This is a genomic window from Microbacterium sp. NPDC089186, assembly GCF_040685115.1.
Classification (GTDB): Bacteria; Actinomycetota; Actinomycetes; order Actinomycetales; family Microbacteriaceae; genus Microbacterium; species Microbacterium galbum.
On record NZ_JBFBHJ010000001.1, the window covers coordinates 1 to 88,564 of the forward strand.

At 71.1% G+C, this 88,564-nt stretch carries 82 protein-coding genes and 1 tRNA gene; 49 read left to right on the plus strand and 34 right to left on the minus strand.

Annotated elements, in window-relative coordinates:
• Positions 1–334: 334 nt before the first annotated feature.
• Both sucD and sucC read right to left on the minus strand, forming a co-directional pair.
• Positions 335–1,237: a succinate--CoA ligase subunit alpha gene (gene sucD, locus AB0N82_RS00005; RefSeq protein ID WP_315993434.1), complete on the minus strand. Its 903-nt coding sequence runs from the start codon at positions 1,235–1,237 to the stop codon at positions 335–337.
• Between the two features lie 17 nt (positions 1,238–1,254).
• Complete coding sequence (gene sucC, locus AB0N82_RS00010) at positions 1,255–2,418, minus strand: ADP-forming succinate--CoA ligase subunit beta (RefSeq protein ID WP_363386639.1); 1,164 nt, start codon at positions 2,416–2,418, stop codon at positions 1,255–1,257.
• 264 nt (positions 2,419–2,682) lie between these two features.
• On the opposite strand from sucC, the gene AB0N82_RS00015 reads away from it, so the two are divergent.
• Positions 2,683–3,378, plus strand: coding sequence for a WYL domain-containing protein (locus AB0N82_RS00015; RefSeq protein ID WP_363386642.1), 696 nt, complete (start codon positions 2,683–2,685; stop codon positions 3,376–3,378).
• 93 nt (positions 3,379–3,471) lie between these two features.
• Entirely contained in the window at positions 3,472–3,852 is a 381-nt protein-coding gene (locus AB0N82_RS00020) for a VOC family protein (RefSeq protein ID WP_363386645.1), read from the plus strand.
• A gap of 106 nt (positions 3,853–3,958) precedes the next feature.
• Here the strand turns inward: AB0N82_RS00020 and AB0N82_RS00025 are convergent, their stop codons facing one another.
• Positions 3,959–4,174, minus strand: coding sequence for a hypothetical protein (locus tag AB0N82_RS00025; RefSeq protein ID WP_315993438.1), 216 nt, complete (start codon positions 4,172–4,174; stop codon positions 3,959–3,961).
• A 135-nt stretch (positions 4,175–4,309) separates the two neighbouring features.
• On the opposite strand from AB0N82_RS00025, the gene AB0N82_RS00030 reads away from it, so the two are divergent.
• Genes AB0N82_RS00030 through AB0N82_RS00050 form a run of 5 tightly spaced genes read left to right on the plus strand, consistent with a single transcriptional unit; the run spans position 4,310 to position 9,496 of the window.
• Positions 4,310–5,347: a phosphodiester glycosidase family protein gene (locus tag AB0N82_RS00030; RefSeq protein ID WP_315993439.1), complete on the plus strand. Its 1,038-nt coding sequence runs from the start codon at positions 4,310–4,312 to the stop codon at positions 5,345–5,347.
• A gap of 9 nt (positions 5,348–5,356) precedes the next feature.
• On the plus strand, positions 5,357–6,490 hold the full coding sequence (locus AB0N82_RS00035; RefSeq protein WP_363386649.1) for a bifunctional glycosyltransferase family 2/GtrA family protein: 1,134 nt from the start codon (positions 5,357–5,359) through the stop codon (positions 6,488–6,490).
• Positions 6,487–7,134: a DUF4956 domain-containing protein gene (locus tag AB0N82_RS00040; RefSeq protein ID WP_363386652.1), complete on the plus strand. Its 648-nt coding sequence runs from the start codon at positions 6,487–6,489 to the stop codon at positions 7,132–7,134. The genes AB0N82_RS00035 and AB0N82_RS00040 overlap by 4 nt, the downstream gene beginning before the upstream one ends.
• The gene (locus AB0N82_RS00045; RefSeq protein ID WP_363386655.1) at positions 7,131–7,955 is read left to right on the plus strand and encodes a polyphosphate polymerase domain-containing protein; all 825 of its coding nucleotides are present in this window, start codon (positions 7,131–7,133) and stop codon (positions 7,953–7,955) included. The genes AB0N82_RS00040 and AB0N82_RS00045 overlap by 4 nt, the downstream gene beginning before the upstream one ends.
• The gene (locus AB0N82_RS00050) at positions 7,940–9,496 is read left to right on the plus strand and encodes a carbohydrate-binding domain-containing protein (protein ID WP_363386658.1); all 1,557 of its coding nucleotides are present in this window, start codon (positions 7,940–7,942) and stop codon (positions 9,494–9,496) included. Before AB0N82_RS00045 ends, AB0N82_RS00050 begins: the two co-directional genes overlap by 16 nt.
• Before the next feature lie 183 nt (positions 9,497–9,679).
• Here AB0N82_RS00050 and AB0N82_RS00055 read toward each other — a convergent pair whose 3' ends face one another.
• Positions 9,680–9,955 (minus strand): hypothetical protein, encoded by a 276-nt coding sequence (locus AB0N82_RS00055; RefSeq protein WP_363386661.1) that lies wholly within the window; start codon positions 9,953–9,955, stop codon positions 9,680–9,682.
• Between the two features lie 306 nt (positions 9,956–10,261).
• On the opposite strand from AB0N82_RS00055, the gene AB0N82_RS00060 reads away from it, so the two are divergent.
• A complete protein-coding gene (locus AB0N82_RS00060; RefSeq protein ID WP_363386664.1) occupies positions 10,262–13,345 on the plus strand; it encodes a chitobiase/beta-hexosaminidase C-terminal domain-containing protein in 3,084 nt (1,027 codons plus the stop codon).
• A gap of 148 nt (positions 13,346–13,493) precedes the next feature.
• Here the strand turns inward: AB0N82_RS00060 and AB0N82_RS00065 are convergent, their stop codons facing one another.
• The 7 genes from AB0N82_RS00065 to AB0N82_RS00095 all read right to left on the minus strand — a co-directional run bounded on the left by AB0N82_RS00065 (position 13,494) and on the right by AB0N82_RS00095 (position 23,691).
• Entirely contained in the window at positions 13,494–14,195 is a 702-nt protein-coding gene (locus AB0N82_RS00065; RefSeq protein WP_315993446.1) for a peptidase E, read from the minus strand.
• Positions 14,192–16,915, minus strand: a complete 2,724-nt coding sequence (locus tag AB0N82_RS00070; protein WP_363386667.1) for a sugar-binding domain-containing protein — start codon at positions 16,913–16,915, stop codon at positions 14,192–14,194. The genes AB0N82_RS00065 and AB0N82_RS00070 overlap by 4 nt, the downstream gene beginning before the upstream one ends.
• 4 nt (positions 16,916–16,919) lie before the next feature.
• Positions 16,920–17,780, minus strand: a complete 861-nt coding sequence (locus AB0N82_RS00075; RefSeq protein ID WP_315993448.1) for a carbohydrate ABC transporter permease — start codon at positions 17,778–17,780, stop codon at positions 16,920–16,922.
• Entirely contained in the window at positions 17,777–18,766 is a 990-nt protein-coding gene (locus AB0N82_RS00080; protein WP_315993449.1) for a sugar ABC transporter permease, read from the minus strand. The genes AB0N82_RS00075 and AB0N82_RS00080 overlap by 4 nt, the downstream gene beginning before the upstream one ends.
• Positions 18,763–20,832 (minus strand): DUF6259 domain-containing protein, encoded by a 2,070-nt coding sequence (locus AB0N82_RS00085; RefSeq protein ID WP_363386671.1) that lies wholly within the window; start codon positions 20,830–20,832, stop codon positions 18,763–18,765. Before AB0N82_RS00085 ends, AB0N82_RS00080 begins: the two co-directional genes overlap by 4 nt.
• Positions 20,833–21,098: 266 nt before the next feature.
• Complete coding sequence (locus AB0N82_RS00090) at positions 21,099–22,364, minus strand: extracellular solute-binding protein (protein WP_363386674.1); 1,266 nt, start codon at positions 22,362–22,364, stop codon at positions 21,099–21,101.
• Positions 22,365–22,428: 64 nt separating this feature from the next.
• The gene (locus AB0N82_RS00095; protein ID WP_363386677.1) at positions 22,429–23,691 is read right to left on the minus strand and encodes an extracellular solute-binding protein; all 1,263 of its coding nucleotides are present in this window, start codon (positions 23,689–23,691) and stop codon (positions 22,429–22,431) included.
• Positions 23,692–23,870: 179 nt separating this feature from the next.
• On the opposite strand from AB0N82_RS00095, the gene AB0N82_RS00100 reads away from it, so the two are divergent.
• Positions 23,871–25,181: a DUF3863 domain-containing protein gene (locus AB0N82_RS00100; protein WP_363386680.1), complete on the plus strand. Its 1,311-nt coding sequence runs from the start codon at positions 23,871–23,873 to the stop codon at positions 25,179–25,181.
• On the plus strand, positions 25,178–27,685 hold the full coding sequence (locus AB0N82_RS00105; protein ID WP_363386683.1) for a family 78 glycoside hydrolase catalytic domain: 2,508 nt from the start codon (positions 25,178–25,180) through the stop codon (positions 27,683–27,685). The genes AB0N82_RS00100 and AB0N82_RS00105 overlap by 4 nt, the downstream gene beginning before the upstream one ends.
• Positions 27,686–27,973: 288 nt before the next feature.
• Here AB0N82_RS00105 and AB0N82_RS00110 read toward each other — a convergent pair whose 3' ends face one another.
• Positions 27,974–28,735, minus strand: a complete 762-nt coding sequence (locus tag AB0N82_RS00110; RefSeq protein WP_315993455.1) for an SDR family oxidoreductase — start codon at positions 28,733–28,735, stop codon at positions 27,974–27,976.
• Positions 28,736–28,809: 74 nt separating this feature from the next.
• On the opposite strand from AB0N82_RS00110, the gene AB0N82_RS00115 reads away from it, so the two are divergent.
• The 3 genes from AB0N82_RS00115 to AB0N82_RS00125 are packed head-to-tail and all read left to right on the plus strand — an operon-like array spanning position 28,810 to position 31,591.
• Positions 28,810–29,712: an SIS domain-containing protein gene (locus tag AB0N82_RS00115; RefSeq protein ID WP_315993456.1), complete on the plus strand. Its 903-nt coding sequence runs from the start codon at positions 28,810–28,812 to the stop codon at positions 29,710–29,712.
• Positions 29,709–30,665, plus strand: a complete 957-nt coding sequence (locus tag AB0N82_RS00120; protein WP_363386687.1) for an NAD(P)-dependent oxidoreductase — start codon at positions 29,709–29,711, stop codon at positions 30,663–30,665. Before AB0N82_RS00115 ends, AB0N82_RS00120 begins: the two co-directional genes overlap by 4 nt.
• Positions 30,662–31,591 (plus strand): aryldialkylphosphatase, encoded by a 930-nt coding sequence (locus tag AB0N82_RS00125; protein WP_363386690.1) that lies wholly within the window; start codon positions 30,662–30,664, stop codon positions 31,589–31,591. The genes AB0N82_RS00120 and AB0N82_RS00125 overlap by 4 nt, the downstream gene beginning before the upstream one ends.
• Before the next feature lie 54 nt (positions 31,592–31,645).
• Here the strand turns inward: AB0N82_RS00125 and AB0N82_RS00130 are convergent, their stop codons facing one another.
• A complete protein-coding gene (locus AB0N82_RS00130) occupies positions 31,646–34,099 on the minus strand; it encodes a glycoside hydrolase family 2 protein (RefSeq protein ID WP_363386693.1) in 2,454 nt (817 codons plus the stop codon).
• 134 nt (positions 34,100–34,233) lie between these two features.
• Here AB0N82_RS00130 and AB0N82_RS00135 point away from each other — a divergent pair, with 134 nt between their 5' ends.
• The 9 genes from AB0N82_RS00135 (at position 34,234) to AB0N82_RS00175 (ending at position 44,216) form a co-directional block, all read left to right on the plus strand.
• A complete protein-coding gene (locus AB0N82_RS00135) occupies positions 34,234–34,836 on the plus strand; it encodes a glucose-6-phosphate isomerase family protein (RefSeq protein WP_315993460.1) in 603 nt (200 codons plus the stop codon).
• The gene (deoC, locus tag AB0N82_RS00140; protein ID WP_363386698.1) at positions 34,829–35,518 is read left to right on the plus strand and encodes a deoxyribose-phosphate aldolase; all 690 of its coding nucleotides are present in this window, start codon (positions 34,829–34,831) and stop codon (positions 35,516–35,518) included. The genes AB0N82_RS00135 and deoC overlap by 8 nt, the downstream gene beginning before the upstream one ends.
• Complete coding sequence (locus AB0N82_RS00145; RefSeq protein ID WP_363386701.1) at positions 35,515–36,483, plus strand: shikimate dehydrogenase; 969 nt, start codon at positions 35,515–35,517, stop codon at positions 36,481–36,483. The genes deoC and AB0N82_RS00145 overlap by 4 nt, the downstream gene beginning before the upstream one ends.
• 3 nt (positions 36,484–36,486) lie before the next feature.
• On the plus strand, positions 36,487–37,998 hold the full coding sequence (locus AB0N82_RS00150; RefSeq protein ID WP_363386704.1) for an FGGY family carbohydrate kinase: 1,512 nt from the start codon (positions 36,487–36,489) through the stop codon (positions 37,996–37,998).
• Positions 37,995–38,720, plus strand: a complete 726-nt coding sequence (locus tag AB0N82_RS00155) for an SDR family oxidoreductase (protein WP_363386707.1) — start codon at positions 37,995–37,997, stop codon at positions 38,718–38,720. The genes AB0N82_RS00150 and AB0N82_RS00155 overlap by 4 nt, the downstream gene beginning before the upstream one ends.
• A gap of 10 nt (positions 38,721–38,730) precedes the next feature.
• Positions 38,731–39,348 carry a bifunctional 4-hydroxy-2-oxoglutarate aldolase/2-dehydro-3-deoxy-phosphogluconate aldolase gene (gene eda, locus AB0N82_RS00160; RefSeq protein ID WP_363386710.1) on the plus strand — a complete coding sequence of 206 codons (618 nt, stop codon included), beginning with the start codon at positions 38,731–38,733 and terminating at the stop codon, positions 39,346–39,348.
• 264 nt (positions 39,349–39,612) lie between these two features.
• A complete protein-coding gene (locus AB0N82_RS00165) occupies positions 39,613–42,507 on the plus strand; it encodes a chitobiase/beta-hexosaminidase C-terminal domain-containing protein (RefSeq protein ID WP_363386713.1) in 2,895 nt (964 codons plus the stop codon).
• A 151-nt stretch (positions 42,508–42,658) separates the two neighbouring features.
• Positions 42,659–43,369 (plus strand): histidine phosphatase family protein, encoded by a 711-nt coding sequence (locus tag AB0N82_RS00170; protein WP_363386716.1) that lies wholly within the window; start codon positions 42,659–42,661, stop codon positions 43,367–43,369.
• Complete coding sequence (locus AB0N82_RS00175; RefSeq protein WP_363386719.1) at positions 43,362–44,216, plus strand: ADP/ATP-dependent (S)-NAD(P)H-hydrate dehydratase; 855 nt, start codon at positions 43,362–43,364, stop codon at positions 44,214–44,216. The genes AB0N82_RS00170 and AB0N82_RS00175 overlap by 8 nt, the downstream gene beginning before the upstream one ends.
• A 31-nt stretch (positions 44,217–44,247) precedes the next feature.
• Here the strand turns inward: AB0N82_RS00175 and AB0N82_RS00180 are convergent, their stop codons facing one another.
• Positions 44,248–44,616, minus strand: a complete 369-nt coding sequence (locus tag AB0N82_RS00180) for a hypothetical protein (protein WP_315993469.1) — start codon at positions 44,614–44,616, stop codon at positions 44,248–44,250.
• 234 nt (positions 44,617–44,850) lie between these two features.
• Between AB0N82_RS00180 and AB0N82_RS00185 the strand changes: the two genes are divergently transcribed.
• Entirely contained in the window at positions 44,851–45,105 is a 255-nt protein-coding gene (locus tag AB0N82_RS00185; RefSeq protein WP_363386723.1) for a hypothetical protein, read from the plus strand.
• A gap of 39 nt (positions 45,106–45,144) precedes the next feature.
• Here the strand turns inward: AB0N82_RS00185 and AB0N82_RS00190 are convergent, their stop codons facing one another.
• On the minus strand, positions 45,145–45,909 hold the full coding sequence (locus AB0N82_RS00190) for an alpha/beta hydrolase (RefSeq protein ID WP_363386726.1): 765 nt from the start codon (positions 45,907–45,909) through the stop codon (positions 45,145–45,147).
• 88 nt (positions 45,910–45,997) lie between these two features.
• Positions 45,998–46,303, minus strand: a complete 306-nt coding sequence (locus tag AB0N82_RS00195; protein ID WP_363386729.1) for a hypothetical protein — start codon at positions 46,301–46,303, stop codon at positions 45,998–46,000.
• Positions 46,304–46,531: 228 nt separating this feature from the next.
• Between AB0N82_RS00195 and AB0N82_RS00200 the strand changes: the two genes are divergently transcribed.
• From AB0N82_RS00200 to AB0N82_RS00210, 3 genes are all read left to right on the plus strand, one after another.
• Positions 46,532–46,741: a DUF1653 domain-containing protein gene (locus tag AB0N82_RS00200; protein WP_363386732.1), complete on the plus strand. Its 210-nt coding sequence runs from the start codon at positions 46,532–46,534 to the stop codon at positions 46,739–46,741.
• A gap of 35 nt (positions 46,742–46,776) precedes the next feature.
• On the plus strand, positions 46,777–47,379 hold the full coding sequence (locus AB0N82_RS00205) for a hypothetical protein (RefSeq protein WP_363386735.1): 603 nt from the start codon (positions 46,777–46,779) through the stop codon (positions 47,377–47,379).
• Positions 47,380–47,559: 180 nt separating this feature from the next.
• Positions 47,560–47,961, plus strand: coding sequence for an aldehyde dehydrogenase (locus AB0N82_RS00210; RefSeq protein WP_363386738.1), 402 nt, complete (start codon positions 47,560–47,562; stop codon positions 47,959–47,961).
• Between the two features lie 47 nt (positions 47,962–48,008).
• Here AB0N82_RS00210 and AB0N82_RS00215 read toward each other — a convergent pair whose 3' ends face one another.
• Positions 48,009–48,266, minus strand: coding sequence for a nuclease (locus AB0N82_RS00215; RefSeq protein WP_363386741.1), 258 nt, complete (start codon positions 48,264–48,266; stop codon positions 48,009–48,011).
• Positions 48,267–48,828: 562 nt separating this feature from the next.
• Between AB0N82_RS00215 and AB0N82_RS00220 the strand changes: the two genes are divergently transcribed.
• The 5 genes from AB0N82_RS00220 (at position 48,829) to AB0N82_RS00240 (ending at position 56,296) form a co-directional block, all read left to right on the plus strand.
• On the plus strand, positions 48,829–49,917 hold the full coding sequence (locus AB0N82_RS00220) for a type I restriction enzyme HsdR N-terminal domain-containing protein (protein ID WP_363386744.1): 1,089 nt from the start codon (positions 48,829–48,831) through the stop codon (positions 49,915–49,917).
• Between the two features lie 592 nt (positions 49,918–50,509).
• Positions 50,510–51,856 carry an MFS transporter gene (locus AB0N82_RS00225; RefSeq protein ID WP_363389401.1) on the plus strand — a complete coding sequence of 449 codons (1,347 nt, stop codon included), beginning with the start codon at positions 50,510–50,512 and terminating at the stop codon, positions 51,854–51,856.
• A gap of 4 nt (positions 51,857–51,860) precedes the next feature.
• Complete coding sequence (locus tag AB0N82_RS00230; protein ID WP_363386747.1) at positions 51,861–53,999, plus strand: molybdopterin oxidoreductase family protein; 2,139 nt, start codon at positions 51,861–51,863, stop codon at positions 53,997–53,999.
• The gene (locus tag AB0N82_RS00235) at positions 53,992–55,515 is read left to right on the plus strand and encodes an FAD-dependent oxidoreductase (RefSeq protein WP_363386750.1); all 1,524 of its coding nucleotides are present in this window, start codon (positions 53,992–53,994) and stop codon (positions 55,513–55,515) included. Before AB0N82_RS00230 ends, AB0N82_RS00235 begins: the two co-directional genes overlap by 8 nt.
• A 148-nt stretch (positions 55,516–55,663) precedes the next feature.
• The gene (locus AB0N82_RS00240) at positions 55,664–56,296 is read left to right on the plus strand and encodes a LysE family translocator (protein ID WP_315993485.1); all 633 of its coding nucleotides are present in this window, start codon (positions 55,664–55,666) and stop codon (positions 56,294–56,296) included.
• A gap of 84 nt (positions 56,297–56,380) precedes the next feature.
• Here AB0N82_RS00240 and AB0N82_RS00245 read toward each other — a convergent pair whose 3' ends face one another.
• Positions 56,381–57,862 (minus strand): FAD-dependent oxidoreductase, encoded by a 1,482-nt coding sequence (locus tag AB0N82_RS00245; RefSeq protein ID WP_363386753.1) that lies wholly within the window; start codon positions 57,860–57,862, stop codon positions 56,381–56,383.
• 115 nt (positions 57,863–57,977) lie between these two features.
• On the opposite strand from AB0N82_RS00245, the gene AB0N82_RS00250 reads away from it, so the two are divergent.
• From AB0N82_RS00250 to AB0N82_RS00270, 5 genes are all read left to right on the plus strand, one after another.
• A complete protein-coding gene (locus AB0N82_RS00250; protein ID WP_363386756.1) occupies positions 57,978–58,124 on the plus strand; it encodes a hypothetical protein in 147 nt (48 codons plus the stop codon).
• A 9-nt stretch (positions 58,125–58,133) separates the two neighbouring features.
• Positions 58,134–58,802, plus strand: a complete 669-nt coding sequence (locus tag AB0N82_RS00255; protein ID WP_363386759.1) for a TetR/AcrR family transcriptional regulator — start codon at positions 58,134–58,136, stop codon at positions 58,800–58,802.
• Between the two features lie 307 nt (positions 58,803–59,109).
• Positions 59,110–60,351, plus strand: coding sequence for an acyl-CoA dehydrogenase family protein (locus tag AB0N82_RS00260; protein WP_363386762.1), 1,242 nt, complete (start codon positions 59,110–59,112; stop codon positions 60,349–60,351).
• Positions 60,352–60,489: 138 nt separating this feature from the next.
• Complete coding sequence (locus AB0N82_RS00265; protein ID WP_363386765.1) at positions 60,490–61,662, plus strand: AI-2E family transporter; 1,173 nt, start codon at positions 60,490–60,492, stop codon at positions 61,660–61,662.
• A 5-nt stretch (positions 61,663–61,667) separates the two neighbouring features.
• Complete coding sequence (locus AB0N82_RS00270) at positions 61,668–62,711, plus strand: ATP-dependent DNA ligase (protein WP_363386768.1); 1,044 nt, start codon at positions 61,668–61,670, stop codon at positions 62,709–62,711.
• Positions 62,712–62,906: 195 nt separating this feature from the next.
• Here the strand turns inward: AB0N82_RS00270 and AB0N82_RS00275 are convergent, their stop codons facing one another.
• The gene (locus AB0N82_RS00275) at positions 62,907–64,184 is read right to left on the minus strand and encodes an MFS transporter (RefSeq protein WP_363386771.1); all 1,278 of its coding nucleotides are present in this window, start codon (positions 64,182–64,184) and stop codon (positions 62,907–62,909) included.
• Between the two features lie 55 nt (positions 64,185–64,239).
• Between AB0N82_RS00275 and AB0N82_RS00280 the strand changes: the two genes are divergently transcribed.
• Positions 64,240–65,196 carry a DUF5937 family protein gene (locus tag AB0N82_RS00280; protein ID WP_363386774.1) on the plus strand — a complete coding sequence of 319 codons (957 nt, stop codon included), beginning with the start codon at positions 64,240–64,242 and terminating at the stop codon, positions 65,194–65,196.
• 301 nt (positions 65,197–65,497) lie between these two features.
• On the opposite strand, the gene ligD (AB0N82_RS00285) is transcribed toward AB0N82_RS00280, so the two are convergent.
• On the minus strand, positions 65,498–66,523 hold the full coding sequence (ligD, locus tag AB0N82_RS00285; protein WP_363386782.1) for a non-homologous end-joining DNA ligase: 1,026 nt from the start codon (positions 66,521–66,523) through the stop codon (positions 65,498–65,500).
• Between the two features lie 214 nt (positions 66,524–66,737).
• Here ligD (AB0N82_RS00285) and AB0N82_RS00290 point away from each other — a divergent pair, with 214 nt between their 5' ends.
• Positions 66,738–67,364 carry a DUF1684 domain-containing protein gene (locus AB0N82_RS00290; protein ID WP_315993495.1) on the plus strand — a complete coding sequence of 209 codons (627 nt, stop codon included), beginning with the start codon at positions 66,738–66,740 and terminating at the stop codon, positions 67,362–67,364.
• Positions 67,365–67,452: 88 nt separating this feature from the next.
• On the opposite strand, the gene AB0N82_RS00295 is transcribed toward AB0N82_RS00290, so the two are convergent.
• The 3 genes from AB0N82_RS00295 to AB0N82_RS00305 all read right to left on the minus strand — a co-directional run bounded on the left by AB0N82_RS00295 (position 67,453) and on the right by AB0N82_RS00305 (position 71,800).
• Entirely contained in the window at positions 67,453–68,562 is a 1,110-nt protein-coding gene (locus AB0N82_RS00295; protein WP_363386785.1) for an SseB family protein, read from the minus strand.
• Between the two features lie 169 nt (positions 68,563–68,731).
• Positions 68,732–71,164 (minus strand): UvrD-helicase domain-containing protein, encoded by a 2,433-nt coding sequence (locus AB0N82_RS00300; RefSeq protein ID WP_363386788.1) that lies wholly within the window; start codon positions 71,162–71,164, stop codon positions 68,732–68,734.
• Positions 71,165–71,323: 159 nt separating this feature from the next.
• Positions 71,324–71,800, minus strand: a complete 477-nt coding sequence (locus AB0N82_RS00305) for a general stress protein (RefSeq protein ID WP_315993498.1) — start codon at positions 71,798–71,800, stop codon at positions 71,324–71,326.
• 142 nt (positions 71,801–71,942) lie between these two features.
• On the opposite strand from AB0N82_RS00305, the gene AB0N82_RS00310 reads away from it, so the two are divergent.
• A complete protein-coding gene (locus AB0N82_RS00310) occupies positions 71,943–72,350 on the plus strand; it encodes a YccF domain-containing protein (RefSeq protein WP_315993499.1) in 408 nt (135 codons plus the stop codon).
• A 54-nt stretch (positions 72,351–72,404) separates the two neighbouring features.
• On the opposite strand, the gene AB0N82_RS00315 is transcribed toward AB0N82_RS00310, so the two are convergent.
• Together AB0N82_RS00315 and AB0N82_RS00320 are read right to left on the minus strand one after the other, a co-directional pair.
• Positions 72,405–73,343 (minus strand): hypothetical protein, encoded by a 939-nt coding sequence (locus tag AB0N82_RS00315; protein WP_363386793.1) that lies wholly within the window; start codon positions 73,341–73,343, stop codon positions 72,405–72,407.
• 72 nt (positions 73,344–73,415) lie between these two features.
• On the minus strand, positions 73,416–73,784 hold the full coding sequence (locus AB0N82_RS00320) for a VOC family protein (RefSeq protein WP_315993501.1): 369 nt from the start codon (positions 73,782–73,784) through the stop codon (positions 73,416–73,418).
• A gap of 54 nt (positions 73,785–73,838) precedes the next feature.
• Here AB0N82_RS00320 and AB0N82_RS00325 point away from each other — a divergent pair, with 54 nt between their 5' ends.
• The 5 genes from AB0N82_RS00325 to AB0N82_RS00345 all read left to right on the plus strand — a co-directional run bounded on the left by AB0N82_RS00325 (position 73,839) and on the right by AB0N82_RS00345 (position 76,285).
• Positions 73,839–74,276: a MarR family transcriptional regulator gene (locus AB0N82_RS00325; RefSeq protein WP_315993502.1), complete on the plus strand. Its 438-nt coding sequence runs from the start codon at positions 73,839–73,841 to the stop codon at positions 74,274–74,276.
• Between the two features lie 31 nt (positions 74,277–74,307).
• Positions 74,308–75,213 carry an EamA family transporter gene (locus tag AB0N82_RS00330; protein ID WP_363386798.1) on the plus strand — a complete coding sequence of 302 codons (906 nt, stop codon included), beginning with the start codon at positions 74,308–74,310 and terminating at the stop codon, positions 75,211–75,213.
• Entirely contained in the window at positions 75,194–75,844 is a 651-nt protein-coding gene (locus AB0N82_RS00335) for a GntR family transcriptional regulator (RefSeq protein WP_363386801.1), read from the plus strand. The genes AB0N82_RS00330 and AB0N82_RS00335 overlap by 20 nt, the downstream gene beginning before the upstream one ends.
• A gap of 82 nt (positions 75,845–75,926) precedes the next feature.
• Positions 75,927–76,002: transfer RNA gene (locus AB0N82_RS00340), tRNA-Met, on the plus strand.
• A gap of 58 nt (positions 76,003–76,060) precedes the next feature.
• A complete protein-coding gene (locus AB0N82_RS00345; protein ID WP_363386804.1) occupies positions 76,061–76,285 on the plus strand; it encodes an RNA-binding S4 domain-containing protein in 225 nt (74 codons plus the stop codon).
• Positions 76,286–76,417: 132 nt separating this feature from the next.
• Here AB0N82_RS00345 and AB0N82_RS00350 read toward each other — a convergent pair whose 3' ends face one another.
• From AB0N82_RS00350 to ykgO, 3 genes are all read right to left on the minus strand, one after another.
• Entirely contained in the window at positions 76,418–76,714 is a 297-nt protein-coding gene (locus AB0N82_RS00350; RefSeq protein WP_363386807.1) for a hypothetical protein, read from the minus strand.
• Positions 76,711–77,019 (minus strand): metalloregulator ArsR/SmtB family transcription factor, encoded by a 309-nt coding sequence (locus AB0N82_RS00355; RefSeq protein ID WP_363386810.1) that lies wholly within the window; start codon positions 77,017–77,019, stop codon positions 76,711–76,713. The genes AB0N82_RS00350 and AB0N82_RS00355 overlap by 4 nt, the downstream gene beginning before the upstream one ends.
• Positions 77,020–77,112: 93 nt before the next feature.
• Positions 77,113–77,235 (minus strand): type B 50S ribosomal protein L36, encoded by a 123-nt coding sequence (ykgO, locus tag AB0N82_RS00360; protein WP_056226526.1) that lies wholly within the window; start codon positions 77,233–77,235, stop codon positions 77,113–77,115.
• Between the two features lie 79 nt (positions 77,236–77,314).
• Between ykgO and AB0N82_RS00365 the strand changes: the two genes are divergently transcribed.
• Both AB0N82_RS00365 and AB0N82_RS00370 read left to right on the plus strand, forming a co-directional pair.
• Complete coding sequence (locus AB0N82_RS00365; protein ID WP_363386813.1) at positions 77,315–78,310, plus strand: GTP-binding protein; 996 nt, start codon at positions 77,315–77,317, stop codon at positions 78,308–78,310.
• Between the two features lie 58 nt (positions 78,311–78,368).
• On the plus strand, positions 78,369–78,560 hold the full coding sequence (locus AB0N82_RS00370; protein WP_315993509.1) for a hypothetical protein: 192 nt from the start codon (positions 78,369–78,371) through the stop codon (positions 78,558–78,560).
• Positions 78,561–78,594: 34 nt separating this feature from the next.
• Here AB0N82_RS00370 and AB0N82_RS00375 read toward each other — a convergent pair whose 3' ends face one another.
• From AB0N82_RS00375 to AB0N82_RS00390, 4 genes are all read right to left on the minus strand, one after another.
• Complete coding sequence (locus AB0N82_RS00375) at positions 78,595–79,689, minus strand: ABC transporter permease (protein WP_363386817.1); 1,095 nt, start codon at positions 79,687–79,689, stop codon at positions 78,595–78,597.
• Positions 79,686–80,765 (minus strand): ABC transporter ATP-binding protein, encoded by a 1,080-nt coding sequence (locus tag AB0N82_RS00380; RefSeq protein ID WP_363386820.1) that lies wholly within the window; start codon positions 80,763–80,765, stop codon positions 79,686–79,688. Before AB0N82_RS00380 ends, AB0N82_RS00375 begins: the two co-directional genes overlap by 4 nt.
• A gap of 177 nt (positions 80,766–80,942) precedes the next feature.
• On the minus strand, positions 80,943–81,872 hold the full coding sequence (locus tag AB0N82_RS00385; protein WP_363386823.1) for an FAD-dependent oxidoreductase: 930 nt from the start codon (positions 81,870–81,872) through the stop codon (positions 80,943–80,945).
• A 10-nt stretch (positions 81,873–81,882) separates the two neighbouring features.
• Positions 81,883–82,893 carry a glycerophosphodiester phosphodiesterase family protein gene (locus AB0N82_RS00390; protein ID WP_363386827.1) on the minus strand — a complete coding sequence of 337 codons (1,011 nt, stop codon included), beginning with the start codon at positions 82,891–82,893 and terminating at the stop codon, positions 81,883–81,885.
• Between the two features lie 143 nt (positions 82,894–83,036).
• Here AB0N82_RS00390 and AB0N82_RS00395 point away from each other — a divergent pair, with 143 nt between their 5' ends.
• Positions 83,037–83,909, plus strand: a complete 873-nt coding sequence (locus tag AB0N82_RS00395) for a Bax inhibitor-1/YccA family protein (protein ID WP_363386830.1) — start codon at positions 83,037–83,039, stop codon at positions 83,907–83,909.
• Positions 83,910–84,144: 235 nt separating this feature from the next.
• Positions 84,145–85,374: a non-homologous end-joining DNA ligase gene (ligD, locus tag AB0N82_RS00400; RefSeq protein ID WP_363386833.1), complete on the plus strand. Its 1,230-nt coding sequence runs from the start codon at positions 84,145–84,147 to the stop codon at positions 85,372–85,374.
• On the opposite strand, the gene AB0N82_RS00405 is transcribed toward ligD (AB0N82_RS00400), so the two are convergent.
• Complete coding sequence (locus tag AB0N82_RS00405) at positions 85,341–85,898, minus strand: TetR-like C-terminal domain-containing protein (RefSeq protein ID WP_363386836.1); 558 nt, start codon at positions 85,896–85,898, stop codon at positions 85,341–85,343. The genes ligD (AB0N82_RS00400) and AB0N82_RS00405 overlap by 34 nt on opposite strands.
• Before the next feature lie 72 nt (positions 85,899–85,970).
• On the opposite strand from AB0N82_RS00405, the gene AB0N82_RS00410 reads away from it, so the two are divergent.
• The gene (locus AB0N82_RS00410; RefSeq protein WP_363386839.1) at positions 85,971–86,684 is read left to right on the plus strand and encodes an MBL fold metallo-hydrolase; all 714 of its coding nucleotides are present in this window, start codon (positions 85,971–85,973) and stop codon (positions 86,682–86,684) included.
• A gap of 111 nt (positions 86,685–86,795) precedes the next feature.
• Here the strand turns inward: AB0N82_RS00410 and AB0N82_RS00415 are convergent, their stop codons facing one another.
• Complete coding sequence (locus tag AB0N82_RS00415) at positions 86,796–88,163, minus strand: glycosyltransferase (protein ID WP_363386842.1); 1,368 nt, start codon at positions 88,161–88,163, stop codon at positions 86,796–86,798.
• Positions 88,164–88,564: the final 401 nt, after the last annotated feature.

Consider the following 88,564-nt stretch of genomic DNA (forward strand, 5'->3'; position numbering starts at 1 on the left):
CCTGGCATCCGATCTCTTCGGTACGGATGCCGCGTTCTCGGCCGCCGCGAACACCCCCCCCCCCCCCCCGACCTGTGCTCTCGCGCCGATCGTGCGATCTCGCGCCGCGCTGAGCCGCAACCGCACCGGCGTGTGACCGGGACGCGCTCCGCAGAATCCGCCGAGATCACACGTCCGGCACGACATCGCACGATCGGACAGCCCCGCGACGTGTGCACTCGGCCCGATCGTGCGACCTCGCGCAGCTTCGGTGCGGATAGCCGCGCCGCCGCCAGCCCCCGGGAACGCGAAAGGGCCCGGATGCCGTGGCATCCGGGCCCCTTCGGGCGAAACGTCAGAGCGCTTCGATGATCTCGCGCATCAGCGACGCGGTCTCGGACGGCGTCTTGCCGACCTTCACGCCGGCGGCCTCGAGGGCCTCCTTCTTCGCCTGGGCGGTGCCGGCCGAGCCGGAGACGATGGCGCCGGCGTGGCCCATGGTCTTGCCCTCGGGAGCGGTGAAGCCGGCGACGTAGCCGACGACCGGCTTGGTGACGTTGGCCTTGATGAAGTCGGCGGCGCGCTCTTCGGCGTCTCCACCGATCTCACCGATCATGACGATGGCCTTGGTCTCGGGGTCGGCCTCGAACGCCGCGAGGGCGTCGATGTGCGTCGTGCCGATGACCGGGTCGCCACCGATGCCGATGGCGGTCGAGAAGCCGAGGTCGCGCAGCTCGAACATCATCTGGTAGGTCAGGGTGCCCGACTTCGACACGAGGCCGATGGGGCCCTTGCCGGTGATGTTCGCGGGCGTGATGCCCACGAGCGCCTCACCGGGCGTGATGATGCCGGGGCAGTTCGGGCCGATGATGCGGGTCTTCTCGCCCTTCGACTTCGCGTACGCCCACGCCTCGGCGGTGTCGCCGACGGGCACGCCCTCGGTGATCACGACGAGGAGGGGGATCTCGGCGTCGATGGCCTCGACCATCGCGTCCTTCGTGAAGGCCGGGGGCACGAACGCGATCGACACGTCGGCGCCGGTCTCGCGCATGGCCTCTTCGACCGAGGCGAAGACGGGGAGCTCGACGTCGTTGCCGGATGCGTCCTTGTGCGAGACCGTGGTGCCGGCCTTGCGGGCGTTCACGCCACCGACGACCTGGGTGCCGGCCTTGAGCATGAGGGCGGTGTGCTTGGTGCCCTCACCGCCGGTGATGCCCTGGACGATGACCTTGGAGTCCTTGTTGAGGTAGATCGACATGTTTCTGTCCCTATCCCTTACGCGTTGGCCAGTTCGGCGGCCTTGTCGGCGCCCTCGTCCATACCGGCGGCGAGGGTGACGAGCGGGTGGTTGGCGGCGGCGAGGATCTCGCGGCCCTCTTCGACCTGGTTGCCGTCGAGACGGACGACGAGCGGCTTGGTCGCGGTGTCACCGAGGATCTCGAGGGCCTTCACGATGCCCTCGGCCACGGCGACGCACGAGGTGATGCCACCGAAGACGTTGACGAACACGCTCTTGACCTGCTCGTCGCCGAGGATGACGTCGAGACCGGCGGCCATGACGGTCGCCGAGGCGCCGCCACCGATGTCGAGGAAGTTGGCGGGCTTGACGCCGCCGTGCTTCTCACCGGCGTACGCGACGACGTCGAGGGTCGACATGACCAGACCCGCGCCGTTGCCGATGATGCCGACCTGACCGTCGAGCTTGACGTAGTTGAGGTCGTGCTGCTTGGCCTTGGCCTCGAGCGGGTCAGCGGCGTCCTTGTCTTCGAGCTCTTCGTGCTCGGGGTGGCGGAAACCGGCGTTCTCGTCGAGCGAGACCTTGCCGTCGAGGGCGATGATGTCGCCGTCCTCGCTCTGGATGAGCGGGTTCACCTCGACGAGGGTGGCGTCCTCGCCCTTGTAGACGTTGAAGAGCTTGACGAAGACGTCGGCCACCTTGGGGGCCAGCTCGTCGTCGAACTTCGCGGCCTTCGCGATCTCGAGGGCCTTCTCGGGGGTGATGCCCTCGAGCGGGTCGACCTCGATGCGGGCGAGTGCCTCGGGACGCTCGACGGCGAGCTCCTCGATCTCCATGCCGCCCTCGACGCTGGACAGTGAGAGGTAGGAGCGGTTGGCGCGGTCGAGCAGCACCGAGAAGTAGAACTCCTTGGCGATGCGGGCGCCGGCGGCGACCATGACGCGCTTGACGACGTGACCCTTGATGTCGAGGCCGAGGATGGCCTGCGCCGCCTCGAACGCCTCATCGGGGTTCTTCGCGACCTTCACGCCGCCGGCCTTGCCGCGGCCTCCGGTCTTGACCTGAGCCTTGACGACGACGACACCGCCGAGCTTCTCCGCGGCCGCCTTCGCCTCCTCAGGGGTGTCGGCGATGATGCCGGCGAGTACCGGCACCTCGTACTTTTCGAACAGATCACGTGCCTGGTACTCGTAGAGATCCACGGACAATCCTTCGCTGGGCGATCGGTGGTGGGAGGAGGCGAGATCTCTTGATATCAAGAGATCTTCACCAGGGGTCAACCCTACTAGACGGGGCTGAATCGCCTCGACGCTCACCCCTTCGATCGGAGGGATGCCCTCGTCCCGGGGTCTCCGCACGATCGTCGGACGTGCGAGGCGCGCGATCCGCCGTCGTTCGATCGCGGTCGCGATGAGTGATCATCGAGGCCGGCGCACAGTCGGGCGCGAACGGTCGATGATGGGTCGGTGAACCGAACCGATCGTCTCTACGGCCTGGTCGAAGAGCTCCGGGCCGTCTCCCCTCGACCGCTGAGTGCCCGCCGCCTCGCAGAACGATTCGAGGTGTCGGTGCGGACGATCGAGCGCGACCTCGCTGCCCTTCAGCAGTCGGGGCTGCCGATCTGGGCGGAGCCGGGCCGGACCGGGGGGTACGTCATCGATGCGTCCGCGACGCTGGGCCCGGCCGGCTTCACCCTCGACGAGGCCCTCGCGGTGCTCATCGGGCTCGGTGCACTCGGACGCAGTCCGTTCCGTCATTCCGCCCGCACCGCAGCCCGGAAGGTGCTCGCGGTCATGCCGGACGACGAAGCGGCACGAGCCCGTGTGCTCGCGTCGCGCGTGCATCTTCTCGAGGGCGAGGATGACGTCGATGCGCCCGCGGCATTCGCGGCCGCCCTTCGCGCGGATCGCGTCGTGCGCCTCCGCTACCGCGATGCCGGCGGTGCGGAGTCCACCCGCGACGTCGAACCGCTGGGATCGATCGGCAAGGACGGGCAGTGGTACCTCATCGCGTGGTGCCGGCAGCGCGACGGGGTCCGGGCGTTCCGAGGCGATCGGATGCTGTCGCTCGACGTGACGGACGAGCGGCCCCCACGCCGCGCTCTCCGCGCTGCCGACCTCACGATCCCGTACGGACGCCTGCTGTCCGTCATCGACGACTGATCCTCGACCGGGATTCCGTAAACGCCGACAGGACGGTGTCGCCACCGTCGGCGAGGGTGAAGCCGTCCGCCGTCTCGTCCCCGAAGGAATCCCATGTCATTCACCTCCATCCGAATCGTCACCGACGACGTCGACCGCCTCGTCGCGTTCTATGAGCGGGTCACCGGTCGGCGGGCCGAGCGTCCCTCCCCGGTTTTCGCGCAGTTCAGCGGCCCCGGCGCGAATCTCGCGATCGCGAGCGTCGAAACGGTCGCGATGCTCGACGGAGCCCTGACCGCCGCGGCGAATCGCTCCGTGATCGTCGAGTTCGACGTCGCCGACGTCGACGGTGCGTTCGCCGCGCTCGCACCCATCGGCGAGGATGTCGTCCTCGCACCGACCACCATGCCGTGGGGCAACCGGTCGGCGCTGGTGCGCGACCCCGACGGCAACGTCGTCAACCTGTTCAGCACGCCCACCGCCCATTCGGCATGACCGACGCGCACCCCCGGTGACGCGCACGTCGCCGACACGGACCGCGGCCGGGGTGATGACCCCGGCCGCTGCCCGGCTGCGACGTCGGAGGCGGGTGGGCCCCCGGTCAGCGCCGAGGCGCGGTGCGACCGCTCCGGCGGTTGATCGCGTAGATGATCGGGGTGAGCACGGCCAGGATGGCCAGGGCCCCGATCAGGATGAACGAGGTGTCGTGCTGCATGATCAGCTCGGCGATGATGTAGCCGATCGCGGCGGCCAGAGCGCTGTAGAACGCCTTCAGCCACTGACGAGCGGGGGACGGGGCGGCGAGGTTGTCGGTCATCACGAACTCCTTCGGTAGGTGCTGCGAACCCTATGGGGGATCGGATCGATCGCACATAGTGCTTGCATAACTGTTCTTGGCTGAGGATAGGGACCGCCCCAGGCGCGGTGAGGGCGCGGCGCCTTGTCTGGAGCCATGCACCCCGCGAACCGCTCCCCCGAGACCGACCCCGCCGGCGCATCGCCCCGCGACGACAACGCTTCCGGGTGCGGCACGGTCACCGCCCCCACTGCCCGCCGCGTCGCGCGTCGCACGTTCCTCACGGCCGGGCTCGTCGTCGTCCTCGGTGCGGGCGGCGCCGCGTGGTGGGCCGCCGATCGCTTCCTCATCCCCCATGTCGAGGTGACCGACGTCGCGGCCTACGAGGCCGAGCATTCGAGCGCCACCATCACCGACGCGGCCGCCGGAAGCGCGGCCTCCCCCACCGTGACCGACTCCACCTTCGACGACGGATCCACTTCCGTGACGCTCGCCACGATGACGACGGGAACGGGTGCGAGCACCGTGACGTACTACGTCGCCGACATCATCCTGAGAGATGCCACCGCCCTGCGCTCGGCGTTCGCGAACAACCAGTTCGGCGAGAACATCACGCAGACCACGAGCGAGATCGCCGCCGCCAATGGCGCGATCTTCGCGATCAACGGCGACTACTACGGTTTCCGGTCGACGGGCATCGAGATCCGCAATGGCGTCGCGTATCGCGACGAGGGCGCACGCGAGGGGCTCGCCTTCTACACCGACGGGCACGTCGAGGTGTACGACGAGACGCAGACCACGGCGGCCGAACTCGTGGCATCCGGGGTCTGGAACACCCTCAGCTTCGGCCCCGCCATCGTCGAGGACGGGGCGGCCGTCGACGGGATCGACGGCGTCGAGGTCGACACGAACGTCGGCAACCACTCCATCCAGGGTGACCAGCCCCGCACCGCCGTCGGCGTCATCGACGACAACCATCTCGTGTTCGTCGTCGTCGACGGCCGGCAGGAGGGGCACAGCGAGGGCGTGACGCTTCCCGAACTCGCCGACATCATGTTGTCGCTGGGAGCGACCACCGCCTACAACCTCGACGGCGGCGGCTCCTCGACCATGTACTTCAACGGCCAGGTCGTGAATTCGCCCTCGAACGGCGGCGAGCGCGGCACGAGCGACATCCTCTACGTGGCGGGCTGAAAGGTGTTCGTGCTCATCCCGGCGTTCGAACCCGGACCCCGCCTCCCCGATCTGGTGGCCGCGCTGCGACGTGCCGACCCCGACCTCGAGATCGTCGTGGTGGATGACGGCAGCGGCCCGGTCTTCGCCCCCGTCTTCGACGCGAGCGGCGACGCGGGCGCACGCGTGGTGACCCACTCCGCGAACCGCGGCAAGGGGGCGGCGCTGAAGACCGGCCTCGCGCACATCCTCACGCGGGATCCGGATGCCGACGTCGTCACCGCCGACGCCGACGGTCAGCACACGCCGAGCGACGTGGTCCGGATCGCCCACGCGCTCCGCACGGATGCCGCCGCCGCGCGCAGCGCGCTCGTCCTCGGGGTGCGCGCCTTCGACGGCACCGTCCCCCTGCGCAGTCGCCTGGGCAACACGGTCGCTCGCGGCCTGTTCCGCCTCGCCACCGGACGACGGCTCAGCGATACGCAGACGGGTCTGCGCGGCATCCCGTCCGACCGCATCCCGTGGGCGCTGCGCATCCCGGGCGAGGGCTTCGAGTACGAGCAGCGGATGCTGCTGCGCCTCGCTCCCGACCTCGTCGCGACGCACGAGGTGCCGATCGACACCGTCTACCTCGATCGCAACGCGTCGAGCCACTTCCGTCCCGTGCGCGACTCGCTGCGCGTGCTGCTGCCGGTGCTGCTGTTCGCGGCGTCGTCGCTCGCGGCGTTCGCGGTCGACACCGTGGCGCTGCTCGTGCTGCAGGCGCTCACCGGGTGGCTCGTGCCCTCGATCATCGCCGCGCGGGTGCTGTCGGCGACGGCGAACTTCGTCGTCAACCGCCGCGTCGTCTTCCGCGCGCGGGGCGGCCCGATGCGCGGGCAGGCGGTGCGATACGGCGTGCTGGCGCTGGCGCTGCTGGCCTCGAACATCGCGTGGATGTCGTTCCTCACCGACAACGGCCTGGCTCTGCTGCCGGCGAAGGTCGTCACCGAGGGGGTGCTGTTCGTCCTCAGCTACGGCGTGCAGCGCTCGCTCGTCTTCCCCCGGGCGGATGCCGGTTTCCCAGCCCCGCCGCCGAGGTCCGGAGGCGTCGACACGCTCAGCCTCCTCCGCCCCGGCTCCCCCGGCCCCTCCCCCGTCACCCCCACAAGGAGTTCCTCATGACCGTCACCGCCCTGATCCTCGCCGCAGTGGATCTGCTCGCCGCCGTGCTGCTGAGCGCCGTGTACTTCCGGCGGCACCGGCGCCGCGACCTCGTCGTCGCCTTCCTCGGTGTGAACGTCGGCGTCCTCGCCGTCGCCTCGGTGCTCGGCACCGCCGAGGTGGCACTGGGCCTCGGGCTCGGCCTGTTCGGCGTGTTGTCGATCATCCGCCTGCGCTCGAGCGAGATCACGCAGCGCGAGGTGGCGTACTACTTCGCCGCCCTTGCGATCGGCCTCATCTGCGGCCTCCCCCACACCGACATCGCGACGCCCCTGCTGCTGGTCGGGCTGATCGTGTCGGTGCTGGCCGTCGCCGACCACCCGCGGCTGCTGGCCCGGGCCCGTCATCAGACCGTGCACCTCGACCGGGCGATCGCCGATGAGGGCGAGTTGCGGGCGGAGCTCGAGCGGCTGCTCGGCGGCGAGGTCACCGCGCTGACCGTTCAGCAGCTGGATCTCGTCGACGACACCACCCTGGTGGACGTGCGCTACCGCGTCGGAGCGGTGCGCTCGAGCGTCGACTCCGGCCTCAGCTCGCGGCTCGAGGCGACGCCCGCCGCCGATCGTGAGGCGAGCTTCGCCGACCTCCTCGGGGGCACGCGGTGACCGCCCGCGACCGCGCCGGAGCGGCCATCTCCGCCCTCCCCGCGATCGGGCTCGACGCTCTCACGGCCGACGCGGCCCTGCTCACCCGCGTCGACCGCAAGTACGTCGTGCCGATCGAGGCCACGGCATCCCTTCTGCACGGTCTCCAGCGTTGCGCCGACGCCCCGGCCGCCCTTGAGATCGACGGCGAGCGCGAACTGGCGTACCGCTCGGTGTACTTCGACACCCCCGACTTGCTGAGCTTCCGCCTGGCCGCCCACGGGCGCCGTCGCCGGTTCAAACTCCGCACCCGCACCTACGTCGACACCGGGGTGGCGTTCCTCGAGATGAAGACGCGCGGGGCGCGGGGGCTCACCCGCAAGGAGCGCGATGCCTACGACCTCGACGCGGCCGACCGCCTCACGGTCCAGGCGCGCGGGGAGGTCGCCGAGGCCCTCGGAGCGATCGGTGTCGCACCGACCCGCGCCGACGATCTCGACGCGCGACTGCAGACGCTGTACCGCCGCACCACGCTGCTGCTCCCCGGCGCGACACCCTCCCGCGCCACGGTCGACCTCGACCTGCGCTGGGTCGACGCCGACGGCGCAGGCTTCACCCTCCCGCACTTCGCGATCGTCGAGACCAAGTCGCCGGGTCAGGCGGGCGCCCTCGACCGCGCGCTCTGGCGCGCCGGACACCGTCCGCAGCGCGTGAGCAAGTACGCCACGGGCCTCGCCGCCCTCCGCTCCGATCTCCCCCGCAACCGCTGGACCCGCGTGCTGTCGGGCCCCTTCTCCTCCGCCCATCCGTCTCGAAAGGACACCCCATGCGCCGCCGTCTGATCCCCCTCGCCCTCCCCCTGACCCTCGCCGGGCTCGTTCTCGCCGGCTGTGCCGTCACCGCGCAGCCCACCGGAACCGCGCAGAGCGCGGCCGCGTCGAGCGTCGAGACCATCGGCGACGTCGACTCGACGATCCCCGCGGCTGCCGCCGAGCTGCTCGCGGCGAATGCCGACGGGACCGTCGTGCGCGACGACGAGTGGAGCGTGGCGGATGCCGCGACGGTGACGCTCGAAGGATCCACCGCCAGCAGCGACTCGGCGGGGGTGAGCGTCGACGGGTCGACCGTGACGATCACCGCGGCCGGCGCGTACCGCCTCACCGGCACCCTCGAGGGGCAGGTGGTGGTCGAGGCCCCCGACGACGCGCAGGTCGTCCTCGTCCTCGACGGCGCGGAGATCGACACCGTCTCGGGCTCGGCGATCCAGGTGGTCACCGCCGACGACGTCGCGATCAACCTGGCAGCGGGTTCCACCAACAGCGTCACCGCGACCAGCTCGGCGGATGCCGACGCGAGCGCCGCGATCCACGCCGACAGCGACCTGACCGTGTCGGGCTCCGGATCGCTCACCGTGACGGACTCCGGCAACGACGGCATCTCCGCGACGGATGACCTCGCGATCATCGGCGGCACGATCACGGTGGATGCCGCCGACGACGCACTCCGCGGGAAGGACTCCCTCGTAGTGGAGCACGGAACGCTCACCCTCACCGCCGGGGGCGACGCGCTCAAGAGCGACCAGGAAGAGGATGCCGCGCAGGGCTACGTCTGGATCGCCGGCGGCACGATCGACGCCACTGCGGGCGACGACGGCATCGACGCGTGGACCGACGTCCTCATCACCGGGGGCACGGTGTCGCTCGCGACCGAAGACGACGGCATCCACTCCGAAACCTCCCTCGCGATCGCGGGAGGCGAGGTGACGATCGGCCGGTCGTACGAGGCGATCGAGTCGGCCGACATCCGCATCGCGGGCGGGGTGACCCGCCTGACCTCGTCCGACGATGGAGTGAACGCCTCCGGCACCACGACCTCCGACGGCGGCATGGGCGGGGGCGGCATGCAGGACTCCGGCGAGACGCTGACGATCTCCGGCGGCACCCTCGTCGTCGACGCCGGCGGCGACGGCCTCGACTCCAACGGCACGATCGAGATGACCGGCGGCGAGGTCACCGTCTACGGTCCCACCGCGCAGAACAACGGCGCGCTCGACTCCAACGGCGGCATCACGGTGACGGGCGGCACCCTCGTCGCGATCGGCAGCACCGGCATGGCCGAATCCCCCGAGGAGTCGTCGGCGCAGGGCTGGCTCGTCGCGACCGCGAGCGGTTCCGCCGGTTCGACGGTGCAGATCCAGGATGCCGACGGCACCGTCATCGCGCAGTACACCGCCACGAAGACCTTCGGATCGGTCGTGTTCTCGTCGTCGGCGATCACCGACGGCCAGTCGTACACGGTGACCGTCGACGGGACCTCGACCTCGGTGACCGCCGGTGTGGCGGCCGCGGGCGGGATGGGAGGTGGCATGGGCACACGACGCTGAGACATCACGGCCGTCGGCCGCGTCCCGGGGTGTCCTCCCCCGAGGCGCGGCCGACGCGCGTGCGACGAGCGTCCGCTCACGAGCCGTACCCTCTGCCGATGCCCTCGAGAAGGGACGACGGGGTCATGCCGCCGAGCGTGGAGTGCGCACCCTCACGCATCCCTGCCCGGTGCTGTCCGTTCGCTATGCCCGCGGGTCGGGCACGTCGCGGGGGCGATCGGGATCGGGCTCGCCCGTCTGCACCGTGCCGAACACCGCGGGCAGATCGGTCGACGACGCGGGCGTCCAGCCGTACGCCGTCGACTCCGCGGCGCCCGCGTCGACCACCGGGCCGAACGCCGACCGCAGGGCCTCGCGCCCGCTCTTCCTCCGCCGGCGCAGCACCACGACCAGTCGCACGATCACTCCCACGGCGATGGCCGCCCAGAACGCGACCTCGATCCATCCGAACGTGCCCATGCGATGTCCCCCTCGTCGTCGCGTGAGTCCCCGACACTACCCCGGACGCGACGGCCGAGGTGAGCGAGACCGAGAGGGCGACGGTGCGGGACAGGCGGCCGGTCGCGAGCTGACGACCGCGGCAGTCGGGGCGTCGTCTCGCGAGGGGGTCTTGCAGCGGTTCGACGCCTTCCCGGCGACACCCGCGAGTAGTCGAACTACCCGATGAGGCGTGCTTCGTCCCGTCAATCGACCTGAATCCCTTTCTCGGGCTCACGTTCTGTAGTACAACTACCTCTATCGACCCTCAATGGAGATGGAGCCTTGATGAGACCCTCCCCCCGGCTGCGCCGATGCACAGCCCTCATGACCATCGGCGGGGTGATCGCCGCACTGGCCGTCGCCGGGTCGGCCGGCCCCGCCACGGCGGCGGACGCCGCGACCGTCTCGGTCGACACCGGCACCGTGGTGCAGGACGACTTCCTCGGCATCGGCGTGAACGTCATCCCCTCGGCCCTCATGGAGCGCTCACGGGGTTTCGGGTACTCCGACGCCGACTGGGCGGTCGATGCGGAGCGCATCGCGACCATTCGACCGAAGGTCGCCCGCGTGTGGTTCCAGATCGACTGGATGGAGCCCGACAAGGGCGTCTACACGTGGGACAGCGATCGGATGAAGGCGTTCTACCGCTACCTCGACGCCTTCCAGGCCGCCGGCACCGACATCGAGCTGAACTTCGGGTGGAAGGTCGGCTCGACCGTGCACGACTGGTTCTCGATCCCCGGGGTCGACCCGTGGACCAGCGCCCCGGCCGACAACGCCGCGTACGCGGCATCCGCGTCCGCTCTGATCGACCAGCTCAAGAACGTGCGCGGCTACGACAACGTCAAGTACCTGACGTATTACAACGAGCCCAACGGCAGCTGGGACTTCGAGGCGCCGGGCGATCAACAGGCCGCGTACGTGCAGATGGCCCAGGCCGTGCACCAGCGCCTGGTCGCCGACGGCCTGCGCGACGAGGTCGAGATCTGGGGCCCGGAGGAGACCGGCGCCCCCGCGTGGACCACCTACATGGCGCAGAACGGCGGTGATGCGTTCGACCAGTACAGCTTCCACACCTACGGCGACTCGTACGGCTCCGTGCCGGGAAGCATCAACGCCCGGAAGAACGTCGCGGGCGGCAAGCCCGTCAACATGTCGGAGTTCGGCTGGTCGGACGACAACGCGAGCGGGTGGAACTCCGGCTACGCGAACTACGTGATCGCCGGAGCGAACCTGGGCCTGCACTCGATGCTCGTCTGGCAGCTCAACGGCACCTGGACCGTCGACCCCGACGGCGACACCAACGGCACCTACAACATGTGGGACGCCCTCCCCCTCGGGCTCGAACCACGAAAGACGTTCCTGTCGGCGGGTTTGCTGAACCGGTACATCCCCGCGCACAGCCAGGTGCTGGCATCCACGTCGTCGTCGTCCGACGTGCGGTCCGCGGCCTTCCGCGACGCGGCGGGCGACTACACCGTGCTGGTGGAGTCGAAGGGGGCGGCCCCGACCGATCTGACCGTCGACTTCGGCGGGACGACGGTGGACGCCGACTTCCACCGGGTCGTGTACTCCGATGATCTCGTTCCGGATGCCAATGCGCTCCTGCCCGCGGTCTCGGCCACCCTCCCCGCCGGCACGAGCTTCTCGGACGACCTCGGGACCGGCTACTCGTTCGCGGTGTACACCACCGCCGACCCCGCGGTGCAGGTGCGGATGGGAGACGTCGAGCCGACCGTGGCGTCGGGCTCGACGGTGCAGCTGACGGCCGACGTGATCGACGGCGCTCCCGGCGTGACGTGGTCCGTCGAGGGTTCGGGCAACGGTTCCGTGTCGAGCTCGGGCGTCTACACGCCGCCCGCGGTCGACTCCGAGCGCAAGATCGCCGTGCGTGCGACCAGCACCGCCGACGCCACTTCGTCGGGCATCGCGCTCGTGACCGTCACGCCCCAGCTGACGTCTGCGCGGGTCGACCCCGTGCAGTTCGACCTCGACAGCGGGGTGTACGCCGGGTCCGAGGTGCTCACGCTCTCGACGGCGACCTCCGGCGCGCAGATCCGGTACACCACCGACGGTTCGGCACCGACCGCGAGCTCCACGCTGTACGAGCGACCGGTGATCCTGGCCGAGAGCTCCACGAAGCTGTACCGCGCGGCAGCCTTCGCGGCGAACAGGCAACCGTCCGGCGTCACGAGCCGGCTGTTCAAGGTCGGCGGGGTCTCGCAAGGCCCCGACGGCTACACCCTCTGCGCGAACGAGGGCGGGCAGTGCTTCTTCTCGGGACAGCAGAGCGTCGCGTTCGGCGGCGACGGGCTCTTCAGCTACCAGGCGAAGACGGGTCCGGTGTCGTGCGACGCCGCGACCCTCGGCGACCCGAACCCCTCGGGCACGCAGCGGTGCTACGTCAGCCCCGAGCTGCCGTCGTCGTACCCGCTGGTCACCCTCACCAACGCCGGGTTCGAGAAGCCCGGCGGCACGAAGTCCAAGACCGGGCCCTTCACGAACGGCTGGACGTTCGACAGCCGGTCGGGCATCCAGAACGGCCAGGGGCCGCTCGGACCGCCGACGCCGCCGGAGGGCCAGCAGGTGGCCTACCTCAAGACCGACGGCGGGGTGCAGGGCACCATCTCGCAGCAGGTGGCGTTCCCCGCGGGGGACTACCAGGTCGTGTTCGCCCTGTCGGGCCGCTCGGGCTACCCCGCGCAGAGCTTCGACGTGCTCTACGACGACACGGTCATCGGGTCGTTCGCCGTGGGCTCGACGAGCTCGTACACGACGCAGCGCTCGAACGCGTTCTCCTCGACCGGCGGACGCCACACGATCACCTTCCGGGCCACCGCGCCCTCGGGCGATCGCACGGCGTTCCTCGACGCGGTGCGCATCGAGGCTCCCGTCGCCCCGGAGCCCGCGACGCTGTCGAACACGGGCTTCGAGGCGCCGTCCACGACGGGCGTCAAGTCGGCGCCGTTCACCGAGGGGTGGTCGTTCGTGGGCCGCTCGGGCATTCAGCGCAACGGCAGTGCCTTCGGCGCACCGACGGCCCCGGAGGGCACGCAGACCGCCCTGCTGCAGTCGCGCAACGGTGAGCACGGGTCGTTCGCGCAGACCCTGAAGATGGATGCCGGCACCTACACGCTGAGCTACCAGGCGTCACGTCGACCCGGGTACAGCGCGGTGCAGACGATCCAGGTGGTGGTCGACGGAACGGTGGTCGACAGCTTCGCCCCGCCGACGAACACGTTCACGGCGCACACCTCGCCGACGTTCACGGTGGCGGCGGGCGATCGGCAGATCACGTTCCGCGGCTCGGCCGCGACGGGAGACGCGACGGCGTTCGTCGACGCGGTCGTGCTGACGCCCGTCCCCTGAGGGACGACGAAGGCCCGGGCCTCTCGGTCCGGGCCTTCGTCGTGCATGCGGCGCCGACACGAGTCGCGATCGCGGGCGGGATGCCGCGGGCGCACCGGCTCCGACGGGTCGGGTCGGGTCGCGGCGTCGGCGACGCACGGACACCGATTCAGAGAAGGCGCGTGGGCACCGGTTCGTCGGGCACGTGCGCATCGACGCGGTGCACGCGCCCGCCCGCGCGCTCGGTGACGAAGTCGACGGCCCGGTCGCCCTCGTACAGCACCGCGGTGCCCTCGTCGAGGCCGAAGCCACCGGGAAGGATGCCCGCGTCGACCGCCCGCCGCAGAGCCGGCCGCCGCTCGGCTTGCGAGTCGTAGTGCACCCCGAGCGAGCCGGGGATGAACCCGAGGCCGTCGTCGATCGTCCGCACCTCGCCGAATCCGGAGGTGGGACCGCCCTCGTGCCAGCACAGCGCGCCCGCGGACGTTCCCGCCAGCAGCACGCCGCTGCGCCACGCATCGCGCAGGGCGGTGTCGAGGCCATGCGCCCGCCAGAGCGCCAGGAGGTTGACGACGCTCCCCCCGCCCGTCCAGACGAGGTCGGCCGACTGCAGGACCTCGCGGAAGTCGACGACCGTGCGGCCGTAGAGCCGCAGGTGCACGGCATCCACCCCCGACGCCATCGCCGCGGCGAGCTCTCGCCCCTCGTCGATCCGCTGGTCGCCGCCGGCCGTGTTGATGAAGACCACGCGGGGCCTGCCCTCGACGCCGGTGAGGTCGAGAGCGTGGTGCAGGAGGGGACCGAAGGCCACGTCACCCCACGACGTGTCGGCCCACCCGCCGCACGTGGCCAGAATCCGGGGGGTGCTCACGCGCTCACCTCCACGGCATCCGCGTTCCACGCGCGCACGCGCGCATCGGGCCAGGTGGCGCCGGCGAGGGCGAACGCGATCGCGCGCTCCTCCCCCGCCTCGAGCCCGAAGGCGTTGTCGTCGAGCCAGGCGCCGGACGCGGTGGGGAACCCGTCGACGAGGACGAGGGGCGCGGGCACGTCGCCGACGTTGCGCACGCGCAGAACGCCGTCTCCCCAGCGGGCCTCGAGCCGCGTGCGCGGCTGCTCCTTCAGCGGCGCCGGGCCGGTGGCGTATGGCGCGAGAAGCTCCTCGATCGGCCGGTCGGCCAGCTCGTCGAGCGGCAGCGCCTCGATCGCGGTCGCCTCGGCGCTCTTCGGCTGCGCGTTCAGCGCGTACCAGGCGGACGAGATGCGGGCGCCGTCCGCGTCGCGGAGGTACACCGCCAGCACGAGGGGACCGTCGTCGGGAAGCTCGGCGGCGAGGGTGAACGCGCGCGCGTGGGCGTCGGCATCCAGATCCACGGATGCCGACCGCTCGGCGATCACGCCGAAGCGGGCGTCGTAGAGGCGGGCGCTCACCGTCGCCGTCAGGGGGTGAGGCGTGTCGTTGGACGCGTGCACCTCGGCCGAGAGCACCTCGCCCGCCTCGAGCGCGGTGCGGTCGTACACCGCGAACGCCGACTGCGCCGCACCGAACTGCCGCGCGCGGTAGTACGACAGCTTCGCGCGGCCGTAGTAGTCGACGATCGCCCACGACGCGCCGGGGAACACCTCGCCGACCTTGTAGAACCAGTACGCCGACGTGCGGGTACCCGCGTGCGCACGCAGCCGCTCCGACGCGAAGCGCAGGGCGTCGCCCTGGGCGAGCTGCGAGTACTCGACGAACGTGGCCCAGTCGGTGAGCGGTCCGTAATGGGCGTAGCGCGCCTGTTTGAACAGGTCGAACAGCGAGAACTGCGCCTGGTGCTGCAGGATCGCGCCGTGCGCGGGCGGCGGCCACTGCTCCAGCAGGGCCGGATCGAGGAAGCGCGCCATGCTGTCGAGGTCGCACTGACTCGACAGCCCGTACTCCCCGAACACCGGGGGGACGTGCGTCGCGTACGCCTCGACGGGGTGACCCTCGTGGTAGACGCCGTAGTAGTGCTCGCTGCCGCCCCACGGGTCGGTGCGGTGGAACGGACGCGTCGGATCGTACTGCCGCACGCGGGTGCCGATGACGGTGAGCAGGTCATCGCCCGACACGGTGTCGGGGTTCTCGTTGCCCCCGCCCCACATCACCAGCGAGGGATGCGAGCGGAGTCGACGCACGATGCGGGAGGCCTGCGCGTCGACGGTGGCGAGCGTGGTGCCCGTGGCATCCAGTCCGAAACTGAGGGGGAACTCCTGCAGCACCAGGATGCCGCGACGGTCGCACTCGTCGTAGAAGGCGTCGCTCTCCACGGTGCCGCCGCCCCAGGCGCGGAGCATCTGCAGGTTCGCCCGCACGCACAGGTCGAGGATGTGCCGGTCGACGTCGAATCCGCGACGCGCCATCGGATCGGTGAAGCACCAGTTCGCGCCCTTGAGGAAGAGGGGCCGGCCGTTGACCACGAACCGCCAGTCGTACACGTCGTCGCCCGACACCTCGGGCAGCGCGCGCATCTCGACGGTGCGGATGCCGATGGACGCGGTGCGCGCGGACCCGTCGACCGCCGCTTCGACGCGATACAGCGGCTGCGCCCCGTACCCGAACGGCCACCACAACCGGGCGTCCGGGACGTCGATCTCGACCGCGTGCCGGGACGTGCCGCGGGCCGCCACGACCTGCGCCGTGACGTCGGAGATTACTGTCCCGTCGGGGTCGAGCACGCGGATGCGGGTCGGGGCGGCACCGCCGTCGGTGTGAGCGGTCAGGTCCCACTGCACGCGGATCCGCGCCGCCCCCTCGGCGGCGTGCACGGTCGAGACGAACAGATCCTCGAGCTCGAGGTCGGGCACGCGCTCCAGGCGCACCGCTCGCCAGATCCCCATCGAGATGAGGTGTCCGTAGTGCCATCCCCACCCGGGTGAGGGCTTGAGCACCCCGTGCCAGTCGCGCGGGGGCGGGTCGATGCGCACGACGATCTCGTCGGTACCGTCCCCGCGCAGCAGGGCCGTCACGTCGATGTCGGGACCGCCGTACATGCCGGAGTGGCGGGCGATCGGTTCGCCGTTGAGCCAGAAGGATGCCGCGTCGTCGACGCCGTCGAACGACAGGCGCACGCGCTGCCCGAGCCACGACGCCGGCACGTCGAATCGGCGGGCGTACCACCACTGCTGCTCCTCGACGCGGGTGCGCCGGAAGTGCCACGGCCATTCGGCGGGCGCCCCGTGCGCGACGAGCTCCGCGTGGGTGTGGTCGTGCAGCAGCGGGTCGGGGATCTCGCCCGCGGCGGTCAGGGCCGCCTGCACCGTTCCCGGGACGGCGGCACGGACCCAGTCCGAGCGGTCGGTGTCAGGTCGGTGCCAGCCCACCGGCGCCGGCGGTCGCGGACCGGCGAACCACCGCTCGATCGCGAACTCCCGGCCCGCGGGCGCGCCCGCGAGCAGCCACTCGCCGTCGAGCGGGACCACGTCGCGGTCGACGGCGAGCGCACCGCCGCCCCGCGCCGAGACGGGCGGCGCGGAGACGGGCAGGGCCGCGTGATCCTGCACCCAGCGGTCGCCGTACAGTGGCGAGGCCAGCGACCGCGCCCTCTCCCGGTCGTCGAGCGAGGTCATGCCCTCACTTCACCGCCCCGGCGTACAGACCGCTGACGAAGAAGCGCTGCGCGAAGACGAACAGCAGCAGGATGGGCAGGCTCATGATGAGCACGGCCGCCATGATGTTGCCCCAGTCGGCGAGGTATTGCGCCTTGAAGTACAGCACGCCCGTCGTCAGGGTGCGCTTCGACGGGTCGGTGAGCAGCAGCTGCGGGACGAGGTAGTCGTTCCACACGCCCACGCCCTGCAGCACCCAGAAGGTCGCGATCGCCGGGCGGGCCAGCGGGAGGAAGATGCGGCGGAAGAGGGTGAAGTAGCCCGCGCCGTCGATGACCGCGGCTTCGACGATCTCCTTCGGCACCTGGCGCATGAAGGCCGCCATGAGGAAGACGCCGAAGGGCAGCGCACCCGCGATGTAGATGAGGATGACGCCGGCGTAGTTGTTGATGAGGCCGAGGTCGCGCACGACGCGGAACTGCGGCACCAGCGCGAGCTGCATCGGCAGGAAGATACCGGCCGCCAGCAGCAGGTACACGCCCGAGCCGATACGGGTGGCCTGACGCACGATCGCGTACGACGCCAGCGCCGCGACGAAGGTGGCGACGGTCATGCTGACGACCGTCAGCAGCACCGAGTTGAAGAAGAGGTTCGCGAACCCGGCATCCTGCCAGGAGGTGACGAAGTTGTCGAAGGTCGGCGCCTGCGGCAGACCGGTCGGGTTCGTCAGCACCTCGAGGTTCGGCTTGAACGCCGTGATGACGATGATGACGATCGGGTAGATCATCGCGATGCTGAGCACGATCAGCAGCAGGTTGATCGGGAGGCGGCGGGCCAGGCGGAGCAGGGACCGCGTGTCCACGCGGGGGGTGACTTGCGTGCTCATCGGTTGCCCTCCTCGGCGGCGACGCGGTTGTTGAGTCTGTTCTGCACGGCGGCGATCGCGATCAGCACGATCAGCACGAGCACGGCCATCGCCGAGGCGTAGCCGAAGTTGTTGTTGACCAGGCCCTCCTGGAAGACCTGCGTCATGAACAGCTGCGTCGAGTTGCCCGGTCCCCCTCTCGTCATCAGATAGACGGTGTCGAAGGCTCGCAGCGCGCCGTTGATCGACAGGACGAGCACGAGGCCGATCGAGGGGATCATGAGCGGGATCGTGATGAAGCGCATCGCCTTCCAGCCCCGCGCACCGTCGACCTTGGCCGCCTCGAGGATCTCGCCGGGGATGGTCGAGAGCCCCGCGAGGAAGATGACGACGTTGAAGCCCAGTCCGCTCCAGAGGTCGACGAGGATGACGCTGTACAGCGCCAGGTCGTAGTTGCCGAGCCAGTCCTGGGCGAGCCCGCCGAGACCGATGCTGCGCAGCAGCGTGTTGAACGTGCCCGAGGTGGGGTCGTACATGAAGCTCCACGTGAACACGATCGCCACGGGCGAGATGACCATCGGTGCGAAGAAGATCGCGCGGTAGATGTTGCCGAGCCGGAGCTGGCGGTGCAGGAGCACCGCGATGAGGAACGCCAGGATCGTCTGCACGATGATCTTGAAGAACCCGTAGATCGCGGTGTTGCCGATCGCCTCCATGAGCACGGGGTCGCCCGAGAAGATGCGCACGAAGTTGTCCGCTCCCACGAACTCCCACGCGCGGTTGAACCCGCGGGCGTCGGTGAAGCTCGCGACGATGACCTGTCCCATCGGATACACCGTGAAGACGGTGTAGAGCACCAGCGCGGGGGCAACGGCGATCCAGAACTTGCCCGCGGTGGAACGCCCGGTCCACAGGCGCGCCTTCAGCGAGCGCGTGGTCACCGCCTGCGTCGCGGTGGGGTCGTCCAGGGCGAGGACCCGCGGGTCCTCGACGCGTGTGCTGCTCATAGCGTTCCAATCGAGTCGGAAGAGGGGATGACGACGGTCACGCCCCGGGCGGGCACATCGATGCGCCCGTCCGAGACCGGGGCGCGGCGCCCGTCGAGGTCGTCGGTCTCGGCCGCGCCGAGACCCGACAGGTGAAGCGACAGGGGTTCGTCGTCGTAGGTGGCCACGACGACGGCGCGGGTGCCGCCGGCCCCCTCCCACACGGTGAGGAGGTCGTGGACCGTGCCGTCGGGGCGGTGGGCGACGACGTCGTGGTCGACGACGAGGCGCCCGTTCCAGAGCAGGTCGCGGTGGCGCTCGCGCAGCGCGTCGGCCGCGCGGGCGAGGGCCACGGTCGCGGGCATGTCGCCCGGTCGACCCTTGAAGTTGTACGGCTCGAGGCTCATCGCGTACCCGTAGAGAAGGCACTGCGCGACCATCGAGCGGTCGTCGAACCCGGTGAGCGCGGTCACGATGCGGGCATCGGGACGCAGCTGTCGGCCGAGCGGGCGGTGCGTCGGCGAGGCGCTGCGGAAGTACGACACGTCGTAGTGCGCGAACTGGTCGTCGTACGCGCCCTCGGCGGCGATGACGAAGGTGTCGGCGCGGTCGCCGAGCCCCGCGCGGATCTCCTCGACGACGTCGGCATCCCACGTGAACGCGCTCGCGCCCACCGGATGCCCGTGGTCGTCGGCGAAGCACAGCAGCGCACGACCGTGATAGAGCGACTCATCCGCCAGGATGCCGTCGGCCCCCCACGCGGCCATCTCGGCGACCTCGTCGGCGAAGCGGCGGCGCAGCGCCTCGACGCCGAAGCACAGCGGCACGTACCAGGGGGTCGCGATGCCGTAGCGCTTGCGCGACGAGTGGTACACCGGACCGGGCTGCGCATAGGGCTGCCCGTTGACGTCGCGCGAGACGAAGGGCTCGAGCTCGTCCCACAGCGGGCCGGGCTTCTCGACCCAGACGTACTTCACATAGAGCACGGTGGCGATGTCGAGCTCGCGCGCGCGGTCCAGGGCGCGGCGAAGACCGTCCTCGCCGCCGAGCTTCGCGGCGGGCCGGTGCTGGGGCACGAGACCGTCCTGACCGCCTTCGTTCCAGCCGACGATCTGGATCGCGCCGATGCCCTCGCGCGCGCACTCCTCGATGATGTCGACGAGGGCGTCGAAGTCGTAGCGGGGTTCACCCTCGGTCGACATGAGCTGCACCTGCAGCCACGAGCGCGGCTCTTGGAGCCAGGATGCCGCGCTCCACCGGGTCGGCTCCTGCGTGGGCAGGTAGGCCGCGAGGCCGTCCTGCCACTCCCCCGCGTACGGCGCGAGAGCCATTTCGGGAAGCGTGACCTCGGTTCCGTCGCCCTGGGGGAAGTGGATGGCGTCGAGGGTGACGGCCGCGTCGTCGGCCGCGGTGCGGCGCAGGCTGTCGGCGAAGCCCGGGACGAGGCTCGCGCGCCAGCCGATGAAGTCGAGGGTGCGGGCAGCGGGCTGCACCGTGAGCCCGCCCGTCTCGCTCGCGAGCACGACGAAGGGCGACGTCGGCGTCCCCACCAGCTCGGGGCGCAGGTTGCCACTGGCGTAGTCGGGGTACAGCGTTCCCCAGTAGGGGGCGTTGGAGTCGAACACCGGCAGCAGCGATACGCGCGTCCCCGTGGAGTAGTCGACGCCGCGGAGTTCGAGTGCGCCCTCGACCGGACGGATGCCGCCGAGCGAGGGGAAGCGGACGGCCTCGACGCCGCCGGAGTCGAGGTGGAACGACAGCGACAGCCGCAGCACCCCGTCGCGCACGCGCGCCCCGACGACGATCTCACCCGTGAGGCGCTCGCCGGCGGAGGTCACGGGATCGCGCCACACCAGGCGCAGCGCCGTGTCACCCTCCCGCTCGACGTGCGTCAGCGTCTGAGCGGCCGTCTCGACGACGACCGTGCGGTCGCCTCCCCGCGGGATCTCGATCACGAACAGCGACGGACGCCCGCCCGCGAGGAGCGCGAGACCGGTGTTCGGGCCGTCGAGAGCGCGCAATCCGCCCGTCTCGGGGTCGAACGTCGCGGTGGTGCGATCGTCGGCGATCGTCAGCAGGGAGGTCACAAGCACATCCTCGTTCTCGTTGTGTAGCCATACTACATGTTCTGGTCGATACTGCCGCTGCGGATGCAAAATCCGTCGCTGACTTCGCTGTTTCACGTAGCTGCGCTACCGCCCGAGCGGGTGGCATCCCCTCCCGCGCGGGTTTGGGGCGCGTTCTACCGTTTGGGGCGGAGAATCACTCGCCCCGAACGGAGAATCGCGCCCCGAACACGACATGACGGAGGCGGATGCCACGGGTACCGGCTCGACCGGCGACCCGTCGCGTCTCAGTCGGCGTTCGCGCGGACCTCGACGAGCGCCGCATCGAGCTCGGTGATCACGGTGTCGACGTCCGCGCGGCCCGCGATGAGGTTCTGCATGCCCACCAGGAGCGTCTCCTGCAGCTGCGGGTGCGCGGGGATCACGACGGGGCGGAAGGTCTTCCCCTCCCACGCCGCCGTCATCGCGGGGAAGAGCGGGTCGTTCGCCGAGACGTCGATGCCCTCGGTCGTGGGGAACGCCTTCACCGAGGTGAGGAAGTCGGTGTACACGTCATCCTGGAAGAAGAAGTCGATGAAGCTCTCGGCCGCCTCGACGCGATCGTTTTCGGGGTTGATCCCCCACGCGACGAGGTAGCTCCCCCACATGTCGGCGACATCGGCGTCCAGCGTGGGGAAGTTCATGTAGCCGGGCTCCACCCCCGCCGCTCGCGCATCGGAGAGGATCCAGGTCGCGGGGAACATCGCCGCCTGACCGGTGAGGAAGGCGGACTTCGCCGCCGACTGGTTCGTCCCGAGCGGATCGGGCATGTACGCCGGGACGAGGTCCTTCACGACCTCGAGCGACGCGGCGTAGCCGGGGATGTCCGCGAAGGTCTTCTCCCCGGCGAGCAGCTCCTCGATCGCGCCGGGATCGTCGGGGAACACGTGCTGCGCCATCGCGTAGTAGGCGACGAACTGCGGCCACCAGCTGTCCTGCGCGCTCATCGCGAGCGGCGTGATCCCCGCCGCCGAGAGCTTCTCGGCCGCGGCCGTGAGCTCGGTGTAGGTCTGCGGCACCTCGGTGATGCCCGCCTTCTCGAACAGGGCGGTGTTGTAGATGATGCCGTTGCCCGACTGCGAGATGGGCACGGAGTACGCGGCATCCCCGTCCGCTCCCCGACGGGCTTCCTGCGCCGCCGCGTCGTCGAGCCGCGAGAAGAAGTCGGCGCCCGAGAGGTCGGCGGCGAAGCCGTCGCGCACGAAATCGGTGAGGTTCTTCGGGTCGAAGCCGTAGACGTCGGGGCCGGCACCGCCGGAGAGGCGCGTCTTGAGCACGTTGTCGTAGTCGTTCGTGTTGACGAACTCCGCGTTCACGGTGATGCCGGGGTTCTCGGCCTCGAACGCGTCGATGACCGTCTCGTACGCCTTCTGGGTGTCGCCCCCGTCGCCCCACATGAGGAAGCTCAGGGTGGTCTCGTCGCTCGCGGCGGACTGGCATCCGGTGAGGGATGCCGCGGCGAGTCCGGCCAGGGCGGTGGCGGCCGCGGCCGTCAGGGGAAGGGAGCGGGGCATGAGAGCGCCTTTCGAAAAAGGAACCGCCTCGCCCGGCATCTCCCGAGCGAGGCGGTTCGGATGTTCAGCGGTTGTTGGCGCGGTACTGCTCGAGCGCGAGGTCGAGGTCGCCCAGCACCTGTTCGGTGCTCTTCTGCCCACTGATGATGTTCTGCAGGCCCACGAGCAACGCGTCCTGGATGCTCGGATCGGTCGGCGAGAACGCCGCCACGAAGGTCTTGCCCTCCCACGCGGCCTGCATGTCGGGGAAGAGCGGGTCGACGTCGGCGCCGATCTCCACGCCCTCGGTGGTCGGGAAGAGCTTCACCTTGTCGAGGAACGTCTTGTAGGTGTCGTCCTGGAGGAAGAAGTCGAGGAACTTCTGCGACGCGGCGAGCTTGTCGTCGCCGTTGTTCGGGTTGAGGCCGAAGCGCACCTGGTAGGTGCCCCACAGGTCGTCGGAGGGCTGGTCCACCGTCGGGAAGTTCATGTAGCCGAGGTCCAGGCCGGCCTCACGGGCGTCGGAGAGGATCCAGGTGGCGGGGAACATGGCAGCCTGGCCGCCCAGGAACGCCGACTGCGCGGCGGTCTGGCTCGTGCCGACCGGGTTGGGCATGTAGTACGGCGTCAGGTCGCGCACCACGTCGAGCGACTCCGCCCAGGCGTCGCTCTGCGAGAACGTCGTCTCACCCGCGGCCATCTGCTCGCCGAGCTCCTCGTTCGCCCCGTGCTCCGCGAGCGCGTAGTAGACGATGAACTGCGGCCACCAGTTGTCCTGCGCGCTCATCGCGAAGGGGATCACGCCGGCGTCGGAGAGCTTCTTCGAGTCGACGAGGAGCTCGGAGTAGGTCGTGGGCGTCTCGGTGATGCCGGCCTGCGCGAAGAGCGCCTTGTTGTAGATGATGCCGTTGCCCGAGAGCGAGATCGGCAGGTTGTACGTGCCGCCCTCGCGCTGGCTGTCCTTCGCCGCCTCCGGGGTGAGCTTGGAGAGATAGCTCTCTCCGCCGTCGGAGAGGTCGGCGGCGAAACCGTCGTCGACGAACGTCTTGATGTTGCCGAGGTCGAAGCCGTAGATGTCGGGCCCCGCGCCGCCGGAGAGGCGGGTCTTGAGGATGTTGTCGTAGTCGTTCGTGTTGAAGAACTCGGCGTTCACCGTGATGTCGGGGTTGGCCTCCTCGAACTTCGAGATGACGTCCTCGTAGGCGGTCTGGGTGTCGCCCCCGTCCCCCCACATCAGGAAGCTGAGCTCGGTCGGGCCTCCGCTCGAACCCCCGGCGCACCCACTGAGCGCGCCCACCGCCGTCAACGTCACGGCTGCGATCGCCGTGTGCTTCAGCCACTTCGTCATGGCTCGTCCCCTCATCTTCAGTGATCGCCGGTCACGCCGCTGCGACCGGAGTACGTCGGTAGCGATACTACACAAAAGGGGAGTGAATGCCACCTGATTCGAGATAAACGGGTTGGATTGCAGATCAATCGCTAGTCAGACTACGCAGACGCCGCCTCCGGCTAATAGGGTGTCGCCTCATGGACTTCCCCTCGACGCCGATCGGCCGCCGACTGACCATCAACACCATCGTGCGGCGTCACCAGATCGAAGCGACGCGCGACCGCTCCCTGTGGGAGGACGAGACGCCGCTGCACTCCGCCGCCCTCGTCGAGCGCTTCTCCGACGCCGTGCGCAGCGCGGTGCCCGACGCGCGGCTCACCTGGGCCCTGTCGTGGGGAGCGCTGACCGACGACTCGCCGCGCTACCGCGACATCCGGCGCACCCTCGCGCGGATCGCGACGGAGCACGGCGACGACGTCACCTTCGTCCCGGGCGGCTTCTTCGCGAATCTGTACGGCTCGCGCGACGAGGTGGCCCGAGACATCTCGGATGCCGTCGACCTGCTGCACGCGTCCTTCGACCGGGCCACCACTTCTCTCGTCGCCGGGTTCCTCGCCGCCGAGAACATCTCCCGCGCCCGGGATCTCGGCATCCGCACCGTGCAGGGCAACATCTGGAGTCAGTTCGACATCGACCTCCAGGACGGCGACGGCTCGCTCGCGTACCCCTACTACCCCTCCCGGAACCACTTCCTCGTACCCGGCCGCGGCGATGACCGCATCGACGCGGTGCAGCTCGACGGCTGGACGGTCGACCTGGTCGCCGCCCGTACCGCGGGCATGTCGTCCGAGTACAACTCGCGGCTGGGGCTCGGCCCCATCGAGACGCTGCACCGCCTGCCGCGCGCGGACGCGCTGAGAGAACTGGATGCCACGAGCGAGGCGCACCTGAACGAGCGCAACGTCGCGCGCAACGGCCTCGGATGGCTGACGGTCAACTACGAGATCAGCGAGGTCGCGCGCGGGCTCGAGCACGATCCCACGACGCTCGACGCCTGGGCGGGCTGGCTCGGGGGCCTTCGGGAGCGGTGGAGCGACCTCGAGGTGACGACGATCGCCCGGTTCGGCGACGAGTGGCGCGCCCGGCACGCCGACAACGAGCACCTCGCCTACCTCCTGCAGCAGAGCGGCAGCGGCGTCCAGGCGTCGCGCGCGGGAGAGACGGTGACGTGGTTCATGTGCGCCGACTTCCGCCTCGGCGTCGTCCAGGTCGGCAACGCGGTCGAGGTGTTCGACTTCACCTCCTACGCCGGCGCTTTCGCCGAGCCCGCGGAGCGCGGGGACCGTCGATGGAGCCTGCTGGGCGAGATCAACCAGAAGCAGACGCGGCCGCAGGATCGCCCCGTGGCCCTGGCCGCCTTCCTCGCGCAGCACCCCGACGTCGACGCCGCCCTCGACCGGCGTTGGGGCGATGCTCCCGAACTCCGCGCGCTGCGGGACGCCGCGTGATCGCGGTCGCCGACCTCACCGTCGAGCACGCCGTCGACCCGGTCGGCGCGCCGGCCTCGCCGCGCTTCGGGTGGAGCCTGCGGTCCGACTCCGACGGCGTGCGGCAGCTCTCGTATCGCCTGAGCGTGCGGGCGGGCGGCAGAACGCTCTGGCAGAGCGGTCTCGTCGCGTCGGACCGCAGCGTCGACGTCGTCTACGACGGCCCGCCGCTGGCGTCGCTGCGTCGGTACGAATGGAGCCTCGTGGTCACCACGACGGTCGGCGACGCGGCCGCGACGGGGACCTTCGTCACCGCCGTCCTCGACGACCGGTGGCACGGTGCGTCCTTCATCGGCGCCGCCGACGACGGCGCGGCCGCCCCGCTGCTGCGCACCGAGTTCGAGGTGGATGCCGCCCCCGACGAGGCGTACCTCGTGGTCGCGGCCGGGGGCCTCGCCCACGTCGAGATCGACGGTGCGGTGCCCGACGCGAGCGTCCTCGGGCCCGGCTTCACCGACTACGAGGTGAGCGCGCAGTACACGGTGGTCGACGTGACCGCGCGGATGACCCCCGGTCGTCACGCGATCGGCGTCGAGCTCGGCCGCGGCTTCTTCGGCATGCGCGGGCGCAACACGTGGAATTGGGAGACCGCGCCCTGGCACGCCGATCCCTCCGCGCGCCTGCTGCTCGTCCTGCGCGACGCCCGCGGCGAGCGCGTCATCGTGAGCGACGCCGCGTGGAGGACCGCCGCCGGCCCGACGCGCTTCGACGACCTCTACGCGGGTGAGGACTACGACGCCCGCCTCGAACAACCCGGGTGGAGCACCGCCGGGTTCGACGACGGCGCGTGGGCCGCGGCCCGCGAGGTCGAGGGGCCGCGCGGAGTCCCCATCCCCCAGCGGCAGCCGCCGATCATCGAGGGCGAGCTGCTCGAGCCGACGCGGGTGAGTCAACTCGACGAGGGACGCTGGGTCGTCTCCTTCCCCCGCGTGATCGCGGGATGGGTCGAGGTGGACGCCGCCGCGGACCCCGGTGCCGAGATCGAGCTCCGCTTCGGCGAGAGCCTCCGCGCCGACGGCACGCCCAACTACGACGACGAGAAGGGGTACTTCGACGGGCGGTTCCAGACCGATCGCGTGACGCTGGCGGATCGGCCGCTGCGGTGGCATCCGCGATTCACGTGGCACGGGTTCCAGCACGTCGAGGTGCGCGCCCGCCGCCTCCCGGCCCTGCGCGCGCGCGTCGTGCACACGGAGGCCCCGCGCACGGGCCGCTTCGAGACGTCGTCGCCGATGCTGAACACCTTGCACGAGCTCACGGTGCGGACGATCCTCAACAACCTCCACGGCATACCCACCGATACGCCGAAGTACGAGAAGAACGGGTGGACCGGCGACGGCATGGTCGGCGCCCGGATGATGCTGCTCAACCTCGACACGCACGAGCTGCTGGCGAAGTGGGTCGCCGACATCGCGGTATCCCGCCACGGCGAGGGTGCGCCCGAGGTGATCGCCCCGCACGGCGGGTGGAGCATGGACTGGACGCCCGCGCCCGCGTGGCACTCCGCGCTGCTCCTCGTGCCGTGGGACATCTACGCGTTGCGGGGCGACGCGCGCGTGCTCGCGGACGTGTGGCCCGACGCCCGCGACTATCTGCGGTTCGAGCTCGCGCGGGGCGTCGACGGTCTCTTCGACACGACCCTCGGCGACTGGGTGAGCCCTGAGACCGATCCGGGCGGCGGCAACGCCCCCGAGGACACCCGGGTCGCGGCGACGGCGTTCGTCATCGCGATGTGCGACACCGCGGCTGCGATCGCGCGTGTGCTCGGCCACGATCCGGGCGAGTGGGAGCGGGCCGCCGCGGCCTCTCGCGCCGCGTTCGTCGCGGAATTCTGGGATGCCGAGACCGCCGAGCTGCGCGGCCGAGGAGACGCCGGATACCGCCAGGCGCACACCGCGCTGGCCCTGGCCTTCGACATCCTCCCCGCGGCCGACCGACAGCGCGCGGCCGACCGTCTCGCCGCCGACGTGGTCGCGCGCGGACACCATCTGTCGACCGGGGCTCTCGCGACGAAGCACCTCCTCCCGCAGCTGACGCGTTTCGGTCACGCCGACGTCGCCGTGGCCGTGGCGCTGCAGGCGACATTCCCCAGCTGGGGTTTCTGGGTCGAGCGCGGCGCGACCTCGCTGTGGGAGCACTGGAAAGAGGAGTCGCGCTCGCGCGGGCACTACTTCCTCGGCACGATCGAGGACTGGTTCTACGCGGACGTGGCCGGGCTGCAGGCGGTCTCGCCGGGGTGGCGCGACGCGCGGATCGCCCCGCGCGTGATCGGCACCGCGCTGTCGTCGGCATCGGCTGCCGTGCGGACCCCGTACGGCGAGCTGTGCGTGCGGTGGCGCGTCGAGGGCGGCGAGGTGACGCTGTCGTGCGAGGTGCCGATCGGCATCCGCGCCGAGATCGAGCTGCCGGGGTTCCGCCGCCGGGTCGAGGCCGGGAGGCACGAGGTGCGGGTGGCGCTGGACTGAGGGCGAGGCGAACCGACTGACGAGGAGGTCCCGGTTCGGCCGCGAACGCGATCCGCGCAGGAACACGCGGTCGGGCGGCTGATCGCCGGCTCGGGTCTGACGGTCGCCGCGCTTCCGGTGGCGGTCTGGAGTGCGGCGGCGGCGTCACCCACGCCGAACAACGCCGTCCACCACAGCGATAAACGCTCCCCGTGCTGAGAAACGGTCTCTCCGAGCGTTTCTCGACACAGGAAGCGTTTATCGGCAGCGGGCGGGTGGGCGCGCGGGCGGCGCGGGCCGCTCGACGGCTCACCAGGCGGAGTAACCGCCGTCGATCATCACCACCGAACCGGTCATGTACGACGCGGCATCGGATGCCAGGAAGGCCACCAACGATCCGATCTCCTCGGGGGCCCCGAGCCGCCCCATCGGCGTGCGCCGCACCCAGTCGTCCCACCACTCGTCGGGGACGCCCTGCTTGGTCAGGTCGGTGCCGACGTAGCCGGGGGCGACCGCGTTGACGCGGATGTTCTGCTCGGCGAACTCGATGGCCAGCGACTTCACCGCCAGGTGCACGGCGCCCTTCGACGCGTTGTACGCGGCCTGGCGCTGAGGTGCGTTCGCGAGCTCGCCCGACATCGAGCCGATCGCGACGATCGATCCGCCGCGATCCTGCATGTGGCGGGCTGCCTCGCGGGCGCACCAGAAGGTTCCGGTCGCGTTGACGGCGAGCACGCGGTCCCAGGTCTCGCGCTCCAGCTCGAGGGAGGGCTGGTGGTTGGCGATCCCCGCCGAGGTCACCAGCACGTCGACGGACCCGAGGCGCTGCGCGACGTCCGCGAAGGCGGCTTCGACGGCGGCGGGGTCGGTCACATCGAGGTGCACGTACGACACCCGACCGTCGGGGAAGGAGGATGCCGCTTCCGTCCCGGCCTCGTCGAGGACGTCGGCGATCACGACGCGCGCACCGAACTCCACGAGGGCGGTCACGACCGCGAGGCCGATCCCCCGCGATCCTCCCGTGACCACCGCGACGCGATCCGTCAGCTCCAGCCGTTCCCGGTACATCATCGTCCCCCTTCGGCACTCCACCATGGAGCGCGAGTCCGCTAAGATGTAGCCATACTACATGGAAGGAGCTCGCGATGACCCTCGACGTCGAGCAGGCCAGCGAAGAGTCCACCGACACTCTCCTCGAGCGCATCACCCGGCAAGTGCCCCACCTGCGCCGTTCCGAGCAGAGGGTCGCCGCGATCGTCCTCGACGACCCCGTCAGCGCCGCGCAGTTCACGATGGCGGGTCTGGCCGAGGCCGCCGAAGTGAGCGAGCCCACGGTCATGCGCTTCTGCAGCTCCGTGGGGTGCGAGGGGTTCCAGGACTTCAAGATCCAGCTGGCGCAGACCCTCGCCCTCGGTCTCCCGGTGACGCACTCGTCGATCACCGCCGACGACTCCCCGGGCGATGTGGCGGAGAAGATCTTCGACCACACCATCTCGAGCCTCGACCGTGCCCGGCGCACCCTCGCACCGGCGGCCGTCGAGAAGGCGATCGCTGCGATCCTGGATGCCAGCGACATCCTCTTCGTCGGCTTCGGCGCGAGCGGCGTGATCGCTCAGGACGCGCAGCAGAAGTTCCCCCTGTTCGGCGTGCCCTGCCAGGCGCCCGAGGACTTCCACCAGCAGTTCATCGCCGCCACCATGTCGGGCCCGCGCAGCGTCACCGTGGCGATCTCGAACACGGGCCACACCGAGCAGACCCTCACCGTCGCGCGCGCCGCGCACAAGGCCGGCGGAACCGTCATCTCGCTCACCGGGCGCACGAGCCCCCTGTCGGAGATGGCCGACGTCCCCCTGATCGTGCGCACGTTCGAGGACACCGACGTCTACACGCCGTCGACGAGCCGCCTCGCCGGCCTCGTCGTCATCGACATCCTCGCCACGGGCGTCGCCCTGCGCCGCTCCCCCGAGCACACCGCGGCCGTGCGGCGCATGAAGAGCGAGCTGGCGGCGATGCGCCAGTCCGACGACACCGGCGAGGACCCGTCGTGACCGCCACGGTCCTGGTGACCTCGCGCTCGTTCGGCTCGGGGGCGTTCGACGCCGCGGGGGCGCTCGCCGACGCCGGGTACCGGCTCGTCCGCGCCGGCTCCGCGCACCGGCTCGACGAGCTCGCCCCCCTGCTGGCCGAGGCGGACGGGTGGATCGCCGGAACCGGCCCGGTCACGGCCGCGCACCTCGAGCTCGCGCCGCGGCTGCGCGGCATCGCGCGCTACGGCGTGGGCGTCGACAACGTCGATCTGGTCGCCGCCGCCGCGCGCGGCATCCCCGTCACGAACACGCCGGGTGCGAACTCCGCCGCCGTGGCCGAGCACACCCTCGCCCTGCTGCTCACCGCTCTGCGCGGCATCCCGGCCGCCGACCGCCGGGTGCGGGCGGGCGACTGGTCGGGCCGTTCCGCGCGCGAGCTGTCGGCACTCACGGTGGGAGTCGTGGGTCTCGGGCGCATCGGCCGCCTCGTCATCGAACGGCTTCGGGCGTTCGGAGCCACCGTCCTCGGTGCCGATCCCTGGGTCGATCCGTCCGACCCCCTGTTCGAGAGCGTGCAGCGCACCGATGTGGCGGAACTCGCGAGCCGCTGCGATGTCGTGACACTACACGCGCCCGGAGGGCAGACGGTGATCGACGAGCGCTGGCTCGCGACCGACGAGCGCCCCGTGCTGCTGGTCAACACCGCGCGCGCCGACCTCGTCGACGAGGAGGCCGTGGCGCGCGCCACGCGTCGCGGACGCGTGATCGCGTACGCCGCCGACACCCTCGCGACCGAGAATGTGGGCGAGACGGGGTCGCCCCTGCTGGCCGACGATCTCGCCGACCGCGTCGTGCTGACCGCGCACCTCGGGGCCCAGACGCGCGAGGGCGTCGATGGGATGGGGCGCATGGCGGTCGCCGACATGCTGGCCCTGCTGCGCGGGGCGGCCCCCGCGCACCCCGTGCCCGCATGACTCCCTTCGTCCGGACGGCGATGGGCGACGTCGCCCCCGAGACCCTGGGGCGCGTCGACTACCACGAGCACCTGTTCCAGGTGTCGCCGCTCCTGCCCGGCGACGACCTCGACGACGAGGACGCCGCCCTCGAGGAGACGCGCCAGTTCGCGGCATCCGGATTCGAGACGATGGTGGATGCCACCCCCCTCGGCCTCGGGCGCCGTCCGGCGGCCACGCGGCGCATCGCCCGGGCAGCCGGGGTGACCGTGGTGCTGACGACCGGCCTGCACCGCCGCGAGCACTACCGCGACGACAACCCCCTCCTCGACGCGGGGGTCGACGACCTCGCCGCGGCGTTCGAAGCCGATCTCGTGGCGGGGGCGGCCGAGCCGGGCGGCGAGCGCGACCCGGCGGTGCGCGCCGGCGTGCTGAAGGCGGGCCTCGGCTACTGGCGCATCGACGCGCACTCCGCCCGCACGATCGAGGCCGTCGGTCGCGCCCACGCCGCGACCGGCGCTCCCGTCATGGTGCACCTCGAGCACGGGACGGCGGCGTTCGAGGCCCTCGCGGCCCTCGATGCCGCGGGGGTCGCGGCCGACCGCGTGGCCCTGGCCCACATCGACCGCAATCCCGACCCCGTGCTCCACGCCGAGCTCGCGGCCACGGGCGCCTACCTCGGCTACGACGGTCCCGCGCGCGCCCGGGAGCACCCCGACGCGGTGATCCTCGACTGCCTCGTGCGAGCGGCGGAAGCCGGGGCCGCCCGCCGCATCCTCCTCGGCGGCGACGTCGCCCGCCGCACGCGGTACGCCGCATACGGCGGCATCCCGGGTCTGCGCTACCTCGGCGAGCGCTTCGTGCCGCGCCTGCGTCGCGAGGGCGGGGGCGACCTCGCCGACGCCGTGCTCCGGCGCAATCCCCAGGCCTGGCTCGCCTGGCGCTGACGACCGCGTACCCGGGCCGCGCTCCGTTGGGGGGAGCACGGCCCGGGGACGGCGTCAACGCAGCGCGGGCCGTGCGACGGGCACGAGGTCGTTGGCCGAGCGCAGGACGGGCGCGCGGCCGAACGCCTCCGCGTCGAGGCCCGCGGGGGCGTCGATGCGGAAGACGGCCGACTCCCCCGGGAGCAGGGTGACGAGGGCGCGATCCACGCGCGCCGCGGGGTGCACCCGGTCGACCAGCAACGTGACGTCCTTCGCGACCGCGCGCGCAACGGCGGTCGCTTCGTAGCCGCCGTCGACGGCCCGCACCGATACCGACACGGGTTCGGGGTCGAGAGCGAGGGCGGGGTCCTCGGCGAAGAACCAGAACGCCCGTCCGCCGCCCGGCAGCTCCGCGACGAGCACCTCCTGCGCGGCGTCCTCGGTGGTGCGGAGCTCCTCGGGCACCTCCAGGAGTGCCGCCGAGCGGGCGGCGACGTGCACGGGTCGTTCGACGCGCGCCCTCTCGACCCCGTCGAGGGTCAGGCGACGCAGTGCGACGGTCCCGGTCCACTCGTCGTCGTGGTCGTCGTGGAGCGCGAGCGCGAGACCCTCCTCGTGCGGCTGGAACGATGCGAACCGGTCGGCGAACACGGCGCGCAGGGCGTGCCACAGCGGCTTCCGCTGGCCGTGGGAGTCGACCGCCGCCCACGAGATGACCGGCCAGCAGTCGTTGAGCTGCCAGACGATCGCCCCCTGATTGAGGGGGTGCAGCGACCGGAAGTGCGCGATGCCGAACGCCACCGCGCGGGCCTGGTTGAGCTGCGTCGCCCAGTGCCAGTCGTCGATCGTGCGGGGCGCGGCGATGTGGGACCCGAGCCCGCGTTCGAGCTTGCCGTTGCCGTCCACGGCCTTCTGATGCACGAGCATCAGGGGACCGTAGGGATCGGCGGGCTCGTCGTGCACGACCGAGAAGAGCGTCGACCACGCCGGCGGGCCCTGGAATCCGAACTCCGACACGAAGCGCGGGCGGTAGTCGCGGTAGACGTCGTAGTCGACCTGGTTCCACACGTCCCAGATGTGCGTGGTGCCATGCGCGGGGTCGTTCGGGTGCACGTACCTGCTGAACCCGTAGGGACTCCCGGGCGAGTAGGGGGTCGTGGGCGCCAGCTCGGCGACGACCCCGGGGAACAGCTCCTGGTAGTACCCCTCGCCCCACGTGGCACCGCGCAACCGCGGCCGCCACTTCCAGTCCACCCAGCCCCAGATGTTCTCGTTGCCCCCGTTCCACACCACGAGGCTCGCGTGCGGGGCCAGGCGCGTGACGTTGTCGCGTGCCTCGGCGGCGAACTCGTCCCACAGCTCGGGGTCCTCGCTGTACGCCGCGCACGCGAGGAGGAAGTCCTGCCAGACGAGGATGCCGTTCTCATCGGCGAGGTCGTAGAAGTCGTCGGACTCGTAGATGCCGCCGCCCCAGACGCGCAGGAGGTTCATGCCGGCGTCGGTCGTGTCGCGGAACCGCTCGGCGAGCCGTTCGCGGGTGATGCGGGAGAAGAAGGTGTCCTCGGGGATCCAGTTGGCCCCGCGCACGTAGACGCCGCGGCCGTTCAGCCGCACGACGAACGGGGCGCCGTCATCGTCGGGGGTCGTGTCGATCTCGACGGCACGGAAGCCGATGCGCTTCTCCCAGCGGTCCGGCCCGGCCGTGACGACGAGCGACGACAGCGCGGGCGCGCCGTATCCGCGCGGCCACCACAGCTCGGCATCCGGGATCACCGCCTCCAGCACGGCGCTCGTCGCCTCCGCCGCGACGACCGCCTCGAGGACGCTCCCCGCGACCTCGGCGCGCACGGCCACCTCGCCCGCGGCCTCGCGCTGCACCTCGACCTCGACGCGCAGGCGGCGCGGGTCGCCGCCGACGCCGGTCTGGGGGCGGACGGCGGCCAGACGGCATCCGCTCCACGCGTCGATGCCGATCAGGCGCCAGATCCCGCTCGTCACCAGCGCGGGGCCCCAGTCCCACCCGAAATTGCACGCCGACTTGCGGATCGCGTTGAAGGGATGCTCGTACGAGTGCGGACGTTCCCCGAGCACGGCCTCGCGCTCGCGGGCGTACGCGATCGGCGAGGCGAACTCCACGCGCAAGCGGTTCTCGCCCTCGCGCAGGATGCCGTCGACCCGCCAGCGGTACGTGCGGTGCTGATTGCGGGTCCGGGCGATCTCCACACCGTTCAGGGTCACGCGGGCGACGGTGTCGAGGCCCTCCGCGACGAGGTCGTGCACCGTCTCCCCGTCCGGGCTCCAGGTGAAGGTCGTCTCGTACGCCCAGGCGTTGTGCCCGATCCACGCCAGCAGCGCCTCGTTGTCGTCGACGTACGGGTCGGGGATGAGACCGGCGGCGAGGAGGTCGGTGTGCACGACGCCGGGCACGGTCGCGGGGATCGGATGCGCGGGGATCGCCGCGAACGACGCCGGGACGTCGCCGCCGGCGTGGTGGAGCATCCACCCGTCGGTGATTGCGGAAAAGCTCATCCTCCAGAAGTAGCACAACTACCTGTAGCAGCCCCATGTTGGCGTCCCGAGACGGGGAATTGCCTCCTCGTGCACCTTTCTTGTAGTCTCACTACTCAGCGACCGTCGCGGTCGCGCGTGAAGGAGATCCACTGATGTGCGCCGCTGCACGACCGGCCGAACCCGCCCGACTGTCGGTGGATGCCGCCCGCGGGCTGCTCGACGGACGGTCCGAGAGATACGAGAAGCGTCTCGGCGACCTCGCCGGGGTCTACCGCGACGGGGCCGCGTTCGTCGAAGCGCTCGGCCGCGATACCGGCGAGCCCGTGTACTGGGTCGAGAGCAGTACGCCCGAGACCGGGCGGGGCGCTCTGACGATCGGGCTGAGCGTGCTGCGTCCCGGCCGCATCGGCGACGAATTCGCGATGACGCGCGGGCACCTGCACGCGCAGTCCGAATTCGCCGAGCTGTACTACGGCCTGTCCGGATCGGGCGTCATGCTGCTCGAGTCCGTCGACGGCGAGTCGCGCGCGCTGCCGATCGGCCCCGGGGTCGTCGTGCACGTTCCCGGCGGATGGGTGCACCGCAGCGTCAACGTCGGCGACGACACCCTCGTCACCCTCTTCGCCTACGCCACCGAAGCCGGTCAGGACTACGGGCTCATCTCCGACGCCGGCGGGATGCAGCAGCTCGTCGTCGCCGACGGCTCCGGGTGGACCACCCGGGCCAACCCCGACCACGGGGGCTACCGTGCCTGACGCAGACGCCGTCCTGGGCGACCTCGCCCGCCACATCGACATCAGCTGCGTCCAGGCGCAGCACGATCGCGACGACGTCGACGAGCTCGCGCGGCGCGCGGTGGCGGGCGGCTTCGTCAGCGCCCACGTGCTGCCGAACTGGCTGCCCCACCTCCGCGACCGCCTCGAAGGGAGCGCCGTGCTCGCCGGCTCGCCGGTCGCCTTCCCCAGCGGCGGCGCGACCACCGCGACCAAGGTCGCCGAGGCGACCGAACTGCTCGAGCTCGGCGCACAGGAGCTCGACGTCGTCGTCGCGATCGGGCGCCTGCGCTCCGGCGACGGCGCATACGTGGAGCGCGAGCTCGCCGCGGTCGCCGAGGTCGTCGACGGCCGGGTTCCGCTGCGCGCGATCCTCGAGGTCGGGCGCCTCGACGACGACGACATCCGCCGCGGCGTCGACGCCGCCGTGGCGGCCGGCATCCCGTGGATCAAGACGGGAACCGGATGGTCGGGCGTGCCCACCTCGCTCGCCCACATCCGCCTGATCGCCGAGCGCGCAGCCGGCCGCGCCGCGCTGAAGGCGGCCGGCGGCATCCGCGACATCGACACCGTCCGCGAGATGGCCCGGCTCGGGGTCACCCGCTTCGGCATGAACGCCGACGCCGCCCTCATCGCCGTCTCGGCCTCGAAGGAGAAGCCATGACCTTTCCCACCCTCACCGCCGAGACGCTGCGTCCGGCGACCGCGCCGACGCTGTACTTCATCGGCGTCACCACGGGTCGCTCGTCCATCCAGCACGTCTTCCCGCTGTGGGCCGAGCACCTCGGACTGACGGATGCCGTGCTGCAGGGCATCGACCTGCCGCTGCACGCGCCCGCCGAGGACTACCGCCGCGTCGTGCGCTTCGTCGCCGAGGACCCGCTGAGCCTCGGCGCTCTGGTGACCACGCACAAGATCGACCTGTACGCCGCGTGCCGCGATCTGTTCGACGAGGTCGACCCGTTCGCCTCGCTCATGGGCGAGACGAGCTGCCTGTCCAAGCGCGACGGCCGGCTCGTGTGCCACGCCAAGGACCCCATCTCCAGCGGACTCGCGCTCGAGGCCTTCCTGCCCGACGGGTTCTGGGCCGGCGGCCCGGCCGACGCGCTGCTGCTGGGGGCGGGCGGCTCCACCATCGCCATCAGCTGGTACCTGTCGCAGCGCGAACGCGGGCTCGATCGCCCGGCCCGCATCGTCGTCACCAACCGCTCGGCCGGTCGCCTCGACCACCTGCGCGAGATCCACGCCTCGCTGCCGACCGACACCCGGTTCGAGTACCACCTGACCCCCACCCCCGCCGACAACGCCCGCGTGCTGGCCGACCTGGCGCCGCGGTCGCTCGTCGTGAACGCGACGGGCCTCGGCAAGGACGCCCCGGGCTCGCCTCTGCCCGATGACGCGGTCTTCCCGCAGGACGGCGTAGCGTGGGACCTCAACTACCGCGGGGACCTGGTGTTCCTCGACCAGGCTCGCGCGCAGTCCGATGCCCGCGCCCTGCGCGTGGAGGATGGGTGGATCTACTTCGTGCACGGATGGACGCAGGTCATCGCCGAGGTGTTCGACATCGACATCCCCACCTCCGGGCCCGCTTTCGACCGGCTGAGCGACCTCGCCCTGGCCACGCGCTGACCGATGGGGCCGCTCGCTCTCGCCCTCGACCTCGGCACCGGGGGCTGCAAGGCCTCGCTGTGGTCGGCGGACGGCCGGTCGCTGTCGGAGACGGTGGTGACCTACACCACCTCCCACCCCGCGCCGGGTCGCGCCGAACAGCGACCCGAGGACTGGTGGGATGCCGTGACCGCGGCCACGCGCACCGTGCTGGCGGAGGTACCCGGCGCTCGTGACGCCGTGATCGGCATCGCGCTGTCGGGGCAGAGCCTGGGTGTCGTGCAGGTCGACGCGCGCGGCGGACTCGTCTCGCAGACGACCCCGATCTGGTCGGACACCCGCGGCCGCAGCGCCGACGTCTTCGAGCGCATCGACGAGGACGCCTGGTACCTGCGCACCGGCAACGGCTTCGGCGCCGCGCTGTACCCCGTGTTCAAGGCGCGGACGATGCAGCGCGAGGACCCCGAGCAGTGGTCGCGCACCCGATGGCTGCTCGGCTCGAAGGATTGGATCACGCTCCGCCTCACGGGTGAGATCGCCACCGATCACTCCATGGCATCCGGCACCGGCGCCTACGACCTCACCACCGGTACGTACGACGACGAGGTCCTCGACGCGACGGGCATCGACCGCTCGCTGTTCGCTGCTCCGCGCGAGGCGGCCGAGGTCGTCGGCACGCTCCGCCCGGAGGCCGCCGAGGCGCTCGACCTTCCCGCGGGGGTCGCCGTGCACACCGGCGCGGTCGACAACGCGGCGATGGCGCTCGGTTCCCGCGGAACGCGGGAGGGTCGCCTCTACGCGGCGCTCGGATCGTCGAGCTGGATGACGGTGACCTCCCGCGCGCCGGTGGTCGACGTCGTCACCCGCCCCTACGTCTTCCGCCATGCCGTTCCCGGCCTGCACGTCAGCGCGCTGTCGACCTTCAGCAGCGGGACGACTCTGACGTGGCTGCGCGACCTGCTCGCGCCGGGCGGCGACATCGGCGAGGTCATCGACCGCGCCGACGGCAGCCCCCGCGGCGCGCGCGGGGCGGTCCTCGTGCCTACGCTCGCGGGCGGCACGCCGCTCGAGGGCGGCAGCGGCGTGCGCGGCGCGCTCACCGGTCTCGAGCTGGGCACCGGCACCGCCGACCTCGTCCGCGCGTGCCTCGAGGGCGTGGCCTTCGCCCTCGATCGGAGCCTGCGCCACATCCGCGCGCTCGGCGGTCTGCCCGGCGACGCCGATCTGCTGGTGTCGGGCGGCGGCAGCCGGTCGCCCCTGTGGAACCGCATCTACGCCGACGTGCTCGGCACCCCGCTGCTGCGCACCTCCGTCGACCAGCAAGCCGCCACGCTCGGCGCTGCAGCGCTCGTCTTCGTCGGTTCCGGCACGTGGAGCTCGTTCGACGCCGTCGACGACGCGCACGAGGAGCTCGAGCGCATCGTCCCCGACCCCGCCGGCGTCGCCGCCTACGACGCGCTCCGCGAGCGCTTCGCCGCCGCGTCCGACGCCGCCGCCCTGTTCGCCCGAACCCTCCCCGCGAAAGAGACCCCATGACCTCCCTCCCCCTCGTCGTCATCACCGGCGCCAGCTCCGGGATCGGCGCCGCGACCGCGCGCGCCTTCTCGGCCGCCGGCCACCCCCTGCTGCTCATCGCCCGCCGCCTCGCGCCGATGGCCGCCCTCGAGCTGCCGGATGCCGAGCTCGCCGAGGCCGACGTGACCGACACCGCCGCCGTGTCCGCCGCCCTCGCCCGCGCCGAGGAGCGCTTCGGCCCGGTCGACCTGCTCGTGAACAACGCCGGCCTGATGGCGCTGTCCGCGGTGGCGGAGCAGGACCCGGCGCTCGTGCAGGAGCAGTTCGACGTCAACTGCGTGGCCCTGGTGAAGAACTCGCAGCTCGTTCTCCCCGGTATGCAGCAGCGCGGCCGCGGCACCATCGTCAACATCGGCTCGATCGCGGGCAAGCAGCTCTACGACAACCACGTCGTCTACAACGGCACCAAGTACGCCGTCCACGCCATGACCGAGGGCCTGCGTCGCGAGAACGCCGCCCACGGTGTGCGCGTCCTGCTCGTGGCGCCGGGCATGGTCGACACCGGCCTGCTCGGCAACACCGGCGAGGGAGACGTGCTCGAGGGCTACAACGCGTACAAGAAGAGCATCGGCGGGGGTCTCGTGCCCGACGACATCGCCGCGGCGATCCTCACCGCCTACCAGCAGCCGCAGCACGTGAGCTTCCGCGAGATCGTCGTGGCGCCCACCTCGCAGGACGCGTGAGGTGACGACCATGCTGAACGGCAGCCGCATCGTGCCCGTCGTCGTGCTCGACGACGCCTCTTTCGCCCCCGACCTCGCCGACGCCCTGGCCGCGGGCGGCATCCCGTGCGCCGAGATCACCCTGCGCACCCCCGCCGCCCTAGAGGCGATCCGCGCGATCGCCGGCCGCTCGGACTTCGCGGTCGGAGCCGGCACCGTCACCACCGTCGCCCAGGTCGACGCGGCGGTCGACGCCGGGGCGACGTATCTCGTCTCGCCCGGCTTCGACGACGCCGTCGCCGAGCGCGCCGCCGCGCGCGGGGTACCGCTCGTGCCCGGTATCGCGACGGCCACCGAGATCCAGCGGGCCGTGGCCGCGGGCCTGGACCACCTCAAGGTCTTCCCGGCCGCGGCCGTGGGCGGCCCCGCGGCCCTGAGGGCCTTCGCGGGTCCGTTCCCCGACGTGCGGTTCCTCCCCTCCGGCGGGGTGTCGGCGGCCAACGCGGGCGAGTACCTCGCGCTGCCGTCGGTGTTCGCCGTCAGCGGGTCGTGGATGGTTCCCGCCGCCGCCCTGTCTGCCCGGGACGCCGAGACCGTGCGCGCGCTCTCGGCGGAGGCCACCGCGGCGATCGGCGTCCCCGCGGCCTGAACCCCGTTCCGCGCCCTCTCGCGCGCCGACGCCCCGGCACGCGAGAGGGCGCATCGGTACGCCCACACGCCCGCCGCGTCCCGTCGAACACGTAGCTTAACTACCTTCACTACCTCGCGAAACGCGGCCTCTTCCGCGGCATTCCGCCACTTGCGTCCTCCACGATGAACGCATAGCCTCGCTCTCGTCACCCCCGGCGTAGCAGGACTACATTCTTACGTGGCTCCTCGCGCCATCCCCGCATCAATGGCGATAGGAGATCCCATGAGTCGACGGCGCACAGCCCTCGCCCTCACGGCGGCGACCAGCGTCGTCGCCAGCGCCCTGCTCCTCCCGACCGCGGCGTCCGCGGCCGACGAGCAGCGCACCGTCACCGTCCACCTCGATCAGACGGTGCAGGAGGACTACCTCGGCGTCGGCGTCAACGTCATCCCGTGGAGCCTGCTCGAGGGCACGACGAAGTACGGCTACGACGACGCCGACTGGGAGGTCGACGTCGAGCGCATCCAGACGCTGCGGCCGAAGGTGGCGCGCGTGTGGTTCCAGATCGACTGGATGGAGCTCGAGAAGGGGCAGTACGACTTCGAGAGCCCCGAGATGCAGGCGTTCTATCGCTATCTCGACGCCTTCAAGAACGCGGGCACCGAGATCGAGCTGAACTTCGGATGGAAGGTCGGCGAGCGCGTCCACGACTGGTTCACGATCCCGGGCGCCCCCGACCCGTACATCTCGGCACCGGCCGACCTGCCGGCCTACGGCGCCTCGGCGTCCGCGCTGCTGCAGAACCTCTTCGACCGCGGTTATGACAACGTCGACTACCTGACGTTCTACAACGAGCCCAACGGCAGCTGGGACTTCTGGGCGCCCGGCGACGAGAAGGCCTACTACGCCGATATGGCGCGCGCCGTGAGCGACCGGCTGACGGCCGACGGCCTGCGCGACGACGTGCAGATCTGGGGCCCGGAGGAGGTCAACGCGGTCGCGTGGACCCAGTACATGGCCGAGAACGCCGGCGATGTGTTCGACCAGTACTCGTTCCACCTGTACGGCGAGTCGTACGACGCGATGGGGGATGCCATCGCCCAGCGTCGCGCGGTGATCGGCGACGCCCCGCTGAACCTCTCGGAGATGGGGTGGACCAACCCCGGCACGAGCGTGTGGGAGACCGGGTACGCCAACTACATCGTCCGCAGCGCCAACGACGGCGTGCACTCGAACCTCATCTGGCAGCTCAACGGCGTCATGACCGGCGACCCCGCCGGCGACACGAACGGCTCCTACAACCTGTGGGATTCGCTCATCCTCGGCCTCGCGCCCACGGCCGCGTTCTACGAGGCCGGACCGTTGATGCGCTACGTCCCGGCGCACAGCACCGTGCTCGGCACCGAGGTGTCGGATGACGACGTGCGTGCCACGGCGTTCCGCGCTCCGGACGGCGAGTTGACGGTTCTCGTCGAGACTCAGGAGGGTGCCTCGAAAGACGTGCGCGTACAGTTCGAGGGCGGCGACGCCACCGACGACTTCACCCGCATCCCCTACACCGATGCGATCGCGCAGCCCGAAGACAACGCGCTGCTGCCGGCCTCGACCGGCACGCTCACGCCCACGGGCAACGCCTTCACCGACGACACCGTCGGCGCCGAACACAGCTACGCCATCTACACCACGGCGCCGGCGGCCACGCAGGTCGCGATGACCCCCGTGCGCTCCGAGGTCGCCGGCGGCGGCCAGGTGCAGCTCGACGCGAGCGTGATCGACGGCACCGGCACGCCCACCTGGTCGGTCGTGGGCGACGACAACGGCAGCGTGGATGCGAACGGCGTCTTCACCGCTCCCGCGGTCGACACCGAGCGCAGCGTCGCGGTGCGCGCCACCCTCCCCGACGGGGAGTACGGCGTCGCCCTGGTCGAGGTGACCCCGGCGAGCACGGCGGGCGTCACCGACGCCCCGGTGTTCAGTCTGCCCGGCGGCATGTACCCGTCCATCGAGGCCGTGACGATCACCAGCGGCACTCCGGACGCGCAGATCTACTACACGACCGACGGCAGCGAGCCCACGGCATCCTCCCCCGCGTACACCGGGCAGATCTTCCTCGAACCGCTCAAGACGACCTATCTGCGGGCCGTCGCGATCGCCCCCGGCGACAGCGCCTCGGGCGTGACGTCGCGGCTGTACAAGGTGCTCGACGTGCAGAACGCACCCGACGGGTACGCGTTCTGCCAGTACGCCGACGGCGGCACATGCGTCTTCGACGGCGAGGCGAACGTGGCCTTCGGCTCCGCGGGACAGTTCGTGTTCGGCACCTTCACCGACGGCGTCGAGTGCACCGTCGCGTCGTTCGGCTCCGACCCGAACCCGGGCGGCGACAACCGGTGCTTCGTCAACCCCGACGTGTCGGAGGAGCCGCCGCTGGTGAGCATCCTCAACGCCGGGTTCGAGCGTCCCGCGACCGGCGGGACGGCGAACGGTCCGATGGTGAACGGCTGGACGTTCAGCGCCCGCGCCGGCATCCAGCACAACAACAGCGTGTTCGTCCCCGCCTCGCCCGCCCCGCAGGGCGAGCGCACCGCGTACCTGAAGAGCGACTCGGGGCTGGCGAGTCGCATCGACCAGACCGTGGTGTTCCCGGCCGGCACCTACGCGATCACGTTCGCCGCGGCGAACCGCGTCGGCTTCGGCGGGCAACAGGAGTTCGACGTGCAGGTCGACGGGCAGACGCTCGGTCACTACGTCCCGGTGGGCGGCGACTACCGGTACTACGAGACGGAGCCGTTCACCGTGACGCAGGGCGAGCACACGATCTCGTTCGTGGCGACCACCACCGAGGGCGACAACACCGGATTCGTCGACGACATCCGCGTGGTCGCCGCCGACGACACCCCGTCCGACACGACGGCCCCCACCGTGACGGTCAAGCAGGGTGCCGAGTTCACGCAGGGCACGGCCGAGGCCTACGACAAGGCGAGCTTCAAGCTGTACGACGCCGGCAAGATCGATCGCGTCACCATCAACGGTGTCGTGAAAGACCTCGTCGACAACGAGTGGTCCGACGTGAACTTCGTCGCACCGGGCGTCTTCGGCGCCGTCTCGGGCGACAACACGATGGTCGTGCAGGATGCCGCCGGCAACACCACCACGGTGGAGTTCCGCCTGCGCTGACCTGCGCTCGCTCGGAGCCCGCTCGCGCCTCGGCGCGGGCGGGCTCTCGCGCGACGACCCCTCGCCGGGGAGGTCGTCGGAGGAACGCCGTCAGGCCCGGCCGCTGTCAACGCCCGCGCGCCGACCGCCGATGTCGACCTACCGTGCCGCCATGGCAGTGAACCGACTCTGGCTCGTCCGACACGGTGAGAGCGACGGGAACGTCGCCGCATCCCAGGCGGAACGCGACGGCTCGCCGGTGATCGCGCTCGACACGCGCGACGCCGATGTGCAGCTCTCCCCGGTCGGACGTGAACAGGCCGAGGCGCTCGGCACGTGGCTCCGCGGGGTCGAGTCGAGCATCGACGAGTACTGGTCGTCGCCCTACCACCGCGCCCTGCAGACGCTGTCGATAGCGAGCGGATCCCCCGCGCCGAACGCGCTCGTCGACGAACGACTCCGCGACCGCGAACTCGGCATCCTCGACCTGCTCACCGCGAAGGGCGTCGAGGAATTGCATCCGGAGGAGGCCGCGCGCAGACGGCACCTCGGCAAGTTCTTCCACCGACCCCCGGGCGGGGAGTCATGGGCCGACGTCGCTCTGCGGCTGCGATCGTTCCTCGGCGAGGCCCTCGATCGACCCGGGCCGACCGTGCTCGTCGTCGCGCACGACGCGGTCATCATGCTGATGCTCTACGTGCTGCTCCCCCTCGACGAGGCGAAGCTGCTGGCGTTCGCCTCCACGCACACGGTGCGCAACGCGTCCGTGACCGAGCTCGTGCGGGGCGACGAGGGGTGGGAGCTGGTCTCCTTCTCGGCCGTCGACCACCTCGAGAGCGAGGGCGCCGATGTCACCGTGCACTCCGGAGAAGACGATGCCTGACAAGAACGTGCCCGCGAAGACCATGCCCGAACCCGTCACCCTGGCGTTCCTCCGCGCGTGGGGCGTGCCCGACCCGGGCGGCTCGAAGAAGTCGCGCGGGCAGATCGTCGTGGTCGGCGGGTCCCGCCGCTCCCCCGGCGGCGTGCTGCTGTCGGCCGAGGCCGCGCTGCGCGTGGGAGCGGGTCGCGTCGGCATTGCGGCGCCCGCCGGAGTCGCCGCCGGCCTCGGCCCCGCGATGCCCGAAGCCGGCGTCTACGAGCTGCCCACCGGTTCGGATCCCGTCGACGCTTCCCTGCGCTCGGCGCTGGACTCCGCGGACGCCGTGCTCCTGGGCCCCGGTTTCGACGACCCGGATGCCACCCGCGCGGCGCTGCACGCCGTGGCCGAAGCCGAGGTGGCCCGGCTCGTGCTCGACGCGTTCGCGCTCGGCATCCTGCCCTCCTTCGATCGCGGCCTGCTGCCGCCCGACCTGCTGATCAACGCGAACGAGGAGGAGGCCGAGCTGCTGCTCGAGCACGACCTCGGCCGCGACCGCGCGGCCGACATCTCCGAGATCGCCGAGCGCTACGACGCCGTGGTGCACTGCTTCGGCACGGTCGCGCATCCCGACGGCCGCTGCTGGCAGGCCGAGCCCGGCGGGTCGGGACTCGGCACGGCGGGCAGCGGCGACGTGCTGTCCGGTGCGATCGTGGGCCTCGCCGCGCAGGGGATGGATGCCGAGCGCGCGGCCGTGTGGGGCGGATGGACGCACGCGCGCGCCGGAGACCGGTTGACCGAGCGCGTCGGCATCGGCTTCCTCGCGCGCGACCTGCTACCCGAGCTCACGGCCGTGCTGCACGAGAGCTGAGGGCGGCGACCCGGGCGGACGGGCGTCGTCGTCAGTGTCGACCGCTGTTGCGGTCCCACTCGAGCGAACGGTACTGCAGGTAGGTGCAGAGGTTGGCGGCGACGACGATCTCGGCCCCCAGTGCGCCCATCTCGTGGGGCGGTGCCGTCAGATCCTCCGGTCGGGCCGTGAGGGTCATCTCCCACGCCGGGTCGTCGAAACCGCGGGGCTCCATGTAGATGCTGGCGCGCGCCTTGCGCAGTCGCATGATGACGAGACCCGTGTCATTGGTGCGTTCGCCGTCCTGCTGCGCGACCACGATGTCGGCGCCATTGCTGTTGCCGGCCGCGAGGAAATCGTCGACCCATTCCTGCAGAACGGCGGCGTTGCGTCGGGGCGGAAAAGGGATCTCCTCGGTCACGCATTCATCCTCTCATTGAAACCACTTCCCGGGGATTCGCGCGGTTCGCACCGACGACCGCCGAACAATCTGCGGCATCGGACTGAGCGGCCTGTCCTGCCTCGATCACTCCCGCGGCTCACTTCGGCCATCCGGTCTCAGCGCCACATGTTTCGCCGCGATCATCGTCGGCGTCGCCGCCCTCCCTCACCCCTGCGGCTTCGCATCTCGCTCGCATCCTGCAAGGCTGCGGGGATGCGAGGTTCAGTGTGGGGGCTGCTCACGGCGGCGATCGGAATGACCATCATCGTGCTGCTGATCATCGACGGCACCGCGTACGGCATCTGGCTCGACGAGATCGGTCCTTCCCTCGACATCGCCGAGCAAGCCGCTGCCCCCACGATCGTGCTCCCCGGACTGATCGGGCTCCTGGCGATCGCGCTCATCGTCGGGGGCCTGGCCGTCGGGCTGACCATTCCCCGCGGCCAGAGGGATGACAGGGCTCGCTGAGTCGAGTCACACCTCACGCCCGGCGACGACGAGCCGCCCTCACGGCAGCGGAGGGCGCACCTTCGCCGCGGCGAAGGCCCGAATCCGCTCCGCCGACGCCGCGGGTGCGGTGAAGTGCGCCAGGTGACGATGGCCCGGGATCACCGCCACCTCGCCGTCGGCCGCGCGCGCGGCCAGGAGCTCCGCCCAAGCCTGTCGCGCGATCGGGTCCGTTCCTCCCCGCACGACGAGCAGGGGCACGGTCAGCATCGCGACGCGGTCCTCGATCGGGTAGCTCAGCATGTGCCGGGCCTGACGGACGTACCAGGCGGGTCCGCAGCGCGCGTAGTCGGTGACGACGATGCCGTTGAGGCGAGGCGGCTCGAGAGCCGAGTCGCGCGCCAGCAGCGCCGCCTGCGTCAACGGCCCGCGCCGTGCGCGATCGGTCACGGGCCCGAACGCGACGACCCCGCCGACGAGGTCGGGCCGCCGCACGCCCAGCTCGACCGCCCACTGCGCGCCCATCGAGTGCCCGACCACCACCGCGTCCCGCACGTCCAGCAGATCGAGCACGAGCCCGAGGGCCTCCGAGACGTCCCGGATGCCGGGATTGCGGCCCGGCTTGGGGAGTCCGGCGAAGCCGGGCAGGTCGATCGAGTGCACCTCGGCATCCGTCGCCAGCTGCGCGTGCAAGCGCGCGTGGTACCGGTGCGACATGCCGATGCCGTGGAGGAGGACGTAGATGGGAGCGTTCGCGCGCCGGGTCGAGAACGACCGGAGAGGGAGGTCGTTCACCGTGTGGAGCGTCGGAGTGGGCTGCGTCACATCGGTCACCGTAGGGCCGTTCGTCGCGACCTCGTCCGAGGGTTGCGCCGCGGCCCGGCTGACCCCTCGGGGCGCGCGGGCCGAGCGGTCACCGCGCAGAGGCGACGTGACGTTCGCGCGCGACGCGGATCGGCCGGCGCCACCATGGCGCCTCGCCGGTGGGGGCGCAGTGGTCGTCGTGCGTCGCGAGATGATGCGCCCACACGGCCTCGGACACCTCCCGGAGGTCGACACCTGCCGCGACGACGCGCGCCTCCTCGTCGAACGCGCTCCACACGCCCTCGGGATCCCGACTGACGTACCCGAACAGTCGACGCGAGCACGCGCCCATCACGAAGTCGTCTTCGACGCGCTTCCACGTCGGATGCAGGTGGACACCGGTCAGCGAGAACATCGGCCGCTCCTTCGCGCGCCAGGATTTCGGGGTGCCGAGGATTCTGCCAGCGATGAACGACAGGACTGAGCGTGTCTGCGCGTTGCGGTCCGGTGTTTTCCCTTGGCGGCCACTATGGGCGGACACCACCGTCGACGTCAGCTGCGCGACGACGTCGCAAGCGCGGCGTCGCTGTCATACTCGGCAGCCGAGACCGTCGTTCCTCTCACGCAGAAAGGGGTAGAACGCATGACCGTCGAACCCGGCATCTACGAACACTTCAAAGGCCAGCGGTACGAGGTGTTCGGCATCACCCGGCATTCCGAGACCGAAGAGATCTTCGTCTCCTACCGAAAGCTCTACGACGACTATTCGTACTGGGTGCGCCCGGTCGAGATGTTCACCGGATCCGTCGAACGCGACGGCTATTCCGGTCCGCGATTCCGGCGCATCGCGTAACGCGTCTCGGCGATATCCCGTGCGAGAGTGACGACGTGAAACTGTATTCCGACTTCGCGGCGCAGCGGGTGCGTCAGGTGACGGTCGACGTCGTCGCCCTCGTTCTCATCGCGCTGAGCGTCGCGACGGGGATCACGGTCTTCTCCACCGTCAGCCGACTCGCGCAATTCGGGCGCGACATGCAGACCGCCGGCGCGGACTTCCGATCGTCGATGACCGATGTCGGCGCCCGGTTGAGCGGCGTCCCCCTCATTGGGTCGGGCATCAGCGCCCCCTTCGACACGGCCGGCTCCGCAGGCGACACCCTCGCCTCGGCCGGTCAGACGCAACAAGACCTCGTGCTGCAGGCGGCGACCGTGCTCGGGATCGGCGTCGCCGGCCTGCCAATCCTGATTGTGCTGCTCGTGTGGCTCTTTCCCCGCCTGCGCTTCGTCACGCGCGCGACGCGCACCCGCGCTCAGCTGCGCGCCGGTCTCGACTCCGACCTCCTCGCGCTCCGCGCCCTCACCCACCAGAAGGTGGCCGCCATCGCGAAGGTCGACCCTGACGCCCTCGGCGCCTGGCGCCGCGGCGACCGCGAGGTCGTGCAGCGGCTCGCCGGAATGGAGCTGAGGTCGGTCGGCATCCGCGTTCGGTGAAGGTGGACGCTCATCGCCCGCGGCGGGCGTTCGACGTCACCGGTAGATGGGCATTACACGACCTGATGAACCTGCCGCGGGCACTGTCGACCGTCGCCGCCTCCGGCGTAGCATCGCCCGTACGCCGGAGTCCCCCGCGGCATCCGGTCCCTCCGTCACAACGAGCACTCGGGAGAAGCAATGGACACGATGGCCATGATGAAGTCGATGGACATGGGCGAGATGACCATGGACATGGATGCCATGCAGGAATGCATGCAGTCCCTGAACGCGTGCGCGATGGCCGCGGCGATGTGCGCCGGCAGCGACATGATGCACGGTGCCGAGATGGCCACGTGTTGCGCCATGTGCTCGAACATGGTCGAGATGGCTCAGGCGACGATGCACATGATGATGCGTCCGGCCGGAATGAACATGGACGTGATGAGCGCCATGATGACCGCCTGCATGACCATGGGCAAGGCGTGCGCCGCCGAGTGCCGCGCCCACGGCGACATGGACGAGATGTGCCGTTACTGCGCCATGGCCTGCGACGACATGGTCATGAAGTGCGAGGCCATGATGGCGTCGATGAGCGCCTGAGATCGCTTTTCGTTGCGGCCGCTGACGTTTCGTCGGCGGCCGCTCGGCTATGCGGCCCGCGCGGTCGTGATGATCGCGGACGCGCTGAGCAGTTCGGCGACCGGGTGGTACGCCACCGGCTCGCCCACCGCGATGTCGACGGCCGGGCCGACGATCCGCAGCTGCACCGTCGTGCCGTTCAGCAGCGCGACCGTCGCGGTCGAGCCGTCAGCCTCGATGACGAGGCCGTCCCACCACGCAGACGGGTTCGAGGCCGCCATGCAGCGCTGGATCGGGTGGACTGTCGACGAGATCGTGCGGGACATGGCTTCACCTGCCTTCGAAGGGGTTGGTGAGATGAAGCTACGGGATGCCGTGCGGGTGGGTGATCTGAGGCGTAGTAGGGCGTAACACCACCGGTGTTGGTCGCTATGTGCTCGACCCTCCCCGTGCCTCGTCTGACGCCTACGAGTCAGCCAGCGCGGGCTCCACAGCGTCGGCCAGCCGAGGTGCGCCGCTTCGCGTGAGCCGACCTAACAATCGACTCTCCCTAACCGGCGGCGGTCGGCCCATCGCCCGCGCCTGGTCGGTCAGGACCTGCACCGGCAGATCCGAATGTCACTCACTACCGAGGCATCTCTCTCGGTCTACCCGCGTCTACCGCCCGGTTGATTGGCGCCGCGGTGATCACAGTCGGGGTGGTGGTATACCCGCGGGGTCGCTCTCGTCTCTCATCGAGGTGAGCAGCGCAGCACGACGCCTAGCGCGCTTTGCGACAGAACCGGGTGTACCTCAGCATCGGGGTTGGGCGCAGGCCAGCGAGTCCTCAACATGGATTTTCTGTGATTCCGCTATGGTCACCACATATTCGTCACTGTGGGGGGACCAATGGAGTTTCACGAACGCATCGCCGCGCTCGCGACAAAGGTGAGCAATCAAGCCTCGGCGATCGGTACAGAGGAAGCGACGAAGAATGCCTTCGTCATGCCCTTCATCTCGACGATCCTCGGCTATGACGTATTCGACCCGCTTGAGGTCGTCCCCGAGTTCACCGCGGACGTGGGGATCAAGAAGGGCGAGAAAGTCGACTACGCGATCATGCGGGGCGGCGAAGTTCAAATCCTCATCGAGTGCAAAGCCTCCACCGGCGTGCCGAAGATCGAGCACGCGTCCCAGCTCTTCCGCTACTTCTCGACGACGAACGCCCGGATCGCTGCGCTCACCAACGGCGTCATCTGGCAGTTCTTCACCGACCTCGACGCACCCAACAAGATGGATGCCAAGCCGTTCCTGGTTCTGGATCTGCTCGACATCGACGACACGCTGATCCCCGAGGTCCAGAAGCTGAGCAAGGACAGCTTCGATCTCGAGTCGATCATCAGCGCAGCCGAGGAACTGAAGTACGTGGGTGCGCTCAAGCGCGAGATCGCAGGTCAGTTCCGCGAGCCGAGCGACGAGTGGATCAAGTTCTTCACTCAGCGCGTGTACGAGGGCTCGTACACAGCGCGCGTCCGCGAACAGTTCACGGCGCTCGTCGGAAAGGCCTCCCGTCAGTTCCTCACCGAGAGCGTCAACGACCGGCTGAAGACCGCCTTGGGAGCTGGGGCTGGGATTGCCATCCCGACCACAGAGCCTGCCACTGTCTCAAGCGAGCCGGCCGCGCAGGACGATCTGAACCGCGACACCGAGATCGAGACGACGCTTGAGGAGCTCGAGGGCTACCAGATCGTAAAGGCCATCGCCTGCGGCGAAACCAAGCCCCAGCGAATCACCCATCGCGATGCGAAGAGCTACTTCGCCGTGCTCCTCGACGACAACAACCGCAAGCCCATCGCCCGGCTGCACTTCAACGGGCGCCAGAAATACCTCGGACTTCTCGACGAGCAGAAGGTCGAGACGCGGCACCCGATCGACGAGCTCGACGAGATCTACCAGTACGCGGATGCCATTCGCGGGGCGGTCGTTCGGTATCGATAGCGGTACGGCATCGAGCACGCCGACAAGCACACACCCGGCATATCTGATTAGGCGAAGCGTTCCCGGAGGTCACCACGATCATAGACACACCGGAGAACCGGCATTCTGTGAGGGAGAAGCTCAGTGAGCACAAGTCCACGCCCTAAGGCATAGGCCGAATACGCTCTGCCGGACTTGGTATGCCCCCTGCGCTTCTTCAGCCCGCGCGCCCGCCGAAACTGCTCTTCCTAGATTTGAACCACTGGATCTAGAGACAACCTGGTTTCTGAGGTCCTTCGCCGGGACTTATTGGCGGGCGTCGGTGACCAAAGGCGCGCTCTGACACCGCACAAGAGCCCTTACGCCTCTCCTACCGGATGACCGCTCGCATGTAACGCCCACGTAAACTCCCCCTCTCCCCCTTCCCCACCGCGGGTGAGCCAACCGTTACCTCCCCGCCCCCGCTAACGCCCTCCCGGGAAACCCCTCCTCCCTACGCTGACGGCACGCCCCGCCCATGCGAGGCGCTGCACCTCCCCCGCATCGCCCACCGGAGGACCCCGTGACCGTCACCGACCCGCGCCCCGAAACCGCAACGCCGCCCGCGGCCGCAATGCCCGAGGCCGAGAGCGCCGAGCTGCACCACCGCCCCGGCCGCTGGATCGACAACTGGAACCCCGAGAATGCCACCCAGTGGGCGAAAGAGGGCAAGGCCATCGCCGCCCGCAACCTGCGGTGGTCGATCTTCGCCGAGTTCCTCGGGTTCGTCGTCTGGCAGCTGTGGTCGGTCGTCGTCGTGTCGCTGCCGGCGGCGGGCTTCCAGCTCTCTACGGGAGAGATCTTCTGGCTCATCTCCATGCCGAGCCTCGTCGGTGCGACGCTGCGCATCCCCTACACGTTCATGGTTCCGCGCTTCGGCGGCCGCAACTGGACGATCTTCTCGGCAGGACTCCTGCTCATCCCGAGCATCGGCCTTGCCATCGCGGTGAGCAACCCGCAGACGCCCTTCGCCGTGCTCCTCGTCATCGCGGCATTCGCCGGCTTCGGCGGGGGCAACTTCGCCAGCTCCATGTCGAACATCACGTTCTTCTACCCGGCCGCGCAGAAGGGATACGCCCTCGGACTCAACGCCGCCGGCGGCAACCTCGGCGCCTCGGTCGCGCAGTTCGTCGTCCCCATCGTCATCACCGTCGGCGCCGCGGCCACCCTCAACCTGCCGCTCGCGGGCCTCATCTGGGTGCCGCTGATCCTCGTCGCGATGGTCGGCGCGTACCTCCGCATGGACAATCTCTCCGCCGCGAAGGCCGACATCACGGCATCCCTCGCCGCTCTCAAAGAGCCGCACATGTGGGTGCTCTCGCTGCTCTACATCGGCACCTTCGGCTCGTTCATCGGCTTCGCGGGCGTCTTCCCCAAACTCCTCGCCGACACGTTCCCCGACTTCAAGGGCATCGCCATCGGCACCGCGACCGTCACCCTCGCCTTCCTCGGCGCCCTCGTCGGCTCACTCGCCCGCCCCTACGGGGGCAAGCTCGCCGACCGCTTCGGCGGAACCGTCATCACGATCGGCGCCTTCACGGTGATGGGGCTCGGCATCCTGAGTGTGATGCTCACCCTGCCGATGCAGAACTTCGCGGTCTTCCTGCTGTGCTTCCTCGTGCTGTTCGCGGCGGCGGGCATCGGCAACGGCTCGACGTACCGCATGATCCCGACGATCTTCGCCCTCAAGGCCAACGGCGGCGTCGGCGCGCAGCGCAAGGCCGCCGCGGCCCTCGGCCTCATCTCTGCCATCGGCGCGTACGGCGGCTTCTTCATCCCGCAGCTGCTCGGCTTCTCGAAGACGACGTTCGGCTCGTACACCCCCGCCCTCGGCTGGTTCGCCCTCGCCTACGTCGCGTTCCTCGCCCTCACCGCGGGCGTCTACCTGCGGATGTCGAAGAAGACCGGAACGCGGATCTGACCCCATGAGCTCCGCCGACACCCACTGCCCCTACTGTGCACTGCAGTGCGCCATGACCGTCAGCCACGCGGGCACCACGACGGTCACGGGCCGTGACTTCCCCACCAACCGGGGAGGGCTCTGCGCCAAGGGCTGGACGTCGGCGGAGCTTTTGGCATCCCCCCACCGACTCCGGATGCCACTGATGCGGCGCCCCGACGGGACCCTCGCCGAGACCACCTGGGATGAAGCACTGGATGCCGTGGCCGCGGCGTTCCGCGACACGAAAGCCATGCACGGCCCCGACGCGAACGCGATCTTCGGCGGCGGCGGTCTCACCAACGAGAAGGCCTACCAGCTCGGCAAGTTCGCTCGCGTCGCGCTCGGCACCTCGCGCATCGATTACAACGGCCGCTTCTGCATGTCGTCGGCGGCGGCGGCATCCAATCGCGCCTTCGGGATGGACCGGGGCCTGCCCTTCCCCGTCACCGACCTCGACGACGCCGCGACGATCCTGCTGCTCGGCTCGAACGTCGCCGCGACCATGCCGCCGTTCCTCGCCCACCTCGCCGGGGCGCGCGCAGCCGGCGGGCTGATCGTCGTCGACCCGCGCCGCTCGGCCACCGCGCGCCTCACCGAGGACGGTGCCGGAACCCACCTGCAGCCCGCTCCCGGCACCGACCTTCCGCTGCTGCTCGGCCTCACGCACATCGTCATCACCGAGAACCTCCTCGACCGCGCGTATATAGAGGAGCGCACGACGGGGTTCGACGCGGTGCGGCGATCGGTCGGGGCGTGGTGGCCGGAGCGGACGTCCTCGACGACCGGCGTCCCCGTGGCGCAGCTCCGCGAAACCGCACGGCGCCTCGCCGCGGGGCGCGCGTACATCCTCACCGGACGCGGCGTCGAACAGCACGTCGACGGCACCGCCACCGCGACCGCCGCGATCAACCTCGCCCTCGTGCTGGGGCTCGTCGGCCGCGAGGGATCGGGCTACGGCACCCTCACCGGGCAGGGCAACGGCCAGGGCGGGCGCGAGCACGGCCAGAAGGCCGACCAACTGCCCGGATACCGCTCCATCCGCGACCCCGACGCCCGCCGCCATGTCGCCGGGGTGTGGGGCGTCGACCCGGATGAGATCCCGGATGCCGGCATCCCGGCCACCGCTCTTCTCGCCGAACTCGGCGGGCCGGTGAAGACGCTGCTCGTCGCCGGGTCCAACGTCGTGGTGTCGGCGCCCGACGTGGATGCCGTGCGTTCGCGGCTCGCCGCCCTCGACACCCTCATCGTCTTCGACTTCTTCCTCTCCGAGACCGCGGAGCTCGCCGACATCGTGCTGCCCGTGCTGCAGTGGGCCGAGGAGGAGGGCACGATGACCTCCCTCGAGGGTCGGGTGATTCGCCGTCGCCGAGCGCTCCCCGGACCCGACGGCGCCCGCAGCGAGCTGTGGATCCTGGCCGAGATCGCGCGGCGCCTGGGCGCGGCATCCACCTGGTCGACGGATCCGGCCGAGGTGTTCGACGAGCTCGCCCGAGCCTCGGAGGGCGGCGTCGCCGACTACTCGGGCCTCTCGCACGCTCTGCTCGACACCGGCGTCGAGGCGTACTGGCCGTACCGCGCCGAGGGCACCCCGCGTCCGTTCACCCAGCGCTTCGCCCACCCCGACGGCCGCGCGCGTCTCGTGGCGGTGGATGCCACTCCCCCGACGCCCACCGACCGCGGCGACGAGCTGACCCTCGTCACCGGCCGCTACCTGCAGCAGTACCAGTCGGGCACGCAGACCCGCCGCGTCGCCGAGCTGAACGGGGCCCGCCCCGAGGCGCGGCTCGAGATCCATCCCGCGACGGCCTCGCGGCTCGGCGTCCGCGAGAATGCCCTCGTCGCCGTGTCGAACGAGCGGGGCGTGGTGCGGGCGCGGGCGACGGTGACGACCGACATCCGCCACGACACCGTCTTCCTGCCGTTCCACTACGCCGGCGACGAGTGCGCCAACCGGCTGACCGAGGCGCTCGTCGACCCGACGTCGGCCATGCCGGAGTTCAAGCGCACGCGGGTGCGCGTGGCTCCGGAGGCCACTGTGCCCGTGCCCGCGTTCCCGCGGGGGTCCGTGGCGGTCTCGGCGCATCCGGCCCCTGTTCGCATCGAGGAGGGAACCCATGTCTGAACGCGTGGTGCTGGTCGGCTACGGCCCCGTCGGAGCGCGGCTCGTCGAGGGTCTGCTGCCCGCCGTGCGCGAGGGGCGCATCGACCTGACGGTCGTCGGCACCGAGCCCCACGACGCATACAACCGCGTCCTGATCGCCGAATATGCCGTCGGACGCATGGACCGCGCCGGGCTCGACCTCGGCGACCGCCGCGTCGCTGAAGAGGCGGGAGCGCGGTTCCTCCTCGGGGTCGCGGTGGCCGGTGTCGACCGCACGCTCCGCTCGGTCCGGCTGGAAGACGGCATCCGTCTGCCCTACGACCGACTCGTGCTGGCGACGGGCGCCCGCGCGAACGTGCCCACGCTCGCCGGGGTGCGACGCTCCGCGGCCCTCGACGGCGACCTTCCGCGCGGTGTCGTGGCGTTGCGCGACCTCGCCGACGCCGAGGTGGTGCGTGCTGCGGTCTCGGCCGGGAGGCGGATCGTCGTGCTCGGCGCGGGGGTGCTCGGCATGGAGCTCGCCCTCGCCGCGGCCGAGGCGGGCGCCGAGGTGACGGTGGCGTACCACTCCGCCGCGCCGATGAACCGCACGCTCGACGAGAACGGCGGGCGCGTCCTCGCGGCCGCCGCGGTGGCCGCGGGGGTCGAGATGAGGCACCACGCGCGGGCCGAGAGCATCGTGCACCGCTACGACGACCACGGGCAGGCGTGGTTCGACGGCCTGGCCTGCGCCGACGGGCGCGTGCTCGCGGGCGATTTGCTCGTGCTGTCGTGCGGGGTGGGTGCGCGCACCGAGATCGCCGCAAGGGCCGGACTCGCCGTGTCAGCCGGCGTGCTCGTCGACGGCTCCTCCCGCTCTTGGACCGACGAGAACGTCTTCGCCATCGGCGACTGCGCGCACGTCGCCGACCCCGCCGACGCGGCGCCCGACGGACGCGTCCCCGGCGGGCCGAGCGGACTGATCGGCCCCGGCTGGCGCCAGGCAGACCGCCTTGCGGCGCTGCTCTCGTCCGGAGCCTCGTCGCCCGCACCGGCCGAGCGCCCGGGCGTCGTCATGCTCAAGGCCGAGGGCATCGACGTGGTCGCCGGCGGCGCCGTCGACGCCGACCCCTTCGCGCACGCTCCCGGATGCCATGGCCCGCAGGTCACGATCTGGGCCGACCCCGCGCGCGGTGCGTACGTCAAACTCGTCACCGTCGACGGTGTCCTCACCGGCTTCGTCGCGGTCGGGATGCCGCGCACCGGCGCCGAACTCGCCCTGCTGTTCGAGCGGGGCTCGGAGCTGCCCGCCGATCGGTCGTCGCTCCTGCGACTCGACGCGCCCGACGCCGGTATGGCCGTGGTCGCCGACCCTTTCGCGGCCGATGCCACGGTGTGCTGGTGCAACGGCGTGAGCGCGGGCGCCATCCGCGACGCCGTGGCGACCGGCGAGCCGACGGTCGCCTGCGTCAAGGCCACCACCCGCGCCGGCACCGGCTGCGGCGGCTGCGTGGGTCGGATCACCGAGCTGCTCGCGCGCGAGGCCGTGCACGCCTAGCGCGCTCGGGCCTGCACTGCTCGTGAGGGGTCAGAATTTGTCGCCTGGCCGCTGCGCAAGCGACAGTTTCTGACCCCTCGCGCGTGCTTCGCGGGTGCGGGCACGAGGAGGAAACGTCCGCGATACGCACGGGCAGTACGCTGCACGCATGCCTCCGATCGAGAACCTCGTCGCCTTCGTGGCCGCGTCGGTCGTCATCATCGTCATCCCGGGTCCGAGCGTGCTCTTCGTCATCGGTCGCTCCATCGCGCTGGGCCGCCGCGCGGGAGTGCTCAGCGTCGTGGGCAACGCCCTCGGCACGGTCCCCGCGGTGCTCGCCGTCGCCTTCGGGGTCGGTGCCCTCGTGGCATCCTCGATCGTCGCCTTCACGGTGCTGAAGATCGTGGGCGCGATCTACCTCGTGTGGCTGGGGATCCAGGCCATCCGTCACCGCCACGCGCACGTCGCCGGCGCTTCCGCCGCACCCGCCTCGTCATGGACCCTGCTGCGCCAGGGCTTCATCGTGGGGATGACGAACCCCAAGACGATCGCGTTCTTCGTCGCCGTGCTGCCCCAGTTCGTCGATCCTCACGCGGGTGCCGTGTGGCTGCAGTTGCTGCTCCTGGGCCTGATCTTCCAGGTTCTCGCCCTCACCTGCGACAGCGCGTGGGCCGTCGCCGCCGGCACGGCGCGCGCATGGTTCGCGCGGTCGCCGAAGCGCATCTCGACGCTGTCGGCGACCGGCGGCGTCATGATGATCGGCCTCGGCGGCGCGCTCGCGCTCACCGGCGCGAAGAGCTGAGCGACGGGACGCCCGTCCGCGAGCCGAAGCCCCGGAAGGTCCGCCCGCGACGCCCGCACATGGCGATGGCAGGACACACTGTCCTCACCGCACGGAGGCACCCAGATCTGCGGATGCCGCGCCCTCGACCCGCGTGCCGTCGGGCGCGTAGCGCGAGCCGTCGACGGGGCTGTCCCACGTGCGCTCGGCGTCGTTCCACGTCAGCGGCGCCGGCGCGGTGACCGCGCGCGTGCGTCCGTCGATCGTGGAGACGGCGGCCGTGCGCAGTCCCTGGCGGGCCACGAGTCCGGCGCCCTCCGCGGGTCTCTTCGTCGGCGCGGGAACCGCCTCGGCGAGCGCCATCGCGGCCACCCGGGCACGCCGCGCGGCCTCGCCGATCCCTCGACCGAGATCGGCGGGCACGGTCAGGCGCGTGCCGATCGTCCGCATCCACTCGGGTCGTTCACCGCGCGAGACGCCGCGGATCTCCGCGGTCAGGCGCATCGCCGCCGCCGGGGCGTTGGTCATGCCCCACCCGGCGTATCCCGTGGCGAAACGCAGGCGGCCGAGACCGCGCGGCATCCCGCCCACGAACGGCACGAGGTTGTGCGACTGGTAGTCCTGCCCCGACCAGCGGGCGATCTCCGCGCCGACGGGGAGCGTCCGGCGTGCCCACGCGGCGAGCCCCTCGGCGAGCGCGACCTCCGACGATGCCGACCCGACCGGATGCCGCGCCCCGGTGACGATGAGCGCGGAACGCCCGAGCGACGACGGGGCCGCCACGACGCTGCGCCCGTCGACGCCCACCTCGCTCCACATGCCGCCGGGGGCCTCGGCATCCCCCTCGAGCTCGAAGGCGATCGCCCACGAGCGCAGGGCCCGGGTCTTCAGGTCGTAGAGGCCGCGGCGGGTGATGGGCGTGCCGGTCGCGAGGACGACCGTGTCGCCGAGAAGCGGGCCGCGGTCGGTCTCGACGCGGCCGGTGGGAAGGGCATGCACGTCGGTCACGCGCACGCCGGTGTGCAGGGCCGCTCCGGCCTCCACCGCGGTGCGGGCGAGCGTCCGCGCGAGCAGCGCGGGGTCGAGGGCCAGCTGATCGTCGAGGGCGAGGGCACGCACGGGAGTGCGGCCGCCGAGGTCGGCGGGGGCGTCTTCGCGCAGTGTGAGACCGGCGTCGCGGGCCGCGTCGCGCACGGCGTCGAGGGCGGCGTCGGCGGCGATCCCCCGCCCGAAGGTGAAAGCGGTGCGACGGTCGGCGGCACCGCCGGCGCGGTCGGCGAGCCACTCCAGGCCCGCGCGGTTCGCGTCGACGTAGGCGCGCACCAGGCTCGCCGGATGGTGCCTCCGCAGCGACGCGAGGGTCGTCCCCTGCAGCAGGGATGCCATGCCGACGGACGCGCCAGTGGCCCCCTGCCCCACCTCGCCCGCATCGACCACCGCGACGTCGACGCCGGCCTCGGCGAGCATGACGGCGGTGGACAAGCCGGTGATGCCGGCGCCGACGATCACGACGTCGTGCCGTGCGCCGGACTCGAACGGGGTGCCCTCGACGGGCGTCTGATCGCGGAGCCACAGGGGGGAGGTCATGCGGTCCATCCCATCGCGGGGGCGGAGGTCTCGGCATCCACTTGCCCCCGGCGGTGGTTTCGGTTAGCCGCGGGTGGCGGATGCGCCGACGCCCTCGCCGTGACGGCGTGGACGGGTGGACCCACTCACCTCGCTCGTCTTCGTCGTGGTCATGGCCGCCGTCGCCCTCTCCGCGGTCTCCGGTGTCGTCCGAGAAGCCGTCCGCGACGAGCTCACCGCCCGCGGTCGGGAATCGCGCGATTCTCCGGCCTCCGACGCCTAGGCTCATCACGTGAGCGAGACCCCTGCCCCGCCGAGCCGGACGGCCGTGGTCGCCGCCGCCATCGACCTCTTCGTCGCGAACGGTTACGACCAGACCTCGGTCGAGCAGATCGCGCAGGCCGCGGGAGTGTCGCGCTCGACGTTCTTCCGGCAATTCGGCGGGAAGGAAGACGTCGTCTTCGCCGACCACGAGGTGCTGCTCGCCGAGACGCGCGCCTATCTGTCGCAGCCGCACGACGACCCGTGGGCCGCGGTGTGCGAGGCGTCGGTGCGGGTGTTCCGCCACTTCGCGGCCGACCCCGAGCTCGCCCGCCGTCGCTATGTGATCGTGCGGGAGATCCCCGATCTGCGCGACCGCGAGATCGTCACGGTGTTCCGCTACGAACGCCTCTTCGACGAATACCTCCGCGAGGCCCTCCCCGGCCTCGACCCCCTGGATGCCGTCGGCTTCGCCGCCCTGGTCACGGCGGTGCACAACCACGTGCTGCGCCGGCTCATGCGGGGCGCCCGGGTGCCGGCATCCGTCCTGCGTCGCGCACTCGACGACGTGCTGCGTCGCTACGGCGTGCACGCCGACGGCGACGACGCGTCGGGCGACGACCTCATCGTGGCAGCGTTCCCGCGCCGCATGCCCGCCGCCGAGGTGACGCGCCGCCTGCGCGCCTCGCTCGGCGACTGACCCAAGGCCTCCCGCGCCGCGGCGCGGCACTGCCCGAGCCGCGGGTTCCTCCCTTGTCGAGTGTCCAAGACACGCCGTTCGCAGGGGCGCTACCCGGCGTGTCCTGGACACTCGTCGCTCTTCCCGAACCGCCGCCCCGGCATCCCCCGGTCGAGTGTCTAGAACACGCCGTTCGCAGGGGCGCTACGCGGCGTGTCCTGGACACTCGAGGAGCGCGTCGGCGCGCACGCGGGGCGAGTGCGAGCGGTTGCCGTGAGAAACCCCCACGGCGTGACACCGAGTATCAGCATGAGCGATACTGGGAACCATGACCATCGACGCCGATGCCCGCGCCCTCCCCGGAGAGCGCGTCGCCCACTACGACCTGCTGGGCCGCCGCGACACCGACTACTACGCCGTCTTCGCCGACATCCCCGACGCCGACCGCGCCGCGTGGAATGCCGCGAAGACCTTCGCCGACGAGGTCGGCGAGCGCATGCAGGGCGAGTGGGATGCCGCCACCTACCCGATCGACCTCGTGCGGCGCATGGGCGAGCTCGAGTTGTTCACCGATGGCATCGAGCACCCCGACCTTCCGCGCACCTCTCCCCTGGCCGCGGGACTGGTCAACATGGAGATCTCGCGCCACGACGGGTCGCTCGCCACGGCCCTCGCCGTGCAGGGCGGCCTCGCGCTGCGCACGCTGGCGTTCTACGGGTCGCCCGAGCAGCAGAAGCGCTGGCTCACCCCCCTCGCCGCCGGCACCGTCCTCGGCGCCTTCGCGCTCACGGAGCCCGACCACGGTTCAGATTCCGTCTCGCTCGAGACCACCGCGACCCGCACCCCCGACGGCTGGTCGCTGAGCGGCACGAAGAAGTGGATCGGCAACGGCGCCTCCGGCGGCATCACCTTCGTCTGGGCCCGCGTCGACGACGAGGGCGGCGACGACCACGGCAACGTGCGCTGCTTCCTCGTGGAGCAGGACACCCCGGGCTACACGGGCACCGTCATCACCGGGAAGGTGTCGCTGCGCGGCATCCATCAGGCCCACATCGCGATGGACGACGTGCGTCTTCCCGCGGATGCCGTGCTCCCGGGCACCCGCACGTTCAAGGACGCGTCGGTCGTGCTGTTCGCCACCCGCTCGGGCGTCGCGTGGTCGGCCCTGGGCCACGCGACAGCCTGCTACGAGATCGCGCGGACGTATGCCACCGAGCGCATGCAGTTCGGCAAGCCCCTCGCGAAGTTCCAGATGGTCCAGGAGCGCCTCGCGCAGATGCTCGACGAACTCACCGCGATGCAGCTGTACTGCCGGCGCCTCGCCGACCTCGAGACCTCCGGCGGCCTTCGACCCACCCAGGCCTCCCTCGCCAAGTACCACAACACGCGCGCGGCCCGCCGGGTGGCGTCGATCGCGCGCGACCTGCTGGGCGGCAACGGCATCCTGCTCGAGAACGGCGTGATGCAGCACATGGCGGACATCGAGGCGATCCACACCTACGAGGGCACGGAGAGCGTGCAGGCCCTCCTTCTCGGCCGCGACATCACGGGCATGAGCGCCTTCGTCTGACCCCGGATGCCGAGACCCCGGCGCCGCGATCGCTCTCGGTCGTCCGCGCCGGGGTCTCACGGATCGCCGCCCTATCCGCCGGTCCCCACCCGCGCAAGCCGCGCGGACGATGTCGGGACCTCCCGCTAACGTCGTCGCATGGGCCTCTTCTCTCGCCATCCCGCGCCGCGTCGCGCGGTCGAAGCCGTCGCCGAGACCGTGCAGACGCCGCCGAAGAGCCTGTGGGCCGATGGGTTCGGGCGTCTCGCCGTACGCGCGGTGCAGATCATCATCGTCGTCGTGCTGGTCGCGGGTGTCATCTGGGGCATCCGTCAGGTGACGCTCGTCATCATCCCCCTGATCCTCGCGCTCATCTTCGCGTCGGCGTTCGGGCCGGTCACGATGTGGATGCGACGCAAGGGCGTCCCGGCGGTCATCGCGACCCTGCTCACGCTGCTCGCCGTCGTCGTCGTACTCGCGGCCCTCGGGTGGCTCGTCGTCAACGCCGTGATCAACCAGTGGGACACCCTGAGCTCGCAGGCCGTCGAAGGATTCCAGAAAGCCCAGGACTGGTACCACACCCTGCCGTTCGCCATCTCGCCCGATCAGGTCGACCAGGCCGTCCAGGCGATCGGCGACTTCGTCACGAGCGCGCAGTTCGGCACCGGTGCCCTCGCGGGGGTCAGCGCCGTGGCCTCGTTCGTCACCGGCTTCGTGCTCATGGTCGTCATCCTGTTCTTCTTCCTCAAGGACGGCCCGCGCATGTGGGAGTTCGTCCTCCGCCCGTTCCACGGCAGCGACTACGAGCGCGCGCGCCGCATCGGCGACAAGACGGTCACCGTCCTCGGCTCGTACGTGCGCGGGACGGCGTCGGTCGCCGCCGTCGACGCCATCGGGATCGGCATCGGCCTGGCCGTCCTGGGTGTGCCGCTGGCGCTCCCGCTGGCCGTGCTCGTCTTCCTGCTCGCGTTCATCCCGATCGTCGGGGCCGTGACGGCCGGCATCCTGGCCGCACTCGTCGCTCTCGTCACCAACGGGTGGGTGATCGCCCTGGCGGTCGTCGGGATCGTGGTCGTGGTCAACCAGCTCGAGGGCAACTTCCTCCAGCCCGTCCTCATGGGCCGGTCGATGAAGCTGCACTCGTTCGTCGTGCTGGTCGTGCTCGCCGGCGGGACCGCGATCGGCGGCATCCTGGGCACCCTGCTGGCCGTGCCCCTCACGGCCGTCGTCTGGGGCATCATCACCGTCTGGAACGGCTCCGACAAGCCGGCCGAGTGGGCCCGCCGCAAGAAGCGCAAAGACCCCGTGCCACTCTCGGGCGACGAGAGCTGACGACCGTGTCCTACGACATCCCCGCACCGATGCTGGCGAAGTCGGTGCCCGAGGTTCCCGACCACGCCAAGGTCGACGGGGGCTTCAGCTACGAACCGAAGTGGGACGGGTTCCGTGCGTTGGTCTCGTGGGACGGTACCGACGTCGAGATCGGCAGCCGGGGCGCGAAGCCTCTCACCCGGTACTTCCCGGAACTGGTGGAGGCGTTCGCGCGACTGCTCCCCGAGCCGTGCCTCATCGACGGCGAGGTCGTGGTGGCGCGCGGCGAACCGGGCACCCAACGGCTCGACTGGGAATCCCTCTCGCAGCGCATCCACCCCGCGGCATCCCGGGTGAACCTGCTCGCCGAGGAGACCCCGGCGATGTTCATCGCGTTCGACCTCCTCGCCCGCGGCGAGCGCGACCTGCAGAACGAGCCGTTCTCCGAGCGCCGAAGGCAGCTCGTCGATCTGCTCGGTGACGTGCCGCACCCGGTGCACGTCACCCGCACCACCGACGATCCCGACCTCGCGCGCCGGTGGCTGGCCGAGTTCGAGGGCGCCGGTCTCGACGGTGTGATCGCCAAGCCTCTCGCGCAGCCCTACGCGCCGAACAAGCGCACGATGTTCAAGATCAAGCACGCGCGCACGGCCGACGTCGTGCTGATCGGCTACCGCATCCACAAGTCCGGCGAGGGCGTCGGCTCCCTGCTGCTGGGGCTCTACGACGACGACGGTCGACTTCACGGCGTCGGGGGTGCGTCGGCTTTCACCGACAAGCGCCGCCGCGAGCTGATCGACGAGCTCGAGCCGTACGTCGAGCGCGACGACGAGGGCGCCGCCGTCACCGGCGAGACCGACCGCTCGCGCTTCTCGGCGTCCAAAGACGTGTCGTTCGTGCGGCTGCGTCCCGAGCGCGTTCTCGAGGTGCGCTACGACCAGCTCGAGGGCATGCGCTTCCGGCACACGGTGCAGTTCGATCGGTGGCGCCCCGACCGCGACGCCGGCTCGTGCACCTTCGCGCAGCTCGACAGCGTGAGCTCGTACGACCTGGGCGACGTTCTGGACTGACTCGCAACGAGCCCGGGCGCGGTGCGGGCCGCTCCGTCGTGCACGAGCGGCACCTCGGGCCCGACCGGTCGCGCGCCGCTCGTTCCTGCGCACCGCCCCGCCACCAGAAACAGGGGATGCCGCGAGAACGGGACGATCAGGTCGCCCGCGTCCTGTTCTCGACGTATCCCCTGTCCTCGCGACGCCGGAGGCCGCTCAGCGCACCTCCACGGCATCCGCCCGCCGGGCGATCAGCACGACACCGGCTGCGGCGACAGCGAACATCGCCGCGAGGATCGCCCACCCGGCGGTGCCGAGGTCGATCGCCGTCATCGTCACGACGGCGGGGGCGATCATCGCCCCGACCGCATAGCCCGTGCCGTAGACGCCCTGGTAGCTCCCCATGCGCTCCTGCGGCGCGAGGTCGAAGCTCAAGCTCCACCCCGCGGCGCTCGAGGTGATCTCGGCGAGCGAGTGGGCGACGGCCGCGGCGAGCAGCACGACGATCACCGCCGCCGCGGGCCCCCATCCCTCACCGCCGATCCATCCCGCCCCGGCCCACAGGGCGCACGCGGCGACCATGAGCCACCCGGCGCGGGTCATCGCCCGCCCGGCTCCCGAGAACGTCCCGGTCCCGCGACTCATCCGCACCTGCAGCAGCACCACGACCACCGTGTTGACCAGAAGCAGCGGACTGACCACGACGTCGGCGGCGATCGTGTGCGCCACGACCCACAGGGGTACGCCGATCTCGAACACCCCGAACTGGATGCCGAACACCCCCATGAGTGCGGTCAGCCACAGGAAGCGCGGGTCGCGGTAGGGGCTCCGCACGGCGGCGACCGGCGCGGAGGCCGGGGTCTCGGCATCCGGGTCCTCCCGCCGGACGTCGACGCGCCGCGGGTCGAGACCGGCGACGAGCACGGCGGAGAGCAGGAAGAGCGAGCCCGCGATCGTCATCGTGAGGTGGAACGCGAACGGCGTACCGAGCGCGAGGGGGACGGCGGCGACCGCAGTGCCGACTCCGATGCCGACGTTCGTGACGGTGCGCATCGTCGCGCGGATGCGCACCCGGTCCTCACCGCGGAACGCCCGCCCGACGACGGAGGAGCGCACGCTCCCTCCTCCCTGCTGCGCGAGCAGCACGAGCGAGGCGACGATCACGAGCGTCGGCAGATCGCGGACGAAGAGGTAGCCGATGAGCGCCGCCCCCTGCACGACGTGCAGGACGATGAGCATCTTTCGCGCGCTGACGCGGTCGGAGAGGTGACCGAAGGTCAGTGAGCTCGCGACGCCCACCGCCCCGGCGATCGTGAGGCCGATACCGACCGTGACGGGCTCGAGCCCCACGATGAGGGTCAGGTACAGCGTCGTCAGCGTGAAGAACGCGCCGCGGCCGAGCGTGTCGACGAGGGTGATGGTGAGCAGGCGGCGCAGTGTGCGATCCGTCTGCACGAGGGTTCTCAGGGGGACGGTCGGGATCGTGCTGGTCACCATCTCATTGAGGCAGGCGTCGCCGGCGGCCTCAATCGATGTAGCGTGAGGCTTCATGATCCGGTACGAGTTGGACGCCGCCGATATCTCGGCGATCCGGTTCGGCGTCTCACCGCTGTCGGAGCTCGGGCTGGGGCTGCGCGCCCTCTCCCAACCCGACGGCTTCCCCCTTCAGCAGCCGTGGCTGGAGCGCATCGCGTCGGTGCGCCCCCTGCTCGACCTCGAGGTGCTCCTCGGGCTCGTCAACGACCGCAAATGGACGGCGGACTTCGTGAACCCCCGCCCGTCGTCGCCGCTGACCTCGCTCGACGACGAGCTGGTCGCGCTCGGACGCATCCCCCGGGCGCGCTTCGTCGCCGACCTCGAGCGCCTCCGTGGCGAGGTCCCGCCGGTGTTCCGCGGGCGGCACGACCTGGTCGTCGCTCGTCTGCAACGCGCTCTCGCCACCGCGTGGGACCTCTGCTTCGCCCCGCACTGGCCGCGCATGAGCGCCGTCCTGCGGGCCGACATCGCCTACCGCGGGCGGATCGCCGCGCAGTCGGGTCTGGGCGCCGTGCTCAACGGCCTCTCGGATGCCGCCCGCTACGACGGCCGCCACCTCGACGTGCGGCTGTGGAACCCCGACATGCGCCGTCGGCCCGTGCTCGGCGACGGCCTCACCCTCGTGCCTTCGATGTTCACCGTCCGCGTCTCGACCCCCATCGACGACGATCTCCCGCCGACGGTCATGTATCCGGCGCGCGGGCAGGGCGCGATGTGGTCGCGCAGCACGCAGCCCGAACCCGACGCCGTCTCCGACCTGCTCGGACGCACCCGCTCGACCCTTCTCGCGGCGCTGGGTGAGCCGGCATCCTCGACCGATCTCGCCCTGGGGCTCGGTGTCTCGACCTCCGCGGTCAACCAGCACCTGCGCGTGATGGAACGCGCCGGGCTGCTCAACCGCGCCCGGTACGGCCGGGCGGTGCTGTACTACCGCAGCGCAGCGGGCGACGCGCTGGCGGCCGGCGTCTGAGGCGCGGGCGACGGCGGCAGGCGCTTCGGTGCCGGTCATGCCGACGGTCGACGGCACCCGCGCGGAGCGCTTCCGTGCCGGGCGACGCACGATGACCGGAGGCACGCGCGGCGTGCGATTCGGTGCCCGGTGACGGGAGGCGCGCGGCGACGCGGCGGCCGCGCGGTCGCGCCGCCATCGGCATCCGCCCCACGGGTCGGCACTCGCGGAAACAGGCGATCAGTCGAGAACCGGACGCCGATCTCTCTCGCCTGTCCCGGAACGATCTCCTGCTCTCCGCCCGCGTCCGCGCCGGGTCGCGTCACTCCGCCGGCGACTTCGCCCGTGACGGCTGCACGCGCGGTGGCTCGCCGGGCATCTTGGGGAACTCGGGCGGGAACGGCAGTTCGCCGAGCCCGTTCCCGAGATCGCGCTGCCACCACTCCAGCAACGTGTCGATGCGTCCGGGCTTCTCGGCGAAGCCCTCCCACGGATCCCCGACGGATGCCAACCGCTCCGGCACCGAGCGCACCGTGAACGCGAGCGGGTCGACGCCGTCGAGCTCGTCCCAGGCCACCGGGGTGGACACCGTCGCGGTGGGCAGGGCCCGCGGGGAGTACGCGCCGGCCATGGTGCGGTCGCGATTCGCCTGGTTGAAGTCCACGAAGATGCGCTCGCCCCGCTCCTCCTTCCACCAGCTGGTGGTCACGGCATCCGGCATCCGACGTTCCAGCTCGCGTGCGGCGGCGATGACGGCGTGCCGCACGTCGAGGAACTCGTGCGTGGGCTCGATCGGGCAGAACACGTGCAGGCCCCGGTTGCCGCTCGTCTTGATCCAAGGCTCGAGGCCCGCCTCGCGCAGCACCACCCGCAGCTCCTGCGCCGCCGTGACGGCCTCGGCGATGCCGGTGCCGGGCTGCGGGTCGAGGTCGATGCGCAGTTCGACGGGATGGTCGGGGTCGGTCGCGAGCGAGGCCCAGGGGTGGAACACGATCGTGTTCATCTGCGCCGCCCACACCGCCGAGGCGATCTCGCCGAGGAAGAGCTGCGGATGCCGCCGCCCGCTGTTGTAGGTGACCGTCACGGCCTCGACGAACGCCGGCGCCCCCTTCGGCGGGTTCTTCGAGAAGAAGGCCTCGCCGCCCACGCCCTCGGGAAAGCGTTCGAGCGACACGGGCCGGTGTCCGTTCGCCGCGGTGAACGGGCCGCCCACCGCGATGAGGTACTCGGCCAGCTCGCGTTTGGTGATCCCGACCTCGGGCCAGAGCACCCGGTCGGGGTTCGAGATGCCGACCTCGCGGTCGCCGTCGGGGCCCGGGACGGTCAGCGTGATGCGAGGGGATGCCATGTGCCGACGCTAGTGCGCGGGCCCGCGCCGTGTCTGCCCCGTTGCGCGACGGCGGTCGCACCGTGCGCCGCGGGGCGCCGAATGTGGCCCCGGGGGCCACCGCGCACGCCCCCGCGCACGCCCCACTCGCGCGCCGCGCGCGCGCACGCGGGCGCCCCGCCGCATCGCTGTCCACCCCGAGCCCCGGCATCCACCCCCGGCCTACGCTCGAGTCATGACCACCGCCGCCGCCCGCACCGCCCTCGACATCGCCGACTGGCGCCGCCGCGTGTTCGCGCTCTACGACGCCGTGCGCGAGGCCGACGACCCCGAAGACGCCCACGAGCTCTGGCGCATCGAGCGCGACGCGCTCTTCGCCGATCACCCCGCGACGCCGCTGCTCCCGGAGCAGCGCGACGGATTCGTGGGCCTGCCCCTCGCCCCCTACGACGCCGCCTGGCGGTTCGAGGTGCCGCTGCTCGACGCCGACGAGGCGTCGTTCGTCGCGACCACCGGCACCGACGGCGAGGTCGGCTTCGAGCGCATCGGTCGCGTGGAGCTCCCCGACACCGGATCACTCGACGTGTGGCGCCTCACGTCCTACGGCGGCGGACTGTTCGTGCCCGTGCGCGACGCGGCCGCCGGTCGGCCGGGCGGCACATACGGAGGCGGACGCTACCTGCTCGACACCATCAAGGGCGCCGACCTCGGCCGCGGAGCCGCCCCCGACACCCTCGTCATCGACTTCAACTTCGCCTACAACCCCTCGTGCGCCTACGACCCGATGTGGGCGTGCCCGCTCGCTCCCGCCGGCAACGTACTGCCGGTGGCGGTCCCCGTCGGCGAACTGTACGGGGTGTGAGGGCCGAGCTCCTCGGCATCCAGGATCCGGTCGGAAACGACGGCGGGCCGCCCCTCCAAGAAGGGGGCGGCCCGCTGTCGTCGTGCGCTCAGGACTCCGCGGCGGCGTCCTGCGCGGCGAGGTCGATGACGGGCGCGAGCTCCTCGCGCGTGAGGCGGATCCACGGGCCCGCCGGATCGATCAGGATGCCGGTGAGCGCGGGGTCGCTCGCGAGGGCCTTCGACAGCTGCGCACGGCTGATGGGCAGCGGCTGATCACCGCGGCCGAGCGCGAGGAGTTCGAGCGGGTGGCTGAAGACCTCGAGGAAACGCTCGCCCGCGGCTGAACGCGACTCGGCGACGCCGATCGGTCCGCCCTCCTCGGTGCGGTTGACGGCGATCCACATCGGCGCTTCGGCGACGATCGCCTCGACGATCGTGGCCACCGTCTCGTCGGTACGCGTGTCGCACAGGGCGGTCTTGATGCGCAGCTCCGGGTCGACCTCGGCCACCATGCGCTCGAGGAGCGCCTTGGGCAGCACGGCGCGGTTGTCACCGGATGCCGGGTCGAGCACGATTCCGGCGTAGGAGCCCGAGAGGACGTGTCGCAGCAGGGCCATGACGGGCTGGCCCATCGCGGAGGTGTCGTGGTCGCCGTCCGCCTCGACGCTCGCGCGGAGCGCCAGGCCCCCGCTGTACGCGAGCACGAGCTGCTCGTCGCCGCGGTTGGCGACGGCGAGCGGAAGGTCTTTGCCCTCGGCCAGCAGCGCCCGCGCGTCACCCTTCACGCGCAGGAACACGTGACCCTGCAGCAGCTGACGAGCGACGTTGAGCAGCTGGGCCGGCTCGGGCTGCCCCGAGATCTCGGCGAGGGCGTTGCCGAGCAACGCGTTGTCGCGCAGGCCCTGCACCGTCTCGGGCGCCTCGGGGGCCTCCATCGGGCCGGGCTGACGGGCCGACGGGCGTGCGGCGACCGGCGGGGCGTTCGTCAAGGTCGGTGCGGGCTCGGGCCCCGCCCCCACTCCGCGGAACGACGACATCGAGATGCCGACGGTCGGCGCGGCCTCGACCGGAGCGGCGGGGGTCGCGTCAGCGGCGGGAGCGGCATCGCTCGGGCCGGCGGGGTCGACGGGCTGTTCGCCCGGTTCGATCGTGGTGTCGGGCCGGTCGACCGATGCGTCGTCGGATTCGGACTTCTTGCGGCGCGAGAACAGAGCCATTCCGCCAGCCTATCCGGGCGGTCCGGGGGCCAGGGCCCCGAGCCTCGCGGCACACGGCACCGCGCGGCGCGGCAACGAGCTGATGCGCGGGGCGTCAGGTCGGCGGGTCGGCGTGCAGGGCGTCGGGTCGCCGTGCGCCGCGTGACCTCCCCCGCCTCGCGCGGACGCGCTACAGCTTCGCGATCGGCGCGATCTTCACCAGCAGCTTCTTCGGACCCACCGTGTCGAAGCGCACGTGCGCCACGCGCTTCGCGCCTTCGCCGGTCACGGCATCCACTCGGCCCTCGCCGAAGTCGTCGTGGCGGATGCGATCACCCGCGGCCAGAACCATGTCGCCGTTGTCGCGCACCTTCGCGGGGATGCGGTTCGGGAACTTGCTCGGGTCGGCCGGTGCGCGCTTGGGCAGGGGGACGAGGTCGTCGCCGTAGCGATTGCCCCCGCCGGGCTGGCCGGGGCGACGGCCGCGCGCGTTGAGCGCGCGGGACTGCGATCCGCCGCGGCCGTTGACGTCGCCCGGCGACTGACGCCAGTCGATGAGGTCGGCGGGGATCTCCTGCAGGAACCGGCTCGGCATGGCCACCGTGACCTCGCCGAACTGCGCGCGGGTCATCGCGAGCGAGACGTGCAGTCGCTTGCGGGCGCGCGTGATGCCGACGTAGAACAGACGACGTTCCTCCTGCGGCCCGCCCGGCTCGTTGGCCGAGATCCGGTGCGGCAGCAGGTCTTCCTCGACTCCGGTGAGGAACACCGCGTCGTATTCGAGGCCCTTCGCGGTGTGCAGGGTCATGAGCGAGACCGAGCCCGACGCGTCGTCGAGGTCGTCGGCATCCGCCACAAGGGTCACCTCGGTGAGGAAGTCGATGATCGTGCCCTCGGGGTTGTTGCGCGCGAACTCGCGCGTCACCGCGATGAGCTCGTCGAGGTTCTCGAGGCGCGCTTCGTCTTGCGGGTCTTTGCTCGCGCGCAGGGCGTCGAAGTAGCCGCTCTTGTTGAGCAGCAGCGTCAGGCCCTCGGTGACCGAGGTGGAGGGGGCGAGTTCTCCGGATGCCGGCAGCATGACCGCCGTGGCCTCGGTGAGCACGGCGTCGAGCTGATCGATCGCCTTCTGCAGCTTGGGGCCGACGCCGAGCTGAGCGGAGTTGGCGAGGGCGTCGCGGAAGGTGATGTCGTGCTCGGCGGCATAGCGTGCGATCGCCGTCTCGGTCACGTCGCCGATACCGCGGCGCGGACGGTTCAGGATGCGGCGCAGGGCCATCGAGTCGGCCGGATTGGCGACGGCCACGAGGTAGGCGAGGGCGTCCTTGATCTCGGCGCGCTCGTAGAACTTGGTGCCGCCCATGATCTTGTAGGGCACCGCGGAGCGGATGAAGATCTCCTCCAGCGCACGGGACTGCGAGTTGGTGCGGTAGAACACCGCGACGCCGGAGTAGTCGACGCCCTTCTTGTGCAGGACCTCGATCTCGTCGGCTACGAACTGCGCCTCGTCGTGCTGCGAGTAGCCGGTGAACCCGATGATCGGGTCGCCCGCGCCGACGTCGGTCCAGAGCTTCTTGTCTTTGCGGTCGAAGTTGTTGGCGATGACCGCGTTGGCCGCAGACAGGATGTTCTGCGTCGAGCGGTAGTTCTGCTCGAGCAGCACGACTTTGGCGCCCGGGTAGTCGCGCTCGAACTCGCTGATGTTGCGGATGTCGGCACCGCGGAACGCGTAGATCGACTGATCGGAGTCACCGACGACGGTGAGGGATGCAGCGTCCTCGCCCGCGGGCTCCGCGTCGAAGATCATCATGCCGCCCGAGGAGAACGGCTCGGCGTCGGAGCCGACGGGGCGCGTGAGCTCGTGGATCAGTGCGTACTGCGCGTGGTTGGTGTCCTGGTACTCGTCGACGAGGATGTGCCGGAACCGCTTGCGGTAGACGTCGGCGACCTGGGGGAACGCGCGGAAGAGGTAGACGGTCTGGGCGATGAGGTCGTCGAAGTCGAAGGCGTTGGCCCGCTGCAGTTCGCGCTGGTAGGACGAGAAGATCTCGACGAAGACGCGTTCGGCGGGGTCGCTCATGTTGGCGGAGCGGGCGTACGACTCGGCGTCTGCCAGTTCGTTCTTGAGCTTCGAGATGCGGCTCTGCGTCCCCGCGGGGGTGAGGCCGAACGAGTCGCCCTCGTGCTCTTTCACGAGACGCTTGATGAGCGCGCGCGAGTCGCCGGAGTCGTAGATCGTGAACGACTTCGTGAAGCCGAACTGCTCCGCCTCGCGGCGGAGGATGCGCACGCACGCGGAGTGGAAGGTCGAGATCCACATGCCGTCGGCCTTCTGCCCGATGAGCTGATGGACGCGCTCGCGCATCTCTCCGGCGGCCTTGTTGGTGAAGGTGATCGCGAGGATCTGGCTCGGGTACGCCTCGCGCGTGCGCAGCAGCGAGGCGATGCGCCGGGTGAGCACGCTCGTCTTGCCCGAGCCGGCGCCGGCGACGATGAGCAGCGCCTGACCCCGGTAGGTCACGGCCTCCCGTTGCGGACCGTTCAGCCCCTCGAGCAGATCGGCGTCGGGTCGGGCGGCCGACGGTGCGGAACCGCCGACGATGAGGGGCGTGGAGGCGTCGGTCATGGCGCCTCCAAGTCTAGGCGGGGCCTCCGACATCGGCCTCGCGGCCGGGCGGCCTCACGAGCGCGACGCGCGCCGGTGGCCCGGGGTCACCCCCGACGCCCCGGGGCCACGCGCGGTGCCCCACGACGCCGGAACCCGCCCGACAGCAGTGCGCCGACGTTACGCGCGCCCCTCCCCCGCCGCACCCGACGACAGCAGCGACTGCGCGCGGGAGAAGTGCTCGGCATCCACCGTCACGTCCCAGCGCTCGGCCTCGAAGCCCTGCACCGACGAGAAGTCGCGGCGGCCACCGGTGAAGGCGTGTCCGGCGAAACCGAAGACCGCGCCCCACACGGCACCGAGCACGAGACCCAGCAGCACGAACCCGAGGAATCCTCCGACGCTCAGCAGACCGATCAGCACGCCGATCATCAGACCGAACCACGCGCCCGACGCGGCACCCAGCAGCGCCGCCCGTCCACGGGTCATGCGCCCCGTGACCTGCTCGACGATGCGCACGCCGTGTCCGACGATGGCGGTGTGCTCGACGGGGAACCCGGCGTCGGACAGACGGTCGACGGCGGCCTGTGCCCCCGTGTAGTCGCTGAAGCTCGAAAGGACGCGGCGTTCGGGGGTGGCGCGGGTGACGTCGGACATGATCGGTTCCTTCCCTCGGGGTGCCCCACGCTAGACCCCCGAGGTGGTGTGCGAAGGGCGCTTGCACCCCCACCGTCGGGAGGTTAGGCGAAGCGGTGTCAAACCCGTCGGGCGCCGCGTTCCGAACCGCGAGGATGGACGCATGCGCCTCATCCTCAACGTCCTGTGGCTCGTGCTGTCGGGTTTCTGGCTCTTCCTCAGCTACCTCGCCGCGGGGGTGGTGCTCTGCATCCTGATCGTGACGATCCCGTGGGGCATCGCCTCGTTCCGCATCGGGCTGTACGCGCTGTGGCCGTTCGGCCGCGAGATCGTGGCGAAGCCGACGGCGGGCGTGGGGTCGTTCCTCGGGAACCTCGTGTGGGTCGTGCTCGCCGGCTGGTGGCTCGCTCTCGAGCACATCGTCACGGGGCTCGTGCTGTGCGTCACGATCATCGGCATCCCGCTCGGTATCGCGAACTTCAAGCTGGTGCCCGTCTCGCTGTTCCCGCTCGGTAAAGAGGTGCGCGAGATCCGCCGCGGCGGACCGTTCGATCAGACGCTCGGTCGCTGAACGTCGCCCACGCGGGCGGGGCGTCCGCGATCGGGCGCTCGAGGGCGCCGAGTCTCAGCGCGTGCGGCGTGCGTACACGCGGCGCGGCAGGGCGAGCAGGATGCCCACGATCGTGGCGATCGCGCCGATCACGGCCGTGACGCTCACGAGTTCCACCGGGACGGCGCCGTCGCGCATACCGGTGAGGCGCGCGAGATCCCACGGCAGGATGCCGATCTGCTCGTTCCAGGAGCGCAGGGCGTCGCCCGCTCCCGCGACGGCGACGGTGGCGGCGGGGAGCGCGTAGCCGATCCCCATGCCCGCGAGGGCGATGCCCGCGGCGCGAGGGCGACCGAGTTGCGGAGCGAGCGACCAGCCCGCGGCGACGAAGACCCACGCCACGAGGGCGAAGGCCACCATCAGGTAGAGGATCCGCACGGCCGGCACCGCCCACAGCGACGGCCACACGCCGTCGGGGCCCGACAGGGCGACGGCCAGGAGCCCGACGACGCAGCGCAGCACGAGGGCTCCCCCGACCGCCGCGATGATGGGCCACGGCGATCGGCGGCCGAGCAGGAGCCGCACGGCGGTGGCGAACAGGAGCCACCCCAGGATCGCGACGGCGACGCCGAGGAGTCCGTCACGCGGGGTCTGGACGATGCGCGTGGTGACGAGCAGCCCGCCGGGTACGAGGATCATCAGCCAGCGATCCAACGGCAGCAGACCCAGGCTCGACTCGCGGGCCCGCCAGGGTCGCGTCGAGGCGATCCAGGTCGCGCGCGCGGCCGCGGCGCCGGGCCGACGGACCAGGCTCGTGCGAGCGGCGAGCATGCCGATCACGAGCCAGGCGACGCCCAGGGCCAGAAGCACGCGCGCGAGCCACTCGGTCGTGGGATCGACCATCATGGGCACCCGCGCGAAGGGATCCACCAGCACGGCGATCAACGCACCGAAGGCCAGAAGGATGCCGAAGACGCCCAGGGCCAGCATGCCTCGCCCCGCCGTCGTCGCCATGCGTCAACGTTACCCGTCGCAGGCTGGGCGTCCGCTCGGGGCGGTCGGGGCTCGACCGCCTCCCCGGGCCGCTCAGCCGCGGTCGTGGAGGGTGACGTGATAGCCGTCGGGATCGGCGAACGTGAAGGTGCGACCGAAGGGACCGTCGATCGGATCCATGACGATGCGCTGGCCGTCCGCGGCGAGGGCGTCGTGGATCGCTTGCACGTCGGTCGCGAGCAGCCACAGGGCGACGCCCACGCCGGGCTGCGCGACGCCGGAGAGGTCGGTGCCCGGGGCGAGGTCGCGGAGCGCGAAGGCGATGGGGGCGGTGGAGAAGACGACCGCGTGCGGCGGGCCGGCGGGCGATCGCTCGAGGCCCAGGTAGCGCTCGTAGAACGCGTGGGAGGCGGCGAGGTCGCGCACCTGCAGGGAGACGAAGTCGGGACCGGTGACAGGCATGAGAGCTCCTTGTGTGTCAGTTACCTGACACCAAGCCTATGTCAGAATACTGACATGACGCAAGAGCGGATCGATCTCGACACCTCCCTCGGCTATCTGCTGAAAGAGGCGGCCAGCGCGCTGCGAGCGGCGATGGAAGACGTGCTCCGCCCGCTCGGCATGACGATCACGCACTACTCCTGCCTCGAGCTGCTCGCGCAGCGCCCGGGCCTGTCGAACTCCGACCTCGCGCGCGGGGCATTCGTGACCCGGCAGTCGATGAACGTGCTCCTTCACACCCTCGAAGGCGACGGCATCGTCGAGCGACCCGCGACCCCGACCTCCGGCAAGGTCCTGCCCGCACGCCTCACGGCGAAGGGCCACGAGACGCTCGCCGCGGCGAGCGCGGCCGTGCGGGATGTCGAGCGGCGCATGCTCCACGGGATGACGGATGCCGAGCAGCAGGCCGCCCTGCGCGCGCTGCGCTCCATGGTGGCGGCCCTCCGGATCTGAGGTCACGGGCGGATTGTGTAACAATCCATCCATGCTTCCCGCTCTCGCGATCCTCGCTGCGGCGCTGTGCTTCTCCACGACCGGCACCGCGCAGGCCCTGGCCGGGGTCGACGCCTCGCCGATCGCCGTCGGCGCGGCACGCATCGTGGTCGGCGGCGGCATCCTGGGAGTGCTCGCCCTCGCCCGCAGATCCGCGCCCCGCCCCGCGACAGCGACGCGGGCGTCGACCACCGCGCTCATCGCGGTCGGTGCGATCGGCGTTCTCGCCTACCAGCCGCTGTTCTTCCTCGGCACGCGCGAGAACGGCGTCGCCATCGGCACGGTCGTCGCGCTCGGGTCGGCCCCCATCGCGACCGGCATCGTGGATGCCGTGCGCCTGCGCCGCGCCCCCTCTGCGCGGTGGATGCTCGCCACCGCCGTCGCCCTCGCCGGGGTGGTGCTGGTGTCGGGGGTGACCGGCGGCACCGTGGCGCTGGCACCCGGCGGACTGCTCGGGTCGGTCGGCGCGGGGATGTCGTACGCGCTCTACACGGTGTGCGGCAAGGCCCTGATCGAGAGGGGGTGGGACTCCACGCGCGTGATGGGCACGGTCTTCGGCGTGGCCGCGGTCGCGAGCGTCCCCGTCCTCCTGCTCGCGGGCACGGAGTGGCTGCTCACCCCGAACGGTCTCCCGCTCGCGCTCTGGCTGGGCGTTGTCACGACCACGGTCGCGTACCTGCTCTTCGGATGGGGGCTCGCGCGCCTCACCGCGGTGACGGTATCGACACTCACCCTCGCCGAGCCGCTCGCCGCGACCCTCCTCGGCCTCTTCGTGCTGGAGGAGCACCTCACCCCGGTGGGCGCCCTCGGTCTCGCGCTCATCGCGGCGGGTCTCGCCGCGGTCTCGGCTCCCGTTCGTCGGCGTCAGGAGGTTCCGGATGCCACGTCTCGCGCGTGACGCCCCCACCCCGGGTCCTCGCGCGGCCGATGTCGTCGCCGACGCCGTCCGCGCCGGCATCCTGTCGGGGGAGCTCGCGCCCGGCGCACCCCTGCGCGAGGAGGAGCTGAGCGACACCTTCGGCGTCTCGCGCCACACCGCCCGGACGGCGCTCGCGCGGCTCACCGCCGAACGACTCGCCACCGCCGAGCCGTACCGCGGCGTGCGGGTGTCGTCGCTCGACGATGACGCTCTCGTCGCGCTGCAGCAGCTGCGGTGCGCCCTCGAGACCGAGGCGCTGCGGATCGTCCGCGACCGCGGCATCCGTCCTCCCGACGTCGACGCGGCGCTCGACGAGCTGGCTGCGGCGGAGGCATCGGGTGACTGGGCGGCGACGCTCGCCGCCCACGCCCGCGTGCATCTGGCGCTCGTCGAAGCGGCCGGCAGCGCGCGGATCGCGGAGGAATACCGTCGCCTCGACTCCGAGATGCACCTGCTGCTGACGCACGTGCGGCCCGCGTACGCGTCCGGCACCCTCACCGAGGAGCACCGCGCCTACGTGACCGAGGCGCTGCGCGACCCCGAACACGCCGTCCGTGCGCACCTGGAGCACTCGACGCGGGCGATCATCGAGCGGCGGCGCGCGGGTTGAGCGACACGCGGCGACACCTCCCGTCACGCACCGCAACGCACCTTCGTCGGGACGGCGGGGCGAGGTTAGCGTGGGGGCACATCGCGGCGATCCGGGCGGTCCCGGGCCTCGGCTCATAACCGAAGGCGTGGCGGGTTCGACTCCCGCCGTCGCGTCCACGTCCCCGCCGCCGAGGCACCATGCCGAGCACTCCCCGTCACCTGCCATGCTGGAGGAATGACCTCCCCCGCACCCCAGGACGTCTCGGTCGGCAGCGAGATGATCCGCCTCGGCCCGTTCCTGAAGTTCGCGGGCGTGCTCGACTCGGGCGGTGACGTCAAAGAGGCGATCATCGACGGCTACGTCCAGGTCAATGGCGAGATCGAACGGCGACGCGGGCGTCAGCTGCAGGCCGGCGACGTGATCGCCTTCGAGGGTCGCTCCTTCCGCGTCCAGGCCTGAGGCCCGCCGCCGGCGGAGCGCGCAGCTCTCGCGCCCGTCGGGACACGACAGAGGCCCGCCCTCCCCTCGCGGGGAGGACGGGCCCGAAGATCGGCATCCCGCGCTCGTGACACGGGATGCCGCCGGAGCAGGTCAGTGCTCGTCGTAGTGGTCGCTGTGCAGCGCGTGACGGTGGCCGTCGTGCACGTAGTCGGCGTGGTCGTCGTGCTCCACCTTCTCGTGGCCGCAGTCGTCGCCGTGACGGTGGTCTGCGACCGAGTGCTCGGCCTGGGATTCGTGCTCGTCGTAGTGGTCGCCGTGCAGGGCGTGGTGATGGGTGCCGTGCACGTAGTCGATGTGATCGCCGTGCTCGATCTTCTGGTGTCCACAGTCGTCGCCGTGGGCGTGCTCGTCGACGGTGTGCTCGGCGTGGGTTTCGGCGGTGCTCATTGTTCGCTCCCCTGGTCGGTCGGTTCGGTGACGTGGGCGATCGCGTCGAGCACGACATGGGCGACGTGCTGGTCGGCCAGGGCGTAGCGGATTTCCTTCCCGTCACGCTCCGAGGTCACCAGGCCCGCCTGCCGCAGAGTGCGCAGATGCTGCGACACGAGCGGTTGAGAGAGTCCGGATGACGTTGCCAGCGCGCCGACCGTGAGCGGTTCGTGGTTCAGCAGCCAGACGAGCGCGAGGCGCGACGGGCTGCCGAGGACCTTGAACAGCTCCGCGGCCTCGTCGAGTCCCGCGATCTTGTCCACGCCCTCACTCCACCAGACGCATAAACAGATTGCAATGTGTTTGTCATGTCGGGAACGGTTCTCGTTCGCGTTATCGCGGCGTCACTCCTGGGCCTACCCCTGCCGCCCCTTGAAGCGAGGGTTCAGCTTGTTGATCACGAAGACCTTGCCGCGCCGACGCACGACCTGCGCGCCGGGCTGCTTCTTCAAGGACTTGATCGATGCGCGGACCTTCATGGCATCCTCCTTTTTGATAACCGTTATCAATAACAGGCTAGGGTGTTCACGATCCCGAGACAACCGAGAGGTGGATGCCATGCCCCGCACGATCGCCATCATGGGCGTCTGCGCCCCGGAACGCCGGTCCTACGCCGAGAGGACCGCCGTCGCTCTCGAACGCCCTCTTCACCTTCTGCGATTCGCCGATCTGCGGGCCGCGCACGCTCTCCCGACCCCGCGCCCCCGCGCCTCGGACGACCACGCGGTCGTCGACCTCGGCAGCGACGTCGATCTGATCCACGCGCTCGTGGCTCGCGGAGGAGCAGACGTCGACGCAGTCTGCGTCGTCGACGCCCGCCACATGATCGGCGACCTGCTCGACGACGCCACCCTGGTGGCATCCGCCCGCCCCGGCGACACCCGTGGCGACGTCGGCGCCCGCGCGCGCCAGGCCGCGCTCGCGCTCGAGCTCGCGACCCGCATCGTGTGGATCAACTGGGAGCAGGTCCCCACACCCGCTCTCGCCGTGCAGATGGCACTCGCCTCGCACCTCAATCCCCGCGCCGTGCTGCGACTGTCCCGTGATCCCGTGAGCGACCTGCGCTCCCCCGCGAGGCACGAGGGCGAGCTGCTCGAGCGCGCGGGATGGGTGCGGGCGCTCAACGGCGAACACGACCCGTTCATGCGCGACAACCGCGTCGCGACGCTCGTCTACGAGCAGGTGCGCCCCTTCCACCCCGAGCGCTTGTCCGCCGCCCTCGACCGGTTGGACGACGGCGCGGCCGGTCGTCTCGTGCGCTCAGCGGGCTTCTGCCGCCTCGCCTCGCGGCCCGGCATCCTGGCCCGTTGGGAGCACGTCGGCTCGGCGATGTGGATCGAACCCCTCGGCGCCGACGACGGCCGCATGGGCCTCGGTCAGGAGATCGCCTTCACCGGTCTCGACCTGTCGGCGCCGCGCCTCGCGCACATCCTCGACGAGGCCGCCCTCACCGACGCCGAGCTCGCGGCCGGCCCGGCCGCCTGGGCGGCGTTCGCCGATCCCCTTCCGGCCTGGCCCGCCACGCAGCCCTCGATCCCGGATGCCGGCGACTGACCCGCACGCACGTGTCAAGCCGGTTCGCACGCACGGCGTCGAGGAGCACGGTGGAGTCATGAGCACTCCTGACATCCCCTCCCGCCACTCCGACGACGCCCACGCCGACTCCGCCGCGCCCACCGACGCCGTCACCGACGAGGTCCGCGAAGACGCCGCCGAGGCGGAGGAGCACGTCGACCTCGACGACCACACCGGCGACGCCGTCGAGCCCGACCCGGGGTTCCCCGCGGCTGACGGCCACGCCTGAGCCGCGGCGGCGTTCCGCGCCCGAGGGCGGGCGCCTAGGCGATCCGCGTCCCCGGCGGAAGGCGCTTGGCTGGCGTGCGCGTCCGAGCCGTTCCCCACGCCAACAATCCACCGGCGACGACGATCTGCACGAGCAGACCGACGAACCAGCTGGGCGCCGTGCCTTCGATCTGCTGCGCGGGGGTCGTGTAATCGGGAACCTGTTCCGACGTGTACGTCGCACAGGAGTCGTACTCGACGCGCGGCTCCGGCGCGATCTGCGCCATGCGCACGCCGTAGGCGATCTGTGAGAACAGGTCGCTCGGGGAGCCGTAGTCGGGGTCGTACGTCGGGGGCGTGGCGTCGGCCAGGATGACGAACGGGTTCGCCGCGAGCACCCACCAGACGCGATCGAAGCGGGGCACCTCGGTGTAGCTGGTGTTCTCGACGCAGCCGATTTCGCCGGCGGACGGACATCCGTTCTGCGACGACGTCGCGAACGGGTCGCACCCGTCGGGCACGGCCGCGAAGTCGAAGTCGCGTGTCACGACCTCTTGAGAGGTGCGCAGGGCCGTCGCCCCGAGCCCGAAGACCAGCAGCGTCCCGATCGTCAGCGCGGCGACGATGAGGTACGTGCTCGCCACGGAGAAGAGCGGGCGCGCCACGATCGCGCTCAGTCCGACACCCATGGCCGCCACGATCCCGATCTCGACCACGAGGATCGCCAGGGAACTCAGGATGACGAGGGGGTTCAGCCCTCCGGCGAACGTCGACACCAGCAGGAACGGCACCGCCACCACGAGGAAGGCCAGCCCGGAGATCCATGCGGCGAGGAACTTGCCGATGACTATCTCCCCCGTGGTGACGAGCGTCACCTGCACCGGCGCGAGGGTCGCGGCATCCCGGTCGCCGTTGACGGCGCTTCCGCTGAGCGTCGGCGACACCAGCAGGACCAGCAGCAGCACGAGCATGATGACGATCGAGAAGAACCACTCGTCACCGCCGCTCCACAGGGCGAACGAGGCGAAGGACAGCAGCAGCAGACCGAGCAGGATGAGCGCGAAGACGCCCAAAAGCACGTACCAGGCGACCGAACGCACACGCTGACGCAGGTCGATCCCGACGATGGTTCCCAGTCGGTGGAGGTTCATGCGCGGCTCCCGTCGTCGAATCGGTCGACCGAGGAGTCGCCCCCGGTTCCCGGTGACGTACCCGGCGCCGTGTTCGTCTGCGATGCCTCACCCGGCGGGGTCGGGGCGGCGTGCGACGCCCCGGGCGCACCCTCTGCCGCGCGCGTGTCCGCGCGCAGGTCGAGGAACGCATGCTCCAGGTCGCCCACGGCCGGGGCGAATTCGGCGACCGGCAACCCGGCGCTCGCGAGCGCGCGGAATCCGGCGACGGCCGCGGCCTCGTCGACGAACGGGACGAGCACGTCGCGGCGGTCGACACCCACCTCGGCGGCCGTGCGCCCCAGTGCTGAAGCGATGTCGGCGCGCGCGGCCGCGCTCGCACGCGAGGGGTCGGCCAGCAGACGGACGCGCCACGGCCGCACACGGGTGGCGGCAGCGGCGACCCGGTCGCCACCGACCGTGCGCCCGTCGACCACGAAGACGGCGTCGTCGACCACTTCTTCGAGCTCCGAGAGCACATGGCTCGAGATCAGGATCGTGCGCCCCTCTGCCGCGAGGCGCCGCAACAGCACGCGCAGCGCGATGCGGGCCTGCGGGTCGAGACCCGACGCCGGCTCATCGAGCAGCAGCACCTGCGGATCGTGGACGAGCGCACGGGCCAGGGCGAGCCGCTGCTTCTGCCCGCGCGAGAGCACCCGCGCGGCGGAGTCGGCGAGACCGACGAGGTCGACGAGCACGAGGAGCTCGTCCGCGCGAGCCCGGGCGTGCTCGCGCGACAGGCCGTAGAGCTGCGCGGTGGCCACCAGCACTTCGCGCGCGGAGAGGGCCGGCCAGGCGCCGAGGGAATCCGGCATCCATCCCAGGAGGCGGCGAGCACCTGCGGGATCGCTCAGCGGGTCGACCCCGCCGATGCGCATCGTGCCGTCGTCGGGACGCAGCAGCGAGGCGAGCATCAGCATGAGGGTCGTCTTGCCCGACCCGTTCGGCCCGACGAGCCCCGTCACCCGGCCCGGCGCCGCCGAGAACGTGACGTGCTGCACCGCCTGCACCGCGCCGAACGAGCGCCTGACCCCCGCCACATCGATTCCGGCTTCCATGGGCCCACCCTAGGTCGACCCCCCGGGCACGCCGATCCCCCGCGTGTGCCGGCGCACGGGCGCCTCGCCCGCCTCGGCAGTCAAACGCGCCGATTCGATCCGCTCGCCGCCCGCGCGTGTCGCGCGCGCTCGGATGCGCTCGTCCGGCAGCGCCGTCGGCTCTGTCCCGACGACGGCTCACGATGCCGCGAGCGTCCGCCCGAGCGCATCGCCCGAGGTCCACGCGGTGCGCACCGCCGCGCTCTCGCCCCAGGCGTCGCCGCACGCCGACAGGCCCGGCGAGCGGAAGAACGGCTCCCCGGTCGTCTCGGTCGGACGAGCGAACGTCCACCGGTGCGCGTGGGTGGCGACCGGGTCGTCGTCGATCCGCAGCAGACGCTTCGTCGCGGCCACGACGGGCGCGACCGCCGCGTCCGGATCATCGAGGTGGCGGTGCGCGCGCTCGCCCGTCGTGTGCACCACCAGCACGGGGGCGCCGTCCCCGCGCCGGTCGCCGTCGTCGGCGAGGAACGAGACGTCGGCGTCATCGGCCGCGAAAGCGCCGTGCAGGTCGGCATCCCACCGCCGCTCGTCCCACCGCAGCACCACGGCGATCACGGGCTCCCACTCCTGCTCCCCGCCCGGGGCCTCCCCCGTCAGCCGCGCGGCCTGCGGCGCGGGCATGGCCAGCACCACCTCGCCGGCGTCCTCGCCGTCGACGCGGAAGGGCTCGACGCGCCCGACGACGCGTTCCGCCTCGACGTCCAGCCCCTGGGCCAGGTCGAGCGCGAGGGAGCGCAGTCCGAGGGGAGCCGCCCACCGCATCGGTCCGGGCTTCGGGGCGTGCGAGCCGTCGGGCTGGATCACCTGGAACGTGTCGGTCCAGGGGCGCGCGAGCTCGCGTTCCTCCCAGTCGGCCACGACGTGGGCGAACCCCTCCGCCTCGCCGACGACGAAGTACGACGCCCCGAGATCCACCGCGCGCCCGTCGATCGTGCGGCTGGACAGACGCCCGCCCACGCGCCGACCGCGATCGAGCACGCGCACCGACCGCCCGGCATCCTGAACCGCCCGCGCGCAGGCGAGCCCCGAGATGCCGCCGCCGACCACCGTCACATCCACCGTCATGCCGTCATCCTCACGCGGACGCGCCGGAGGACGGGCGGGGTTGCGCCCGGAAGAACTCCACGCCCAGGTCGGGGTGGTCGACGAACACCCCGTCCAGGTCGGCGTCGCGCAGCACGGCCCATTCCCCCCGCCAGTCGCCGAGAGCGGCCTTCCCGCCACCCCGGCGGTACCCCGGCAGGAGAAAGGCGTTCTCGGGGCGGCACGTCCAGGTGAACACGCGCAGGCCGCGGTCGTGCGCCGCGCCGACGAACGCGGCGGGTCCCTTCGCACGCCCCCACCGGTCGGGGGCGAGGACGAGCCTCTTGTCGGGGCTGATGCCCTCGACCGCATCGGCGAGCGCGTCCAACCCCGTCCCCGTCAGCATCGAGGCGTAGGTCGCGGCGTCGGAGCCGTCGCGTTCGCGCAGATCCCAGGGAGCCCCGTCCGCCTCGATCAACTGCACGAGCGGAACCCGGATGCCGCGCTCCCGCAGCCGCGCGAGCACGAGGGGCTCGAACGACTCGATCACCAGCGCATCCGCGGCATCCGCCCATCCACTCTCGCGCACCTCGGCCGCGACGAGCTCGGCCATGTCGAACCCGAGGCCGGAGAAGGCCGCGGCGTGCTTGACCTCGAGGACGACCCCGACGCCGCCGTCGCGCGCGAGATCGAGGACGTCGCGCAGGCGCAGTACGGGATCGACGTCGTCGTGCGCGGCGCTCGCGGGCCGGATCGCCGGGATGCGCTCGCGGCAGCGGAGGGTCTGCAGCTCCGCCCACGTGAAGTCCTCCGTGAACCAGCCCGTCAGACGCTCTCCGTCGATCACCTCCGACGTGCGCCGTGCGGCGAACTCCGCCCGGGTCGAGACATCGGTCGTCGCGGAGATCTCGTTCTCGTGCCGCACCACGAGCACGCCGTCCTTCGAGGGGACGACGTCGGGCTCGACGGCATCCACCCCCGCCGCGATCGCCCGCAGATAAGAGGATCGGGAGTGCTCCGGGAGGTATCCGGGGGCGCCGCGATGACCGATGACGACAGGCACCCCGTCACGGTAGCGAGGGCGGGTGAACAGTGGGTCCGCTCAAAGCAGAATCCCAGTCAGCACAAGGATTCCCGCGGCCCTCTCGGCTAGTGTTGTCTGACAGCACGGTGCTGTGATCACCATCTTTTGGAGTGTGAGTTCCCGTGGCCCTCAACAACCCGGCATTCAACAACCCGGCGTTCCAGGACCCTCGAGCCGGTGGCGCCCAGACGCGCTACAGCCCGCCCCCGGCCGTCGACCCCGCCGCCGCCGCGTCGATCGAAGGCGCGTACGCCGCACCGTCGGCGAGCGCCGTCGACACCGGCCGCATGACGGTCGAAGACACCGTCATGAAGACCTTGGCCCTCTTCGGCATCCTGGTCGTCACCGCCGTCGTCGGCTGGATCTGGTCGATGGCCGGCGTCAGCGCGGCCAACCCGAACCCGAGCGCCGCTCCGATGATCGTCGGTGGCCTCGTCGGTTTCGTGCTGGCCATGGTCGCGACTTTCAAGAAGAAGCCCTCCGTCCCCGTCTTCGTCGCCTACGCGGCGTTCGAAGGCCTGTTCGTCGGCGGCATCTCGGCGTTCTTCGAGTTCATCTTCCCCGGCATCGTCCTCCAGGCGACGCTGGGCACCCTGTCGGTCGTCGGTGTGACGCTCGCCCTGTTCGCGAGCGGCAAGATCCGCGCGTCGGCCCGCGCCACGAAGATCTTCATGATCGCGATGGTCGGCTACCTCGTGTTCAGCCTGGTCAACCTCGGCCTGATGCTGTTCAACGTCCCGATCGCCGGTGGAGCCTTCGGCCTGCGCAGCAACGTCGAGATCTTCGGCATCCCGCTCGGTGTCATCATCGGCGTCTTCGTGGTCATCATGGCCGCCTACTCGCTGGTGCTCGACTTCGACCAGATCCAGCGCGGCGTCCGCAACGGCGCCGCCCGCGTCTACGGCTGGGTCGGCGCCTTCGGCATCATGGTCACCGTCGTGTGGCTGTACGTCGAGATCCTGCGTCTCATCGCGATCGTTCGCGGCAACAACTGACGTCTCCATCCGTCGCGCGAAGGGCCGTCCCGTTCGGGGCGGCCCTTCGTCGTTCCCGCGCTGACGCCCCTCTCTCCCGTCGAGTGTCCAAGACACGCCGCGACCGGGGACGACACGCGGCGTGTCCTGGACACTCACGCCCGCGCCGCGCAGGCCGCGGCGCGACACCCGCACACCACCCCCGCACTGCCGCAAGGGGTACGGGCGCCGGGCGCCGCGGCACTAGCCTCCCGGCATGAGCCCCGCCAAGACTCCTCCCGAGATCCTCGACATCGACGGCCAGGAGGTGCGCGTGACCAGTCCCGACCGTGTCGTCTTCTCGGAGCCCGGGCTCACCAAGCTCGACCTCGTGCGGTATTACCTCTCCGTCGCCGACGGCGCCCTGCGCGGAGCGGGCGGGCGGCCCATGGTGCTCAAGCGCTTCTCGAAGGGTCTCGACCAGGAGCCGTTCTTCCAGAAGCGCGTACCCGAGAACCACCCCGCCTTCATCGACACCGCGACCCTGCGCTACGCCTCCGGCACCTCCGCCGAAGAGACGGTGATCCGGGATGCCGCGGGCCTGGCGTGGGTCGTGAACCTCGGCTGCCTCGACCTCAACCCGCACCCCGTGCGCGCAGAAGACCTCGACCACCCCGACGAACTCCGCGTCGACCTCGACCCGATGCCAGGCGTGGACTGGTCGCAGATCGTCGACGTCGCGTTCATCGCGCGGGACGTGCTGGCCGACCACGGCTTGACCGGCTGGCCGAAGACCTCGGGATCCCGTGGCCTGCACATCCTCGTGCGCATCCGCCCCGAGTGGGAGTACGCCGACGTCCGCCTGGCCGCGGAGACCCTCGCACGTGAGGTCGAGAACCGTGCGCCAGGACTGGCCACGGCCCGGTGGTGGAAGGAGGAGCGCGGCGAGAGCGTCTTCGTGGACTTCAACCAGAACGCCAAGGACCGCACGGTCGCCTCGGCGTACTCCATCCGCGCGCTCCCCGACGCCCGCGTCTCGACCCCGCTCACGTGGGACGAGGTGCGGGGCCGTCGGCCCGAGGAGTTCACCGTCCTCACCGTGCCCGAACGATTCCGCGCGATCGGCGACCCGCACGCGGGGATCGACGACGCCGCCGGCTCCCTCGACGCCCTCCTCGCCCTCGCCACGGAGCTCGGCCCCGCCGAGAAGCCCCCGCGCGGCTCCGACGGCTCCGGCCGTCGCGCCTCGACCATGCCGCTCATCGAGGTCGCCCGCACCAAGACCAAGCCCGAGGCGCTCGACGCCCTCGAGGCGTGGAAGACGCGGCATCCGCGGGCGAGCGCCGCCCTTCATCCGGCGGATGTCATGGTCGACGGCATGCGCGGCTCGAGCTCGCTCTGGTACCGCGTCCGCGTGAACCTCCAGCACATCCCGGATGCCGAGCGCCCGGCGCAGGAGGAGCTGATCGCCGACTACGACCCCTGGGCCGGCCGCACCGCGTCCTGATCCGCTGTCAAGGAACCCACGATGTGACGCATCCCGTAGGCGAACGCTTCGTCGAGGTCGCCCCCGAGGCGGAAGGCGCCCGTCAGCTCCATCGTGATGAATCCGAGCGCCCACGAGGTCAGCAACCGTGCCGCATCGAGGGCACGCTCGGACCCGACGATGGCCGCCGTCGCGCGGAGCACGGGTTCACTGGTCGCTGCGAGCCGCTCCGGATCGATCGATGACGCGAACAGCAGACGGAACGCCTCGGGCCGCTCCTGCCCGAAGCGGCGGAAGACGGTCAGCAGTTCGCCGAGGTCTCCCCCGGCATCCGTCAGTCGACGTGTCAGCTCGTCCGCCGTCGAGATGCCGACCAGTCCGAGGAGCGCCTCCCGGTCGCGGACGCGTTTGTACAGCGAGGGAGCCTTGACCCCGACAGCCGCCGCCACCGCCTGCATCGTGACAGCAGCCGGACCGCCGCTCTCGAGCAGGCGGGCGGCCTGCGCGACGATCTCGGCGAGCGACGTGCGTTCTGGTGTCGGCATCGGGCCTCCTCATGGCTACACAGATAAGCTATCATGGCTATTGCTCGTAGCCATCCCGCGAAAGGTCACCCCATGCGACTCGCCCCCTCCCTCCACCGTCTCGGCAACGACATCGTCGCCTCGTACCTCATCACCACGCCCGACGGGATCACCCTCGTCGACGCCGGCCTGCCCGGCATGTACGCCGATCTGACGCGCGAGCTGGATGCCATCGGCCGCCCGCTCGACGACATCCGCGGCGTGATCCTCACGCACGGCGACAGCGACCACGTCGGCTTCGCCGAGCGCCTCCGCCGCGACCACGGCGTTCCGGTGTTCGTCCACGCCGCCGACGCCGACCGCGCGCGGGGCGGCGACAAGCCGAAGAACCCCGTCGGTCCGATGCGGATCGGCCCGCTGGTGAGCTTCGCCGCGTTCGGCCTCCGCACGGGGATGCGGCCGCAGTGGCTGACCGACGTCGAGGTCATCGACGGCGACACCACGCTCGACCTCCCCGGCACTCCCCGGGTCATCTCGATGCCCGGACACTCGCCGGGCAGCATCGCCGTCTTCTCCCCCGAGGTCCGCGCCGTCTTCGTCGGCGATGCTCTGACCACCCGCCACGTGCTCACCGGCCGCACAGGTCCTGGCCCCGCGCCCTTCACCGACGACCCGGCCGAGGCACTGGCCTCGCTGGCGCACATCGCCGACCTGGATGCCGACTGGGTCCTCCCCGGTCACGGACCGGCGTTCCGGGGCTCACCGGCCGCCGCCGTGAGCGCCGTCCGCGAGGCCGCGCGCGCCTGATCGCAGCAGCCGACGGACCGCCGCCATGAAGGCGATCCGCCAGACAGAGCACGCCTGAGCCCGGACCTCACCGACTATCGACGCGACGACGCGTGACGACCAGCGCCGGGCTCAGCGACGCCGCGGGCGCGAGAGCGCGTCGCCGCAGGCTGCCGCGAGCGTCCGCATCGCGCGCGCGGGGCTGAGGGCCGACGCCGCCTCCACGGCCTCCGCCGACAGGCTCTCGCGCGCCTCGGCGTCCGTCAGCACCCGGACGAGAGCCGAGACGAGCGCATCCTCATCTCCGTCCGGAACCAGGATGCCGCCGCCTCGGGCCAGCATGTCGCGCGGGCCGTAGCGGATGTCGTAGGCCACCGCGGGGGTCCCGTGCGCGAGGGCTTCGGCGAGGGCGAGCCCCTGACCCTCGAACGCCGAGGTCGTCAGGTACACCGCCGCGTGATCGAGGACGGCGCCGGGGTCGTTCGTGAGCCCCGGGAGCGACACGGCGCCGGCCAGCCCGAGCTCGGCGATCAGGGATTCCAGCTCGTCCCGCTGGGCACCGGCCCCCCAGAGCTCCAAGCGTGCCGTCGGGACCTCGGCGACGACCCGGGCGAACGCGCGGACGGCTGCGGAGAGGCGCTTGCCGGGAGCCAGGCGCCCGAGCACGACGACCAGGTCGGCGTCGCGACCCGCCGCGGGGACGACCGTCCCGGGCGCGCGGACGGCGTGCGGCGCGACGAGGTCGTTCGCCGCGGTTCCGAAGCGTTCGCGCACGTCGTCGCGCTGGTGCGCCGTCGGCCAGAGCACCGCGTCGAAGCGCGGGGCGATCTCGAACCAGCGCGTCCAGAGCGGGTTGAGCGCGGAGTCGGCACGGTAGGGCGGTTCGAGGTGGATCGTGTGGACGGTGTGCACGATCCGGACGTCCTCGTCGCCCCACCCGACGACCAGCTCGCCGAGCTGCCGCGACTCGCAGATGACGACGAGAGGTCGCTCGTTCTGCGCCCGCAGCTGCGTGCCGAGGTGCGTGAGCCACGCGCGGTAGAGCGCCCCGAACCCGTCGATCACCCCGATGGAACCGCCGGTGGCATCCCGGATGACGATCGGCGCCGTCGTCAGGTGCCAGTCGGGGTCGACGACGGTGGGCAGCGCGACCGCCCCTCCGGCGACGTCCCGGTATTCGAGAGAGGGATCCGGCTCACCCGCGTGGGCAGCGTCGCGCACCCACTCCGCGGCTCCGCCGTCAGGGGCGACGGCCTCGTCGAAGAGATTGCGGAAGAGCCCGGATGCCGACACGGCGCCTCGCTCGACGAAGGTCTGCCGGTGCGCGGTGTGGGCGTCGGCGGTTCCCGGGTCGACGGTCAGCAGCAGAGGCGCCGCTCCGGCATCCGCCATCTGCCGCGCCCGCGCGAGGGTCGAAATCGTGTACCCCCCGTCGAGGTCGGGGATGAGCCTGCTCGACAGGATGAGGTACCAGGCGTCGGGGAACTCAGCGTCGCTCACGTCCCCATCCTCCCCCACCCGCAGCTCACCCCGCGGCGTGCCCGAGACTCGGTGATCTCGGCGTGCTCGTCGGGTCGCGGAAGGTGGCCCCGGGGCGCCGCGCGTGCAGCTGCAGACGTCGCGCGGGTGCCGTGCGTGGCCCCGGGGCGACGAAAGGGGCCCCGGAGCCACCTCGTGACACGGTCTGAGGGGGATTCGCCGCCAAGGGGACCTCGACCGGCTGACACAGAGCAACGACGCCGCCCTCCGTGGAGGGGTGTCGTCATCGAGTCGATCGGGGAAGGGGCCCCGCTCTCGACCCCATACCCTCAGCGGACCGACAGAGCGCCGCCGTCGCCGGACGACGCAGGGGCACCGTCTTCGGGTCGATCGGGGTAGGGGCCCGCTCTCGACCTGCGCGC

Coding starts and splice junctions, on each gene's coding strand:
- sucD (WP_315993434.1), bottom strand. CDS start 1,237: ATGTCGATCTACCTCAACAAGGACTCCAAGGTCATCGTCCAGGGCATC.
- AB0N82_RS00020 (WP_363386645.1), top strand. CDS start 3,472: ATGTCATTCACCTCCATCCGAATCGTCACCGACGACGTCGACCGCCTC.
- AB0N82_RS00025 (WP_315993438.1), bottom strand. CDS start 4,174: ATGACCGACAACCTCGCCGCCCCGTCCCCCGCTCGTCAGTGGCTGAAG.
- AB0N82_RS00030 (WP_315993439.1), top strand. CDS start 4,310: ATGCACCCCGCGAACCGCTCCCCCGAGACCGACCCCGCCGGCGCATCG.
- AB0N82_RS00040 (WP_363386652.1), top strand. CDS start 6,487: ATGACCGTCACCGCCCTGATCCTCGCCGCAGTGGATCTGCTCGCCGCC.
- AB0N82_RS00050 (WP_363386658.1), top strand. CDS start 7,940: ATGCGCCGCCGTCTGATCCCCCTCGCCCTCCCCCTGACCCTCGCCGGG.
- AB0N82_RS00055 (WP_363386661.1), bottom strand. CDS start 9,955: ATGGGCACGTTCGGATGGATCGAGGTCGCGTTCTGGGCGGCCATCGCC.
- AB0N82_RS00060 (WP_363386664.1), top strand. CDS start 10,262: ATGAGACCCTCCCCCCGGCTGCGCCGATGCACAGCCCTCATGACCATC.
- AB0N82_RS00070 (WP_363386667.1), bottom strand. CDS start 16,915: ATGACCTCGCTCGACGACCGGGAGAGGGCGCGGTCGCTGGCCTCGCCA.
- AB0N82_RS00075 (WP_315993448.1), bottom strand. CDS start 17,780: ATGAGCACGCAAGTCACCCCCCGCGTGGACACGCGGTCCCTGCTCCGC.
- AB0N82_RS00080 (WP_315993449.1), bottom strand. CDS start 18,766: ATGAGCAGCACACGCGTCGAGGACCCGCGGGTCCTCGCCCTGGACGAC.
- AB0N82_RS00090 (WP_363386674.1), bottom strand. CDS start 22,364: ATGCCCCGCTCCCTTCCCCTGACGGCCGCGGCCGCCACCGCCCTGGCC.
- AB0N82_RS00095 (WP_363386677.1), bottom strand. CDS start 23,691: ATGACGAAGTGGCTGAAGCACACGGCGATCGCAGCCGTGACGTTGACG.
- AB0N82_RS00100 (WP_363386680.1), top strand. CDS start 23,871: ATGGACTTCCCCTCGACGCCGATCGGCCGCCGACTGACCATCAACACC.
- AB0N82_RS00110 (WP_315993455.1), bottom strand. CDS start 28,735: ATGATGTACCGGGAACGGCTGGAGCTGACGGATCGCGTCGCGGTGGTC.
- AB0N82_RS00115 (WP_315993456.1), top strand. CDS start 28,810: ATGACCCTCGACGTCGAGCAGGCCAGCGAAGAGTCCACCGACACTCTC.
- AB0N82_RS00125 (WP_363386690.1), top strand. CDS start 30,662: ATGACTCCCTTCGTCCGGACGGCGATGGGCGACGTCGCCCCCGAGACC.
- AB0N82_RS00130 (WP_363386693.1), bottom strand. CDS start 34,099: ATGAGCTTTTCCGCAATCACCGACGGGTGGATGCTCCACCACGCCGGC.
- AB0N82_RS00135 (WP_315993460.1), top strand. CDS start 34,234: ATGTGCGCCGCTGCACGACCGGCCGAACCCGCCCGACTGTCGGTGGAT.
- AB0N82_RS00145 (WP_363386701.1), top strand. CDS start 35,515: ATGACCTTTCCCACCCTCACCGCCGAGACGCTGCGTCCGGCGACCGCG.
- AB0N82_RS00150 (WP_363386704.1), top strand. CDS start 36,487: ATGGGGCCGCTCGCTCTCGCCCTCGACCTCGGCACCGGGGGCTGCAAG.
- AB0N82_RS00155 (WP_363386707.1), top strand. CDS start 37,995: ATGACCTCCCTCCCCCTCGTCGTCATCACCGGCGCCAGCTCCGGGATC.
- eda (WP_363386710.1), top strand. CDS start 38,731: ATGCTGAACGGCAGCCGCATCGTGCCCGTCGTCGTGCTCGACGACGCC.
- AB0N82_RS00165 (WP_363386713.1), top strand. CDS start 39,613: ATGAGTCGACGGCGCACAGCCCTCGCCCTCACGGCGGCGACCAGCGTC.
- AB0N82_RS00170 (WP_363386716.1), top strand. CDS start 42,659: ATGGCAGTGAACCGACTCTGGCTCGTCCGACACGGTGAGAGCGACGGG.
- AB0N82_RS00175 (WP_363386719.1), top strand. CDS start 43,362: ATGCCTGACAAGAACGTGCCCGCGAAGACCATGCCCGAACCCGTCACC.
- AB0N82_RS00185 (WP_363386723.1), top strand. CDS start 44,851: ATGCGAGGTTCAGTGTGGGGGCTGCTCACGGCGGCGATCGGAATGACC.
- AB0N82_RS00195 (WP_363386729.1), bottom strand. CDS start 46,303: ATGTTCTCGCTGACCGGTGTCCACCTGCATCCGACGTGGAAGCGCGTC.
- AB0N82_RS00200 (WP_363386732.1), top strand. CDS start 46,532: ATGACCGTCGAACCCGGCATCTACGAACACTTCAAAGGCCAGCGGTAC.
- AB0N82_RS00210 (WP_363386738.1), top strand. CDS start 47,560: ATGGACACGATGGCCATGATGAAGTCGATGGACATGGGCGAGATGACC.
- AB0N82_RS00215 (WP_363386741.1), bottom strand. CDS start 48,266: ATGTCCCGCACGATCTCGTCGACAGTCCACCCGATCCAGCGCTGCATG.
- AB0N82_RS00220 (WP_363386744.1), top strand. CDS start 48,829: ATGGAGTTTCACGAACGCATCGCCGCGCTCGCGACAAAGGTGAGCAAT.
- AB0N82_RS00225 (WP_363389401.1), top strand. CDS start 50,510: ATGCCCGAGGCCGAGAGCGCCGAGCTGCACCACCGCCCCGGCCGCTGG.
- AB0N82_RS00230 (WP_363386747.1), top strand. CDS start 51,861: ATGAGCTCCGCCGACACCCACTGCCCCTACTGTGCACTGCAGTGCGCC.
- AB0N82_RS00235 (WP_363386750.1), top strand. CDS start 53,992: ATGTCTGAACGCGTGGTGCTGGTCGGCTACGGCCCCGTCGGAGCGCGG.
- AB0N82_RS00240 (WP_315993485.1), top strand. CDS start 55,664: ATGCCTCCGATCGAGAACCTCGTCGCCTTCGTGGCCGCGTCGGTCGTC.
- AB0N82_RS00245 (WP_363386753.1), bottom strand. CDS start 57,862: ATGACCTCCCCCCTGTGGCTCCGCGATCAGACGCCCGTCGAGGGCACC.
- AB0N82_RS00260 (WP_363386762.1), top strand. CDS start 59,110: ATGACCATCGACGCCGATGCCCGCGCCCTCCCCGGAGAGCGCGTCGCC.
- AB0N82_RS00265 (WP_363386765.1), top strand. CDS start 60,490: ATGGGCCTCTTCTCTCGCCATCCCGCGCCGCGTCGCGCGGTCGAAGCC.
- AB0N82_RS00280 (WP_363386774.1), top strand. CDS start 64,240: ATGATCCGGTACGAGTTGGACGCCGCCGATATCTCGGCGATCCGGTTC.
- ligD (WP_363386782.1), bottom strand. CDS start 66,523: ATGGCATCCCCTCGCATCACGCTGACCGTCCCGGGCCCCGACGGCGAC.
- AB0N82_RS00290 (WP_315993495.1), top strand. CDS start 66,738: ATGACCACCGCCGCCGCCCGCACCGCCCTCGACATCGCCGACTGGCGC.
- AB0N82_RS00295 (WP_363386785.1), bottom strand. CDS start 68,562: ATGGCTCTGTTCTCGCGCCGCAAGAAGTCCGAATCCGACGACGCATCG.
- AB0N82_RS00300 (WP_363386788.1), bottom strand. CDS start 71,164: ATGACCGACGCCTCCACGCCCCTCATCGTCGGCGGTTCCGCACCGTCG.
- AB0N82_RS00305 (WP_315993498.1), bottom strand. CDS start 71,800: ATGTCCGACGTCACCCGCGCCACCCCCGAACGCCGCGTCCTTTCGAGC.
- AB0N82_RS00310 (WP_315993499.1), top strand. CDS start 71,943: ATGCGCCTCATCCTCAACGTCCTGTGGCTCGTGCTGTCGGGTTTCTGG.
- AB0N82_RS00315 (WP_363386793.1), bottom strand. CDS start 73,343: ATGGCGACGACGGCGGGGCGAGGCATGCTGGCCCTGGGCGTCTTCGGC.
- AB0N82_RS00320 (WP_315993501.1), bottom strand. CDS start 73,784: ATGCCTGTCACCGGTCCCGACTTCGTCTCCCTGCAGGTGCGCGACCTC.
- AB0N82_RS00325 (WP_315993502.1), top strand. CDS start 73,839: ATGACGCAAGAGCGGATCGATCTCGACACCTCCCTCGGCTATCTGCTG.
- AB0N82_RS00330 (WP_363386798.1), top strand. CDS start 74,308: ATGCTTCCCGCTCTCGCGATCCTCGCTGCGGCGCTGTGCTTCTCCACG.
- AB0N82_RS00335 (WP_363386801.1), top strand. CDS start 75,194: ATGCCACGTCTCGCGCGTGACGCCCCCACCCCGGGTCCTCGCGCGGCC.
- AB0N82_RS00345 (WP_363386804.1), top strand. CDS start 76,061: ATGACCTCCCCCGCACCCCAGGACGTCTCGGTCGGCAGCGAGATGATC.
- AB0N82_RS00350 (WP_363386807.1), bottom strand. CDS start 76,714: ATGAGCACCGCCGAAACCCACGCCGAGCACACCGTCGACGAGCACGCC.
- ykgO (WP_056226526.1), bottom strand. CDS start 77,235: ATGAAGGTCCGCGCATCGATCAAGTCCTTGAAGAAGCAGCCCGGCGCG.
- AB0N82_RS00365 (WP_363386813.1), top strand. CDS start 77,315: ATGCCCCGCACGATCGCCATCATGGGCGTCTGCGCCCCGGAACGCCGG.
- AB0N82_RS00370 (WP_315993509.1), top strand. CDS start 78,369: ATGAGCACTCCTGACATCCCCTCCCGCCACTCCGACGACGCCCACGCC.
- AB0N82_RS00375 (WP_363386817.1), bottom strand. CDS start 79,689: ATGAACCTCCACCGACTGGGAACCATCGTCGGGATCGACCTGCGTCAG.
- AB0N82_RS00380 (WP_363386820.1), bottom strand. CDS start 80,765: ATGGAAGCCGGAATCGATGTGGCGGGGGTCAGGCGCTCGTTCGGCGCG.
- AB0N82_RS00385 (WP_363386823.1), bottom strand. CDS start 81,872: ATGACGGTGGATGTGACGGTGGTCGGCGGCGGCATCTCGGGGCTCGCC.
- ligD (WP_363386833.1), top strand. CDS start 84,145: ATGAGCCCCGCCAAGACTCCTCCCGAGATCCTCGACATCGACGGCCAG.
- AB0N82_RS00405 (WP_363386836.1), bottom strand. CDS start 85,898: ATGCCGACACCAGAACGCACGTCGCTCGCCGAGATCGTCGCGCAGGCC.
- AB0N82_RS00410 (WP_363386839.1), top strand. CDS start 85,971: ATGCGACTCGCCCCCTCCCTCCACCGTCTCGGCAACGACATCGTCGCC.